The 115,343-nt window shown below is 20.8% G+C and carries 100 protein-coding genes, 7 tRNA genes, 1 rRNA gene and 1 pseudogene (2 of these 109 running past the window's edge); 63 read left to right on the top strand and 46 right to left on the bottom strand.

Annotated elements, in window-relative coordinates:
* The 4 genes from frr to dnaE form a co-directional block, all read left to right on the top strand.
* On the top strand, positions 1 to 397 hold the 3' portion of the coding sequence (frr, locus tag BTSPAZIEG_RS00770) for a ribosome recycling factor (RefSeq protein WP_075472514.1). 161 nt of this gene lie to the left of the window's left edge; only the last 397 of its 558 coding nucleotides appear in the window; its start codon lies beyond the left edge, outside the window; its stop codon occupies positions 395 to 397.
* Positions 398 to 1,113: 716 nt separating this feature from the next.
* Positions 1,114 to 3,570 carry a POTRA domain-containing protein gene (locus BTSPAZIEG_RS00775; RefSeq protein ID WP_075472516.1) on the top strand — a complete coding sequence of 819 codons (2,457 nt, stop codon included), beginning with the start codon at positions 1,114 to 1,116 and terminating at the stop codon, positions 3,568 to 3,570.
* A 268-nt stretch (positions 3,571 to 3,838) separates the two neighbouring features.
* Positions 3,839 to 4,279, top strand: a complete 441-nt coding sequence (gene fabZ, locus BTSPAZIEG_RS00780) for a 3-hydroxyacyl-ACP dehydratase FabZ (protein ID WP_075472518.1) — start codon at positions 3,839 to 3,841, stop codon at positions 4,277 to 4,279.
* 134 nt (positions 4,280 to 4,413) lie between these two features.
* Entirely contained in the window at positions 4,414 to 7,923 is a 3,510-nt protein-coding gene (gene dnaE / locus BTSPAZIEG_RS00785; protein ID WP_075472520.1) for a DNA polymerase III subunit alpha, read from the top strand.
* Here dnaE and BTSPAZIEG_RS00790 read toward each other — a convergent pair.
* Positions 7,920 to 9,593, bottom strand: coding sequence for a proline--tRNA ligase (locus tag BTSPAZIEG_RS00790; protein ID WP_075472522.1), 1,674 nt, complete (start codon positions 9,591 to 9,593; stop codon positions 7,920 to 7,922). The genes dnaE and BTSPAZIEG_RS00790 overlap by 4 nt on opposite strands.
* An 83-nt stretch (positions 9,594 to 9,676) precedes the next feature.
* Between BTSPAZIEG_RS00790 and BTSPAZIEG_RS00795 the strand changes: the two genes are divergently transcribed.
* Positions 9,677 to 10,795 carry an EscU/YscU/HrcU family type III secretion system export apparatus switch protein gene (locus BTSPAZIEG_RS00795; protein ID WP_075472524.1) on the top strand — a complete coding sequence of 373 codons (1,119 nt, stop codon included), beginning with the start codon at positions 9,677 to 9,679 and terminating at the stop codon, positions 10,793 to 10,795.
* A 20-nt stretch (positions 10,796 to 10,815) separates the two neighbouring features.
* The gene (gene flhA, locus BTSPAZIEG_RS00800; protein ID WP_075472526.1) at positions 10,816 to 12,903 is read left to right on the top strand and encodes a flagellar biosynthesis protein FlhA; all 2,088 of its coding nucleotides are present in this window, start codon (positions 10,816 to 10,818) and stop codon (positions 12,901 to 12,903) included.
* Positions 12,904 to 12,946: 43 nt separating this feature from the next.
* On the opposite strand, the gene argS is transcribed toward flhA, so the two are convergent.
* Positions 12,947 to 14,662 (bottom strand): arginine--tRNA ligase, encoded by a 1,716-nt coding sequence (gene argS / locus BTSPAZIEG_RS00805; protein WP_075472529.1) that lies wholly within the window; start codon positions 14,660 to 14,662, stop codon positions 12,947 to 12,949.
* 514 nt (positions 14,663 to 15,176) lie between these two features.
* Here argS and BTSPAZIEG_RS00810 point away from each other — a divergent pair.
* From BTSPAZIEG_RS00810 to BTSPAZIEG_RS00820, 3 genes are all read left to right on the top strand, one after another.
* Positions 15,177 to 16,731, top strand: a 16S ribosomal RNA gene (locus tag BTSPAZIEG_RS00810).
* A gap of 56 nt (positions 16,732 to 16,787) precedes the next feature.
* Positions 16,788 to 16,864: transfer RNA gene (locus BTSPAZIEG_RS00815), tRNA-Ile, on the top strand.
* A 14-nt stretch (positions 16,865 to 16,878) separates the two neighbouring features.
* Positions 16,879 to 16,951 (top strand) — tRNA-Ala (locus tag BTSPAZIEG_RS00820).
* Positions 16,952 to 16,966: 15 nt separating this feature from the next.
* On the opposite strand, the gene rnhA is transcribed toward BTSPAZIEG_RS00820, so the two are convergent.
* Positions 16,967 to 17,437, bottom strand: a complete 471-nt coding sequence (gene rnhA / locus BTSPAZIEG_RS00825; RefSeq protein ID WP_075472531.1) for a ribonuclease HI — start codon at positions 17,435 to 17,437, stop codon at positions 16,967 to 16,969.
* 30 nt (positions 17,438 to 17,467) lie between these two features.
* On the opposite strand from rnhA, the gene dnaQ reads away from it, so the two are divergent.
* The 5 genes from dnaQ (at position 17,468) to tadA (ending at position 20,007) form a co-directional block, all read left to right on the top strand.
* Entirely contained in the window at positions 17,468 to 18,187 is a 720-nt protein-coding gene (dnaQ, locus tag BTSPAZIEG_RS00830) for a DNA polymerase III subunit epsilon (RefSeq protein ID WP_082252439.1), read from the top strand.
* A gap of 62 nt (positions 18,188 to 18,249) precedes the next feature.
* Positions 18,250 to 18,323, top strand: a tRNA-Asp gene (locus BTSPAZIEG_RS00835).
* A gap of 69 nt (positions 18,324 to 18,392) precedes the next feature.
* Positions 18,393 to 18,968, top strand: a complete 576-nt coding sequence (locus BTSPAZIEG_RS00840) for a nucleotide exchange factor GrpE (protein ID WP_075472533.1) — start codon at positions 18,393 to 18,395, stop codon at positions 18,966 to 18,968.
* A gap of 61 nt (positions 18,969 to 19,029) precedes the next feature.
* Positions 19,030 to 19,509, top strand: coding sequence for an SsrA-binding protein SmpB (smpB, locus tag BTSPAZIEG_RS00845; protein ID WP_075472535.1), 480 nt, complete (start codon positions 19,030 to 19,032; stop codon positions 19,507 to 19,509).
* A 15-nt stretch (positions 19,510 to 19,524) separates the two neighbouring features.
* On the top strand, positions 19,525 to 20,007 hold the full coding sequence (gene tadA, locus BTSPAZIEG_RS00850) for a tRNA adenosine(34) deaminase TadA (protein WP_075472537.1): 483 nt from the start codon (positions 19,525 to 19,527) through the stop codon (positions 20,005 to 20,007).
* Here the strand turns inward: tadA and acpS are convergent.
* From acpS to lepA, 5 genes are all read right to left on the bottom strand, one after another.
* Positions 20,004 to 20,384 carry a holo-ACP synthase gene (acpS, locus tag BTSPAZIEG_RS00855; protein ID WP_075472539.1) on the bottom strand — a complete coding sequence of 127 codons (381 nt, stop codon included), beginning with the start codon at positions 20,382 to 20,384 and terminating at the stop codon, positions 20,004 to 20,006. The two genes, tadA and acpS, sit on opposite strands and share 4 nt — an antisense overlap.
* Before the next feature lie 18 nt (positions 20,385 to 20,402).
* Positions 20,403 to 21,245 (bottom strand): GTPase Era, encoded by an 843-nt coding sequence (gene era / locus BTSPAZIEG_RS00860; protein WP_075472541.1) that lies wholly within the window; start codon positions 21,243 to 21,245, stop codon positions 20,403 to 20,405.
* A 5-nt stretch (positions 21,246 to 21,250) separates the two neighbouring features.
* Positions 21,251 to 21,931: a ribonuclease III gene (rnc, locus tag BTSPAZIEG_RS00865; protein ID WP_075472543.1), complete on the bottom strand. Its 681-nt coding sequence runs from the start codon at positions 21,929 to 21,931 to the stop codon at positions 21,251 to 21,253.
* A 95-nt stretch (positions 21,932 to 22,026) separates the two neighbouring features.
* Positions 22,027 to 22,908, bottom strand: coding sequence for a signal peptidase I (lepB, locus tag BTSPAZIEG_RS00870; RefSeq protein ID WP_075472545.1), 882 nt, complete (start codon positions 22,906 to 22,908; stop codon positions 22,027 to 22,029).
* Positions 22,909 to 22,916: 8 nt separating this feature from the next.
* A complete protein-coding gene (lepA, locus tag BTSPAZIEG_RS00875; RefSeq protein ID WP_075472547.1) occupies positions 22,917 to 24,713 on the bottom strand; it encodes a translation elongation factor 4 in 1,797 nt (598 codons plus the stop codon).
* A 203-nt stretch (positions 24,714 to 24,916) separates the two neighbouring features.
* Between lepA and mnmA the strand changes: the two genes are divergently transcribed.
* The 6 genes from mnmA (at position 24,917) to lipA (ending at position 31,380) form a co-directional block, all read left to right on the top strand.
* Positions 24,917 to 26,014 carry a tRNA 2-thiouridine(34) synthase MnmA gene (mnmA, locus tag BTSPAZIEG_RS00880; protein ID WP_075472549.1) on the top strand — a complete coding sequence of 366 codons (1,098 nt, stop codon included), beginning with the start codon at positions 24,917 to 24,919 and terminating at the stop codon, positions 26,012 to 26,014.
* 94 nt (positions 26,015 to 26,108) lie between these two features.
* Entirely contained in the window at positions 26,109 to 26,891 is a 783-nt protein-coding gene (locus tag BTSPAZIEG_RS00885) for an enoyl-ACP reductase FabI (RefSeq protein ID WP_075472551.1), read from the top strand.
* 171 nt (positions 26,892 to 27,062) lie between these two features.
* The gene (locus BTSPAZIEG_RS00890) at positions 27,063 to 29,012 is read left to right on the top strand and encodes an exoribonuclease II (RefSeq protein ID WP_075472553.1); all 1,950 of its coding nucleotides are present in this window, start codon (positions 27,063 to 27,065) and stop codon (positions 29,010 to 29,012) included.
* 56 nt (positions 29,013 to 29,068) lie between these two features.
* Positions 29,069 to 29,716 carry a MarC family protein gene (locus BTSPAZIEG_RS00895; RefSeq protein WP_075472555.1) on the top strand — a complete coding sequence of 216 codons (648 nt, stop codon included), beginning with the start codon at positions 29,069 to 29,071 and terminating at the stop codon, positions 29,714 to 29,716.
* Positions 29,717 to 29,769: 53 nt separating this feature from the next.
* Positions 29,770 to 30,402 (top strand): lipoyl(octanoyl) transferase LipB, encoded by a 633-nt coding sequence (lipB, locus tag BTSPAZIEG_RS00900; RefSeq protein ID WP_075472557.1) that lies wholly within the window; start codon positions 29,770 to 29,772, stop codon positions 30,400 to 30,402.
* An 81-nt stretch (positions 30,403 to 30,483) separates the two neighbouring features.
* The gene (gene lipA, locus BTSPAZIEG_RS00905; RefSeq protein WP_075472559.1) at positions 30,484 to 31,380 is read left to right on the top strand and encodes a lipoyl synthase; all 897 of its coding nucleotides are present in this window, start codon (positions 30,484 to 30,486) and stop codon (positions 31,378 to 31,380) included.
* A 177-nt stretch (positions 31,381 to 31,557) separates the two neighbouring features.
* On the opposite strand, the gene sppA is transcribed toward lipA, so the two are convergent.
* The 3 genes from sppA to BTSPAZIEG_RS00920 all read right to left on the bottom strand — a co-directional run bounded on the left by sppA (position 31,558) and on the right by BTSPAZIEG_RS00920 (position 34,844).
* The gene (sppA, locus tag BTSPAZIEG_RS00910) at positions 31,558 to 33,429 is read right to left on the bottom strand and encodes a signal peptide peptidase SppA (RefSeq protein ID WP_075472561.1); all 1,872 of its coding nucleotides are present in this window, start codon (positions 33,427 to 33,429) and stop codon (positions 31,558 to 31,560) included.
* A 98-nt stretch (positions 33,430 to 33,527) separates the two neighbouring features.
* Entirely contained in the window at positions 33,528 to 33,944 is a 417-nt protein-coding gene (yciA, locus tag BTSPAZIEG_RS00915; protein WP_075472563.1) for an acyl-CoA thioester hydrolase YciA, read from the bottom strand.
* Positions 33,945 to 34,070: 126 nt separating this feature from the next.
* Positions 34,071 to 34,844 carry a YciC family protein gene (locus BTSPAZIEG_RS00920; RefSeq protein WP_075472565.1) on the bottom strand — a complete coding sequence of 258 codons (774 nt, stop codon included), beginning with the start codon at positions 34,842 to 34,844 and terminating at the stop codon, positions 34,071 to 34,073.
* A 259-nt stretch (positions 34,845 to 35,103) separates the two neighbouring features.
* On the opposite strand from BTSPAZIEG_RS00920, the gene BTSPAZIEG_RS00925 reads away from it, so the two are divergent.
* Positions 35,104 to 35,859 carry a pseudouridine synthase gene (locus tag BTSPAZIEG_RS00925; RefSeq protein WP_075472567.1) on the top strand — a complete coding sequence of 252 codons (756 nt, stop codon included), beginning with the start codon at positions 35,104 to 35,106 and terminating at the stop codon, positions 35,857 to 35,859.
* A gap of 59 nt (positions 35,860 to 35,918) precedes the next feature.
* Here the strand turns inward: BTSPAZIEG_RS00925 and BTSPAZIEG_RS00930 are convergent, their stop codons facing one another.
* Positions 35,919 to 36,710, bottom strand: a complete 792-nt coding sequence (locus tag BTSPAZIEG_RS00930; protein WP_075472569.1) for an inositol monophosphatase family protein — start codon at positions 36,708 to 36,710, stop codon at positions 35,919 to 35,921.
* Between the two features lie 198 nt (positions 36,711 to 36,908).
* Between BTSPAZIEG_RS00930 and rlmN the strand changes: the two genes are divergently transcribed.
* From rlmN to glyA, 3 genes are all read left to right on the top strand, one after another.
* The gene (gene rlmN, locus BTSPAZIEG_RS00935) at positions 36,909 to 38,009 is read left to right on the top strand and encodes a 23S rRNA (adenine(2503)-C(2))-methyltransferase RlmN (RefSeq protein ID WP_075472571.1); all 1,101 of its coding nucleotides are present in this window, start codon (positions 36,909 to 36,911) and stop codon (positions 38,007 to 38,009) included.
* Between the two features lie 86 nt (positions 38,010 to 38,095).
* A complete protein-coding gene (gene hisS / locus BTSPAZIEG_RS00940; RefSeq protein ID WP_075472573.1) occupies positions 38,096 to 39,373 on the top strand; it encodes a histidine--tRNA ligase in 1,278 nt (425 codons plus the stop codon).
* 78 nt (positions 39,374 to 39,451) lie between these two features.
* Complete coding sequence (glyA, locus tag BTSPAZIEG_RS00945; protein WP_075472575.1) at positions 39,452 to 40,699, top strand: serine hydroxymethyltransferase; 1,248 nt, start codon at positions 39,452 to 39,454, stop codon at positions 40,697 to 40,699.
* 149 nt (positions 40,700 to 40,848) lie between these two features.
* On the opposite strand, the gene BTSPAZIEG_RS00950 is transcribed toward glyA, so the two are convergent.
* Positions 40,849 to 41,841, bottom strand: coding sequence for a beta-propeller fold lactonase family protein (locus BTSPAZIEG_RS00950; RefSeq protein WP_075472577.1), 993 nt, complete (start codon positions 41,839 to 41,841; stop codon positions 40,849 to 40,851).
* Between the two features lie 92 nt (positions 41,842 to 41,933).
* Positions 41,934 to 43,964, bottom strand: coding sequence for a transcription-repair coupling factor (mfd, locus tag BTSPAZIEG_RS00955; protein WP_075472579.1), 2,031 nt, complete (start codon positions 43,962 to 43,964; stop codon positions 41,934 to 41,936).
* 214 nt (positions 43,965 to 44,178) lie between these two features.
* On the opposite strand from mfd, the gene gap reads away from it, so the two are divergent.
* Positions 44,179 to 45,180, top strand: coding sequence for a type I glyceraldehyde-3-phosphate dehydrogenase (gene gap, locus BTSPAZIEG_RS00960; protein WP_075472581.1), 1,002 nt, complete (start codon positions 44,179 to 44,181; stop codon positions 45,178 to 45,180).
* A 95-nt stretch (positions 45,181 to 45,275) separates the two neighbouring features.
* On the opposite strand, the gene BTSPAZIEG_RS00965 is transcribed toward gap, so the two are convergent.
* Positions 45,276 to 45,809, bottom strand: a complete 534-nt coding sequence (locus BTSPAZIEG_RS00965) for a flavodoxin (protein ID WP_075472583.1) — start codon at positions 45,807 to 45,809, stop codon at positions 45,276 to 45,278.
* Positions 45,810 to 46,005: 196 nt separating this feature from the next.
* Between BTSPAZIEG_RS00965 and BTSPAZIEG_RS00970 the strand changes: the two genes are divergently transcribed.
* The 5 genes from BTSPAZIEG_RS00970 to pfkA all read left to right on the top strand — a co-directional run bounded on the left by BTSPAZIEG_RS00970 (position 46,006) and on the right by pfkA (position 52,742).
* Positions 46,006 to 46,755, top strand: a complete 750-nt coding sequence (locus BTSPAZIEG_RS00970; RefSeq protein WP_075472585.1) for a Nif3-like dinuclear metal center hexameric protein — start codon at positions 46,006 to 46,008, stop codon at positions 46,753 to 46,755.
* A 41-nt stretch (positions 46,756 to 46,796) separates the two neighbouring features.
* Positions 46,797 to 49,649 carry a 2-oxoglutarate dehydrogenase E1 component gene (locus BTSPAZIEG_RS00975; RefSeq protein ID WP_075472587.1) on the top strand — a complete coding sequence of 951 codons (2,853 nt, stop codon included), beginning with the start codon at positions 46,797 to 46,799 and terminating at the stop codon, positions 49,647 to 49,649.
* Positions 49,646 to 50,875, top strand: coding sequence for a dihydrolipoyllysine-residue succinyltransferase (gene sucB / locus BTSPAZIEG_RS00980; protein ID WP_075472589.1), 1,230 nt, complete (start codon positions 49,646 to 49,648; stop codon positions 50,873 to 50,875). The genes BTSPAZIEG_RS00975 and sucB overlap by 4 nt, the downstream gene beginning before the upstream one ends.
* Before the next feature lie 131 nt (positions 50,876 to 51,006).
* Positions 51,007 to 51,699, top strand: a complete 693-nt coding sequence (gene gpmA / locus BTSPAZIEG_RS00985) for a 2,3-diphosphoglycerate-dependent phosphoglycerate mutase (protein ID WP_075472591.1) — start codon at positions 51,007 to 51,009, stop codon at positions 51,697 to 51,699.
* A gap of 65 nt (positions 51,700 to 51,764) precedes the next feature.
* Positions 51,765 to 52,742: a 6-phosphofructokinase gene (pfkA, locus tag BTSPAZIEG_RS00990; RefSeq protein ID WP_075472593.1), complete on the top strand. Its 978-nt coding sequence runs from the start codon at positions 51,765 to 51,767 to the stop codon at positions 52,740 to 52,742.
* A 141-nt stretch (positions 52,743 to 52,883) separates the two neighbouring features.
* On the opposite strand, the gene tpiA is transcribed toward pfkA, so the two are convergent.
* From tpiA to serS, 6 genes are all read right to left on the bottom strand, one after another.
* Positions 52,884 to 53,648: a triose-phosphate isomerase gene (gene tpiA / locus BTSPAZIEG_RS00995; protein WP_075472595.1), complete on the bottom strand. Its 765-nt coding sequence runs from the start codon at positions 53,646 to 53,648 to the stop codon at positions 52,884 to 52,886.
* 71 nt (positions 53,649 to 53,719) lie between these two features.
* On the bottom strand, positions 53,720 to 54,016 hold the full coding sequence (locus tag BTSPAZIEG_RS01000; RefSeq protein WP_075472597.1) for an integration host factor subunit beta: 297 nt from the start codon (positions 54,014 to 54,016) through the stop codon (positions 53,720 to 53,722).
* 48 nt (positions 54,017 to 54,064) lie between these two features.
* Positions 54,065 to 55,741, bottom strand: coding sequence for a 30S ribosomal protein S1 (gene rpsA / locus BTSPAZIEG_RS01005; protein WP_075472599.1), 1,677 nt, complete (start codon positions 55,739 to 55,741; stop codon positions 54,065 to 54,067).
* 166 nt (positions 55,742 to 55,907) lie between these two features.
* Positions 55,908 to 57,200: a 3-phosphoshikimate 1-carboxyvinyltransferase gene (gene aroA / locus BTSPAZIEG_RS01010; RefSeq protein ID WP_075472601.1), complete on the bottom strand. Its 1,293-nt coding sequence runs from the start codon at positions 57,198 to 57,200 to the stop codon at positions 55,908 to 55,910.
* 52 nt (positions 57,201 to 57,252) lie between these two features.
* On the bottom strand, positions 57,253 to 58,338 hold the full coding sequence (serC, locus tag BTSPAZIEG_RS01015; protein WP_075472604.1) for a 3-phosphoserine/phosphohydroxythreonine transaminase: 1,086 nt from the start codon (positions 58,336 to 58,338) through the stop codon (positions 57,253 to 57,255).
* Between the two features lie 110 nt (positions 58,339 to 58,448).
* Entirely contained in the window at positions 58,449 to 59,741 is a 1,293-nt protein-coding gene (gene serS, locus BTSPAZIEG_RS01020; protein WP_075472606.1) for a serine--tRNA ligase, read from the bottom strand.
* Between the two features lie 266 nt (positions 59,742 to 60,007).
* Between serS and trxB the strand changes: the two genes are divergently transcribed.
* The 4 genes from trxB to BTSPAZIEG_RS01040 all read left to right on the top strand — a co-directional run bounded on the left by trxB (position 60,008) and on the right by BTSPAZIEG_RS01040 (position 63,883).
* The gene (gene trxB / locus BTSPAZIEG_RS01025; protein ID WP_075472609.1) at positions 60,008 to 60,964 is read left to right on the top strand and encodes a thioredoxin-disulfide reductase; all 957 of its coding nucleotides are present in this window, start codon (positions 60,008 to 60,010) and stop codon (positions 60,962 to 60,964) included.
* Positions 60,965 to 61,034: 70 nt separating this feature from the next.
* Entirely contained in the window at positions 61,035 to 61,250 is a 216-nt protein-coding gene (gene infA / locus BTSPAZIEG_RS01030; RefSeq protein ID WP_075472611.1) for a translation initiation factor IF-1, read from the top strand.
* 77 nt (positions 61,251 to 61,327) lie between these two features.
* Positions 61,328 to 63,040 (top strand): aspartate--tRNA ligase, encoded by a 1,713-nt coding sequence (gene aspS, locus BTSPAZIEG_RS01035; RefSeq protein ID WP_075472613.1) that lies wholly within the window; start codon positions 61,328 to 61,330, stop codon positions 63,038 to 63,040.
* Between the two features lie 105 nt (positions 63,041 to 63,145).
* Complete coding sequence (locus BTSPAZIEG_RS01040; protein WP_075472615.1) at positions 63,146 to 63,883, top strand: YebC/PmpR family DNA-binding transcriptional regulator; 738 nt, start codon at positions 63,146 to 63,148, stop codon at positions 63,881 to 63,883.
* A gap of 136 nt (positions 63,884 to 64,019) precedes the next feature.
* Here the strand turns inward: BTSPAZIEG_RS01040 and pyk are convergent, their stop codons facing one another.
* Positions 64,020 to 65,465, bottom strand: coding sequence for a pyruvate kinase (gene pyk, locus BTSPAZIEG_RS01045; RefSeq protein WP_075472617.1), 1,446 nt, complete (start codon positions 65,463 to 65,465; stop codon positions 64,020 to 64,022).
* Between the two features lie 221 nt (positions 65,466 to 65,686).
* On the opposite strand from pyk, the gene zwf reads away from it, so the two are divergent.
* From zwf to tsaB, 4 genes are all read left to right on the top strand, one after another.
* Positions 65,687 to 67,150 (top strand): glucose-6-phosphate dehydrogenase, encoded by a 1,464-nt coding sequence (zwf, locus tag BTSPAZIEG_RS01050; RefSeq protein ID WP_075472619.1) that lies wholly within the window; start codon positions 65,687 to 65,689, stop codon positions 67,148 to 67,150.
* A gap of 93 nt (positions 67,151 to 67,243) precedes the next feature.
* Positions 67,244 to 68,128, top strand: a complete 885-nt coding sequence (gene htpX, locus BTSPAZIEG_RS01055) for a protease HtpX (RefSeq protein ID WP_075472622.1) — start codon at positions 67,244 to 67,246, stop codon at positions 68,126 to 68,128.
* 134 nt (positions 68,129 to 68,262) lie between these two features.
* Complete coding sequence (locus BTSPAZIEG_RS01060) at positions 68,263 to 69,840, top strand: TerC family protein (protein WP_075472625.1); 1,578 nt, start codon at positions 68,263 to 68,265, stop codon at positions 69,838 to 69,840.
* A gap of 29 nt (positions 69,841 to 69,869) precedes the next feature.
* Positions 69,870 to 70,556, top strand: coding sequence for a tRNA (adenosine(37)-N6)-threonylcarbamoyltransferase complex dimerization subunit type 1 TsaB (tsaB, locus tag BTSPAZIEG_RS01065; protein ID WP_075472627.1), 687 nt, complete (start codon positions 69,870 to 69,872; stop codon positions 70,554 to 70,556).
* 4 nt (positions 70,557 to 70,560) lie between these two features.
* Here tsaB and minE read toward each other — a convergent pair whose 3' ends face one another.
* The 3 genes from minE to minC are packed head-to-tail and all read right to left on the bottom strand — an operon-like array spanning position 70,561 to position 72,362.
* A complete protein-coding gene (gene minE / locus BTSPAZIEG_RS01070) occupies positions 70,561 to 70,812 on the bottom strand; it encodes a cell division topological specificity factor MinE (protein WP_075472629.1) in 252 nt (83 codons plus the stop codon).
* A 2-nt stretch (positions 70,813 to 70,814) separates the two neighbouring features.
* The gene (gene minD / locus BTSPAZIEG_RS01075; protein ID WP_075472630.1) at positions 70,815 to 71,627 is read right to left on the bottom strand and encodes a septum site-determining protein MinD; all 813 of its coding nucleotides are present in this window, start codon (positions 71,625 to 71,627) and stop codon (positions 70,815 to 70,817) included.
* Between the two features lie 33 nt (positions 71,628 to 71,660).
* The gene (minC, locus tag BTSPAZIEG_RS01080) at positions 71,661 to 72,362 is read right to left on the bottom strand and encodes a septum site-determining protein MinC (RefSeq protein WP_075472631.1); all 702 of its coding nucleotides are present in this window, start codon (positions 72,360 to 72,362) and stop codon (positions 71,661 to 71,663) included.
* 154 nt (positions 72,363 to 72,516) lie between these two features.
* Here minC and BTSPAZIEG_RS01085 point away from each other — a divergent pair, with 154 nt between their 5' ends.
* Positions 72,517 to 73,548, top strand: coding sequence for a methyltransferase (locus tag BTSPAZIEG_RS01085; RefSeq protein WP_075472632.1), 1,032 nt, complete (start codon positions 72,517 to 72,519; stop codon positions 73,546 to 73,548).
* Between the two features lie 17 nt (positions 73,549 to 73,565).
* On the opposite strand, the gene BTSPAZIEG_RS01090 is transcribed toward BTSPAZIEG_RS01085, so the two are convergent.
* The 6 genes from BTSPAZIEG_RS01090 to flgA all read right to left on the bottom strand — a co-directional run bounded on the left by BTSPAZIEG_RS01090 (position 73,566) and on the right by flgA (position 78,444).
* Positions 73,566 to 73,652: transfer RNA gene (locus BTSPAZIEG_RS01090), tRNA-Leu, on the bottom strand.
* Positions 73,653 to 73,683: 31 nt separating this feature from the next.
* Positions 73,684 to 73,754, bottom strand: a tRNA-Cys gene (locus BTSPAZIEG_RS01095).
* A 27-nt stretch (positions 73,755 to 73,781) separates the two neighbouring features.
* Positions 73,782 to 73,866, bottom strand: a tRNA-Ser gene (locus BTSPAZIEG_RS01100).
* A 100-nt stretch (positions 73,867 to 73,966) separates the two neighbouring features.
* Positions 73,967 to 75,412: an OmpA family protein gene (locus BTSPAZIEG_RS01105; RefSeq protein WP_075472633.1), complete on the bottom strand. Its 1,446-nt coding sequence runs from the start codon at positions 75,410 to 75,412 to the stop codon at positions 73,967 to 73,969.
* A 191-nt stretch (positions 75,413 to 75,603) separates the two neighbouring features.
* On the bottom strand, positions 75,604 to 77,154 hold the full coding sequence (gene murJ / locus BTSPAZIEG_RS01110) for a murein biosynthesis integral membrane protein MurJ (RefSeq protein ID WP_075472634.1): 1,551 nt from the start codon (positions 77,152 to 77,154) through the stop codon (positions 75,604 to 75,606).
* A gap of 507 nt (positions 77,155 to 77,661) precedes the next feature.
* A complete protein-coding gene (flgA, locus tag BTSPAZIEG_RS01120; RefSeq protein ID WP_075472636.1) occupies positions 77,662 to 78,444 on the bottom strand; it encodes a flagellar basal body P-ring formation chaperone FlgA in 783 nt (260 codons plus the stop codon).
* A 160-nt stretch (positions 78,445 to 78,604) separates the two neighbouring features.
* On the opposite strand from flgA, the gene BTSPAZIEG_RS01130 reads away from it, so the two are divergent.
* The 17 genes from BTSPAZIEG_RS01130 (at position 78,605) to BTSPAZIEG_RS01210 (ending at position 90,064) form a co-directional block, all read left to right on the top strand.
* Entirely contained in the window at positions 78,605 to 78,991 is a 387-nt protein-coding gene (locus BTSPAZIEG_RS01130; protein ID WP_075472638.1) for a hypothetical protein, read from the top strand.
* Between the two features lie 2 nt (positions 78,992 to 78,993).
* Entirely contained in the window at positions 78,994 to 79,419 is a 426-nt protein-coding gene (flgC, locus tag BTSPAZIEG_RS01135; RefSeq protein WP_075472639.1) for a hypothetical protein, read from the top strand.
* A gap of 20 nt (positions 79,420 to 79,439) precedes the next feature.
* On the top strand, positions 79,440 to 79,805 hold the full coding sequence (locus BTSPAZIEG_RS01140) for a flagellar hook capping FlgD N-terminal domain-containing protein (protein WP_075472640.1): 366 nt from the start codon (positions 79,440 to 79,442) through the stop codon (positions 79,803 to 79,805).
* Between the two features lie 173 nt (positions 79,806 to 79,978).
* On the top strand, positions 79,979 to 80,731 hold the full coding sequence (locus BTSPAZIEG_RS01145) for a flagellar basal body rod C-terminal domain-containing protein (RefSeq protein ID WP_075472641.1): 753 nt from the start codon (positions 79,979 to 79,981) through the stop codon (positions 80,729 to 80,731).
* A gap of 21 nt (positions 80,732 to 80,752) precedes the next feature.
* On the top strand, positions 80,753 to 81,535 hold the full coding sequence (flgG, locus tag BTSPAZIEG_RS01150) for a flagellar basal-body rod protein FlgG (protein WP_075472643.1): 783 nt from the start codon (positions 80,753 to 80,755) through the stop codon (positions 81,533 to 81,535).
* Positions 81,536 to 81,545: 10 nt separating this feature from the next.
* The gene (locus tag BTSPAZIEG_RS01155) at positions 81,546 to 82,244 is read left to right on the top strand and encodes a flagellar basal body L-ring protein FlgH (RefSeq protein WP_075472645.1); all 699 of its coding nucleotides are present in this window, start codon (positions 81,546 to 81,548) and stop codon (positions 82,242 to 82,244) included.
* Between the two features lie 57 nt (positions 82,245 to 82,301).
* Positions 82,302 to 83,372 carry a flagellar basal body P-ring protein FlgI gene (locus BTSPAZIEG_RS01160; RefSeq protein WP_075472647.1) on the top strand — a complete coding sequence of 357 codons (1,071 nt, stop codon included), beginning with the start codon at positions 82,302 to 82,304 and terminating at the stop codon, positions 83,370 to 83,372.
* 1 nt (position 83,373) lies between these two features.
* Entirely contained in the window at positions 83,374 to 83,700 is a 327-nt protein-coding gene (locus BTSPAZIEG_RS01165) for a hypothetical protein (RefSeq protein WP_075472649.1), read from the top strand.
* Between the two features lie 97 nt (positions 83,701 to 83,797).
* Entirely contained in the window at positions 83,798 to 84,736 is a 939-nt protein-coding gene (locus tag BTSPAZIEG_RS01170; RefSeq protein ID WP_075472652.1) for an RluA family pseudouridine synthase, read from the top strand.
* 57 nt (positions 84,737 to 84,793) lie between these two features.
* Positions 84,794 to 84,958, top strand: coding sequence for a 50S ribosomal protein L32 (gene rpmF, locus BTSPAZIEG_RS01175; RefSeq protein ID WP_075472654.1), 165 nt, complete (start codon positions 84,794 to 84,796; stop codon positions 84,956 to 84,958).
* A 119-nt stretch (positions 84,959 to 85,077) separates the two neighbouring features.
* Positions 85,078 to 86,013 carry an acyltransferase domain-containing protein gene (locus BTSPAZIEG_RS01180; protein WP_075472656.1) on the top strand — a complete coding sequence of 312 codons (936 nt, stop codon included), beginning with the start codon at positions 85,078 to 85,080 and terminating at the stop codon, positions 86,011 to 86,013.
* Positions 86,010 to 86,744 carry an SDR family NAD(P)-dependent oxidoreductase gene (locus BTSPAZIEG_RS01185; RefSeq protein ID WP_075472658.1) on the top strand — a complete coding sequence of 245 codons (735 nt, stop codon included), beginning with the start codon at positions 86,010 to 86,012 and terminating at the stop codon, positions 86,742 to 86,744. Before BTSPAZIEG_RS01180 ends, BTSPAZIEG_RS01185 begins: the two co-directional genes overlap by 4 nt.
* A 66-nt stretch (positions 86,745 to 86,810) precedes the next feature.
* Positions 86,811 to 87,050 (top strand): acyl carrier protein, encoded by a 240-nt coding sequence (locus BTSPAZIEG_RS01190; protein ID WP_075472660.1) that lies wholly within the window; start codon positions 86,811 to 86,813, stop codon positions 87,048 to 87,050.
* A gap of 133 nt (positions 87,051 to 87,183) precedes the next feature.
* Positions 87,184 to 87,819: a dTMP kinase gene (gene tmk, locus BTSPAZIEG_RS01195; protein WP_075472662.1), complete on the top strand. Its 636-nt coding sequence runs from the start codon at positions 87,184 to 87,186 to the stop codon at positions 87,817 to 87,819.
* The gene (locus tag BTSPAZIEG_RS01200; protein ID WP_172793699.1) at positions 87,816 to 88,817 is read left to right on the top strand and encodes a DNA polymerase III subunit delta' C-terminal domain-containing protein; all 1,002 of its coding nucleotides are present in this window, start codon (positions 87,816 to 87,818) and stop codon (positions 88,815 to 88,817) included. The genes tmk and BTSPAZIEG_RS01200 overlap by 4 nt, the downstream gene beginning before the upstream one ends.
* Positions 88,818 to 88,839: 22 nt before the next feature.
* The gene (locus tag BTSPAZIEG_RS01205; RefSeq protein ID WP_075472666.1) at positions 88,840 to 89,622 is read left to right on the top strand and encodes a TatD family hydrolase; all 783 of its coding nucleotides are present in this window, start codon (positions 88,840 to 88,842) and stop codon (positions 89,620 to 89,622) included.
* A gap of 97 nt (positions 89,623 to 89,719) precedes the next feature.
* A complete protein-coding gene (locus BTSPAZIEG_RS01210; RefSeq protein ID WP_075472668.1) occupies positions 89,720 to 90,064 on the top strand; it encodes an HIT domain-containing protein in 345 nt (114 codons plus the stop codon).
* A 147-nt stretch (positions 90,065 to 90,211) separates the two neighbouring features.
* Here the strand turns inward: BTSPAZIEG_RS01210 and asnS are convergent, their stop codons facing one another.
* Positions 90,212 to 91,609, bottom strand: coding sequence for an asparagine--tRNA ligase (gene asnS, locus BTSPAZIEG_RS01215; protein ID WP_082252443.1), 1,398 nt, complete (start codon positions 91,607 to 91,609; stop codon positions 90,212 to 90,214).
* A 351-nt stretch (positions 91,610 to 91,960) separates the two neighbouring features.
* Here asnS and BTSPAZIEG_RS01220 point away from each other — a divergent pair, with 351 nt between their 5' ends.
* A complete protein-coding gene (locus BTSPAZIEG_RS01220; RefSeq protein ID WP_075472673.1) occupies positions 91,961 to 93,793 on the top strand; it encodes an ATP-binding cassette domain-containing protein in 1,833 nt (610 codons plus the stop codon).
* Positions 93,794 to 93,849: 56 nt separating this feature from the next.
* Here the strand turns inward: BTSPAZIEG_RS01220 and BTSPAZIEG_RS01225 are convergent, their stop codons facing one another.
* Entirely contained in the window at positions 93,850 to 94,800 is a 951-nt protein-coding gene (locus BTSPAZIEG_RS01225; protein ID WP_075472675.1) for a rhodanese-related sulfurtransferase, read from the bottom strand.
* A gap of 80 nt (positions 94,801 to 94,880) precedes the next feature.
* A complete protein-coding gene (locus BTSPAZIEG_RS01230) occupies positions 94,881 to 97,733 on the bottom strand; it encodes a valine--tRNA ligase (protein ID WP_075472984.1) in 2,853 nt (950 codons plus the stop codon).
* 201 nt (positions 97,734 to 97,934) lie between these two features.
* Between BTSPAZIEG_RS01230 and argF the strand changes: the two genes are divergently transcribed.
* Both argF and BTSPAZIEG_RS01240 read left to right on the top strand, forming a co-directional pair.
* Positions 97,935 to 98,966: an ornithine carbamoyltransferase gene (gene argF, locus BTSPAZIEG_RS01235; RefSeq protein WP_075472677.1), complete on the top strand. Its 1,032-nt coding sequence runs from the start codon at positions 97,935 to 97,937 to the stop codon at positions 98,964 to 98,966.
* 167 nt (positions 98,967 to 99,133) lie between these two features.
* Complete coding sequence (locus BTSPAZIEG_RS01240) at positions 99,134 to 99,529, top strand: RidA family protein (RefSeq protein ID WP_075472679.1); 396 nt, start codon at positions 99,134 to 99,136, stop codon at positions 99,527 to 99,529.
* Between the two features lie 116 nt (positions 99,530 to 99,645).
* Here the strand turns inward: BTSPAZIEG_RS01240 and BTSPAZIEG_RS01245 are convergent, their stop codons facing one another.
* The 12 genes and pseudogenes from BTSPAZIEG_RS01245 to greA form a co-directional block, all read right to left on the bottom strand.
* A complete protein-coding gene (locus BTSPAZIEG_RS01245; RefSeq protein ID WP_075472682.1) occupies positions 99,646 to 101,421 on the bottom strand; it encodes a DEAD/DEAH box helicase in 1,776 nt (591 codons plus the stop codon).
* A gap of 312 nt (positions 101,422 to 101,733) precedes the next feature.
* Entirely contained in the window at positions 101,734 to 103,818 is a 2,085-nt protein-coding gene (gene pnp / locus BTSPAZIEG_RS01250) for a polyribonucleotide nucleotidyltransferase (RefSeq protein WP_075472684.1), read from the bottom strand.
* A gap of 258 nt (positions 103,819 to 104,076) precedes the next feature.
* Positions 104,077 to 104,307: a 30S ribosomal protein S15 gene (gene rpsO / locus BTSPAZIEG_RS01255; RefSeq protein ID WP_075472686.1), complete on the bottom strand. Its 231-nt coding sequence runs from the start codon at positions 104,305 to 104,307 to the stop codon at positions 104,077 to 104,079.
* A gap of 92 nt (positions 104,308 to 104,399) precedes the next feature.
* Positions 104,400 to 105,341, bottom strand: coding sequence for a tRNA pseudouridine(55) synthase TruB (gene truB, locus BTSPAZIEG_RS01260; RefSeq protein WP_075472688.1), 942 nt, complete (start codon positions 105,339 to 105,341; stop codon positions 104,400 to 104,402).
* Positions 105,342 to 105,386: 45 nt separating this feature from the next.
* Positions 105,387 to 105,737 (bottom strand): 30S ribosome-binding factor RbfA, encoded by a 351-nt coding sequence (gene rbfA / locus BTSPAZIEG_RS01265; RefSeq protein ID WP_075472690.1) that lies wholly within the window; start codon positions 105,735 to 105,737, stop codon positions 105,387 to 105,389.
* A gap of 81 nt (positions 105,738 to 105,818) precedes the next feature.
* Complete coding sequence (gene infB / locus BTSPAZIEG_RS01270; RefSeq protein WP_231937938.1) at positions 105,819 to 107,888, bottom strand: translation initiation factor IF-2; 2,070 nt, start codon at positions 107,886 to 107,888, stop codon at positions 105,819 to 105,821.
* Between the two features lie 483 nt (positions 107,889 to 108,371).
* A pseudogene (nusA, locus tag BTSPAZIEG_RS01275) lies at positions 108,372 to 109,625 on the bottom strand (transcription termination factor NusA); the annotation flags it as partial.
* Between the two features lie 258 nt (positions 109,626 to 109,883).
* Positions 109,884 to 109,974: transfer RNA gene (locus BTSPAZIEG_RS02135), tRNA-Leu, on the bottom strand.
* A gap of 151 nt (positions 109,975 to 110,125) precedes the next feature.
* Entirely contained in the window at positions 110,126 to 110,359 is a 234-nt protein-coding gene (gene secG / locus BTSPAZIEG_RS01280) for a preprotein translocase subunit SecG (RefSeq protein WP_075472694.1), read from the bottom strand.
* A gap of 235 nt (positions 110,360 to 110,594) precedes the next feature.
* Positions 110,595 to 112,424, bottom strand: coding sequence for an ATP-dependent zinc metalloprotease FtsH (ftsH, locus tag BTSPAZIEG_RS01285; RefSeq protein WP_082252444.1), 1,830 nt, complete (start codon positions 112,422 to 112,424; stop codon positions 110,595 to 110,597).
* Between the two features lie 41 nt (positions 112,425 to 112,465).
* A complete protein-coding gene (locus BTSPAZIEG_RS01290; protein WP_075472698.1) occupies positions 112,466 to 113,095 on the bottom strand; it encodes an RlmE family RNA methyltransferase in 630 nt (209 codons plus the stop codon).
* A 120-nt stretch (positions 113,096 to 113,215) separates the two neighbouring features.
* A complete protein-coding gene (greA, locus tag BTSPAZIEG_RS01295) occupies positions 113,216 to 113,698 on the bottom strand; it encodes a transcription elongation factor GreA (RefSeq protein ID WP_172793700.1) in 483 nt (160 codons plus the stop codon).
* Positions 113,699 to 113,903: 205 nt separating this feature from the next.
* On the opposite strand from greA, the gene BTSPAZIEG_RS01300 reads away from it, so the two are divergent.
* From BTSPAZIEG_RS01300 to cgtA, 4 genes are all read left to right on the top strand, one after another.
* Positions 113,904 to 114,158, top strand: coding sequence for a hypothetical protein (locus BTSPAZIEG_RS01300; RefSeq protein ID WP_075472700.1), 255 nt, complete (start codon positions 113,904 to 113,906; stop codon positions 114,156 to 114,158).
* 112 nt (positions 114,159 to 114,270) lie between these two features.
* On the top strand, positions 114,271 to 114,588 hold the full coding sequence (gene rplU / locus BTSPAZIEG_RS01305) for a 50S ribosomal protein L21 (protein WP_075472702.1): 318 nt from the start codon (positions 114,271 to 114,273) through the stop codon (positions 114,586 to 114,588).
* Positions 114,589 to 114,603: 15 nt separating this feature from the next.
* Complete coding sequence (gene rpmA, locus BTSPAZIEG_RS01310) at positions 114,604 to 114,855, top strand: 50S ribosomal protein L27 (protein ID WP_075472704.1); 252 nt, start codon at positions 114,604 to 114,606, stop codon at positions 114,853 to 114,855.
* Between the two features lie 90 nt (positions 114,856 to 114,945).
* On the top strand, positions 114,946 to 115,343 hold the 5' portion of the coding sequence (gene cgtA, locus BTSPAZIEG_RS01315) for an Obg family GTPase CgtA (RefSeq protein WP_075472706.1). 619 nt of this gene lie beyond the right edge of the window; only the first 398 of its 1,017 coding nucleotides appear in the window; the start codon lies at positions 114,946 to 114,948; the stop codon falls past the right edge of the window.

Raw genomic sequence — 115,343 nt, forward strand, 5'->3', positions numbered from 1 at the left:
TTCTAATATTATTGTAGAAGATTCACGTACTTTAAAAATTACTGTATTTGATATTTCGATTACTACATTAATTGAAAAAGAAATTTTAAATGCTAATTTAGGATTAAATCCGATTTCTGAAGGCGCGAATATACGTGTTTATGTTCCTAGTTTAACTGAAGAAAGAAGATTAGAATTAATAAAAATTATAAAAAATGATGCAGAAAATATTAAAATTTCAATACGTAATTTAAGACGTGATGGTAAAGAAAAAATAAAAAAATTGTTAAAAAAAAAATATATTACAAAAGATTGCCAATATTCTTTTAATACATATATTCAAGAAGAAACAAATTTTTTTATTAAAAAAATTGATTCAATTGTATCTATAAAAGAAAAAGAACTACTTAATATTTAATTGTATATTATTTATAGAAATAATATATTTATATGATTTTATTATTTTTAATTAGTAATTTTATTTATAACATAAGGAATTTAACACAATGATGAATATTTATAATTTTTTAAAAAATTTAATTATGAAACTTTTCAGTAAATAAATTAATATATAATTAATTATTAATTTTTGTAAAATAAAATTTTTTTATATTTTAATAATGTTTAAATATGTATTATATAATATTTTTCATATAAAATTTTTATGAAAAAAAATAGTATATAATTATAAAATTTATCATTGAATCAATTATTTAAAATTTTTAAATTTTATTTTATATATTTTTTTATTATAAAGATTTTATACTAAACATATAAAAAACATAAATATTTTTATATATTGTATCTTTTTAAAAATAATAATTAAATATTTATATTTTACACAATAAATTATTTTTAATTTATTCAAAAAATTTTTTTTATTTTTTAAGTAAAATATAAATATTAATTATATTATTATTTTTTTTAATAAAATTTAAATATAATTTATATATTAAAAAATATATAAAAATTTTTAAAAATTATAAAATTTATTTTTTAAAATTTTTAAATAAAAAATTTTTTATAAAGATATTAAACAATGAAATATTTTTTTTAAAAAAAAAATTGTTTTATCTTATTATTAATTTTATTTTATTTATATTAATACGTATTATAAGGACAGATATTATAAACATGTCATTTAAAAAATTTAGTTTAATATGCTTATTATTTTTTTCATTATCTGAAGCTTCTCACTTTCAGTATAATACAAATTATAATTTTTTAAATTATTCAAAAAATTTTCATCTATTTGTATCAGAAGAACCAGGAACATGTGATGAATCTTCTCAATCGTTAGAAAATCAATTTTTTCAAACTATAAAAAATGTTTTATTAAAAAAAATACAATTATCTCTTTTTTCTTCTAAATCAAATTCTTTATTAAAGACTTTAAATGTAAATTTTAAACAAATAAGAAATATTAAAATTATAGGAAATAATATTTTTTCAAATAAAATTTTTTTTGATTTAATGAAAAAATTTAACATTATAGAAAATAAAATTTTTTCACAGAAACAAATTAAAAAATTTATTGAGCATATTAAACAAGTTTATTATCAACAAGGTTTTTTAAATTGTTGCGTCGAAATTATAGGAATACCAATTTCGCATACTGATGTTCAAATAAATGTAGTTGTTCGAGAAGGAGATATTTCACGTATTTCGAAATTAGGTGTTTCTGGTAATAAATATTTTTCTTCTAAAAAAATTAAAGAAATTTTATTAAAAAAAAAACCTTTCAGATTATTTAATTTTTTTTCAAAATCTATTTATGCTCCCGATCAATTTAAAAAACGTATTGAAGAATTATCTGAATTATATTTTAAACATGGTTTTTTAGATTGTCGTATTTCATCATTTTTTTTTCCAAAAACAAAAAATTTTTCATTAATTGATACTAAAATTGAAATACATGAAGGTTCTAGATATAAATTTGGATATATAAAAATTTTAGGAGAAAAAAATTTAGTTCTTTTAAAAAAATTACAAAATATTTTAAATCAATTTAAAAAAAATTTTTTTCCAATATATAAATTTAAAAATATAAAATTATTAAATAAATATTTAAACAATGTTTTTTTAAAATATGGTTATGTAGATGTTGTTTCAAAAATTAAAATGCTAAAAAATTTTAAAAAAAAGAAGATAAATTTTATTTTTCGATTTTTAAAAGGAAAGCAAACCTTTATTAATCAAATTTTTTTACAAGGTTCTAAAATATCACAAGATGTTTTTTTATATGATTTATTAAAAAAAAATTTAAATAAATATTATAATTCTTCTTCCTTAAGAAAATGTTGCGATTTGTTGTTAGATACTGGTTTGTTTGAAAACGTATTTGCAAAATCTATATCTCTTGGAAATTTTCCTCAACAAAAAAACATTTGTTTTATTTTAAAACCGGAATATCGTCAAAATGTTAATATATCTGCAAATTATAATTTTAAAGATGGATTAACTTTAAATTTATTTGGTTGGAAAAAAAATTTATATGATACAGGATATCAATTAACAGGACGTATTTTTAAAAATCGTGTTTCAACACGAGGAGATATTTCTTTATCTTCTCCTTATAAATTTTTAAATTTTTATATGTTAAAAAGTTATACTTTTCTGCATATTGTTAAAAAAAAATATTTATTTTCTTCAAATATTGTTCAAAAAAGAATCGGTAGTGAAGTTAGTGTGCAGTCTAAACTTTTAAACCATAAAAAGCACACGATAGCTTTAGGGTATGTGCAGACTAAAAATAGTAGTTTGAAACTTAAAATCCCGTTAGTACAATCTTTAGGATTTTCGGGAATAAATCTTTTAAAAGATTATTTCGAAAAATATCAATATACAAAAAATTTTTATATTCGATCAGAATTTAAGTATACTACTTTATTTCCTATACGATATCCAGAAACTGGATATTTATTTAAAATTTCAAATTGTACTAATTTACCTTATTCAACTAATCAAACATATAATTTTACTACTAGTATAGAAAAATATATTCCATTAACTCTTCAAAATAATATTATATTTCATGGTTTTGCTCAATTGAGTACCAATATACATTTTTTAAAATTTTCATGTCAGTCTGTACCTTTGTTTGAAACTATATCAGAAAAAAATAATAAATCAGAAATTTTAGAAAAAATTTCAGAAAAAAAAAATTTCTTTCAATTAGATGAAAATATTCATAATAATATTATGAAGAATAATTCTATCCCTATCGTCTCTTCAGGAATACAAAAATTTAAAAAACAGATTGTTTTAAAGAATCAATCAGAAAAAGTTGAGTCATTTGCAAATGTAAATCTGAATACACATATTAGAACTGAATTTTTGTTTCCACATTTAACAACTCCAATACCTTTATTTAGAAATTTTCAAATATCAGTTTTTGCAGATATATTTGGAAATTTATATTTCCAATCAGAACATCCTATTTTAAAAATTAATCATGGTTTTTTATACAAAACTCAACCACATAATTTGCATGTTTCATCTGGGTTTTTAATTAGATGGTTTTCTCCTTTCGGTCCTATAAAATTTATTTTTTCAAAATCTTTATTTAAATTTATGATTAATAAATCTTGAAAAAATAAAAAATTTAAATTTTGATATAATTTTTTAAAGTCATAAATTAAGTATCATTGTAAAATTCACGAATATTTTTATAATATATAAAAGAAATTTTTAATAATATTTTGTATAAAAAAAATTATTTTATAAAATGTTTAAAATAAAAATTATTTTTTTAAAAAAAAATTTTAAAAAAAATAAAAATATGTATTTTGTTAAAATAAAATATTTTACAGAAAATATTCGTGAAGTTTTTTAAAAAAAATATAGTAGAGATTAAATTATGGATATAAATAAATTTGATAAAATTTTAAAATGTTTACCGCATCGTTTTCCATTTTTATTAATTGATAAAATTTTAGAAAATGTTCCGAATATCTCTATTACTACATTAAAAAATATATCTTCAAATGATTTTTTTTTAGGTCATTTTCCAAAAAAATTAGTGTATCCCGGTGTTTTAATACTTGAATCTATTGCACAATCTTGTGGTTTATTTTGTGCATTAAATAATCAAAAATTGTTAAAAAATGAATTATATTATTTAAGTAATATTCAAAATTCTAAATTTAAAAAATTAGTTTTACCAGGAGATCAATTAATTATTAAAATAATTTTAAAAAATTACATATTTCCAGCATATAAATTTTTTGGTACTGTATTAATACAAGATGTTTTAATTTGTTCAGCAACATTAACATTAATTAAAAAAAATTTAAATTAATTAATATAGAAAATTATTTTTTAAAAATATTTTTTAAAAAAATATACTATAATTATAATAATATTATATGGTATTTTTATTTTTTAGAAACTTTTTAATATATTTTTTTTTAATAATAAATTTTTGGAAATATAATGAAAAAAGTTAATTTTGTACATTTACGTACGCATAGTGATTATTCAATGATAGATGGTCTAGCTAAACCTTCATCTTTAGTAAAACAAGCTGTTTTTTTAGATATGGTTGCACTAGGATTAACAGATATTAATAATTTATATGGTGTTATAAAATTTTATAATGTTTCTCGTTCTTTAGGAATTAAACCAATTATCGGAATTGATATTACAATATTGTCTGATATTATACAAAATTATTTTTTTAGAATTACATTATTAGCAATGAATCAAACAGGATATAAAAATATTATTTTTTTATTATCAACATCATATCAAAAAGGTTATCCGGAAGATATTGGTCCTTCAATTACTTTAAAAGATTTGATAAAATATCGTGAAGGATTAATTGTATTATCGGGAGGTTTAGAAGGAGATATTGGAAAATGTATTTTATGCAATGATTTTCACTTAATACAAAAAAATTTTTATTATTTTAAAAAATATTTTAAAAATTCATATTTTTTAGAAATATATAGAATTAATGATATTCGTGAAGAAGAATATTTACATAAAATAAAATATGTTTCTAAAAAGTTTAATTTACCTTTAATTGTTACACATCCGGTATCTTTTTTAAAAAAAAAAGATTTTAAAGTTCATAAAATACGTATTGCTATTCACCAACGTAAAACAATCACAGATTCTAAATTTTTGTATTCTTATACACAAGAACAATTTTTAAAAAGCGAACAGGAAATGTGTGATTTATTTTCTGATTTTCCTGACGCATTAAAAAATAGTGTAGAAATTGCTAAACGTTGTAATGTGATTATTCCTACAGGACAGTATTTTTTACCTAATTTTGATACTAAATCTATTAAAATATATGATTTTTTTAAACAAAAAATTTCAGAAGGTTTAGAAGAAAGATTGGTTGAAATTTTTCCAAATAAATTAATACGTTCTAAATTACGTAAAAAATATGATTCTCGATTATGTTATGAAGTGTCTATTATTAAAAAAATGGGATTTATTAGTTATTTTTTAATTGTTATGGAATTTATTATGTGGGCAAAAAATAACGATATTCCTGTAGGCCCAGGGAGAGGATCTGGATCGGGTTCTTTAGTTGCTTTTGTATTAAAAATTACTGAATTAGATCCCATAAAATTTGGTTTATTATTTGAAAGATTTTTAAATCCAGATCGAGTTTCATTACCTGATTTTGATATTGATTTTTGTATGGAAAAAAGAGATTTGGTAATTGAACATGTAACTGAAAAATATGGTCGAAATTCTGTAGCTCAAATTATTACGTTTGGTACTATGGCTGCAAAAGCTGTTATTCGAGATGTTGGTCGTGTTTTAGGATATCCATATGGTTTTATTAATAGAATTTCTAAATTAGTTCCTTTAGATCCCGGTATGACATTAAAAAAAGCTTTTTCAAAACAAAAAGAATTAATTTCTTTATATCAAGAAGATTCTAACGTAAAAATTTTAATTGATATGGCAAAAAAATTAGAAGGAATAGTACGTAATGTAGGAAAACATGCAGGAGGTGTAGTAATTTCTCCTACTATAATTTCTGATTTTTCTCCGTTATATTGTGATTCAAATGGACAAAATCAAGTGACACAATTTGATAAAAATGACATTGAATATGTAGGTTTAGTAAAGTTTGATTTTTTAGGTTTAAAAACTTTAACTATTATTGATTCTTGCGTTAAAATGATTAATAAAAAAAAAAAATATAATAAAAAAAAAATAATAGACATTAATAAAATTAATTTATTTGATAAAAAAAGTTTTAAACTTTTAAGAAAATCAGACACTATAGCAGTGTTTCAATTAGAATCTAAAGGAATGCAAGATTTAATCCGTAGATTAAAACCTGATACTTTTGAAGATTTAATTGCTTTAGTTGCACTTTTTCGACCTGGCCCTTTACAAGCAGGAATGGTAGATAATTTTATAAATCGTAAACAAGGATATGAAAAAATTTCTTATCCAGATGAAAAATGGCAACATAAGACATTGAAGCCAATTTTAAAATCTACATATGGAATTGTTTTATATCAAGAACAAGTTATGAACATTGCGCAAATATTAGCAAAATACACTCCAGGACAAGCTGATATTTTAAGAAGAGCTATGGGAAAAAAAGATCCTAAAGAAATGTCAGAACAAAGACATTTTTTCGAAATGGGCGCTAAAAAAAATGGTATTTGTACAATTTTAGCAAATAAAATTTTTAATTTATTAGAAAAATTTGCAGCATATGGATTTAATAAATCACATTCTGCTACTTATGCTTTTTTATCGTATCAAACATTATGGTTAAAATCTAATTATCCAGAAGAATTTTTTGCATCTGCATTAAATATGGAATTATCTAATACTAATAAAATTGTAATTTTAATTCAAGATATTAAAAAAAGAAATTTAAAAATTAATCCTCCTGATATTAATCGTAGTAATTGGAATTTTTTTGTAGATTCTGATAAAACAATTATATATGGTTTAGGGGCTATTAAAGGATTAGGGAAATCATCAATAAAAATTATAGAATCGGTACGATGCAATGGTCAGAAACCGTTCAAAAATTTTTTAGATTTATGTATACGAACTTTTTCTAAACATTTTACACGACGTGTGTTTGAAAGATTGATTATGTCTGGAGCATGTGATAGTTTTAAAATATGTCGTTCTAAATTATTTAAAAATATAACATATATGATGAAAATTGCAAAACAATATGTTGTATATTTGTCTTCAAAACAAACATCATTATTTGGAACACAACAATCTTTAAAAAATATTTTTTTTAAAAAAAAAAATTGTGTTTCTATTAAACAACAAATTAAAAATTTTTTAAATAATGAATGTCATTATTTTTGGGAAAAAGAAACATTAGGTTTTTATTTTACTGGACATCCAATTTCAATTTTTTTAAAAGAATTATTAATATATACTAATGGAATTTGTTTAAAAGATTGTTTGAGTAAAAGAAAAAATAAATATATTGTCGTTTCCGGACTTATTGAATCTGTAAAAATTAAATTGTCTACGAAAAAAAAAAAAATTTATTCTTTAGTTTTAGATGATTCTTGTGATACTTTAGATGTTGTATTTTTTGACATCCCTTCTAACGTGACAGAAAAAATTTTAAAAAGAGATGTCATAGTTGTTGTATCAGGAATTTTACAATTTGATACTTTTAAAAATTGTTATCGTGTTGTTGCAAAAAGAATTTTAGATTTAGAAACAGTTCGTAATACTTACATAAAAAAAATAAATATTATTATATTATTTGATATTTTATTAAATGAAGATATATTAAATTTTTTATTTGAATTATTTAAAAAAAATAATTTTGGTTCCATTATAATAAATTTTTTTTATTCTCATCGTTTTTCAAGTTTACATCCACTTTTTTGCACTGTATGGAAATTATCTATGTCAAATAAAATTTTTAGATATTTATTAGAATTAGAAAATTTAAAATACTTAAAATTAAAATATTAATTAATATTATTTTGATTCAATTTTTTTTTTATTTCATTAAAATTTTTTAAAATATCTTTTATTGAAATTAAAGTTTTTTTATTATTTTTACGCGAATAAAATTCTATTTTTTTTTTTTGAATGGTATTTTTACTTATAATCAAAATATTAGGAATTCCCATTAACTCTAAATCTTTTAACATATATCCAATATTTTTTATTCGATTATCTAATATCACTTCTATTTTTTGTATTAAAAAAGTTTGATATAATAAATAAGTAATTTTTTTGATTTCTTTATTTTTATGCATATTGATTGGAGCGATTGCTAAAGTAAAAGGAGCAATAATTTCTGGCCATATTATACCTTTTTCATCATAATGTTGTTCTATAATAGCCGCAATAATTCGATTGATTCCAATACCATAACAACCCATATTTAAAAAATTTTTTTGTTTTGTTTTATTTGATAAACTAACTTGAAAAATTTTTGAATATTTAGTACCTAATTGAAATATATGTCCAATTTCAATACTATTTTTTAATGTAATTTTTCCGATTCCGTCTGGACTATAATCTTGATTAGTAACGTTTCGAATATCAAAAAAATTTATATTTTTAAAATCATGATTCCAAAATATTGGAGTATATTTTAAATTTTTTATTTGTGAAAATAAAGTATAAAATTTACAATTTTTAATTGTAAGATCTCCAATCAACAAAATTTTTAATTTTTTTGTATTTCTTAAAATTGAAACTTCATTAGTTAAATCAAGTGGTTTTTTTAATAAAAAGATAGGTTTTTCTAAATGTGAGATTTTTTCTATTTTTTTAAAATTTAAGTTGTGTTTAACTTTTAATAAAAAAATAGCATATTTATAAATAGATTTTTTTTTAGTTTTTATATATATTGTTTGAATAATTTTTGTTATATGTTTTTTTTTTTCAGATTTTAATGATGATTTTTTTTTGTAAATTACTGGAGCATTTTTGAGATGTTCTGCATATTTTGTATGAGTAGAACAAGCTAAAATATCTTCGCCAGAATTAGAGAAAGCATGAAATTCATGTGATATAAATCCGCCCATAGTTTTAGATGTAGAAGCAACGATTCTAAATTCTATTTTTAACTTTTTTAAGATTTTAATATATGTATCAGATATTTTTTGATATGTATTTTGTAAAGATTTTAAATCAGTATGAAAAGAATAAGCATCTTTCATTAAAAATTCGATAGTTCGTAATACTCCAAATCTAGGTCTAATTTCATCTCTAAATTTTTTTTGAATTTGAAATAATATTAATGGTAATTGTTGAATAGAAAATATTTCATTTTTTAAAATCTTTGTAATTACTTCTTCATGCGTAGGTCCTAAAATAAATTTTTTTTTTCTGCGATTAGAAAATTTTAGTAATTCATTACCATATAATTCAGTACGTTTACTTTGGTCCCATAATTTTTTAGGATGTATTAAAGGTAAACAAATTTCTAATGCTCCCAAAAGATTCATTTCTTTTTTGATAATTTTAACAATTTTTTGTAAAATTCGATATCCTGTAGGTAACCAAGTGTAAAGACCTGAAGCTAATTTACGAATCATACCTGCTCTTAACATTAATTGATGACTAATTGTTTCAGTATTTTTAGGTATTTCATGTAATGTAGAAAGTAAATAGTTAGTCATTTTCATGAAAATTGTTCTCTTTTTTTGATAAAATAAAATATTTTTTATAAAAATTTTATAATTTTTAATTGAATTATGAAGGAAAATTTATGAATACTGCAAATTCAGGAGACAAAACAGAAAGTCCTACATCACATAAAATAAAACAAGCTCAAAAATTAGGACATGTACAAAATTCTTCTAATGTCAATTCTTTTTGTATATTATTTTTTAGCATAATATTATTATGGTGTAATAAATCTATATTTTATAATTTTTTAAGAAAATTATTTATTTTTTGTTTTACATTTAAAATTTTGGAAGTAAATAATAAAATTTTTTTTTCATTATTTTTAAAATATTTATATAAAATAATGATATGTTTTTGTTTTTTTTTTATTTGTATTTTTTTAATTTTATTTTTTATTCCATGGATTATATATAAAAAAAAAATAAAATTTTTTGCAATTAATGTTAATATTGATTTTTTAAATTTTTTTAACATTTTTAAAAAAATTATATCTTGGAATACAATATTTAAATTTTTTACAATATTTCTGCAAGTTTTTTTTATGTTTAGTACTTCTATAATGTTTTTTTTAAAATATTATCCTTCCTTTAATATTTTTTTTTTCAGTTCATTAAATTTTAATATTTCTCTTGGTATTCGTTTTCTTTTTTTATGCAGCATGTTAAATCTTTTGAATTATTTTTTTTTTATAATTTTAGATTTTTTTTGGCAGAAATTTCAATATTTTCAATCTTTAAAAATGACGAAAAAAGAAATTCAAGATGAATATAAAGAATTAGAAGGAAATCCATTTATAAAATCACATATTCGTTATACTATGAAAAATATTTCTAAAAATTCTTTATTACAAGATTTAAAAAAAGCTGATGTTTTAATTTACGATTCAGAAAATTATGCTATTGCATTACAGTATATCATAGAGATAATGGAAGCTCCAAAAGTTATCAGTAGAGGAAAAGGATACATTGTATCAAATATGAAAAAAATTGCAGATTTTTATGATATACCATTATTAGAATCTAAACATATAGCAAAAATTTTATATGAAAATACTTCTAATGGTTATTCAATTCCTAATAATTTTTTTCAAATAACAGCAGAAATTTTTGCTTGGGTTTGGCAATTTAAAATTTGGAAGAAAAAAGGAGGAAATTTTCCGACGTTGCCTAAAAATTTTAAAATTTTTAAAAAATATTAATTTTTGGAGAATTTAAAAGAATGAAATTTATAAATTTTTTTTTATTTTTTTTAAAAAAAAAAGAAAAAATTATTATTAAATCTTTGTTAATACCATGTTTAATATTAGTTTTATTAACTATGTTAATTGTACCTTTATCACCTTTTTTATTAGATATTTTGTTTACTTTTAATATTACTTTGTCAATTATGATTTTAATTTCTACTATGTTAATGCAACATACGTTAGAATTTTCTTCTTTTCCAATAATTTTATTATTTTCAACTTTATTACGTTTATCTTTGAATATAGCGTCTACACGTATTATTCTTTTGAAAGGACATTTAGGTTCTGTTTCGGCAGGATATGTAATTGAGTCTTTTGGTAATTTTTTAGTAGGTGGTAATTTTATTATTGGTATTGTTATATTTATTATTTTAGTTATTATTAATTTTATTGTGATAACAAAGGGGGTAAGTAGAATTTCTGAAGTAGGAGCACGTTTTACATTAGATGCAATGCCAGGAAAACAAATGGCAATTGATTCTGATTTGAATGCTGGTTTAATACAATCTACAGAAGCAAAAAAAAGAAGATTAAAAATTGAAAAAGAAGCTGATTTTTATGGATCTATGGATGGAGCAAGTAAATTTGTACGTGGTGATGCAATAGCAGGAATAATTATTATGTTTGTTAATTTGTTAGGGGGTTTATTTGTAGGTATTTGGCAGCATAATATGACTTTTTCGGAAGCTTCTCAAATATATTGCTTATTAACTATTGGAGATGGTTTAGTAGCTCAAATACCATCTTTAATTATTTCTACTGCTTCCGCTATTATTGTTACTCGTATAAATTCTGATCAAAATAATGTTGGAGATCAAATTTTACAACAACTTTTTAACGTTCCAAAAGTAATTTTATTAAGTGGATTAGTAATAGGAATCTTAGGGTTAATACCTGGAATGCCTCATTTAGTTTTTTTATTATTTACTTTTGGATTATGTATATTATCATGGAGAATTTATAAAAAAGAATTAAATCTTAAAAATTTTGATAAAAAAAAAAAAGATATGTTTACACAAAATGAACATAATATTACTTTGTCTTGGAAAGATGTATCTTTTGAAGAATTAATGGTTATAGAGTTAAGTCATGATTTAATATCTTTAACTCAAACTTCAGATGCAGATGGTTTATTATTACATTTAAATAAAATTAGAAAAAATTTTGCTCAAGAAATTGGTTTTTTACCTTCTATAATACATGTATTAATTAATCATGAACTGTTATTAAACCAATATAGAATTTTAGTTAAAGGTATAGAAATTGCAAGAGGAAAAGTATATTTAAATAAGTTATTAGCAATCGATAATGGTTCTGCAAAAGGCGTTTTAACAGGAAAAAAAATTTATGATCCAGTTTTTAATTTACCTGCTTTTTGGATTAAAAAAGAATTGGAACAAAAAGCAATTTCTAAAAATTTTTTAATAGTTAAAAATTCTATGGTAATTATAACTCATTTTCATAATATAATAAAAAATTATTTTCATGAAATTTTTGGATTCCAAGAAACTCAAGAATTATTGGATTATATATCTCAAAGTACACCGAAATTAGTAGAATCCTTAATTCCATCTAAATTATCTGTTTTTGATTTACAAAAAATTTTACAAAATCTCTTAAAAGAAAAGATTTCAATTAGAGATATTCGTACTATTTTAGAAACCTTATTGGAATTTACTCCAACTATTAAAAAAGATTTAGAAATATTAACTGGTATGGTAAGAATTGCATTACGAAAATCAATAACTCAAAAATATTTTTTTAATTCTGGAGATATTAAAGTATTAGGATTAAATTTTGAATTAGAAACGTTATTATTAAATAACATTGAAAAAAATAATTATATTCTTGATCCTAAATTAGCTGAAAATTTAATTAAAAATACTAAAATAGCTATTGAAATACAAAAAAAAAATAAAAATCCAATAATTTTACTAGTTAATCATTCTTTACGTTTTTTTTTGGCGCGTATTTTTTTTAAAAGTATTCCAGAACTTATAGTGTTATCTTTTTTTGAAATTTCTGAAGAAAGAAATGTTATTATTACAGTTTTTATTCGTTAAATTTATCATATATTTCTTTTAAGTAGAAATAAAATTTATAAAATTACATTATTTTAACAGTAGATATTCCTAACAATTTTAATCCAGTTTTTATTATTTTTGCTGTTAAAATAATTAGTTTTATACGACTAATTTTAATGTTTATATCATTTTCTGAAATAATTGAACAATTTTCATAAAAATTAGAAAAAATTTCTGATAATTTAAATAAATAATTACATAATAAATGTGGAGTTCCATGTTTTTTTATATCTAAAATAATATCAAAAAATTGTAATAATTTAATTGAAATATTTTTTTCATAAATATTATTAATAGTAATTTCATGATTTTTATTCCATTTTATATTTTTATTTTTTTTTAAAATAGAAAGAATACGTGTATAAGCATATTGAATATATAAAGAAGTATTTCCTGTTAATGTTAACATTTGTTTCCAATCAAAAACATAATTTTTTTTTCTATTTTTTGATAATTCAAAATATTTTAATGCACCTATACCTATTTTTTCAGCTGTTTTATCAATATTTTGTACAGACCAATTCTGATTTCTTTTTTGAAGTATTTTTTTTGTTTTTTTTATTGCTTCTGTAATTAAATGTTTTAATTTAATTGTATGTCCTTCTCGAGTTTTAAATGGAGTATTATTTTTTGATAATATCATTCCAAAAGTATGATGCTCTATATGTAAAAAAGATGATAAATAACCTGCACGTTTTGCAATATTTTGAATATTTTTAAAATGTTGAGTTTGTCTGACATCAGTATAATAAATAATTTTGTTAGCTTTTAAAATTTGACTTCGATATTTTAAACATGCTATGTCAGTAGTAGCATATAAATAAGATCCATCTTTTTTTTGTAAAATTACTCCCATTTTTTTTCCAACACGATTTTTTAAAGTAGGAATAATAGAAACTAAATTACCATTTTTTTTAAAAATTATTTTTTTTTTTTTTAAATCTGTAAGCATATTTGGTATTAGAGGATGATAAAAACTTTCTCCAACAATATTTTGAATTTTTAATTTAATTTTTAGTTTTTGATAAATTTTTTGATTTTTTTTAATTGTAATTTCTCTTAATTTTTTCCAGATTTTTATATATTTTGGATTTTTATTTTGTAATTGAAGAGTACAATATTGAGATATTTTATAAAATTTTTTATTAGACTGAATTTTTTTTTGAGATTTTTGGTACAATTTTTCAACATTTTGAAAATTTTTAATAGAATATTTTTTTATATAAGCTAATAACATCCCTATTTGAGCTCCACAATCTCCAATATGATTAATTTGAATAACATGATAACCTAAAAATTTTAAAATGTTAGTTGTAACGTCACCTAAAACAGTAGATCTTAAATGACCTACATGCATTTCTTTTGCAATATTAGGTGAAGAATAATCTACAATAATAATTTTTTTAGAAGGTTTATTATTATTTATTTTTTTTTTATTAAACATATTATTAATTTTTAAACAAATCCAAGCATTTTTTATAGTAAAATTAATAAAACCAGTATCTGTAATTTGAATTGATTGATAAAAAAAATTTTTATTCATTTTTTCTGATACTTTTTTTGCTAATGTATAAGTATTAATATTTAAAATTTTAGATAATTTAATAATTCCATTGATTTGATAATCAAATTTTTTTTTTTTGAAATATTTTTGAATATTAGGTTGAAAATTTTTTGGAGCTCCTAATTCAATACAAATTTTGTATATATTTTTTTGTAAATTTTTTAAAAGAGTCATATAATTATTTTTTTCCGAATATTTAAATAAATAATAATATTAAATTATAATTGATTCTGTATGTTGAAAAAACTTAAATAATTAAAAAATTATATTTAAAATTTTAATTTAAATATAATATAATTATATTATATATTGATTTTTTTAATGTAAAAGAATTTTTATTAAAACTATTAATATTTTTTTATCCAATATATTATTGAAAATATTTTTAATATTTTGAAAAATAAAAGAAACATTATATTTAAATAAAAAATATATTTGAAATTTTTAAATTTTTTGAATTATGAATTGTTATATTTATTTATAATAATAAAAATTTTATATATTTAAATTTTATTTTAAAAACATGTTGACTTTTTTTAGAAAAGATATATTATAGATTCTGTAAACAAAATGTTCTTTAAAAAATAATCAAAAAATTTGAGTGAATATAGAATAATCAAATATTCAAATAGCTTTAAAAAGAACACTAATTATTAATTAACAATTAATGTTTTTGAAGTTTGTTATACAATTGAAGAGTTTGATCATGGCTCAGATTGAACGCTGGCGGCAAGCCTAACACATGCAAGTCGTGCGGCATCGTGAAATTGTTTTTTAATTTTGACGGCGAGCGGCGAACGGGTGAGTAATATCTGGGGATCTACCTAAATGAGGGGGATAACCATTGGAAACGGTGGCTAATACCGCATAAAGTTTACGAACCAAAGTGGGGGACTTTTTTTAAAAAGCCTCATGCATTTAGATGAACCCAGACGAGATTAGCTAGATGGTAAGGTAATAGCTTACCATGGCTACGATCTCTAGCTGGTCTGAGAGGATGACCAGCCACACTGGAACTGAGACACGGTCCAGACTCTTACGGGAGGCAGCAGTGGGGAATATTGCACAATGGGCGAAAGCCTGATGCAGCTATGCCGCGTGTATGAAGAAGGCCTTCGGGTTGTAAAGTACTTTCAGTAGGGAAGAATGAATTAAAATTAATACTTTTAATTAGTGACGTTACCTACAGAAGAAGCACCGGCTAACTCCGTGCCAGCAGCCGCGGTAATACGGAGGGTGCTAGCGTTAATCAGAATTACTGGGCGTAAAGAGCTCGTAGGCGGTATTTTAAGTCAGATGTGAAATCCCTGGGCTTAACCTAGGAACTGCATTTGAAACTGAAATACTAGAGTTTCGTAGAGGGAGGTAGAATTCTAGGTGTAGCGGTGAAATGCGTAGATATCTGGAGGAATACCAGTGGCGAAAGCGGCCTCCTGGACGAAAACTGACGCTGAGGTGCGAAAGCGTGGGGAGCAAACAGGATTAGATACCCTGGTAGTCCATGCTGTAAACGATGTCGACTTGGAGGTTGTTTCCTTAGAGAAGTGACTTCCGTAGCTAACGCGTTAAGTCGACCGCCTGGGGAGTACGGCCGCAAGGCTAAAACTCAAATGAATTGACGGGGGCCCGCACAAGCGGTGGAGCATGTGGTTTAATTCGATGCAACGCGAAAAACCTTACCTGGTCTTGACATCCATAAAATTTTATAGAAATATAGAAGTGCCTTCGGGAATTATGAGACAGGTGCTGCATGGCTGTCGTCAGCTCGTGTTGTGAAATGTTGGGTTAAGTCCCGCAACGAGCGCAACCCTTATCCTTTGTTGCCATCGGTTCGGCCGGGAACTCAGGGGAGACTGCCGGTTATAAACCGGAGGAAGGTGGGGACGACGTCAAGTCATCATGGCCCTTACGACCAGGGCTACACACGTGCTACAATGGTACATACAAAGAGAAGCAACTCTGCGAAGATAAGCAAACCTCATAAAGTGTATCGTAGTTCGGACTGGAGTCTGCAACTCGACTCCACGAAGTCGGAATCGCTAGTAATCGTGGATCAGAATGCCACGGTGAATACGTTCCCGGGCCTTGTACACACCGCCCGTCACACCATGGGAGTGGGTTGCAAAAGAAGCAGGTATCTTAACCAGTTTTTTTGGAAGGAGCTTACCACTTTGTGATTCATGACTGGGGTGAAGTCGTAACAAGGTAACCGTAGGGGAACCTGCGGTTGGATCACCTCCTTAAAATTATTAATATTTGATTATAGATATATTCATAAAATTTTTTTGATTATTTATAAAGGCTTGTAGCTCAGCTGGTTAGAGCACACCCCTGATAAGGGTGAGGTCGGTGGTTCAAGTCCACTCAGGCCTACCAATTGTTTTTAATTAGGGGCTATAGCTCAGCTGGGAGAGCGCCTGCCTTGCACGCAGGAGGTCAGCGGTTCAATCCCGCTTAGCTCCAAATAATTTTAAAAAATTATTTTTTTTTAAATTGATATTTTTTATCATAATATTTTGGATTTTTTGCTTCTTTTCTAGCAATAATGTCACATAAATTTTGTATAGTATTTTTTATATGTCCTTTTGTCCATATCCATTTAATTTTATGTGAATTTAATAAATTATGTAATAAAATCCATAAATCTTTATTTTTTATTTTATTTTTATTCTTTTTTTTCCAATTGTTTTTTTCCCAATTTTTATACCAAAATAATATTCCTTTTCTTAAATATTGACTATCTGTAGTAATTGTCACATTACATTTTTCTTTTAATGCTTTAAATCCATAAATAGCTGCCATTAATTCCATTCTATTATTAGTTGTTAAATAAAATCCTTTACTAATGATTTTTTGATATGTAAAATATTTTATAATTACACAAAAACCACCTGAACCAGGATTTTTTAAACATGACCCGTCTGTAAACATTTGTATTTTTTTTTTCATATAATCATTTTATTTAAGGTGAAATTAAATATGAATTTTTGTTCAATAAATCGAAAAATTTTTTTAGATACTGAAACGACCGGTATGAATAAAACAGGAAATTTATGTATTAATCATAAAATTATTGAAATTGGTGCTATTGAAATGATTAATCGTAAATTAACTGGAAAAAAAATTCATTTTTATTTAAAACCTGGTCGTTTAATTGATCCAGAAGCATATAAAATTCATGGTATTTCAAATCAATTTTTATCCAAAAAACCTTTTTTTTATGAAGTATCTCAAAAAATTCTAAATTTTTTAAAAAATTCTACTGTTATTGTACATAATGCTATTTTCGATATTAGTTTTTTAAATTATGAATTTAGTTTAATTTCTTCTCAAATTCCAAAATTAAATAAAATTTGTAAAATTGTTGATACTTTAATTTTGGCGCGGAAACTATTTCCTGGAAAAAAAAATACTTTAGATGCTTTATGTCAACGATATCATATTAATTCTAAAAATCGTATATTACATGGTGCTTTATTAGATGCACAATTATTATCAAAAGTTTATTTATCTATGACTAGTAAACAAGAAAGTATTTTTTTTTCTCCTCAAAAAAACACATCATATAATATTACATATGATTATAACTTAGAAAATAAAATTATTTCTCATATTATATATGCAACTCAAAAAGAAACAAATGATCATGTAAAATATTTAAAAAATATATGTAATATTTCAAAAAAAAAAATTTGGTAAAACGTTATAATATTTCTTGACGTATTTTATAAATAATTATAAAATATTTATTATTTAAAGATGGTGCGGTAGTTCAGTTGGTTAGAATATCGGCCTGTCACGCCGGAGGTCACGGGTTCAAATCCCGTCCGCACCGAAAAGTTTAATTATTTTAAAAAAATTTTTTTATTTTTTTTAAAATATATTTTTAAAAAGGAATAAAAATATGAATTTAGACGATTCTGAAAATATTAATGAAAAAAAAACATCTAAACTTATAACTCAAAATCAAGATTCTAAAAATTTTTTAGAGTCTCCAGAATATAAAAATATTTTAAAAACATTAAATCAATATAAAAAAAAATTTTTGGAAAAAAAAATAGAATATGATTCAAAATTGTTAAATTTTAATCAAATGATGCAAAAAAATATCAGTAAAGTTTATAGTTTTTATTTAGAAAAAAAATTTTTAGAAATTTTGCCTATATTGGATTGTTTAGAATCTTCATTAAACGTATTAGAAACTTCAGAAATTCAAAGTAAAAGTTTTAAAATAAATTTAGAAAAAATTTATAAACAATTTATATCTTTTTTTAAAGAATATAAAGTTGTAGAAATTAATCAAAATAATATTCCTTTTAATCCATCTATTCATCAAGCGATGTCATTAGATTTTTCTGGTAAGTATCCTGATAATTATGTTTCACATATCATACAAAAAGGATATTTATTAAATATTAAATTATTGCGACCTGCATTAGTTTCCGTATCTCAAAATAAAATTTTAAAAAAAAATAATTAATTTTTTTTTAAAATAATTTTTTTTATTTAATATTATTTTTTTATTTCGAGAATATTTTTTTATGAAAAATAAAAAAAATTGTAAAAAAAGTTTTTTAAATAAAAAAGCGAAATTTAAATTTCATTTATTTAAAGAAATAATAGCAGGATTATCTTTAAAAGGATGGGAAGTAAAATCTATTAGAATGGGTCGTATTAACATTTCTAATGGATATATATCTATTAAAAATAATGAAGCTTTTTTGATAAATTCTGATTTTCAACCTTTAAAAACCGTTTTTTTTTATTCAAGTTGTAATCCATATCGTGAAAGAAAATTATTATTACATAAAAAAGAAATAAAAAATTTATTAAAATTTACTTCTATATTAGGATATACTATTGTTCCATTAAAATTATTTTGGAAAAATTCTATTTGTAAATTATTAATTAGTATCGCAAAAGGTAAAAAATTATATGATAAAAGATTACATAAAAAAAAAGAATCTTGGAAGTTAGAAAAATTTATGTTACAAAAACATTCTTTTTTAAAAAAAATATAATTTTTTAATTTTTTTATGAAAAATAAGATTTATGGTTTATCAAATGAAGAAAAATGGATGCGACATGCGATATTATTAGCTAAAAAAGGAGAAAAAAAAGGTGAAGTTCCGATTGGTGCAGTACTAATACATAAACAAAAAATAATAGGACATGGTTGGAATTCATGTATTAAAAAAAATGATATTAGTGCGCATGCAGAAATTTTAGCTATTAGAACTGCAGGTCAATTTTTAAATAATTATCGTTTATTAAATACGTCTTTATATGTAACACATGAACCTTGTTTAATGTGTTCTGCTGCAATTTTCCATGCGCGTATTACACGTGTCATATATGGTTCATATAGTATTAAAATAGACAAATTGACAAATTTTTTTTTATTTATAAAAAATAAAAAAAAGCATCATATAAAAGAAATTATTTCTGGTGTATTATTATATGAATGCTCAATGTTATTAAAAATGTTTTTTAAAAGAAAAAGAAAAAAAATATGTTAATATTCTAATAAAACAATAGATTGAGCATATTTTTTTGTATCTGTAATACTGAGATGTATTTTATATGTTTTCTTTTGAAAAATTTTATGTATTTTTTTTTTTAAAATTCTAATTTTTGGTTTTCCTTTTCGATTGTTAAAAATTTCTAAATTTTTTAAAATATTAGGATATGTGAAACCAATACCTAAAGCTTTCATACAAGCTTCTTTGGCAGTAAATCGTTTCGCTAAAAAAGATGATTTTTTTTTTTTTTTCATAAATTCTTTTAATTCTAATGTAGATAAAATTTTTAAAGGAATTTTCAGAGAATATTTATGTAATAGTTCTTTAAATCTTTTAATTTCTATTGTATCTATACCAATTCCAAAAATAGACATTATTTTTCTTTTTTATAGTTAAATATTTTTTTTTAAAATAATTTTTAATTTTAAATGTGTTTTTTTTTTAAATAATTTTTCTATATTTTTTTGAGACTTTATACAAAAATTTTTAATTTTTTCTCCTTTTTTCCCTATTAATATTTTTTTATATCTCAAATGTGGTATTTGAAGAATACTTTCAATGATATATTCATTTTTAGAATTAATAAAAAATATTGGAATATATATTTTTATCATATATGGAATTTCTTGATGAAAAAATTTTAATAATGTTTTTCTAATAATTTCTGAACTTAAAAATTTTTTGGTACAATTAGTTTTTTCATGTGACAAATATTTATGTTTTTTTTGTGGTATTTTTTTTTGTATTAAAGACATTAATTTTTTAAATTGTATATCTTTTTTAGCTGATAATAACATAATTTCAATTTTTTTAAAATGTTTTGATATATTTTTTAAAAATGGTAATAAAAAATTTTTTTTTTGTATTAAGTCTATTTTATTAATAATTAATACATATGGAACTTTTGAATTTTTAATCCATTGTAGTAATTTTTTTTCTAAATTAGTCCATTGTAAAGCAGTAATAATTAAAAGAATAAAATCTGATTTTTGTATCATAAAATTAATGATTTTTTTATTTAAAATATTTTTTTTTTTTTTAAATAATCCTGGAGAATCAATAAAAATATATTGATATACATTTTTTGTAATAATTCCAATAATTTTTTTTTGTGTTGTATTGATTTTATGAGATGTAATAGAAATTTTATTATTAATTAATTTATTAAATAATGTTGATTTACCCACATTAGTACGACCAATTAAAGTTATAACACCGCAATAAGTATTTTTCATGTTTTTTATTCTATCTCAAGTTTGCTTAATGCATGTTGAGCCGCATTTTGTTCAGCTTTTCTACGGCTTACTCCAATACCTATTAATGGATTTTTTAATCCTTTAACTTCGCAAGAAATAGTAAAAATTTGATTATGTGCTTCACCATATACATGGCTAATATAATATAAAGGTAATGGTAAATGTTTAGATTGTAAATATTCTTGTAATTTTGTTTTTGGATCTTTTTGAATACTATAAGGACTAATTTTTTTAAAACGTTTACGGTACCATTTTAAAACTATTTTTTCTGTAATATTAATATTACTATCTAAAAAAATACTAGCAATAATTGCTTCCATTGTATTTGCTAGAATGGATTCTCTTCTAAACCCACCACTTTTTTTTTCTCCTTGACCTAATTGTAAAAATCCTCCTAAAGAAAATTCGCTAGCTATCTCTGCTAAAGTATTCCCTTTAACTAAAGTAGCACGTATTCTACTCATTCCTCCTTCATTAATATTAGGAAAATAATTATATAAAGCTTTTGCAATGATAAAACTTAAAATAGAATCTCCTAAAAATTCTAATCTTTCATTATGCTGAATACTTGCACTCCTATGTGTTAAAGCATGATGAAGTAAATTTTTGTTTATAAAATAATAACCTAAAAATTTTTGTAATGTATCGAGAATCATAGTATTCATAAAGCACCAATCTAAACAATTAAAAAAGTAATACATCAAAAAATGATGTTGTTTGAATATAATTAATATTTTTTATAATTTTTTAAAGTTTAATGTCATTGAATTTTTTTATATATTCTTTGATAAAAATATTGCAAATTATGAAAATTTTTTTGAAAATAACAATTAAAAAAGATTTTTCTCGCACGTCCTAAAATATTTTTTTTTGGAACAAAACCCCAAAAACGGCTATCATAACTATTGTCGCGATTATCTCCTAAAACAAAATATTGATTTTTTGGAATTTTCCATGTTATTTTTTTATTTTGATCAAATTTTGGATAAATATACAAAGGAATTTTTAATCCTGATGTAATAATAATTTTTTTTATAATGTTTTGAATTTTTTCATATATAAAATGTTTAGAATATATAGAATAAGTTTTTTTATAATTATTTTTTTTTAAAATTTTTTTTTTAGAAAAAAAACATGTTTTTAATTGCATTTTTTTTTTAAAATTATTAGAAAAAATATTTATTTTTTTAGTATAAGGATCATATTGTATGATATCATGCGGAATTCCAATAATACGTTTAATATATATTTTATTTTCATTATGTGGATATTTAAAAACAATAATATCATTTCGTTGTGGATCATGAAAATTTATTAAAATATTTTCTGTAAAAGGATTTTTAAGATTATATTTAAATTTTTCTACATAAATAATATCTCCTGGAATTAATGTAGGAGTCATGGAAGAAGAAGGCACTAAAAAAAATTCATAAAAAAAAAGACGCATAATACATAAAAATATTAAAAATGGATTAATTGTAAAAATATTTTGTATATTTTTTAAAAAAAATAATATTTTTTTTTTTTTAAAAATAAAAAATCGTTTTTTTTTAAATAATGGTATTATAATATAATTTAAAAACCAAAAAAATATTGTATTTATAAGAAAAATATTTATAATTATTGTAAATATTGTACGCATTTTTTATCCTATTTATTTTTGTTCATTTGAAATATAGAAAAAAAAACTTCTTGAGGAATATTTACATTTCCTATTTGTTTCATTTTTTTTTTACCTTTTTTTTGTTGTTTCAATAATTTTTTTTTTCTACTAATATCGCCACCATAACATTTTTCTATAACATTTTTTCGTAATTGTTTTATTGTAGTACGAGCAATAATTGTATTTGAAATAGAAGCTTGAATAGGTATATTAAATTGATGTCGTGGCATAATTTTTTTTATAACTTCAATAATTTTCTTAGAATTTTTTAGTGCATTTTTTTTGTGTTGTATCATAGATAATGAATCAATTTTTATATGATTAATTAAAATATCAATTTTTACTAAATCACTTTTCTTAAATTTTTTAAATTTATATTCTAAAGAAGCATATCCACTTGATATCGTTTTTAATTGATCAAAAAAATCTAAAATAATTTCTGATAAAGGAATAATATATGACATTGAAACACAAGTGTCATGATAAATAATTTTTTGTTGTGTACCTCGTTTTTGTATACAAATTTTTATAATTTCACCGACGTATTTTATTGGCGTTAAAATATGACAAATAGCTAAAGGTTCTCGAATTTCTTTAATAGTATCTAATTTAGGAAATTTTGATGGATTATCTAATAATAAAATTTGATTATTTTTTAATAATATTTCATAAATTACTGTTGGAGCAGTAGAAATAACTTTTATATTATATTCTCGTTCTAAACGTGATTGAACAATTTCCATATGTAATAATCCTAAAAAACCACATCGAAATCCAAATCCTAAAATTTTAGAATTGTCAGGTTCTGTAAAAAGTGAAATATCATTTAATTTTAATTTATTTAATGCATCTCGAAAAAGTATATATTTTTTTGGTTCGAAAGGAAATAAACCAGCATAAATTTTTGGTTTTATTTTTTTAAATTTTGGTAATAAAGTATTTGAAGGATTTTTATAAGAAGTAATAGTTTCTCCAACTAAAGTAGTATCTATTTTTTTGCTTCCAAAAATTATCCATCCAACTTCTCCATTATATAATTTGTCTTTTGGCATGCGTTTCGGAGTAAAAATACCTAAATTTTCTATAATATATATTTTTTTTGTTCTAATAATTAAAATTTTATCTTTTTTCTTTAAAGAACCATTTTTAATTCTTATTAATGAAACAATTCCAAAATATTTATCAAACCAAGAATCTATAATTAAAGCTTGTAAAGAATTTTGAACATTTCCAGAAGGTTGAGGAATAATTTGAACAATTTTTTTTAATAATTCAGATATCCCTTGACCAGTTTTTGCTGAACATTGAACAGCATCTTGAATAGGAATTTTAATAATATTTTTTATATCTTCTAAAACTTTTTTTGGATTAGAATTAGGTAAATCAATTTTGTTTAATACTGGTAAAATTGTTAAATTTAATTTTTGAGCATAATTACAATGCGCAATAGTTTGAGCTTCAATTCCTTGAGTCGTATCTATTACTAATAAGACTCCTTCACAAGCTGACAATGAGCGAAAAACTTCATGAGAGAAATTAACATGTCCTGGAGTATCAATAAAATTTAAGAAAAAAATTTTTTTATTTTTATCTATGTATTTTAAAGTAACACTTTGAGCTTTAATGGTAATACCACGTTCTCTTTCTAAATCCATAGAATCTAAGACTTGATTAAACATTTCTCTTTTTGTTAAACCATTACATTTTTGTATAAGACGATCTGATAAGGTAGTTTTTCCATGATCGATATGTGCAATAATAGAAAAATTTCGTATATTTTTCATGTTATATTTTTTTCCATTATGATAAAATAATTATTATAATTTATTTTATTTTTTAAAAAAAATAAATATTATTTTTTTTTAAAAAAAATTTTATATTATAGATATTATAATATATTGAAAAAAAATAGTTTATTTAATTATAATAATTTTTTCAATATTTTAAAAGATTTTTTTATAATTGAATATTTTGAGAATATAGAAATATGAGAAAAAAAGTTATTGTTGCAATGTCGGGTGGGGTTGATTCTTCTGTTTCTGCTTGGTTATTGTTACAAAAAGGATATCATGTTGAAGGTTTGTTTATGAAAAATTGGGAAGAAGATGATAAAAATGGATATTGTTCTTCTAAAAAAGATTTGTTAGATGCTAAAAAAGTATGCCAAAAATTAGGAATATTTTTACATGTTATAAATTTTTCATATGAATATTGGAAATATGTTTTTTTAAAATTTTTAAAAATATATAAAAATGGACACACTCCAAATCCAGATATTTTGTGCAATCAAATTATTAAATTTAAATATTTTTATAATTTTTCTTTTCAAATATTATCTGCAGATTATATTGCTACTGGACATTATGCGCAACGAATTAAAAAAAAAAATAGATATTATTTATATCGAGCTGAAGATTTAAAAAAAGATCAAAGTTATTTTTTATATACTTTGAAAGAAGAAAAGTTATCTAATATTTTATTTCCTGTAGGTAAATTTTTTAAATCTCAAATACGACGCATAGCTCATAAAATTTCATTATCTGTATTTGATAAAAAAGATTCTATGGGTATTTGTTTTATTTCTCCAAATAATTTTACTCTTTTTTTAAAAAAATATTTATTTGTAAAAAAAGGGAATGTTATTACTATGTCAAATAAAATTATAGGAATACATGAAGGAATATATTATTATACTATTGGGCAACGTACAGGTCTTAAAATAGGAGGTTTAAAAAATACTCCTGGATTTCCTTGGTATGTGGTAAAAAAAAATCATATTAAAAATACTATTACAGTTGTACAAGGATCGCGTAATCCTTATTTATTATCTGTGGGTTGCATAATACATAAAATATCATGGATTAATAAATTTAAATATTCAGAACATTTTTTTTATCATGTACAAATTCGATCTCAATATTCTCCAATTTCGTGTCGTATTTTTTTTTTAAATTCTAAAGATATAAAAATTATATTTCGTATTCCGTTACTTTCTGTTACTCCAGGTCAATCAGCAGTATTATATAATATTAATTGTTGTTTAGGGGGAGGAATAATAACAAACTGTATTCCTTATATCAGTTAAAAAAATATTATTTTTAAAAATATTAATTAAAATATTTATTCTAAAAAAAATATAAATATTTTAATAAGATTTTTTCATAAGGTATATAAAAGATATGAGTTTTTTGAAAGGAAAAAAAATTTTAATTATTGGTATGACAAATAAATTTTCATTGTCTTGGGGTATTGCAAAACAAATGTATCAATATGGAGCAGAATTATCTTTTACCTATCATCAAGAGAAAAATAAAAAAAAAATTCAAAAATTAGCAAAAACAGTGAATTCTAATAGAATCTTTTTTTGTGATGTACAATTAGATACTAGTATTATAAACTTATTTAAAAATTTATCTAAAGTATGGTCATTTTTTGATGGTATTGTTCATTCAGTCGTTTTTTCTACTAATATAAAAAAAAAAGAATTTAATATAGAAAACATTTCTCGTAAAGATTTTCAAATTACTCATGATATTAGTTCTTTTAGTTTATTGGCTATAATTAAAGCTGCTAAAAAATTTTTAAATTTAAAATCTTCTATTTTAACTTTATCTTTTATTGGTTCTTTAAAATATGTTCCTGGGTATGTTTTGTTAAATTCCGCTAAATCTTCTTTAGAATCTAATGTTAAATATTTAGCATATTCATTAGGAAAAAAAAATATTCGTATTAATGTTTTATCATCAGGTCCTATTCTTACTTCATCTTCTAGAAAAATTCATAATTTTTATCAAATTATGAAATATTCTTCAAAATTTTCTCCTTTACGAAGAAAGGTGACTTTAGAAGAAATAGGAAATACTGCATCTTTTTTATGTTCTGATTTGTCATCAGGAATTACAGGTCAAACAATTTATGTAGATTCCGGATTTAATATTTTTGGAATGTTTGAAACAATATAAATTAATATACAAAATAATGTTTTTTTAAAAAAAATATTTTAATATATATAATTTTCCATATTTTACATATTTTACATATTTTATATATTTTTAATAAAAATTTTTTATAAAATTTTATAATATTATAAAATTTTTAAATATTCGATATTATTAACAGGATTGTGTTATATTATGACTTTTCAAAATAATCCATTATTAATTCAATTAAAAAAAAAAATGATTTTAAAATATCCTAAAATCGAAGGTATTGTAAAAAGTACTAAAAAAAATTTTGGATTTTTAGAAACTAATGTAAATAAAATATTCTTTATACCTCCAAAATATATGAAAAATGTTATGCATGGTGATCGTATACAAGGGTATATTAAAATTGAAAAAAATCGGGAAATTATTTATCCAGAAAAGTTAGTAGTTCCTTTTTTAACTAAATTTATAGGATCTATACAGAAAAAAAATAATTTTTTATTTATTCAATCACATTATCCATATGTTCGTAATTTAATATTATGTAATTCTAAAGATATTAAAAAACATGTTTGTGAACATGGAGATTGGGTTATGGCTGAATTAACTGAGCACCCTTTACAAAAAAAAAATAGATTTTATGCAATTATTTTAAAATTTATTGTAAAAAAAATTAATCCTTTAGCTCCTTGGTATGTTATTTTAGCTCGACATAATTTAAAAAAGAGCTCACCAAATGTTCATATTACACATGATTTTAATTTATATCATAATGAAAAAAACAGAACAGATTTAACGCATTTAAATTTTATTACTATTGATAATCAATACACAAAAGATATTGATGATGCTATTTTTATTAAAGAAATTACAGAAAAAAAATTTCTTTTAATGGTAGCAATAGCCGATCCTACAGAATTTGTTTATAAAAATACAAAATTAGATAAGATAGCAAAAAAACGTAGTTTTACACATTATTTGCCTGGATTTAATATTCCTATGTTACCAAGGAAATTATCTGAAGATATTTGTTCTTTAAAACCATTTTTAACTCGCCCCTCTATTGTTTGTAGTGTAGTAATTAATATAGATGGTAGTATTTCTACAAAAAAAATTAATTTTTTTTTAGCTTGGATACAATCAAAAAGTAAACTAACATATGAAAATGTTTCAAATTGGTTAGAAAAAAAAGGAACTTGGATTCCAGAAAACGATTATATTAAAAAGCAAATTATATTATTAAAAAAAATTTATGATATTCGCCATTTATGGCGCAATAAATTTGCTTTTATTTTTCCAGATAAACCTGAGTTTCGTTTTCATTTTTCAGAAAGTTGGGAAGTATTAAATGTTTCTTTAGAATCTCGTCGTATTGCTCATCGTATGATTGAAGAAGCTATGATTGCTGTAAATATTTGTGCAGCGACATTTTTAAGTAAAAAGTTAGGGTTTGGTTTATATAATATTCATTCTGGTTTTGATATTTTTAATGCTATTAATGTATGTAAATTTTTAAAAGAATATCAAATAGAATATCATCCTCAAGAAATCATGACTTTAGAAGGTTTTTGTAAATTAAGACGTCATATTAAAGAAATTTCTAATAATTATATAAATTATCGTTTATATAGATTTCAAAATTTTGGAGAAATAAGTCTTACTCCTCGCCCACATTATGCATTAGGTTTTCCAGTCTATGCAACATGGACTTCTCCAATTAGAAAATATAGCGATCTTATTAATCATCGATTAATAAAATCGATTATTAAAGGTGAAAAAAATATTATCAAACCTACCGAATCAATTATTAATAATATTATTCTTCAAAAAAGAAGGACTCGTTTAGCAAATCGGGATTTAGAAGATTGGTTGTATATACGTTTTTTAAGATCTTATAACCATAAAAAAAAAATTTTTCAAGCAAATATTATTGATATTTTACGTAATGGAATTCGGGCGAGATTAATTCAAAATGGAGCTTTTATTTTTATTCCATCTTTTTATATTCATAACATTCAAAAAGAATTAGTTTTTTATCCTGACATAGGAATGGTATATATACGTAACAAAATTTATTATCGTGTATCTGATATAATTATGGTTTATATTGTTACTATTAAATTTGAAACTAAAAAAATTATTGCTTGTATTGCATGATTTTTGAGTTTTATAAATATTTTATTTCATTTTAAAAATTTTATAGGAATTATTTCATGAAAGATATATATATAATTTTTTCTAATTATTTTCAATTATTTTTGAATTTATGTATTTTAGCAATTCCAATAGGGATAATTTTAATTTTTGTGCGTATTATTAATGTTCAAATGTATGAAGGAAAGAATTCTATTTCTTTTAAAAATAATATATTGCTTATGTCATTTATATTTATTTTTTTTATGTTGGGATATAAAATGTTAGATATTTTTTGTATTTCTATTTCTTCTTTTCAAATTGCTAATGGAATTTTACTTTTTTTAAGTGCATTAGCATTATTAAGTTGTAATTTTTTTGATTCTTCTCAACATAATTCCTTTTTTTTAAAAAATTTAAATATTTTTTTTGGAACTGATATTATTTTTATTCCATTATCTGCTCCTGTGTTTCTTGGCCCAAAATCGATCAGTGCAATAATATTATGGTGTATAAAAAATTCTTGTTGGTATCAAATATTAGGTAATTTGATTACATTTGCAATATTTTGTATTTTTTGTTGGTTTTTATTTAGATGGTTTTTTCATTTTATCGCAAATTTGAGTCAAATTAATAAAGTTATCATGTCACGTTTAATTGGTATTTTTTTATTGTCTTTAAGTATAGAATTATTCATTAATGGAATAAAAGATAGTTTTTACTATTAAATATTTTGTATTTAAAATACATATAAAATTTTCTTTAAAAAAATTTTAAATATATGTCTATTATTATTCGAGATTTTGGTCTATCTGATTGGAATAGTATCAATTTTTCTATGCAATATTTTACAATGTTTAGACATTCTAAAACCATAGATGAAATATGGATTTTAGAACATTATCCAGTTTTTACACGTGGTTTTTTAGAAAAAAGTAAATTTGTACCATATATACAGAAAATTCCTGTTTTTTTAGTAAATCGAGGAGGAAAAATGACATATCATGGTCCAGGACAATTAATAATATATTTTCTTATTGATTTAAAAAAAAATAAAATATTATTATCTTATTTTATTCAAAAGATGTTATTTATTATGAAAAAAACTTTAAGGTATTTTTCTATTTTAGCTTTTGAAAAAAAAAAATTTCCTGGATTATATGTTCAAAATAAAAAAATTTGTTCTTTTGGATTACGCATTACTCGTGGATGCGTAATGCATGGTTTTTCTATAAATGTAAAAATGGATTTGTTTCCTTTTACATTTATTAATGTTTGTGGTAAAAAAAATTTAGAAATGGTTGATATGTATTTTTATAATAAAAACGTTACAATAAATTCAGTTAAAAAAGAGATTTTAAAAAATATTGTAAAAAGTTTTTCAAATGTTGACCTTTTAACTCTTTCTATTTAAAGGTATATTTTTAAATATTTTAAAAAATTATTTTTAAATTTATAGTTTGAAAAATTTTTCATTACATTAAAAAAATTGATTATGTCAAAAATTCTATATAAAAAAAAAATATTATTAAAGAAACCTGAATGGTTAAAAATAAATTTTCCAATAAATTGCGATAATATTCAGAACATAAAAAAAATTTTAAGAAAAAATCAATTAAATACAGTTTGTGAAGAGGCACAATGTCCTAATCTTTCGGAATGTTTTAATTCTGGTACTGCCACTTTTATGATTTTAGGATCAGTATGTACTAGGAAATGTCCATTTTGCGCTGTCTCTAAAGGGCGAGCTGAAAAAGTAAATTTTAAAGAACCCAAAAAATTAGCATATGTTATTTCAAAATTACATTTAAAACATGTAGTTATTACTTCTGTCACTAGAGATGATTTAAAAGACAAAGGAATAAAACATTTTTGCCAATGTATCAAGGAAATTCGAAAAAAAAATAATGTGACTATTGAAATTTTAGTTCCTGATTTTAGAGGAGTTTTAAAGACTGTTTTGGATTGTTTTAAAAAAAATTTACCAAATATTTTTAATCATAATATAGAAAATGTACCACGTTTATATTCTGAAGTACGTCCTGGAGCTCATTATAAATCATCATTAAAACTATTATATAATTTTCATAAAAAATTTCCACATATTCATACTAAATCGGGTTTGATGTTAGGATTAGGAGAACGTTTTGATGAAGTTATTTTAGTATTAAAAGATTTAAGAAAAGTAGGGGTTTCTATGATAACCATAGGTCAATATTTACAACCTAGTATTAATCATTTACCTGTGAAAAAATATATTACTCCTAGTAAATTTAAAAATCTAGAAAAAATTGCTCTTTCTATGGGATTTTCAAGTGTTTTTAGTGGTGTTTTTGTTCGATCTTCTTATCATGCTCAATTACAAAAACAAGATATGAATTTAATAATTTAAAGTAATATTAATATTTTTAATTAATTAAATTTATCAATTTTTCAAAATATTAAAATATTTTTTAAAAACAAAATATTTTTTATTTTTATATTATATTTTGTAGTTTTTTTAAAATTGAATACCAATAAAAAATTATAAAATTTTTATTGGTATTTAATAAATTTTTAAAAATGTTTTTTATTGAATAGAACTACATGTCAAACATAAAGCTAAATTTTTTTGTGGCGTAATACACATTTTAAACAATTGAACAATATTGGTTAAAAAAAACGAAATATTTTGAATAAATTTTTGAAATTTAATATTAAAAATTTGATGAGTAAACGTATAAAATGTATTCAAAAATTTCTCAAAAATTATCTCTAATATATTTTTTTCAGAAGTCGGCCAATCAATTTCATAATCTTTTAAATTTGCTAATTTTGCTGCTTTCCTTACAGCAGTATCAAAATCTCCAATTTTATCAATTAATCCTATTTTTTTAGCTATTAAACCAGTCCAAATTTTTCCTTGAGCAATTTTATGTATTTGTAAATAAGTTTTTTTTCGAGCTTTAGAAACTAATTTAATAAAATCTAAATATCCTTTTTCAATACTATATTGAAGAAAATTTTTTGATTCATGATTTAAATTTTGAAAAATATTTGTAGTATATGGTTTTTTTATTGTTAAACAAGATTGAAATATTCCAAATTTTTCTAAAATTTTTTCAAAAGTATTAACAACAGAGAAAATACCTATAGATCCAGTTAAAGTCGTTGAATTTGCAATTAAATAATTTCCTGCTGTAGACATCCAATATCCACCTGAAGCTGCAATATCTCCCATAGAAATAATCAAAGGTTTTTTATTTTTTTGAAAATTTAATAATTCTTTTCTTAAAATTTCTGAAAAAAAAGCACTTCCTCCAGGAGTATTAATACGTAAAACAACAGCTTTAATATGTGGATTATTATTTACTTCTCTGATTCTTTGTATAATTTTTGAAATATTCATACAATTTTTGTTTTGAAAATTATTATCTATCGATCCAGAAGCAAAAATGATTGCTATTTTATTATGTGGTATATCATTTTTTTTATTAAAAATTTGATAATTTTCTAAAGTAATAAAATTATAATTTTGTGTATTTTTGTTTTTTCCAAAAATTTTTATAAATTTTTTTTTTAAATTTTCTTCAGAATAAACATGATCAATTAAATTATTTTTTTTTGCTATTTTTGTTAAATTTCCATATTTTTTTAATTGTTTTAAATATTTTAAAGTAGAATTCCATAATGTAAATTGAGAAATTTTTCTATTTCTGGAAATAGTTAATAAAAATTTTTTCCAAAGAAAATTTAACCAAAAATAATCAATTTTTTTACTTAGTTTTGAAGGTTGATTTCTTTTAAATATTTCAACTGCTGTTTTATATCGTCCAATTTTAAAAATATGTGTATGAATTTTTAATAATTGTAAAAATTTTTTAAAATAAAATTTTTTTATTGACATTCCTTCAAAAATCACAGAACCATGAGGAAAAAGTAATATTTCATTACCAAAACTAGCTAAATAATATTGATTTTGATTATAAAAATGGCTAACAGAAAAAATAGGTTTTCCAGATTTTTTAAAATTTTTTAATTTTTTTCCTAAATATTCTAATGTAGTTCTATTACTAAAAAAATTTTTATTAAAATTTAAAATAATTCCCGTGATTTTATTATCATTTTGAGCTTGTTTAATTTTTTGTGCTATTTCATACACAGAATTAGAAGATGAAGGAAAACAAAAATATCGTTCGAAAAAATTAATTATTTTATTTTTATTTTTTTTAATGGGTGTATAATTATCTTCTAAATTATTATTTAAATTTATAATTAAAGCTGATGGATTGTTAATTGATGTTGTTATTTCACTTAAATTAGAAGGAAAAATAGTATATAAAAACATAATTATAATACTAAAAATTATAATAAATGTAAAATTTATAAACATATGTCGTAATTTATTAATAAAATAATATATAAATTTTAAAATTTGCATTATAAAAGAATAAAATTGCATGAGGTCTTTATTTTCCTATTAAAATATTATTTTTTAAATTTTTTCTATTTGTTAAAAACATAAATATTTATAAAAATATTAAAATAATGAAATATTTTTTATAATATTGTCATATTTGGTATAATTCTTTTTTTTCCATTTTGATCGATTGCAACATAAATAAAAGTAGCATAAGTTGTACGATAAGATGTTCCGAATAAAAAAGGAGTTAATTTTTTAATCCAAAGTTCTACATCAATTGTTAATGAGGAGTTTCCAATATTAATACATTTTGCATAACAAGTTATTAAATCTCCACTTGAAATAGGTTTTAAAAAATTCATATTGTTTACTTGTACAGTAGAAACTTTTCCAGAAGAAATTTCTTTTGCCAATATAGCGCCAGCTAAATCCATTTGAGACATAATCCATCCACCAAAAATATCTCCATTAGCATTTATATGTAAAGGCATTGCTATTGTTCGTAATACTAAATTTTTAATTGAAAATATTTTTAAATTTTTGTTAAAATACATAAATGATTTCTTATTTTATTAAAATATATATGAAATTTTTTTAAACATACGATAAATTAAATAATTAATATTATTATTTTTTTTAAATTTTTTATATTAATTATAAAAAAATTTTAATTATAAAATTTATAATTCTGAAGAAAATTTTTTTTTGTATTTTTCTTGTTTTAAGAAAATATAAAAATAAAAAAAATAAATATATATTATTATAGTTAAATTATTTAAAATTACTTGTAAAAGAAAAAAAGTTACAAAAGTAGAAAAAAAATGAAAAATTGCAAAAAAAATGATTAAAGATAATTTGCATAATAACCATACAAAAATAGGAAAAAAAATTTTTGTAATATTTTTCCATGAAATTTTGAAACTTTTTTTAATAGCGTTGAAAACTCCTGATTGATCGATTAAAAATATGATTGGAGAAATAAATAATAGTATACATAATATAACTCCAGTTAATGTAAAAAAAATAAATCCTACTTCTACAATACTCGCAGTTATAAAAAATAGTGAAAATAGTTTTGGCATAAAAAATAGAGATTTTTTTAAAATTTTTGGAACATTATAAATTTTATTTAAATTTGGATTTTGTAAAATAGACATAATAGAAGAACATAAAATTGTATTGCCTAAAATTAAAGTAGAAATTTTAATAAAAGATAAATTAAATAAAATTTTTTGTTGATTTATAGTTAAATGTGAAGTTGTTTTAAATACAGTGAAAGTATCAAAAAAATTTGTCCCATAAATATGTGATAAATCATATGCAGTAGGTTCTAATAAATAATGTGTAGCAATCGTAAATAAAGCGCACAATGTTGAAATAATAAATAAATTTAAAAAATTGCAATTTAAAAAATGAATAGTTTCATGTACAATTTTTTTTTTAAAAAAACACATATTATTTTCCTTTATACAAAATTCTAAAAATAATTTTTAATTTTTAAAATTAAAAACTTTTCATAATTTAAAATAAAATATTATTATTAAAATGTTTATTATAATAATTTTTATTAAAAAAATGTAATTTATTAAAAATTAATATTAATTTAACATGAAAAATTTTTCTCTGTTTATTTATTTTCTTATAAAAAAAATATATAATTTAGAATAAAAAATTATTTTTTTTTTAAAAAAAAACTTTAAAGGTTTTATTATTTTGAATAATACAAAAATCCAAAAAATTCTTTCTATTTTAGGATGTGGGTCACGACGATATATTGAATCTCAAATTCATTTAGGATTTATATATATTAATAATATACAAGTTGAAATTGGTGCAAGATATAATATTTCCGATATTCAAAAAATTGTTATTAAAGGAAAAAATATATTATTTAAAAATCAGAATAGAATATTTTCAAAAAATATAAAAATTTTAAAATATCATAAACCAATTGGAGAAATTTGTACATTTAAAGATCCATATAAACGTTTTATTGTTTTTCGAAATTTGCCTTTTAAACAATTTGAACGATGGATTATGATTGGACGTTTAGATATTAATACTTCAGGATTATTATTATTTACAAATTTTGGAGAAATTGCATATCGGCTAATGCATCCTAAATATGCAATAGAACGTGAATATTTAGTTTGCGTTAAAGGAAAAATTTTACAAAAAAAAATTGATATTTTAAAAAAAGGTATTTTTTTAAAGAATGTTTTTTGTTTTTTTAAAACTGTTATAGATTTAGGACAATCAAAGAATAAAAGATGGTTTAAAATAATTTTGTTGAAAGGACATAATCATGAAATTAGACGTTTATGGAATTATGTTCATATAAAAGTTTGTATTTTAAAAAGAATTCGTTATGGAAATATAACATTATCTTCTGATTTGTCACAAAAAAATTTTAAATTTTGTAAAAAAACTGAAATAAAAAAATTATGTAATTTAATACATTTTTTTTAAAAAAAAATCTTAAAAAAGGCATATTGTACAAAAAAGGTAAAATATGCTTTTATTTTTTATTATTTTTTTTCTTTTGATTCTAAAAAGTTTTTTTGTAACATAAAACGTAAAAGTTTTTCATTACTAGAAAATATATTATTTTTAATATTATAATTCGGATTTCCAAAAAAATCACTAATTAATGCTCCTGATTCTTGAATTTGTAATTCACCAACTAAAAAATTATTTTTTTTTAAATTAATTCCAATAAAAAAATCAATTTTTCCAGATGACAAATATGCCAAATCTAAAATTAAACTTCCTGAACATCTAATATTCATATTTTCTTGTAATAATGGAGATAAAAAAAATAAATATTTTTTTATTTTTAAAAATTTTAAAACATATATTGTAATTATACTATTATATATCAAAGATTGCGTACTACATCTCATACGATATCCGTTTAGTTGAGCTCCTTTACCCTTAATAGCTGTAAATAAATCATTTTTAATGGGATCATAAATAACCGATATTAATTTAATATTATTTTTAATAATTAAAATAGATACACAAAAATGAGGAATTTTATGTAAAAAATTTGTTTTCCCATCTAATGGATAGATAATCCATTTCATTTTTTGATCTGTTTTTAAAGAATGATATATTTTTTCTTGAATAATAGTATCTGTTGGATAAAATTTTAAGATAATTTCAGAAATAATATTAAAAGTAATATTTTGAATATTTTTAAGATATTTAATGTTTTTTTTAGAATTTTGATCGAATATATATTTTTTATCATAATTTTGTGCTAAAAAATTACCACCTTTACGAATTGCTCGAATAGCTATATTTAATCTCGGATACATATATACACTCTTTTTATAATAAATTTATATTTTATATTATCTTTAAAAAATAATATATATAATATTAAAATATTATTTTGTTGTTATTAATAAATAAATAAAAAAATATAAATTTATTAAAATTTATTACATTTTAACAGGAATTAAAAATTTTTATAATATTTTAAAATTTTATTTAATATTTTTCTAGAGGTTTTAATGGATAAAAAAAGTTTATTCAAATTACAAAAAAATAAAAAAATTAATTTGTTAAGTTTAAATTTTAAAAAAATGCAAAATTTTTGTTTATTTTTAGGAGAAAAAAAATTTAGAGCTCAGCAAATCATGCATTGGATTTATAAAAAATTTTGTAAAAATTTTGATGATATGATTAATTTAAATTTTTCCTGTAAAGAAAAATTAAAAAAATATGCTGTAATTAAATCTCCAATTATAAAATTTCAAGAATTGTCAAAAGATGGCACAATAAAATTAGGATTCTTATTTAATAAAAAAATTGTAGAAACATTATATATACCTGATAAAAAAAGAGTAACTTTATGTATTTCGTCACAAATTGGATGTCCTTTAAAATGTACTTTTTGTGCAACAGGTACATTAGGATTTACAAGAAATTTATTTGTAGAAGAAATTATAGTACAAGTTTGGTATATAATGAAAAAAAATTATTTTGAAAAAGAATTTTTTAAAAAAAAAATTACAAATATAGTATTCATGGGAATGGGAGAACCTTTATTAAATTTTAAAAATATTAAAACAGTATTAAAGATTTTAACACATAAATATGGTGGAAATTTTTCAAAACATAAAATTACTTTGTCTACTTCGGGAATTATTCCTGCATTAAAAAATATGATAAAAAAAATTGATATTTCATTAGCTATTTCTTTACATGCTCCAAATGATAAAATACGTAATTTTTTAATGCCGATTAATAAAAAATATAATATTCGAAATTTATTAAATGTCATAAAAAAATATTTAGAATATTCAAAAGCTAATCGAAATCGAGTAACAATAGAATATGTTATGTTAAAAGATATCAATGATCAAAAAGAACATGCATTAGAATTATCAAAATTATTACATAATATTTCATGTAAAATTAATTTAATTCCTTGGAATATTTTTCCTTTTTCAAGTTATGCTTCTAGTCCTATGGAAAATATTATTAATTTTTCGAAAATTTTAATTAAAAAAGGATTTATTACTACGATTCGAAAAAATCGAGGATCTGATATTAATGCCTCTTGCGGACAACTTGTAGGAAAAAATAATTTAAAAAATATTTTAAATTAATTGTTATTGATCAACATTAGATTCTTTTTTTTTAAAAAAAAAAATTTTAAATTTAAAAAAATATTTTTAATATAATAGGAATTTTTATGAACTACCAATATCAATCTATTCGCGGAATGCATGATTATATGCCTGAAGAAACAGAATATTTAAATTTTTTAGAAGAAAAAATTAAAAAAATTTTAAAATCATATTTTTTTTCTGAAATTCGCTTTCCAATATTAGAAAAAACTGATATTTTTAATAAAATTATTGGAAATTATACAGATATAATTCAAAAAGAAATGTATAGTTTTTTAGATAAAAAAAAAAACAGCATTTCTTTGCGTCCTGAAGGAACTACTAGTTGTATTCGGGCTTGTATACAAAATAATATTTTTCAAATAAATAAAATACAAAAATTATGGTATTTAGGTCCCATGTTTCGTTATGAAAGACCTCAAAAAGGTCGTTTTCGTCAATTTTCTCAATTTGGAATAGAAAATTTTGGTTCTTTTAATATTATTACTGATTTTGAATTGTTAAAATTAACTATTTATATTTGGAAATCATTAAACATTTTACATTTATTAAAATTAGAGATTAACTCAATAGGGACTGTTAATTCTAGAAAAAAATATTGTTTGGATTTAAAAACATATTTACAACGTTATGAATCTCAATTTAATCCTATTACGAAGAAATTGTTATATGAAAACCCAATAAGACTTTTAGACAATAAATGCTTAAAAATACAAAATTTAATTTCTAAAGGCCCTTGTTTAATAGATTATTTAAATAAAAAATCTCGAGATCGATTTAAAAATTTATGTTTTTTTTTAAAACATAATAAAATTTCATATAAAATAAATTATCAATTAGTCCGAGGACTAGATTATTATAATGATACTGTATTTGAATGGAAAACTAATTTATTAGGTTCTCAAAATACTGTTTGTGCTGGGGGACGTTATGATACACTTGTTGAAAATTTAGGAGGTCCTAAAATTCCAGCTATAGGTTGTGCTATTGGAATGGAAAGATTATTATTATTATATAAATTAGACAATTTGAAAAAATTTTTTTTATTTTCTAAAATTCGTATTAATATATTATGTAAAAATGAATTGTATAATTTTTTTGTATTAAAAATAGCTGAAAAATTACGTCATCAATGGCCTAATTTATATATTAAAACTAATTTTATTAATTATAATTTTTCTCAAGATATTAAAAATTCTTTATTAAATCATACAAAATTTTTGTTGATTTTAAAAGAAAATGAATTATTTAAAAATAAAATTGTTTTTAATAATTTATTTACTCAAACAAAATCTATTATTAATTTTAATCGTATTTTTAAAAAACCATGTATATTTATATAAATATTTTTTAAAAAAAATAATATTCTTTTATTATTATTTTTTTTAATATTTTTTTTAAAAAAATTTTAGAGAGTTTTTATGAAACATATAAAGAATTTATGTTTTGATCAAAAAATAAATGATTTAATTTTAAAAGAACAAAAAAGACAAGAAAATACTATTAATTTAATTGCATCAGAAAATTATGCTAGCATGCAAGTTATGTATGCACAAGGTTCTTGTTTAACAAATAAATACGCTGAAGGATATTCTAAAAAGAGATTTTATAATGGATGTCGCATTATTGATAAAATAGAACTTTTAGCTATAAAAAGAGCAAAAAAATTATTTCAAGTAGAGTATGCAAATGTACAACCTCATTCTGGTTCTCAAGCTAATGCAGCTATTTTTTTAGCTCTTTTAAAACCAGGTGATATTATTTTAGGAATGGAATTAACTCATGGAGGACATTTAACACATGGTTCAAAAGTAAATTTTTCTGGGAAAATTTATCGTTCTATTTCATACGGTACTGATATAAATGGAGAAATTGATTATTTGAATTTAAAAAAATTAGCTCAATTATATAAACCAAAAATTATTATTGGAGGTTTTTCTTCATATTCACGAACATGCAATTGGAAAAAAATGAGAAAAATAGCAGATTCTATAAATGCTTATTTTATTGTAGATATTTCACATGTTGCAGGTTTAATATTAGCAGGAGAATATCCCAATCCTTTAAAATATGCTCATATAGTTAGTACAACAACTCATAAAACTTTAGGTGGTCCTCGTGGTGGTCTTATTTTAGTAAAAAAAGGATCATTTGAATTATATAAAAAATTAGATTCTGCCGTTTTTCCTGGTATACAAGGAGGTCCATTAATGCATGTTATTGCAGCTAAAGCAATTGCATTTAAAGAAGCAATGACTAAAAATTTTTTAAAAATTCAAAAAAAAATTATACAAAATGCTGCGAATATGATCAAAATTTTTAAAAAAAATAATTTTTTAATAATTTTTCAAAAAACAGAGAATCATTTATTTCTTTTAAATTTAAAAAATCAAAATATTACTGGACAACAAGCTAGTAATCTTTTAGAAGATTCAAATATTATAGTTAATAAAAATACAATACCTAATGATATTCATAATCCCTTTGTTACATCAGGAATACGTATAGGTACTGCTTCTATTTCAAAAAGAAATTTTTCAAAAGCTGATGTAGCGAAAATTTCTCAATGGATTTGTGATATTTTAAATAATTCTCAAAATATTTCTTTACATAAAAAAATTCAAAAAAAAGTTATTTTTTTATGTAAAAAATATCCTCTTTATAAATAAATTTTTTAATATATATTACATTTTTTTAAATATTTTTTCCAATGTATTGTCAAATTTTTAAAATTTTTTTATCATCGACAATGACAATACATTGATTTATTTCAAAAAAAATTTTAAAAAATATAAAAATTTTTTTAAATGTACTATATTTAATAAATTAAAACCCAAATAGGATCTTGTACAATATTTTTGTGTATTATTGGAGTTAATAAACCATTAATTTTGATATCATAAATTGTTAAAGTATTTGATTTTTGTCCAACAGAAATTAAATATTTTCCAGTATCATCAATATGAAAAGATCTAGGTTGTGTATCAGTAATATAATATTTTAAAAATTTTAAAGTGAAATTACAATTATTAATTTTAAATACAAAAATCATATTTTTAATACGATCTGAAGCATATAAAAATTTTCCAGTAGGATGAATTAAAATTTCAGAAGACCAAAATTTTTTTTTTTCATAAAATGGAATTAAAGAAATTGATTGAATTTTAAAAATTTTTAATGATATATTAATAATTTTCCATATATCGATTGTACCATTAAGTTCATTTAAACTATATATATAGTTTTGGGAAGGATGACTAATAATATGACGAGGTCCACTTTTTTTTTTAAGTAATAAAAAAGAATGTTTTTTATGCATATAATAATATGTATTTTTAAAATATATTTGATAAGTATATATCAAATCTTTTTTTAAAGATGCTAAAAATAAAATATTATTATTTATGTTTAAACAACTTGAATGACATCCTAGAATGTTAGAAATTTTATTAATTTTTTTTTGAATTAAACCATCATGATTTAAAGAATAAATATTTAATTTATTATAATGATATGATGCACCAAATAAAATTGTTTTTTCTTTATTAATATGAAAATGATTTAAAGAGCAAGAAATTTTAAATTTTTGTATTTTTTTTAAATATTTATTTTGTATTAATTTATAAATTATTATATAATGTTGATGTCGTATTCCTGCATATAATAATTTTTTAGTTTTTTCATATAATAAAGGTTGTACGTTTCCATAAGTGTAAATTTTTTGCACACGATTTAAAATATTTAATTTTGATAATTGCCAATATTCAATACATTTTTTTTGTGAACTTGCAATAAAAATATGTTTTATCATTTTTTTCTCATATTAATTTATTTAAATAGTATAATTATAATGTAAATAAAATTAAAAAATATTTTTAATAAAAAAATTTTTTATCAATTATTTTATATTTTTCTTAATAAATATACTTTTTTTAACCATTTATAATACCAGAAAATTCTTTTTTCATCATTTTCAAATTGTCTATAAAAATAAATTTTTTCAGGTGTTATTTTCCATTTTAAAGGATTTTTTAAAATTTCTTTTGAGAGCCAAGAAAAATTAATTTTTGGATTTTGAAAAAAAGTTATATAACCAAGTTTCGAGCGAGAATAAATTTTTTTAATATTTAAATTTGACCCAATAATTCGAATTTTTTCTAAAACAAATAAATTATTCGCAAAAATTGGTAAAATACCATATATATTACAAATATTTTTTTTTAATTTTTTTAATTCTTTTAAATTTTTGATTTCTGAAATCTTTTGATAATAAAATAATCGTATATGAATATTTTGAATATAATTTTTTGGAAAAAGAGCAGAAATATTTAAATCTAAATCAATTGTTTCGAGAGAAAAATTGTGAAATAAATCATTTTTTTTTAAATTTTCAATTGCATTTTGTAATAATTTTTTATATAAATTAATTCCAAATTTTTCAATATGTCCACTTTGACTAGTACCTAAAATTTCTCCTGTACCTCTAATTTCAGAATCTTTTATAGATAATTTAAATCCTGAACCTAAAAATTGAGATTCAATTAAAGCATTTAACCTTTTTTTAGAATTTTTTGTTAATTTTTTATATGAATTTACAAAAAACCATGCATATGCTTGATGAGATGTACGACCTACACGTCCACGCAATTGGTGTAATTGAGAAATTCCGAATTTATCTGCATTTTCAATAATAATAGTATTTACATTTGAAATATCAATTCCAGTATCTATAATTGTAGTGCAAACTAAAACATCAAATTTATATAAAATAAAATCTTTCATAACTGTTTTTAATTTCTGACCTGACATCTGCCCATGTCCAATACAAATTTTAGCTTCTGGTATTAATTTTTTTAATTTTATCGTTTTGTTTTCAATATCTTTAACTTTGTTATATAAATAATAAATTTGTCCTTTTTTTTTAATAGCTTTTAAAATAATTTTTCGAATTGTTAAAACATCATATTTTTTTATAAAAGTTTTAATTGGAATTCTTTTTTTAGGCGGTTTTGCAATAATTGATACATTGCGCAAACCTAAAGTTGTTAATGATAAAGTACGTGGAATTGGAGTTGCTGTTAAAGTTAAAATATCAATATTAACATACAATTTTTTAATCATTTCTTTATGAGATACTCCAAAGCGATGTTCTTCATCTACTACTAATAAACCTAAATTTTTCCAAATAATATTATGAGATAATATTTTATGGGTTCCAATTAAAATATCAATTTTTTTAGTTTGTAATTGTTCTAATATTTTTTTTATTTCTTTTTTTTTTGTAAAACGAGTTAAAATTTTAATTTTTGTTGAATATGTGTTAAATCTTTTTTTAAAATTTTTAAAATGCTGTTGAGCTAATAAAGTAGTTGGAACTAAAATAGCAACTTGTTTTTTATTATTTATTGCAATAAAAGATGCTCTCATAGCGATTTCAGTTTTTCCGAATCCAACATCTCCACAAATTAATCGATCCATTGCTTCTTTTTTAGACATATCTTTTAATACTTCTTGAATAACTTTTTTTTGATCTTTAGTTTCTTTGTATGGAAAATATTTACAAAATTTTTTATATTGAATTTTATTTTTTTTAAATGAAAATCCTAGTTGTACTTTTCTTTTTGCATATGTGTTAATTAATTGTAAAGCTATATCATATATTTTTTTAGTAAATTTTTTTTTTTCTTTATTCCAAATTTCTTGACCTAAAGTATTTAATGAAGTAACAGTACCAGAAAATTCGGGATAAATACTAATTAAAGATAACGAAGTAATAGGAACATATAATTTAGTTTGATTAGCATACATAATAATTAAAAATTCCATTTCTTTATTATTATTTTTTATTAAACACATTCCTTTATAACGTCCTATACCATATTTATAATGAATAATAGTTTGATTTTTTTGAAATATTTTAATATTAGTTTCCATTTTTTTTAACTATTAAATGAAAATATTTTTTTTTAAAAATTTTTAAAATAATTTATTTTTTTTGTGATAAAATTAATTATTTATTTTTTAAAAAATTTAAAAAAAATATTTTTAATATATACATATAAAATTTTATAAATTATATAATATTTTTTTAAAAAAAAATATTATTTTACATATTGTCATATTAATAAAAAAATAATAAGGTATCTAAATGGAAATTAAAATCGCTATTAATGGATTTGGAAGAATTGGGCGTATGATTTTAAGACTTGCTTTAAAATGTTCTAATATTAAAATTATTGCGATTAATGATATTATTAATATATCATATATAAAATATCTAATTAAATATGATTCTACGCATGGTTTATTTAAAGATAAAATAAAAACATTCGAAAATTATTTATTAATTAAAAATCAAAAAATTCAAATATTTTCAGAAAATAATCCTCAAAATTTGCCATGGAAAAAATTAAATATTGATGTTGTTATTGAATCTACAGGAATTTTTTTAACGAAAGAATTAGCTTCTCAACATATTTTAGCTGGAGCTAAAAAAGTAATTTTAACAGGACCTCCTAAAGATAATATTCCTATGTTTGTACGAGGAGTGAATTTTAATGAATATAATGGAGAAAAAATTGTTTCTAATGCTTCATGTACTACTAATTGTCTAGCTCCTTTAAGCAAAATTTTAAATGATGAATTTGAAATTATTGAAGGTTTAATGACAACTGTACATGCTACTACTGCAACACAAAAAACTGTAGATAGTGTAAGCATACGAGATTGGAGAGGTGGAAGAAGTGTTTTACAAAATATTATTCCTGCTTCTACTGGAGCTGCGCAAGCAGTAGGAAAAATTTTACCAATCTTAAATAATAAAATTACTGGAATAGCTTTTCGTGTTCCTGTTTTAAATGTTTCTGTAGTTGATTTTACTGTACGTTTATTAAAAAACATTACATATCAAAATATTTGTGAAGTTATTAAAGAGGCATCTGAAACTTATATGAAAGATGTCATTGGATATACTGAAGAAGAAGTAGTATCGAGTGATTTTAATGGATCAATTTTAACTTCTATTTTTGATTCAAAAGCTGGACTTTCTTTAAATAAAAATTTTTTTAAATTAATATCTTGGTATGATAATGAAATGGGATATTCAAGTAAAGTGTTAGATTTAACAAAATGGATTATGACTTTTGAATAAAAATTAATATTTTAATAACAAATTTTTATGTTTAATTATAATGACAGTACAATTAATATTTTATACTGTCATTATAAAAATAATTATATTTTTTGTTATTTTTGAAATAATATTTTTAATTTTTGAATTTCCGTTAAAACTTGTGAAACCCATAAAGAAATTCTAATTTTTGTTAATTCAGGTTGACGATCAAAATCTAATGGTAAGCCACAAAAATATGAATTATGTAACAAAGCTTTTGAAGCTTCAAAATGATATTTTTTAATAGGCCATTTGCCTACAAAATTAACTTTTTTTTTAGAAAAAAAATTATATAAGATTCCAAGACTATCACAAAAATATTCGCTATAATCTTCTTGATCTCCACATCCAAATAATGCAATAATTTTGTTTTTAAAAGATATTTTTTTTAAAAGTAATAACCATTCTTCCCAATCAGTTTGTAATTCCCCATAATACCAAGTCGAAACACCAAAAAATAAAATATCATAATTTCTAATTTTTTTTACAGAATTTTGAGAAATGTCAAACACACAATTTTTTTTTATTTTTAATTTTTCACAAATTAAATAAGCAGATTTTTCTGTATTTCCAGTATCACTACCATAAAAAATACCAATTTTATTCATATTTAAATTTACTTTCTTTAATATATTTTTAAATATAATACATGATTTTTTTGAAAAAATATATTAGTTATTTTTTAATAAAAAAATAATATTATAAATAATAAAAAATATTTTTTTGTATAACTTTTTGTTATAATAAAATATTTATAATTCTTTTTTAGAATATAAATTTTAAATAATTTTTAAAGGATATCAAATGAACAATTTTATTTTAGAAAAATTAATTAATAAAAAATTAATAGGAAAAAAAAAAATTTTAGATATTGTACCTAATGGATTACAAATTGAAGGTAAAAGTGAAGTTATTAAAATTATTACTGGAGTTTCAATTTGTCAAAAATTATTAAATATTGCTATTGCTAAAAAAGCTGATGCTATTATTGTACATCATGGTTTTTTTTGGAATAATGAAGAAAAAGTTATTTTAGGAATAAAAAGAAAACGAATAAAAAATATTTTAAAACATAATATTAATTTATATAGTTGGCATTTACCATTAGATATTCATAAAAAAATTGGAAATAATGTTTTATTTGCATCAAATTTAAACATTAAAATTAAAGGTAATATTTTACCTGAAGTATTATGGGGAGAATTTGAAAATCCTATTCCTTATTCTATTTTAATCGAAAAAATTAAAAAAATTTTTCATCGTACACCATTTCATTATGGAGAAACAGCACCAAATCTTATTAAACGTGTAGCATGGTGTACAGGTAAAGGACAAAAGTTTTTAATAAATTCTACAAAAAAAAATATTGATGCTTTTTTTACTGGAGAAATATCAGAAGAAAACATTCATGTTTCTTTTGAAAATAAAATCCATTTTTTTTCTTTAGGACATCATGCTACTGAAATAGCAGGAATTAAAACTTTAACAAAATGGTTAAAAAAAAAAAATACAAAATTTGATCTTGAATTTGTTAATATTTTTAATCCAATTTAAAAAATAAAAATTATAATATTAAAAAAATCATTAGGTTTTTTATGAAAAAAAAAAATGTTTTAGAAGAAAATTGGTTATATAGTGATAATCAAAATTTTTTAGAAGAATTATATGATTTATCATCAATAAATTTTCAAAAATTTAATAAATCTGTAGATGAAAATTTTCAAAAAAAAATATTTAAATTAGTAGGTTCAGTAGCTTCAAAAAAAATAGAAAATTTTATTTCTACCCCAAAAATTAAAAAAAAACATAAAAATATTTTATATTTCTCAAAAAAAAAGTTTTATATTATTACAAAAAAATTTTTTAAATTTTTTAAAAATATACAAAAACATGGACATTATATTTCTACATTAGATCCTTTAAATTTAAAAAAAAATATTCATATTCCTCAATTAGATTTATCATATTATAATTTAAAAACTTATGATTTAAAATTGTTGATTCCTGATGATTTTTTACATTTTAAAAAAAATAAAGATACTTTTGAAAATATTTATATTTTTTTAAAAAAAATATATTGTTCTAACATTGGATATGAATTTTTACATTTACAAAAAAAAGAAGAAAAAAAATGGTTACGAGATAATATTGAAAAAAAATTTTTAAATTCAAATTTACCAAATACACAAAAAAAAAAAATATTAAAATATTTGATTCATTCAGAAATGTTTGAAAAATTTTTACATCAAAAATTTCCTGGTAGTAAAAGATTTTCTTTAGAAGGTTGCGAAATTTTAATTCCTATCTTAAAAAAAATTATTAAAAAATCTTTTAAATATAAAATTAAGAAAATATTTTTAGGAATGGCTCATCGCGGACGTTTAAACGTCATGCATAATATTTTTAAAGAAAATTTAACAAAAATTTTTAAAAAATTTTTAGGTACTACTAAAAATAATAAAATTACTGGTGATGTAAAATATCATTTAGGTTTTATTAAAAATTTTATTTATGATAATCAAAATCTTGAATGCATTTTATTAGCAAATCCTTCTCATTTAGAAATTATCACACCTGTAGTTTTAGGAAGCTGTCGCGCTACTATTAATAATTTAAATTTTGAAAAAAAAAAAAATTTAGTTTTACCTATTATTATTCATGGAGATGCTGCTTTTATTGGACAAGGAGTTATTCAAGAAACTTTAAATATTTCGCAAGTACCTGGTTATTCTGTATCTGGAAGTATTCATATAATTATTAATAATCAAATTGGATTTACTACTTCTGAACCTAATTTATTGCGTACAAGTAAATATTGTACAGATATTGCTAAAATGATTGATTCTCCTATCTTTCATGTAAATGCAGATGATCCAGAATCAGTAATGTTTATTATTGAATTAGCATTAAAATTTAGAATGTTATTTAAAAAAGATGTATTTATTGATTTAGTTTGTTACCGTCGTTTAGGGCATCATGAAATAGAAGATCCTTTTGTAACACAACCATTTATGTATACTAAAATTAATACTTTAAAAACTATAACTCAAAAATGGAAAAAAAAATTAATTTTAGAAGATTTTAAATATGAAAAATTATATAAAAAATTTTCTATATCTTATCAAGAAAAATTACAAAATTGTTTAAATAAAGCATATTTTAAAACTGTTCAAAATATATTTCCTATTACACCAAAAATTTCTTCAAAAATTTTTTATAATTTTTCTTTAAAAGATATTTCAAAAATTTCTTATAAATTATCTAAAAAACAATTAAAAAAAATAGCATTTCAAACATCAGAAATTCCTGAAGATTTTATATTACATCCTCAAGTTAAAAAAATTTTTTTAAATAGAATGTTAATGTCAAAAGATAAAATTAAATTTGATTGGGGAGCTGGAGAAAATTTAGCATATGCTACATTATTAAAATTAGGTATTTCTTGTCGTTTAACAGGAGAAGATGTAAGTAGGGGAACATTTTCTCATCGTCATTCTTTAATACATTGTCAAAAAACACATAAAAAATGGATTCCTTTAAAAAATATTGCTAAATCTCCTGTTTTTTTTGAAATTTGGGATTCTGTACTATCAGAAGAAGCTATTTTAGCATTTGAATATGGTTATTCTATACAACCTTATAATTTTTTAACTATTTGGGAAGCTCAATTTGGTGATTTTTCTAATGGAGCGCAAATTGTTATAGATCAATTTATTTCTTCTGGTTACCAAAAATGGAAAAATATTTCTTCTTTAGTGATGTTATTACCACATGGATATGATGGTCAAGGACCAGAACATTCTTCTGCACGTATAGAACGTTTTTTACAATTATGTGCACAAAAAAATTTAAAAATTTGTATGCCAAGTACAGTTACTCAAATGTATCATATATTATGTTTACATGGTTTGAGTACTTATAAAACTCCTTTAATTATTTTTACTCCGAAATCTTTATTAAGAAATCCTAATACTTTTTCTACTTTAGATGATTTTTTAAATAAAAAATTTTGTAAAATTTTATTTCAAGATAATTTATCAAAATCTGTTTTAATTACACGAATTATTTTTTGTTCAGGAAAAATTTATTATGAATTAGAAAAAAAATATAATACATTGCATATTAAAAATATTTTATTAGTACGTTTAGAGCAATTATATCCGTTCCCTAAAAAAGATATAAAAAAAGTTTTAAAAAAATATTTATACGTACAAGAATGTATTTGGTGTCAAGAAGAACCTGAAAATCAAGGTTGTTGGGTATATTTTTTTTATTATTATAATAAATATTTAAAAAATTCTTTTAAAAATATTGTTTTATACTATGTGGGACGTGAAAAATTTGCTTCTACTGCAGAAGGTAGTTTTGATGTTCATAAATTAGAACAAAAAAAAATTGTTCAAGATGCTTTTACTACTCATTTTAAAAAGGAACAAAAATATTTATGAAAGATATAAAATTACTTGTCCCAGATTTACCGGAATCAATAAGTACTGCGATACTTTTAAAATGGAAAAAAAAATGTGGTGAGTTTGTTAAATTAGACGAAATATTAGTTGAAATCGAAACAGACAAAATTATTTTAGAAATTTCTGCACCTATTGCAGGAATTTTACACAAAAAAATTTTTTTAGAAGGAGAATTAGTAAAATCTAAAGATATTTTAGGAATTATACAAAATTCAAATAATCAAATTATTTTAAAAGAAAAAAATAAACCTGTTATTATTAAATCTATTCAAAAAAATTTGAAACAAAGTAAGAAGTTAAAATTACATAATATTACACATTTATCACCATCAAATCGGCGTTTACAAAGATTTCATGAACTACATAATAATAAAAATAGAAATTTAAATTTAAAAGAAATATCAAAAAATACTAAAAATATTTCAAATATCAATCATTTTTCAAAAAATTTAGATTTTAAAAAAAATGAAAATAATTCATATCAATTAAATTTGTCTATAAAATCACATAACGATAATATTCAAAAAATTCCTATGAGTCCAATTCGGAAAAAAATCGCAGAAAGATTATCATTAACGCAAAAAAATTCAGTTATGTTGACAACTTTTAACGAAGTAAATATGTCTTCAATTATTAAAATTAAAAATAAATATTGCGATTTTTTTCAAGAAAAATATAACATACGCTTAGGATATATGTCTTTTTTTGTAAAAGCAGTTATAGAAGCATTAAAAAAATTTCCTATTTTAAATTCTTCGAAAGAAAAAGATACAATTATATATCATAAATTTTATAATATTAGTATTGCAGTCTCAACGTCTAGAGGACTTTTGACACCTGTTTTAAAAAATGCTCAAAATATGACAATGTCTGATATTGAAAAAAAAATTAAATATTTTTCTAAAATAGGAGAAAGTGGAAAATTGCAATTTGAAGATTTACAAGATGGTACTTTTACAATTACTAATGGAGGTATTTTTGGTTCTTTATTTTCTACTCCTATTATTAATCCACCTCAAGTAGCTATTTTAGGAATGAATAACATACAAAAAAGACCAATTGCAATACAAGATAAAATAAAAATTCAACCTATGATGTATTTGTCTTTAACATATGACCATCAAATTATTGATGGACAACAATCTATAAAATTTTTAAAATACATTGTTGAAATTTTACAAGATTTTTCTAAAATTATGTTATAAATTAAAATTTTTTTAAAGAAATTTTTAAAGAAAATTTTAAAAATTTGTTATATCAATAAATAAAATAATTTATTGATTTATTTTAATCTCAAAATTTTTTACATTTTTTAAAATTAATTAATAGGATTTTTATGAGCAAGCTAAAAATTGTCTTAATGAGACATGGGGAAAGCAAATGGAATAAATTAAATCAATTTACTGGTTGGCAAGATATTAAATTATCAAAATATGGTGAAGAAGAAGCATATTTAGCTGCAAAAAAAATTTTTCAAAAAAAATTTTTTTTTGATATTGCATACACTTCTGTATTAAAAAGAGCAATACATACATTATGGATTATTTTAAAATTTATTAATCACTCTTGGATTCCTATTAAAAAAAAATGGCAATTAAATGAGAGACATTACGGTTCTTTAGAAGGTTTAAACAAAACTGAAACTATTAAAAAATATGGAATCGAAAAAGTACAATTATGGCGTCGAAGTTTTACTATTTTACCTCCTTTTTTAAAAAAAACAGATTTAAGGCATCCTCATTATGATAGAAAATATAATTTTTTAAAACCTGAAGAATTACCGAGTTCGGAAAGTTTAGAAATAACTTTACAACGTGTAATAAAATGTTGGAAAAATAATATTTTTCCAAATTTTAAAAAAAATAAAAAAATTTTAATTATAGCTCATGGAAATTCTTTAAGAGCTCTAATAAAATATTTAAGTAATATGACTAGTGAACAAGTAATCAATTTGAATATTCCCACTGGAAAACCTATTATATATGAATTTTCAAATAAATTTATTCCTGAAAAATATTATTACCTTTAATTTTTTAAAAAAAATTTTTAAAACAAAATATTATTTTAGTTAAATTATGGAAAAACTTTTTTATTATGATAAAAAAAATTGGTATTTTAACTAGTGGAGGAGATTCTCCAGGAATGAACGCAGCAATTAAAGCTGTTGTTCAGGCTGCATTAAAAAAAAATATTAATGTTATCGGAATCTGTAATGGATATACTGGAGTAATACAAAAAAAATTTAAATTACTAAATGATAACAAAGTAAAAAATATTATGAATTATGGAGGAACAATTTTAGGATCTTCACGATTTCCTGAATTTAAACAAAAAAATATTCAAAAACAAGCTATCAAAAATCTTCATCAAAAAAATATTAATGCTTTAATTGTTATCGGAGGCAATGGGTCTTATAAAGGAGCACAATATTTAACGGAAATGGGTTTTCCATGTGTTGGAATCCCTGGAACAATAGATAACGACGTTCTTGGAACTGAATACACAATTGGATTTCAAACTGCTTTAAATACAGTTGTAAAATCAATTGATAAATTAAAAGATACTTCTTTATCACATCAAAGAATTATTATTATAGAAATAATGGGGCGTTATTGTGGCGATTTAGCTTTATCTGCTTTTTTTGCATGTAATTGTGATTTTGTAATTTTACCTACTGTTTTATTTAAAAAAAAAATATTAGTACAAGAAATTTTAAAAAATTTAAAAAAAGGTCAAAAAAATTTTATCATTCTGATGACTGAACATATTTATGATATTCATACATTATCAAATTATATACAAAAAAAAACTAATAAAGAAACAAGAGCTATTATTTTAGGTCATGTACAACGTGGTGGATCTCCTGTAACATATGATCGTATCTTAGCTACTCGTATGGGATATTATTCAATTAATATTTTATTAAAAGGAATATCTGGAGTGTGTATTGGAATAAAAAATAATTATATTGTCCATCAAAAAATTAAAAATTTATCTATTCATAAAAAAATGTCATTTATACAAAAATGGTCTTTAAAATCAAAAAATTTATATCATTATACATATTTTTAATGTTTATATATTTATATAAAAAAAAAATAATACATATTTAATAAATATTATTTTTCTTCTAAATTTTTTAGAAGAAAAATAATATTATAAGTTATATAAAATTATATAAAAAATATTTTATAATATATTAATTTTCATATTTTACATATTAGAAATTTCTATAATTTTCATAAATTCTTCTACTTGTAAAGAAGCTCCTCCTATTAAAAAACCATCAATATCTTTTTGATATATCAAAGTTTTGGCATTATTTTTTGTAACAGATCCACCATATTGTATAAAAAAATTTTTTAATATTTGATTCGATTTACTTTTTATGTAATTTCTTATAAAATGACAAATTGATTGAACTTCTTTAGGTGATCCAGAATTATGAGAGCCAATTGCCCAGATTGGTTCATATGCAATAATAGTATTATTAAATGCGCTTTCTCCACATAAATTAAAAATAACATCAATTTGTTTTTTACAAATTTCTTTTGTTTTATTAAAAATTTTTTCTTCTTTAGTTTCTCCAATACATAAAATAGGAACTAAATTTTCTTCCTTTAAAATTTTAAATTTTTTTGCAATGATTTCATTAGTTTCTTGATGGTATAAACGCCTTTCAGAATGACCAACAATAACATAAGAAATTCCAATATCTTTCAACATAATAGGAGAAATTTCTCCTGTAAACGGACCTGAAAAATGTATATCTACATTTTGAGCACCTAAAAAAAAATTATTCTGAATATTTTTTAATGTTTGTGTAATAAAATTAGAATACAAAATTGGAGGAGCAATAATTACAGTACAAATATTATAATATTTAATTAAAAATTGATTTAATGGTAGCAAGATATTTCGAATAAATTTTTTACTTCCATTTAATTTCCAATTTCCCATAATTATGGGTTTAATCATATTTTTAAATGTCCTCATATAGTTTTTAACGATTAAATAAAATTTTAATATTTAAAAATATAATAAAAATATTAATTATTTTTTATATAAGTTATATTAATACGATCACGTAATTGTTTTCCTGGTTTAAAATGCGGTACATATTTTCCTTTTAAATTTACTTTTTCTCCTGTTTTAGGATTTCTTCCAATACGTGCAAATCGATAATGTAATGAAAAACTTCCAAATCCTCGAATTTCTATTCTATTACCAGTTTCTAAAGATTTTGCCATATATTCTAAAATATTTTTTACTGTATTCTCAATAATTTTATATACAATATAATTTTTTTTTATTGAAATACGTTCAAACAATTCTGATTTTGTCATGTATTTTTTTCTTTTTTTATTAAAAATTTTATTCTTTAATTTTAAATATTATTCTGAATTATTTGCTTCTTCAAAAGCTACAGTCATTACATTTGATACGTCTTTTTTTGGATTAATATTTGAGATGTTAGAATTTTTTTTATTTTTAATTACACTATTTGGTGATAAAAGAGATAAATGAATAATTCTATTTTTACGATCAAATCCTATTAATTTTGTTTGTATAACATCTCCAATACTATACAAATTTTTATTTTCATTATTAGAATCTAAAGAAGAATTATTAATTTTAATATGTCCTTCTAAATTTTTTTTTAAATTAACAATTAAAATTTTTTCTGTAATTTTAAAAATAATTCCATCAATTAATGTATTTTTTTTATTTTTTAATAAAAAAGTATTAAATGGATCTTCTTTTAATTGTTTAATACCTAACGAAATTCTTTCACGTTCAGAATCTACTTGCAATACTACAGCAGAGATTTCATCTCCTTTTTTATATTTTTTAATAATAGTATCACTAATTTTTCCCCAAGAAATATCAGATAAATGCACTAAACCATCAATACCACCTTCTAAACCTATAAAAATACCAAAATCTGTAATAGATTTAATTTTTCCAAAAACTTGATGTCCTTTTTGATATTTTTCTGAAAAAACTTTCCAAGGATTAGTTTTGCATTGTTTTAAACCTAACGAAATTCTTCTTCTATTTTCATCAATATCTAATACTGTCACTTGAACATTTTCTTGGGTTTTAACTACTTTTGAAGGATGAATATTTTTGTTTGTCCAATCCATTTCTGATACATGTACTAATCCTTCTACCCCTTCTTGAATTTCTACAAAACAACCATAATCAGTTAAATTAGTTACTTTTCCTTGTAATTTAAAACCAATCGGATATCTTTTAGAAATATCAATCCAAGGATCAATACCTAATTGTTTTAATCCTAAAGATACTCGAGTTTTTTCTTTATCAAATTTTAAAATTTTAACTTGTATATCGTCACCAATATTTACAATTTCACTAGGATGTTTAACACGTTTCCAAGCCATATCAGTAATATGTAATAATCCATCGGCACCTCCTAAATCAATAAAAGCACCATAATCTGTAAGATTTTTTACAATTCCTTTAACTATTAAACCTTCCTTTAAATTTTCTAATAATTGTAAACGTTCTGCGCTGTTTTCAGATTCTATAACTGCCCGTCTAGAAACTACAACATTATTTCTTCTTTGATCTAGTTTAATAACTTTAAATTCTAACTCTTTTCCTTCTAAATGATTAGTTTCTCTAACTGGACGTATATCAACTAAAGAACCAGGTAAAAATGCTCGAATATCATTCAATTCAACTGTAAAACCTCCTTTTACTTTACCATTGATAACTCCCAATACAATAGATTTTTTTTCATAAGCTTTTTCTAAACATAACCATGCTTCATGTCTTTTTGCTTTATCACGAGATAAAGCAGTTTCTCCAAAACCGTCTTCAATTGCATCTAATGAAACATCTACAATATCACCAATTTTTACTTCTATCTTTCCTTTCGAATTTTTAAATTGTTCTATTGGAATAGAACATTCTGATTTTAAACCTGCATCTACTAAAACAATATCTTTTTTAATAGAAATAATTAATCCTGGAATAATAGATCCAGGTCGAGTTTTAACTTTTTTTAAAGATTTTTCAAATAATTCAGAAAAAGAAATTGTCATATTTTCAATCTTAAATTTTTTTATTTTATATCTAAATTATTTCCTTATACATTTAGAACGTGAAATTACATTATGAACATCCATTTCATAAAAATTTTTGAAAAAATTTTTAAATAATAATAGATTAACATATTCAAAAATGAATTTTTAAATTTTATTAATTTTTTTAAATCTTTTTTTTAAAAATTATAGACAAATTTTGAAAAAATTTTGGAAAAGTTTTATTAACACATTCAGGATTTAAAATTTTAATTTTAACTCCTGATAAAGATACTAAAGAGAAACACATTGCAATACGATGATCATTATATGTATTAATCACAGCGGAAATAAATTTTTTTGGAGGAAAAATATGTAAAAAATCTTTTCCTTCAATAACAGTTGCACCTACTTTTCTTAATTCTGTACTCATTGCTGTTAAACGATCTGTTTCTTTTACTCTCCAATTATAAATATTTTTAATATATACATCAGTTTCTGAAAATAACCCTAAAATAGCTACTGTCATTGCAGCATCTGGCATATGATTCAAATCAATTTTAATTCCTTTTAAAAAACCACGTGTACAAATAATAGAATTATTTTTCCATTTAATAATCGCACCCATAAGTTTTAAAACTTTGTAAAAATTTTTATCACCTTGTATACTATTTTTAGATAATCCTTCAACTTCAACACTTCCACCTTTAATTGCGGCAGCAGCTAAAAAATAAGTTGCAGAAGATGCGTCACCCTCAATAAAATAATTTTTTGGTGTTTTATACGTTTGATTACCTGAAATTTGAAAATGTAAATAATTTTTTAAAATTTTAATGTTTACTCCAAATTTTTTTATTAAATGTATGGTCAAATCAACATATGGTTTAGATACTAATTCGCCTAAAATAAAAATATTTGTTTCAAATTTTGCTAAAGGAGCCATAATTAATAAAGAACTTAAAAATTGACTAGAAATAGTACCTTTAATAGTAATTTTACCTCCTTTAAATCCACCTTTAATATGTATAGGAGGATAATTTTTTTTTTTACAATATTCAATATTTGCTCCACCTTGACATAAAGCATCTATTAAATGTTTAATAGGTCGTTCTTGCATACGTGAATTACCAGTTAAAATCAGATCATTATTACCTAATGATAAAACAGACACTAAAGGTCTCATTACCGTTCCAGCATTTCCTAAAAATAATTTTTTATTTTTTATATTTTGAAAATTTTTAAAAGATCCCAAAATTTTACATTCAGTATTATGGTTTTTTAATGTATACGATATACCTAAATTTTTTAAAGCAAGTAACATATATTGAGTATCGTCACTATTTAAAAGATTTTTTAATTTTGTAGTTCCAACAGATAATGCCGATAATAACAATACACGATTAGAAATACTTTTAGAACCAGGTAACGATACTTTTCCCGAGACAAAATTCGTTATCGGTATACACAATTTTTTTTTCATAATTTTATATTCTCGATTTTTTAAAAATTATATTTTAAATATATTAAAAATATTATCCAAATTTTTTTTCAAAATACTTCATAAATTTAATTAAAGAAAAAATACCTTTTATTGACATCGCATTATATATTGAAGCACGTATACCCCCATATGCGCTATGACCTTTCAGCCCATATAATTTATTTTTTTCTGCATTATTTAAAAAAATAGGTGTTAAAGTATGATTTTTTAAAAAAAAAGTAATATTCATTAAAGATCTATTTTCTGGAACTACTAAATTATTATAAAATTCAGTAGAATCAATATATTTATATAATGTTTTAGCTTTCAAAATATTTTTTTTTTCAATAGCAGCAATACCTCCTTTTTTTTTTAACCATTTAAATGTCAACCCTGCAACATACCAAGAAAATATTGGAGGTGTATTAAACATAGAATTTGTTTTAAATAAAATTTGATAATTTAAGATAGAAGGTACATTTTGTGTTATATTTTTTAATAAATCTTTTTTTATTATAATAATTGTTAAACCAGCAGGACCAATATTTTTCTGTGCACTAGCATAAATAAGACTATATTTTTTTATATTAATTACACGCGATAAAATAACAGAAGAAAAATCACCAATTACAATTTTTTGAGAAAAATTTGGTTCTTCAAAAATAGAAATTCCTTCAATAGTTTCATTTGGACAATAATGTACATATTGACTATCAGGATTTAATTTCCATTTATTCATTGGTAATAAAGTATGTAATTTAGAATTATTTATATATTTTATATTAATATTTTTTGGATGACAAAATTTTTTTGCTTCTAAAAATGCAGCATAAGACCAAAAACCACTATTAATATAATCAGAAGTTTCATGAGGTTTTAATAAATTTAAGGGAATAGCAGAAAACTGCCCTCTAGCCCCACCTTGAGCAAATAAAACATGATATTCAGATGGTATATTTAATAATTCTCTAAAATTTTTTTCTGTATTTATTGCATATTCTAAAAAATTTTTACTACGATGACTAATTTCTAAAATAGAACAATTACTTTTATTCCAGTTATGAAAATTTTTTTGGATTTTTAATAATATTTTTTTAGGAAACATAGCTGGACCAGGGTTAAAATTATAAATTTTCATGCAAAGTATACCTTCACTAATTTATCTAAAAAATGGTTAAAATTAAATAATATCGGCATTATTATAAAACATGCCGATATATAAAAAAAATAAAATTTACAGTATAATATTTAATTTAAAAAAGTCATACCATTCATATAAGGATTTTGTAAAATTTTTGGTATTTGAATACGTCCATCGGAACATTGATAATTTTCCAAAATTGCAGCTAATGTTCTTCCAACAGCTAATCCTGAACCATTTAATGTATGTAAAAAAACATTTTTTTTCATTTTATTATCATAATAACGAGAATTCATTCTGCGTGTTTGGAAATCACCCATTAAAGAACAAGAAGAAATTTCACGATACATATTTTGTGATGGAAACCAAACTTCTAAATCATATGTTTTTTGAGCAGAAAAACCTAATTCTCCTGTACACAATAATATTTTTCGATATGGTAATTTTAATAATTTAAGAATTTTTTCTGCATGTTGAGTTAAAAGATCTAATGCAGTATTTGAATATTGAGGTTTTACAATTTGTATAATTTCTACTTTTTCAAATTGATAATTTCGTATTAATCCTCGATTATTTTTTCCATATGCTAAATTTTCTGCACGAAAACAAGAACTTAATGCAGTCAATTTTAATGGCAAAAGATCTTCATTGATGATAGTATCTCGTATTAAATTTGTTAATGGTACTTCAGAAGTTGGTATTAAAAAATATTTTTTTTGTTTTTTTTTATTTATAAAATAAGTACAAAATAATTCATTTTCAAATTTAGGTAATTGTCCTGTACCAAAAACTGATTTTTGATTTACTAAATTTGGAACATAAGTTTCAATATATCCGTGCATTTTTGTATGTATATCTAGCATAAATTGACCTAAGGCTCGATGTAAAAGCGCAATAGAACCGCGCATAATTACAAAACCAGTGCCAGAAATTACAGAAGATAAATTCCAATCTAATCCTTTTAACTTTTGACCTAAAGTTACATGATCTTTTATAGAAAAATTAAATTTTTTTTGTTTTCCCCATTTATAAATTTCTTTATTATTTTTTGAAATTTTTCCTATTGGAGTGTCAATATGAGGTATATTAGGTATATAAATTAAAAAATTATAAATTTTTAATTGAATGTTTTTTAATTTTTTTTTTATTAAAATAGATTCACTTTTTAAAAAAAGTAATGTATTTTTAATAAAATTATAATTTACATATAAATTTTGATAATAAATTAAATATTTAGATAATTTTTTTCGATGATTTTGTAATTGTTCACTTAATATTTGATATTTTTTTCTATTGTGTTCTAATTTTTTTAAAGTCTGTATATCTAAAAAAAAATTTTTATTTTTTAATGTCTTTTGAAAATGTAAATAATTTTTTTTTAAAATATTGTAATTTAGCATAAAAATAATAATCTTATAATATGTGTTAAATGATAAAAAAACGTATATTAAAATTTATAATATTATAAAAAACTTATAAAATAAAAATTTTAATTTTATAAAATAATTTATAATTTTATTATAAAAGAATAATAAAAAATATTATATATATAAAAAATTTTATAAAATTTAAAAATTTATAAAAATTTTTTTAAAAAATACATATCATATATAAAATTTTTTAAAAATAAATTATAATTAATTTATTTTAAAAAAGGATTATAAAAATGTATATTAAAAAAAATATATATGTTCCATTAATTATTATTGGTTCAGGTCCAGCTGGATATACTGCTGGAATTTATGCGGCAAGATCAAATATAAAAACTATAATTTTTACAGGACCTTATCCTGGAGGACAATTATTAAATACTTCTTCAATAGAAAATTGGCCTGGAGATTTTAAAAATATTAGTGGTTATGATTTAATGGAAAGAATGAAAAAACATGTTCAAATTTTAAATGTGCAAATTTTTAATGAAACTGTTATAAAAATTTTATGTAAAAAAAAAAATTTTCTTATTTTTACTAATAATACACAATATATTTGTGATGCTATTATTATTGCTACTGGAGCAACTGCGCGTTTTTTAAATATTCCATTTGAAAAAGAATATTTAGGAAAAGGTATTTCTACTTGTGCGATTTGTGATGGTTATTTTTATAAAGAACAAATTGTAGCAGTTGTAGGAGGAGGAAATACTGCAATTGAAGAAGCATTATATTTATCAAATATAACAGAAAAAGTTATTTTAATACATCGTAAAAAAACTTTTAGTGCAGAAAAAATTTTAATTGAAAGATTACTAAAAAAAGTTTTTGAAAAAAAAATTTTAATTTATCAACCTTATTATATTCAAGAAATTATAGGAAACAAAAAAAATATTACACATATTAAAATTAAATCACTTGAAAATCAAGATAATAAAATTTTAAATATTTCAGGATTATTTATTGCTATAGGGTACATTCCAAATTCTCATATTTTTAAAAAATTTTTACAACTTAATTCAACAGGACATATAATTTTAAATCATCAACAAAAAATTTTTACAACTCAAACAAGTTATCCAGGAATTTTCGCGGCAGGAGATGTAACTGATAATCAATATCAACAAGCGATTACTGCATCAGCAAATGGATGTAAAGCAGCTATGGATGTAGAAAAATATTTACATATATAAATATGTATATTTTTTTAAAAAATATAAAAAATTTTTATAATTTAAAAAATAAAAAAGAGAAAAAAAGAATATGAAAGAAGAAAATATAGAAATGCAAGGTGTGGTGATTGATACTTTACCTAATACAATGTTTCGAGTAGAACTCGAAAATAAACATATTGTTATTGCGCATATTTCAGGAAAAATGAGAAAAAATTATATACGTATTTTAACAGGTGACAAAGTAACTTTAGAACTTACACCATATGATTTAAGCAAAGGAAGAATTATATTTCGTAGTCGATAGAAATATATTTAAAAATATTATTTTATTAAATTTAAAATCTTTTTTAAAAAAAAAATTTAAAATATTTAAGGATTAAAATGCGAACTACAAAATGCGGAAATTTAAAAAATATTCATATTAAAAAAAAAATTGTTTTATGTGGTTGGGTTGAAAAAATCAGAAATTTAGGTAAATTAATATTTTTGCAATTAAGAGATAGATATGGAATTTCACAAATTGTTTTTAATACAAAATTTTTAAAAAAATTTCCAGAAGTTGCACAAATAAAATTAGAATTTTGTATGCAAATTATTGGAATTGTACAAAAAAAAAAAAATCATAATAATTTAAAAAAAATAGAAAATTATGAAGTTGTTGCCCAACAATATAAAATTTTTAATAAAACTTTACCTATACCATTTGATTATACACAAAAAAATAAGGAAGAAATACGATTAAAATATAGATATCTAGATTTACGTAATAAAAAAATGATTAATAATTTAAAAATTAGAAATTTAATTACATCATTAACTAGAAAATATTTAGAAAAAAATAATTTTTTAGAAATTGAAACGCCAATTTTAACCAAATCTACACCAGAAGGAGCAGAAAATTTTTTAATAAATAGTCAATATTTAGGTAAATATTATGCATTACCTCAATCTCCTCAATTGTTTAAACAAATGTTAATGATTGCAGGATTAGATAAATATTATCAAATTGCTAGATGTTTTCGAAATGAAGATTTACGTTCTGATCGGCAACCAGAATTTACACAAATTGATATTGAAGTTTCTTTTATGAAATCAATTAAATTGCAAAAATTTATAGAAATTTTAATTACTAAAATTTGGCTCAAAATTTTAAAAGTAAAATTAGACATTTTTCCAAAATTAACATATAAAAAAAGTTTAAAATATTATGCAACTGACAAACCAGATTTGAGAAATCCATTACAATTTCAAGATATCACAAAAATTTTAAAAAAAAAATGGAATATTTTTTTTTCTAATTTTCAATATTTAAAAAATACTCAAAAAATTGTAACTTTGCATATTTCAAAAGGTTTGTTATTATTTAAAAAAAATAATTTTAATAATTATAAAAAAATTTTAAAAAAATTTAATATTAAAAATTTTTATGTAATTACAATTTTAGAAAATATTATTCAAATTAATGATTTACTTTCTAAAAAAATATTACCTGATATGTACAATCTATGTAAAAAAATAATTTTTTTTTTAAAATGTATTAAAAATGATATATTGTTTATTTTTGTAAATACTAAAAATACTATTAATAAAGCTTTATCAACGCTCAGAACAAAAATAGGTAAAGATTTAAATTTAATTCAAGAAAATCTTTGGAAACCAGTTTGGATCATAGATTTTCCTCTTTTTAAAATTAATAAAAAAAATAAAAATTTAAAATCAATTCATCATCCATTTACAGCTCCAAAAAAATATTCTCAAAAAATAACAAAAGAAAATTCTTTAAAAATAATTTCTAGTGCATATGATTTAGTTATTAATGGATATGAAATAGGTGGTGGTTCACAGCGTATTTATGATTTTTTATTACAAAAAAAAATTTTTGATTTATTAAATATTGAATATAAAGAACAAGAAAAAAATTTTGATTTTTTTTTAAATGCATTAAAATATGGTACTCCTCCGCATGCAGGATTAGCTTTAGGTTTAGATCGGATCGTAATGTTATTAACAAAAAGTAAAACTATTAAAGACGTTATTGCATTTCCAAAATCTAATACAGCAATATGTTTATTAACAGGCGCTCCAAATGAATAAATAAAACACATAATTATAAAAACCATCATGATTTTTTAATATGTTGGTTTTTTATAAAATTTATTATTTTAATCTTATAATATATAATTTTTTTTTGGAGATAATATGGCAGGACATAGTAAATGGGCAAACACTAAACATAGAAAAGCAGCACAAGATTATAAAAAAAGTCAAAAATTTATGAAATTAATACGTAATATTACACGAGCAAGTGAAAAATATGGTACTGACCCTAATATAAATTTTTCTTTAAGAGCTGCTATTGAAAAAGCTACTAATAATAATATTACTAAAGAAACTATTCAAAAAGCAATTCAACGTATTCAAAAAAAAATAAAAACAAAAAAAATTTTAAAAATATCAAAATATGCGGGTTACAATAATGAAGGTATGGTGATTATCGTTTATTATACTCAAAAAAACGATATAATTTTTAAAAAAAAAATTGAAGAAATTTTTTTTAAATATAATTTTATTTTTGTAAATTATTTAAAAATTAAATATTTGTTTCAAAAAAAAATAATTTTTTTATTTTCTAACACACCTAAAAATAAAAAAATTTTAATAAATATTATGAAAAAAAATTCACATGATAATATTTTAATAAAAAAAGAAAATTATATTAAAATTATCGTATCTCGTAACTATAGTAAAATTTTTAAAAAAGAATTTAAAAATTTTTCTTTAAAAATTTTTAAAACATATATAAAAAAAATTGCTATAAAATCTCAAAAATTTCACGATACATTATTAATACAATTTCGAAATTTTTTAAAAATTTTGAAAAAAATAAAAAATATTAAAGAAATCGTACATAATGTTAAATTTAAAAAAAAAATATAATTTTTTTAAAATAAATTGCTTGTATTCTCCAGAATTTTTTCTGTCAAAAACAAGCATTTTTCTAATAAAAATGAAAAAATTTTATATTATGTTTATAATGCAACAAATTTTCTAAAAATCATAATGTGTAAAAATATTAATCAATTTTAAGAATTCGACACATATTTATATCTTGAGAATGTTGATTTTGATAATTATCTTGAACAATGATTATAAAATCTTTTCTTTTAATAAATTTTTTATATTTCAAATGATTGATTGCTACATTTATAAAAGTACTATTTTGAATATCATTTTTTATAAAAATAGGAAAAACACCGCGATATATCGTACAAACTTTTAAAAGAGACATATTTGAAGATATTATAAAAATAGGACAATGAGTTGAAATTCTAGAAGATATTAATGCTGATTGACTTGAAAATGTAAATAATAAAATAGCAGAAACATTAAGTAAATGATTTGCAGCATACATTGAAGACATTAAAATAGCTTCTGAAATATTATCAAATTTTGTATATAATCTATGTTTTGAAATTTTAATACAAGGAATTTGTTCTGTATCTAAACAAATTTTTGACATTTTTTTAATTGTTTCTATTGGAAATTTTCCAGATGCAGTTTCTGCAGATAACATAACTGCATCAGTTTTATCTAAAACTGCATTTGCAACATCAGAGACTTCAGCACGTGTTGGAAAAGAATTATAAACCATAGATTCCATCATTTGAGTGGCTGTAATAACTGCTCGATTTAATTTTCTAGCCATATGAATTAATTTTTTTTGTATTTCAATTAATTTTGTATCTCCAATTTCAACACCTAAATCTCCACGAGCAATCATAATTATATCAGATTCTAAAATTAAATTTTGAATATTTTCATCTGTTTTTACCGCTTCTGCTCTTTCTATTTTGGCAATTATTTTCGCTTGACTTCCAGATTTATTTAATAATTGACGTGCATATTTCAAATCTTGAGCAGTACGAGGAAATGAAATAGCTAAAAAATCAACATTAATTTTAGCAGCCAATTTAATATCTTTTTTATCTTTTTTTGTTAAAGATTCCGCAGATAATCCTCCGCCTAACTTGTTTAAACCTTTATTATTAGTTAAAAATCCTCCTATTAATACTTGTGTTATAATTTTAGTATTAAAAATTTTTATAACTTGTAATTGTATTCGACCATCATCTAATAATAAAATATCATTATATTTTACTTCTTCTGGTAATTTAGAATAATTTACACCTACTTCAGTTTCAGTACCATTATTTTCTTCTATTGAAGGATCTAAAACAAAAATATCTCCTGTTTTTAAAAAAATTTTTTTTTTTCGAAAACTAGAAATTCTAATTTTAGGACCTTGTAAATCCCCTAATAAAGAAACAATTATACCTAATTTTTTTGATATCTTAATAATTTTTTCTGCTCTTTTAATATGATCTTCTGGAATTCCATGTGAAAAATTCAATCTAAAAACATTTGCTCCAGATGTAATCATTTTTTCTAAAATTCCTGGATAATCTGTTGAAGGACCTAAAGTAGTTACAATTTTAGTTCTTGGTAAATATAAACCCATAATAACATCCTTATATAAAAAATATAAAAATTTTTATAATTAAAATTTTATTTTTTAAAATAAAATATTTTATTAATAATACCATATATTATTTATATATTTATTAATAAAAAGTTTTAAAAATTTATTTTTAGTAAAAAATTTAATTTTTTTTTAAATTTATGTATAATATAATTTTTATCAAAAAAATTTTTTTATAATAAAAAATGAGAAATTATCATATGTTAAAAAACAATATATTATACGATTTTGTAATTTTTGGAGCCACTGGAGATTTAGCTACTAAAAAATTGTTACCTACTATATATATGTTAGAAAAAAAAAAAAAACTAAAAAAAAATAAAAAAATTATTGCTATTGCTCGTACTAATTTTAATACTATTCAATATATTTCTAAAATATATGAAAATTTTAAAAAAAATATTAAAAATTTTAAAAATGATATTATATGGAACAATTTTAAAAAAAAAATATATTATTGTTCTTTAGATATTCAAAATATTGATAATTTTATTCAATTAAAAAATATTTTAAAATTTAAAAATCAACTTATTATTTATTATTTTTGTGTAATGCCATCTTTATACGTTTTTATTTGTAAAGGATTAAAAAAATTTCAATTTAATTATCATAATGCTCGTATTATTATTGAAAAACCAATTGGAACTTCTTATGAAGATTATAAAAATATTAAAAATATATTATTAAAAAGTTTTAAAAAAGATCAAATTTATAGAATAGATCATTATTTAGGAAAAAATTCTATATTAAATATTTTACCATTACGATTTTCTAATATTTTTTTTTTTAATAATTGGTGTTCTCAATTTATTGATCACATTCAAATTACAATTTCTGAAAAAATTGGTATCGAAAATAGATGGAATTATTTTGATAAAATTGGACAAATTAAAGATATGCTCCAAAATCACTTATTACATATTTTATGTTTAATAGCAATAGAGCCACCTAAATCATTAAATTTTTTAGAAATCAAAAAAGAAAAAATAAATATATTAAAAAATTTACAAATTATTACTGATTTAAATTCTATTTCAATTGGTCAATATACAAAAAATATCATTTCTGAAAAAAAAATAAAATCTTATTTAGAAGAAAACAATTTAAAAAAAAATAGTTTTACTGAAACTTTTATTGCCTTAAAAGTATTTATTAATACTCCTAGATGGAAAAATGTACCTTTTTATTTACGCACTGGAAAAAGATTATCTAAAAAATGTACAAAAATTGTAATTTTTTATAAAAATATATATAATTTTTCTCATTTTTCTAATATTAATGAAAATTTTAATAATTGTTTAACAATTTATTTACAACCTAAATCAAAAATTTTTATGAATTTTTATTTTAAAAATAAAGAAAATAATTTTTTTAATAATTTGAAAAAAAATCAAATTACATTTTATAACGAAAAAAAAATATATAATAATAATTTTTTGTCAGATTATGAAAAATTATTTTTAGAGATTATTCATGGAAAAAAAGATTTATTTGTAACATCAAAAGAAATTGAATTTTCTTGGAAATGGATTGATCCAATAATTCAATTGTATACCCAAAATTATAATATTTTAGAATATTATCCAGCTGGAAGTTGGGGTCCTACATCATCCGAAATATTATTAAAAAAAGATCAAAAACAATGGAATAATGAAACTATTTAATAAAAATATTTTTTATAATATAAAAAATATTTAAAATTTTAAATTTAGTATAAATTTTATATACATACTAAAATTTTAGGAGAATTACTATTTATGTTATGTATTTTTCTTTTTTTAATCATAAATTTTTCTGTAAATTTAATCTTAAGTTTAATATTATATCTATTTGGATTGCAATATCAAAATATTATTAATATTTTTTTATTATCTAGTTTTTTTGGATGCTTAAGTTCAATAATGTCATTATTCTTATCAAAATGGATTGCATTAAATACAGTACAAGGAAAAATAATAAATAATACAAAGAATCCAGAATTAAATTGGATCATATTATTTTTAAAAGATTTATCACATCAAATGAAAATTAAAATACCTGAAATTGCTATTTATCCTTCTGAAGATTTAAATGCATTTGCTACCGGTTTTTCAAAAAATAATTCCTTGATTGCTCTTTCTACTGGGTTATTAAATAAAATGAAAAAAAATGAAATAAAAGCTATTATTGCACATGAAATTTGTCATATTACAAATGGAGATATGTTAACAATGACATTAATACAAAGTGTATTAAATACATTTATTTTATTTTTTTCATATATTTTTACTAAAATTTTAGAAAATTTTTTCTTTAAAAAAAAAAAAAATAAAAATATTTTATTATTTTCTAATTCAATAATTTATATTTTTATCTCAATGATATTGGAATTCACATTAGGAATGTTAGCAAATATTGTAATTATGTGGTTTTCTAGAAAACGAGAATATTATGCTGATGCTGGAGCTTCTAAAATAATTGGAAAAAAAAATATGATATCAGCATTAGAAAATCTTAAAAATAGTATAGAACCTAATATTTCTCACAATTTAAGAACATTATATATACAAGGAAAACGTAATATTTTTTTAAATTTGTTTTTATCACATCCATCTATTGATGAACGTATTTTAGCATTAAAAAAAAATATTTATTTTAAATAAAATAAATTTTTTTAATATGATACTTTAAAAATAATATTTTAAATTTTATATTTAATAACTTTTTAAATCATTCTAAAAAATATAATGATATTTTAAAAATTAATACAAAATTTTTATATATATGGAGTATAAAAATGTTTTTTTTTTTAAATACAAAAAATTTAATTAATTTAATAACATTAATTATTTTGGAATTAATTCTAGGCATTGATAATATTGTTTTTATTTCTATTTTATCTGAAAAATTACCATCTTCGCAAAGAAATAAAGCGCAATATACAGGTTTAATTTTAGCTTTGTTTATGAGAATTATTATCTTATTATCATTTGCTTGTATAGTATCTTTTGAGACTATTGTTATAAAAAACAATTTTTTTTCTTTTTCAATACGTGATTTAATATTATTTTTTGGAGGTTTTTTTTTATTATTTAAAGCAATCATAGAATTATATGAACGTTTAAAACATTTAGAAGAAAAAAAAAATACACAAAAAAAATCTCCTAAATTTTGGTCTATTGTAATTCAAATTGTAATTTTAGATGCCATTTTTTCTATTGATTCAATTATTACAGCTGTTGGTATGGTAAACAATATTTCTCTTATGATCTGTGCTGTCACTATTTCTACTATATTAATGTTATTTATTTCAAAAATGATAACAAATTTTATTCGTCTACACCGTACTATTATGATTTTATGTTTAAGTTTTTTGTTAGTAATCGGTTTTAGTTTAATCTTAGAAGCTTGTGGAATTAAAATTCCAAAAGGATATTTATATGTTATTATTATATTTTCTTTAAGTATTGAATTTTTTAATCAAATTGAAAAAAAAAACTTTTTGAATCATCAATCAAAAAAACCTATACGTGTACGTACAGCAGAAACTATTTCTAAATTAATTTTTGGAATAGAAGAAAAAAAAAATATACATCAAAAGAAAGAAGATACTAAAAAAAAAAAATATAATCATTCTATTCACAAGACATCTAAATTAATTAAACCGTTTAAAGATGAAGAAAAATATATGTTAACAAGCGTATTAATGTTAGCAGATCGTTCAATTAGAAGTATTATGACTCCTAGAGTAGAAATTTCTTGGATTAATTTAGATCATTCAAATGAAAAAATTAAAACGCAATTACTAGACACTCCTCATAATTTATTTCCAGTATGTAAAGGAGAATTAGATGAAGTTATAGGCGTAGTTCTTGCTAAAGAATTATTAAATGAAATTTATAAAAATTCTAATTTATATGTTTTTTGTCAAAAAAAACCTCCAATTATTATTCCTGACACTTTAGATCCTATTAAATTATTAAGAGTCGTAAGACATTCTAAAGGTAGTTTAATTTTAATTAGTAATGAATTTGGATTTATTTTAGGACTTATTACACCGGTAGATATTTTAGAAACAATTGCGGGAGATTTTCCAGATGCTGATGAAACTCCAGATATTATACATGAAAAAAATAGTTTTTTAGTGAAAGGAACAACAGATTTATATACTTTAAAACAAGTTTTAAAAATTAAAAAATTTGTAAAAAATGAAAATTATATTTCGTTAGCTGGATTATTAATTTCTCAAACAGGAAAATTTCCTATTCCAGGGGACAAAATTTATATTTCTTCTTTTTGTTTTGAAATTATTGAATCAACAAAATATCAAATTAAATTAGTACGTGTTAAGAATATCAATTTTAAAAACAATTAAATTAAAATTTAACTATATGAAAAATCGTGATGAAATCAAATTTGACAATACTAGCTATTGAAACTACTTTCGATAATTGCTCTATAGCATTATTACATAATAATGTTTTGTATCAAAATAAAAAACTATGTTTTCAACAACATGAAAAACATATTTTAAATATGATCACTAAAATTTTAAAAAAATCAAATATTAATTTTAAGCATATACAAATAATAGCATATAATGAAGGTCCAGGAAATTTTACAGGAATACGAATTTCTACAATTGTTGCTAATGCGTTATCAATGAGTTTAAATATTCCTATTTTTAATTTTTCTACTTTTCAAATCATATCTGAACAAATTTGGTTAAAATATTTTATTAAAAAAATTTTAATAAAATTAAAAATTTCTAAAAATTATATTTTTATTGGTAAATTTTTTAGAAACATAAAAAATCAATGGATTGGAACATATCAACAATATACATCTAAAAATATCGACAAAAAATATATTTTAAATAATTTATTTACAGGTCTCTGGGCTATTGTAGGTTTTATGCCAATTGAAAAAATACAAAAAAAAGAAACAAAATTTTTACAAATAAAAATTAAAAATATACGAGCACAAGATATTATTTCTTGTGTATTATCTAAAATAAAAAATATACAATATTTTGAAAAATTTTACAAACATCCTATATATTTAAAAAATACTATATTATCTAAAAAATAAAAAATTATTTTGATAAAAAAATATTTAATTCTAAAATAGAAACATTTTTATGTCTTTTTTCACATTGAATTTTAACCATATCTGGTGTGATATTTACATATTTAGAAATAACATGTAATAATTCATTTTTTAATTTAGGAAAATAATCAGGTTCTTGATCATATTTTTTTTGTTCTGCAATAATAATTTGCAAACGTTTTTTAGCTACTGATGCTGTTTTTTTTTGTTTAGATAAAAAAAAATTTAAAATTGACATATTTATCTCCGAAATAACCATTGTAAAAAACTTTTTTTTTTATATTTTATAAAACGAAATGGAACGTTTTTTCCAATCAAGCGCTGTACAGTATCTTGATATGCTTTTCCTGCATTAGAAGAAGAATTTAAGATTATGGAAGTCCCTTGATTGGAAGATCTTAAAACAAAATTATCTTCAGGAATAATCCCTATTAATGGTATTCTTAAAATATCTAATACATCATCTTTACTTAACATATCACCATTTTTTACTTTTTTAGGATTGTAACGAGTTAATAATAAATGTTCTTTAATTGGCGTTTTTTTCATTTCAGCTCGTTGAGATTTCGAAGCTAAAATTCCTAAAATACGATCAGAATCTCTTACTGAAGAAATTTCTGGATTAGTAATGATGATTGCTTCATCTGCAAAATATAATGCTAAAAGAGCTCCTTTTTCAATACCTGCTGGAGAATCACAAATTATAAAATCAAAATTCATATCTTTTAATAAATTTAAAATTTTTTCTACTCCTTTTTTTGTTAAAGAATCTTTATCTCGAGTTTGAGAAGCAGGTAAAATAAATAAATTAGGAGTTTTTTTATCACGAATTAAAGCTTGTGTAATTATTGCTTCTTCATTAATTACATTTAAAAAATCATATACTACACGTCTCTCACAACCCATTATTAAATCTAAATTTCTTAATCCTATATCAAAATCTATTACTACTGTTTTATAACCTAATATTGCTAATCCGGTAGCTATAGAGGCACTGGAAGTTGTTTTCCCAACTCCTCCTTTTCCAGATGTAACCACAATAATACGAGACATTTATATAAACTCCTTTAATAAAAAATATATAAATTAAAAATTTTGAATTATTATTTTTTTTTTTTTTAAAAAAATTTTTACCATTTTGTTAATATATTTTTTTGAATTATTTTCTAAAATTAAATATTCTCCAGCAATAGAAACTAATTCAGCGCATAAATGAGAACAAAAAATTTGACTAGTAACGTCCCCTTTAGCTCCTGCTAAAACTTTCCCACGCATAACACCATAAATATGAACATTTCTATCGGAAATAATTTCAGCGCCAGCACTCACATTACTTTGAATAATAATATCAACATTTGGAAAATAAATTTTTTGACCTGATCGTACAGGATTCGTAATAATTTGAGTTTTTAATTCATTTTTTACACTTTTAGAAATTTTTTGTGTATAATTAAATATTGGAGAAGAAGAATAAAAATGTTCTTTTCCTTCTAACAAAACTGGAATTCCTGATTTTAATAAAAAATTTTTTACATGGATGTTATTACATCCACTTACACCAATAACTAAAAATCCTATAGAAAACATCATATTTTTAATTTCTTTCCAATTAATAGAATATGATAATTTTGAAATATTTAAAATAATTGGCGCATACTGAAAAAATTTAGGAGATTTTTTAATAATTTTTAGTAATTTTTTTTTTAAACAATTAAGAGAAATATTTTTTAAATAAATAACTGTAATTGTAAAATTTTTACCTTTCATAACTATAGAATTTTCAGACATTTTTAAACTCAACGTACGAAAAATTTATCATAAATAGATTTTATTAAATATAATTCATATAATATTTTTTAAAATTATTTTCATTTAAAAAAATAAATATAATTATTTTTAATTATTATTAATATTAATATTATATAGGTTTATATAATTTTATATGAATACAACAATAAATATTGTACAAAAATATCGTAAAGAAAATAAAATTTTGTTTAATAATATAAATTTCAATAAAACATCCAATATAATTTTTTCAGGATATTTAAATAATTTAACAACTGATATATTTAATTTAAAGAAATATACATTATATTCACAGAAATGTCATATTTTTCAAATATTTCCTAAAAATATACATAAAAACATTATATTTAACACATATCGTATAAAACAACAAATTAAAAAATATAAAATTCTTATTTATTTTTGGTCAAAAAATAAAAAAGAAAATGTTTTTGAATTAAATTTTTTATTTTCTAAATTACAAAAAAAATGTAAAATTTATATTATAGGATCTAAAAAAAGTGGTATTAATAGTATTGTAAAATTATTTGTCAAAAAAATAAATTTTTATAAAATAGATTCTAAATCTCAATATTATTTATATTTTGGAATCCTTAAACAATCAATTAACTTTTGTCAAAAAAAATTTTTTAAAATACATTATTGGAAAAATTTTAAAATTTTTCATTTACCTGGTGTATTTGGTTATAAAAAAATAGATGAAGGTAGTCTTTTATTAATTTCAACATTTAAAAAAAAAATACATGGAAAAATATTAGATTTATGTTCAGGATCTGGAATATTAAGTGTTGCATTATTTCAAATTAATAAAAAGATAAAATTATACTTAAGTGATATATCTAAACATGCATTATATTCAAGTAAAAAAACACTTTTAACAAATAAAATACCAGGAATATTTTATACAAGTAATATGTTTTTTAATATTTTTGAGAAATTTGATATGATTATTTCAAATCCTCCTGTACATAATGATTTATTCTTAAATTTTTCAATTCTTTTTGAACTTATTAAAATTTCTAAAAAATTTTTAAAAAAAAAAGGAGAATTACGAATTGTGATTAATACTTTTGTATCATGTGATTTTTTATTTAAAAAAAACTTTAAAAAATATAAAATATTAAAAAAAAATAAAAAATATAAAATCTATCAAGCTTATAAATAAAAAAATTAAATAATATATACCCAGAGCGGGACTTGAACCCGCAAGACTATTTTCAAGTCGAGGGATTTTAAGTCCCTTGTGTCTACCAATTTCACCATCCGGGCTTTAATAAAATTTTTTTATAATTTTTTTATAAAGCGCATCCCGGAATCGAACCGGGTTACACGGATTTGCAATCCGTTGCATAACCAATCTGCCAACGCGCTTTTTAATTTTTTATAAAAAAAATTTTTAGGAGGAAGAGAGATTCGAACTCTCGAATAATTTCTTATTGGCGGTTTTCAAGACCGCTGCCTTCAACCACTCAGCCATTCCTCCAAATTATTCTTTAATAATAAAATATTTTACAGAAAAAAAATAAATTGTAAAGAAAATTATTTTATTTTTTATATATATTAAAAAATTTTATTCGAATAATTTAAAATGTTATTTTTTTTCTTGGTAATGAAGATATTTTTATTACTACTCTACGGTCAAATTTAAAAGAATTTTTTAAATTTTTAGTATTATGTATTATAGAATTTGTTTTTTGACTAAAAAAACTTGTGCTTCCTAAACCGCGAACAAACATTTTTTTTATTGGAAAATTATTTAAATGTAAAAAATCTGCAACAATTTGAGCACGTTTTTCAGATAATTTTTTATTTTCTTCTGGAAGACCTAATTGATCTGAATACCCAGTGATTTCAATAAATTTCTGATTTAAATTATATTTTTTTATTTGTTTGACTAAATTTTCTAAAATATTTTTAGAATTTTGAGACAAAGTAAAACTTTTTGAAGGAAATAAGATAGTTTTTTCAAAATTAGGATTTAAAAATTTTTTATTTTTATACTGAAGATCATTAACTATATTTTTTTTATGCGAAATATGATTCGATAAAATAGGTCGAAAAGTATTTATGTGAGTATTTTTCACATTAGATTCAAAATTATTGAAATTCCAAGATATACCCACATTACAACAACCCCATACAGATTTTTCTAAAGGAGCAAAACCATCTTGTAAAATTTTTTTGAAATTATAATCAAAATGTAAATTAGTATTTGGATTAAAGAAATAATCTAATCCTACTGCTAATACAGGACGAATATTATATTGTGGTTGAATATTTTTCGAAATAGCTTTTAAAGAATCTGTTTTTACAGGAGTCGGAACTACTTCTGGAGTAGGAGTAGTAACAACTGGTTGTTGTGGTGTTTGTGGTTCTGTTACTTCTTTCGGAGTTTCACTTCCACCTTCATTTTCTGCTGCAGGTTGGTCTGAAGATTCAGTCGCGCCTTCATTTTCTGCTGCAGGTTGAGCTGGAGCTTCAGTCGCACCTTCATTTTCTGCTGCAGGTTGAGCTGGAGCTTCAGCAGCTGGAGCAGCAGCTTGAACTTCCGGAGTTGGAGGAGTAACAGGTTTTTCTACTACTACTGGCTCTTTTATTTCTGATTGTGTTGGTTTAATTGAATTGTATACTTCATAAGAAGTACCAATACGTGCATAAGCATTTAAAGATGAAGATAATGGAATAGAAAATTTAGCTGTTCCATTTAAATCATAATTATATATATCTGGGAAATCAAATTTTAAAAATGGTAACATTTTTCCTGAAACATTACTTTCCATTTGAAAACTCAAATAAGGATTAAATTTATATCCTACAAAACCTCCTAAATTAAAATCTCTAACGCAATTAAAAAAATTAGAAATTTTTATTACTTCTTCTTTTTCTTGGATCTTAACTGAAGACTCTATAGGCAATATGTTGTTTTTTATTCCAACATACCAATAATTATGATTCGATGTTTCAACTGCTGAAACAGGAGTCATCATACTAGACATCATAATAACAAAAAAAAATAGTATTTTTTTCATAAAAGAACTCATAATTTAAAAATGTTAAAATATATAAATCTAAATATTATAATTTGATCGTAATTAATGTTCTCAATATATTTTATATTATTTCATAATTTCAAAAAATTGTTTAATTTTTTTTAAAAAAATATTTTTTATATATAACGTTTATATATATAATTTTGAATTTCTAATTTTTAATTAAATTATTAATGTGTTATTTTATAATAAAAATGTTGTAAATTAATACCTGTAACTTTTAATGATAATAAATATATACTACTACTACAAATACCAACTAATAAAATTCGTATTATTCGAATAAATATATTTCCAGCATGCCATGAAGGTATAAAATATAAAATAAAATATGAAAAAATAGCCATAATTAATGTTGACAAAAACACTTTCCATAAAAAATTTAACCATCCTGGTTGTGGACTATAAATTTTTGTTCTACATAATGCAATAAATAATAAAATAGAATTAATCCATGCTGAAATACTAATTGATAAAGCTAATCCGGATTGTTTTAAAAAAAATACAAAAATAGCATTAAAAATTTGTGTTACAACTAAAATTATAAAAGAAATTTTCATTGGAGTAACAACATTTTTAATAGAATAAAAAGCTGTCGATAATACTTTAATTGACATTAAAGCAATAATTCCAGAAGTATAACACAAAAGAATTTTTTGTGTCATTATAGTATCAAAATCAGTAAAATGTCCATATTCAAATAAAGAAATAATTAAAGGTTTAGAAAAAATAAATAAAAATGCAGTACCGGGAAAAGATAACAACACAGAAATACGTAATCCCCAATCTAATAATTTAGAATATTCTAAAGTAGAATTTAAAGTGTGATGTTTAATTAATTTAGGAAAAATTAATGTACTCACAGATACTCCTAATACTCCTACTGGAAATTCCATTAATCGATCTGCATAATATAACCAAGAAATAGATCCTGAATTAAATAAAGAAGCAATAATACTATTAATTACTAATGAAATTTGACCAGCAGCAACACCCAAAATAGCAGGAGAAATACGTTGTAAAACTTTTTTTAAACCTTCATTTTTATAATTTAATTTAGGCAATATTAAAATCTTTTTAGAATACAAAGTAGGAATTTGATATCCAATTTGCAACATTCCTCCGATTATAATACCCCATCCTAAAGAAGTAATTTGAGGATTAAAACATGCTGGTTTAAAAAATGTGCTTAATAAAGTAAAAAAAATAATACTAAAATTTAATAAAATAGGTGAAAATGAAGGTAAAAAAAAACAATCATAAGTATATAAAATTGATGAAATAAAAGAAGATAAAGAAACTAAAAAAATATATGGAAAAATAATTTTAAATAATTGAATTCCTAACTGTAATTTATTAATATCTTTTGAAAAACCTGGAGATGTTATTAATACAATTGAGGACGGAAAAAATATTCCTAACATTACAAAAAATCCTAATAATAATAATAATACCCCAAACATGGTAGCAATAAAATTTTTAATAGTTTTTTCATCATATCGTGTTTTATATTCAGATAAAACTGGAATAAAAGCTTGCGAGAATGCTCCATCTGAAAAAATTCTACGTAAAAGATTAGGAATTTTAAAAATTGAAAAAAATACATCTGTTTCTACGGAAGCTCCAAATGTATAAGCAATTAAAAAATCTCGAATAAATCCTAGAATACGACAACTTGACGTTATAATACTAATTGAAGCTAAAGATTTCAAAAGATTCATTGTATATAACCTTGGTCACTTTTTACTTTTGAGAATAATAGCATAATTAATTATACAATTTAAAATATAATCATTATGCATCTTATATAATATATTAAAATCAATTTTTTTATAATATATTTTTTTAATAAATTCAAGAATTATATTTAAAATATTGTTTTTATAAAAAAAAATATAAAATATATATAATAAATTTTTAATTATATTGAAAAAATTTTTAAAAATATTAATTTTAAACAATATATAATATATTTTTTTAAAAAATATAATCTTTTTAAGATTCAATTTATTTTTTCAAAAATTATGTAATTTTTATAATTTTTTTTTTAAAAATTTTATATGGTCACTATTTAAAAAAATTAAAATTTTATTTTATTAAGAATATTTAATACGTTTCTTTATTTCATTTTTTATAATTTATAAAATCTATAAAATTTATAAAAATTTTTAAAAATATAACAAATTATATTTTTAATATCTACTTTTATTTTTAAAAAATTTTTTTTATTATAAAAATATATAAATTTTTTTATCTTTTCTTAATTTTCCATATAAAATTTTTTTTTTATTAAACATTACTTTTGTTTCTTGATTTATTTTAGAATTTTGTAAAGATTTTCCAAAAATTTTTATAATAAATCCTTTTCCATGTATCATAATTGGAACTATGTCTCCAGATTTTATAAGCCAAACAGATTCTAAATTTTGATACGAAAATGGTTCATAAATTGACATTTTTTGTTTTAATTTTTTATTTAAAATTTTTTTGATATCAAGAATAGAAGTAGCAATTGTATGTTTAATATTTAAATATTTTTTTGTAATATCAGATTTAGAAACAATAGTTCCACTTTTTAAAAATTTAGAAGCCACAAAATATTTATGTAGTGTAGAATTATGATTGATATTTTTTTGTTTTAAAAAACTCTTATTTTTTTTCTTCTTTAAAGGAAAACTCTTATTTTTTTTCTTCTTTAAAGGAAAACTCTTATTTTTTTTCTTCTTTAAAGGAAAACTCTTATTTTTTTTCTTTTTTAAAAAAAAACTCTTATTTTTTTTCTTCTTTAAAAAAATTTTTTTTTTAGAAATTTTTAAGTTATTAAAGAAATCTTTTAAATTATTTTTATTCTTAATTCGATTTACAAAAAAATTTTTCGATAATATATTAGAACTATATAATATATTTTTTTCTTTTAAAAAAAAATTTTTATTATTTTCTATATTTGATATAGGTAAAAAAAATATTTTAAAAATTTCTAATAATAAAAGAAAAAAAAATTTAAATAACATAACATCTCCTTTTTAAAAATTTTTTTTATAAAAAACATTATATAAAATATTGAAAAATATAAATATATTTTTTTTAATATATTTAAAGAAAAAAACAATTTACTATTTTTTTTTCTAAAGATAAAATTATTTAATTTTAATTTTTTAATTGAGAAAAAAAATGTTATCACATCTTCAAAAATTTTTTGAATTAGATAAAATAGCATTAGAATTATTAATTTATCAACAAAAACTTATTTTATCTAATATAACGAATATTCAAAGAAAAAAATATGTTTCAAAAAATATAAATTTTAAAAAAGCTTTTATAGAAGCTGTTAAACAAAGACAAAAAGATTTTAATAATTCTAATTTTAAAATTGACTATTCTAAAATTGTTATTGAAAAAAGAAAAAATATCCCTAATTCTAAGAATATTAAAAATAATAAAAATTTAGATATAGAACGTATTGAATTTTTAAAAAATTCTATTTTATATCAAAAACTTTTATCAAATATAAAACAAAGAGAACACATTTTTTTAAATGCAATTGGAGTTATTAAATAATTATGAATTCTTTATTAGATTCTTTTGATATTGCTGCATCTTCTTTAATTGCGCAATCAGAACTAAAACGTATTAATATTAAAAATTTAGCTTATTCTGAGAGTTTAATAAAAAAAAATAATGGGTCATATGAACCTTATACTCCAGAAACAGCAATTGTTAAATTTCTTCCAATTAATAAAAATGAAAAAAATATTGGAGGTATATACATAGAAAAAATTATACAAAAAAAAAAACCAATAAATTTTATTTATCAACCTAATAATGTATTAGCTAATAAAAAAGGATACATACCTAATAATAATACTACTCCTTTAAACGAAACAATTAAAAATATTGATATTTCTTTACAATATAAAATGAGTGTTGAAATTTTAAAAACTATTAAAAATTTAATTTTGAAAACATTATCATTATATGAAAACTAATTTTTAAAAAAGGAGATTATATGAATTTTAGTAATCTGAAGAAAATATTCCAAATGTATAATAAACATATTAATATAGTAAAAAAGAAAAAATTTTTAAAAAATAAAAATACTATTCGAACTCAATTAAATTTTTTAAAAATTTTATCTTCAGAACTAAAAAATCAAGATCCAACTCAACCAGTAAAAAATAGTCAATTAATATCTCAAATTACTCAAATGCAAATTAATGACAGAATTCAAAAAATCCATTATAATACTGAAAAAATATTAAAATGTATCCAATCAAATTCATTATCAAATTTATTAAATACAAAAAATAAACAAACATTATTTAATAATAATCAAGATAACAATATAAAAAAAAAAAAATTCCAATTTTTTTAAAAATGTACAAAAATTTTAAAAAGTTAATAAAAAATATTTTTAATACTAATTATTAATTAGTATGTTTAAAAAAATAATAAAATAAAATTAATAAAAAATTGATATAATAAATTTTTATAATTAATTTTTTATTTTATAAATGTATTTTCTTTTACTTACAGTGAGTTTAAAAAATGAACAAAACATTAAAAACTATTTTACAATCTGCAAACAATAATTTACAAAAGCAAAAAATTTTTTCTAATAATATAGCAAATATTTCAACACCTGGATTTAAAGAACAATATGTATATCAAGTGCAAAAGAAAAATCATAATAAAGACATACAAAATGTTAACCAAGTATTCGTTAATTTAAAACGTGGAAATTTTAAAAAGATTGATAATTCTAAATATCTAACTACCAAAAAAAATAATTGGATTGCTGTTTTAGATACAGATTTAGATATCGCTTTTATGCAAACAGGAAAATTAGAATTAAATAAAAAAGGAGAATTATTATTAAACAAATTACCAATTTTAAATGTTAATGATGAAACTATTATTTCTCCAACCCATAAAATGCCAAAAATTTTATCTGATGGAAAAGTTGTCTTAAATTTTAAAAAAAATAATAAATTATCACAAAAATTTTTAGGACAAATAAAAGTATTAAAATTTTTACCAGAAGATTTATTATATATTAATCATGGAAAATATTTTCTAAAAGATACTGGAATGATTAAATATACACAAAACCAATTACGTCGTTTTGGTATTGATACTCCAGAAATTACAGATGAATTAGAAGAAAGTAATGTTAATATTACTGAAAACTTAATTAATATGATGGCTTCTGTTCGAAATTTTGAATCAAATATGAAAACAATTTCTACTGAACAAGAAAATGAAGAAAAATCAAATACTTTATTAAACGGTGTTCTGTAAATATTAGTAAGGAAAATTTTTATGATGTCAACATTATGGATTGCAAAAACTGGACTTGAAGCACAACAAATTAATATGAACGTTATTGCGAATAATTTAGCAAACGTTAATACTACAGGATTTAAACGATCGCATGCAATTTTTGAAGATTTAATTTATAAAAATTTAAATCATTCTCATTTAATTACCCAAAAAAAATCTAAAAAACCGAATTCAATACAAATAGGAACAGGTGTAAGACCAATCGCTACGGAAAAAATTTTTACTATGGGAAATTTTTCAAAAACTCATTCTTGGAAAAATTTAGTTATTAATGGAGAAGGATTTTTTAAAATTTTATTACCAAATAAACATTCACTTTATACACGTGATGGTTCATTTCAAATTAACTCGAAAAGACAATTAGTAACTCATCATGGTTATGTTGTATCTCCAGAAATCAAAATTCCAGAAAACGCTGAAACTTTAAAAATTGATCGTGAAGGTATTGTGACCTCTAGAACAAAAGATTCTATAGAACCTCAAATGTTAGGTCAATATACTATTTTTAATTTTCCTAATGTTTCAGGATTAAAAAATGTAGGATCAAATTGTTATAAATCTACTTCTTCTTCTGGAGAAGCAATAGAAGGAAAACCTGGAAACATAGGATATGGAGAATTATATCAAGGCTTTTTAGAGACTTCAAATGTAAATGTTGCAGAAGAATTAGTTAATATGATACAAGCGCAACGCGCATATGAAATTAATAGTAAAGTATTAACGGCTACTGATCAAATGTTACAAAAATTAACTCAATTATAATTATGAAAAAATGAAAAAAAAATCTGTTTTTAAACATTTTATAAAAATTTTAAAATTATTTTTATTAATATTATCTCTGTTTTTTTTAAATGTTAGTTATAGTAACGTTATTGATTCTTCTGTACAAAATACAAAATTTACACAAAAATATAAAAATAAAGAAATGTATAAAAGATATTATTATCATAATTGGTTTGAAGATCATCCTCAATATCAAATTGGTGATAATATCACTGTTTTTTTACACGAAAACATCATGGCAAAAAACAAAACATATAATAATTTACATAATACTGGAAAAAATTTTTTAAAAATTCAATCTTTTGTTTTTTATTTAATAAACAAAATTTTTCAAAAAAAAAAAATACATACAATTCCATTATTAAATACTATTGGAAACAAATTTTCTACAGATACGAATCGATCAATAGAAAAAAATACTTTTATCGGTTTAATTACTGTAACAATTAAAAAAATTTTACCCAATAGAAATTTACAAGTATCTGGAAAAAATTCTATTTTTATTAATGGAAATATAGAATCTATATATTTTTCTGGAGTCTTAAATCCAAATTCTATTAAACATAATAAAATTTCTTCGTCAAAAGTTTCTCATAAATATATTCAATATACGACACGAAAGATCAAAAAAAAAACTAGCTTTTTAAACAACTTCAAAAAAAAATTTATAAAATTTTTTTATTTTTAGAAAAAAATTGAATTTAGAAAATTTTTAAGATTTTTATAATTTTTTCAAGGTATTTTAATGAAAACTTTTATACCCTATAAAATAATATTTTATATTTTTTTTGTAATAACAATGATAAATTTTACATATGCAGCAGAATATACTATCAAAAATTTAACACATGTTTCCGGTTCTTCTACCATTCCTTTAATGGGGTATGGTTTAATGGTAGGTTTACCTAATAGTGGAGATCGTATTCCGCATTCTTCATTTACATTACAAACAATGTTAAATCTTTTTAAAAACATGGGATTGAATATTAAACATAAACGTAATATTCAAACTAAAAATGTTGCTGCTGTAATAGTAACTGCTGAATTGCCAGAATTTAATTATATAGGTCAAAAAATTCCAATCTATGTTTCTTCGATTGGAAACGCTCAAAATTTACAAAATGGCACATTGTTGATGACACCTTTAAAAGATGTTAATGGAATTCGATACGGGACCGCTCAAGGACATGCTTCAATAATTCATAATTTAGACAATGAAATTAATGATTTAGATCATCACAAAATAAAAAATAATGTAAAAATATTAAATGGAGCTATAATAGAAAAAACATATAAATATACTCTTAATAATTCTGGACTATTACAATTGAGACTTAATTCAAAAAATTTTAATGTAGCTCAAAAAATTAGTGATTGTATTAATAAAAATTATCCAAATGCGGCATATCCTTTAAATTCTAAAATTATATGTATAAAAGTTCCCAAACAAAAAAAAGAACAAATACATATAATGAATAATATTTTACATTTTAAAATTAATATTCATTTAGAAAAAAAAAATATTATCTTTTTAAAACCTAAAAAAAATGAAATTACTTTAAAACATGAAATTTATTTAAATACTGCAAAAATTATTAAAAAACATATATTTTTAAATATTCATAACATTCGTAAAACATCATCAACTACTTCAAAAACTTCTAAACATTTTGCTAAAAAAATATTTAAAAAAACTCGTTTAACGAATATCATACATGCATTAAAATTTTTAAATTTACCAATTTCACATATTTTTTCTATTTTAAAATCTTTAAAAAACAAAAACTTAATTAAAGCTCAAATTAAAATAATATAACATGACTACATTTAAATATTTACAAATTAATAACAAAAAAAAAATATTCAAAAAAAATTTTTTAATACAAAAAAATAAGATTTCTGTTGCTAATTTAAAAAAAATAGCTTCGCAAATACAAACAATTTTTGTAAAAATTATGTTACAAAGTATTAATAATTCTAATAAAAATTTAAATCCTCAAATTAACCCAGATAATTATAATTTATTTTATACAGATATGTGTATTAATTGTCTTTCTAAACAATTAAGCCAAAAAGATCTCGGATTTTTAAAAATTATTCAACAACAAATTATAGATTCAAATAATTATTTAAAAAACTCTTAAAATATTCACAAATATAAATAAATTTTTTTATTTTTTTTATAAAAAACAAAATAAAAAAAATTATTTTATATTTTTAAAAAATAATATTAAAATACTCATGAAAAAAAATTATGTATTCAGTATTCAAAAAGATTTTATTTTTCAAAGAATTGATAATTTTTTATTTAATAAATTTAAAACATTACCAAAAAGTTTAATTTATAAAAATTTACGAATTGGAAAAATATTAATTAATAAAAAAAAAAAAAAACCATCTTATAAATTACAAAAAAATGATATAATTTATTTATTTAATATAAAAATTGAACCTATTAAAATAAAAAAAATATCGTGTAATTTCAAAATAAAACAAAAAATATTAAAAAATATTTTATATGAAGATCAACATTTAATAATATTAAATAAACCATACGGATTTTCTGTACATGGAGGTAGTGGTATTCAATCAGGAATTATAGAAATTTTTAGGACAATTCGTACCGATATTAAATTTTTAGAATTAATACATCGTTTAGATAAAGATACTTCAGGAATTTTATTATTAGCTAAGAAAAGATCAACTTTAAAAAATTTACATCAACAATTAAGAGAAAAAAAAATAAAAAAATATTATATATCTGTATTGCATGGTATGTTAAAAAAACAAAAAATTATTATAGATTTACCTATTTTAAAAACATATAGAAAAAAAAAATTTAATATAGTAACAATACATAAAAATGGAAAACCATCTAAAACTATTTTTTTAATAAAAAAAATTTTTTCTAATTGTACATTGGTAATCATTAAACCAATAACTGGGCGAACACATCAAATTCGTATTCATGCAGCACAAAGTGGTCATCCTGTATTATATGATCCAAAATATGGAAATTCTATTTTAGATTCAAAAATTAAGTTTTATAAAAAAAAAAGATTACTTTTACATGCATATAAAATAACTTTTTTACATCCTGAAACTAATAAAAATATATGTATTTATGCACCTTTAGATAAAATTTTTAAAAAAAATTTAAGTTTTTTTTCTAAAAAATAAAATTTTTAATAAATTTTAAAATAAGTCATTCTAACATTAAAATATCCGGAAATCCTAATGGCTGTTCAAAAAAGTAAACCTAGTCGTTCCAAAAGAAACATGAGAAGAATGCATGATGTTATCAAACAACATACATTTTCAATTGATAAAATTTCAGGAGAAACTCATATCCGTCATCATATGACATTAAAAGGATATTATAAAGGAAAAAAAATTTTTTAATCAAAAATATTATTCTAAAATTATATTTTTTATAATACAGTATTTAGAAATTTAAATACTGTATTCAAAAACATTTTTTTACACATATATTTTTCAAAAAATAAATAATAAAGCAAATTATGAAAAAAATTTCAATATTATTTCCTGGTCAAAATTTACAAAATTTACAAAAAAATTTATATTTAAATATAAAAAGAAATATTTTTAATAAAACATTAGAAGAAGCATCTCAATTTTTAAATTATAATTTATTAAAAAATTTAAAATATAATTTACCCTTGAAAACAAAATATTTACCTTATGTAATAATTAGTATTTCTGTAGCTTTATATCGAGAATGGACAAAAAATATATCTTTTATTCCTCATATTATGGCGGGGCATAGTTTAGGGCATTATTCTGCGTTAATATGTAGTAATATTCTTAGTTTTAAAAATGCCTTAATAATATTAAAAAAAAGAAATCAAATTATTAAAAATAGTTTAAAAAATATATCTACATTAATGTATATTATTATTGGTGAAAAATTATCTGTTATTAAAAAAATTTGCCAAAAGGTTTCACAAGATTATCAAAAAGTTTCGATTGCTTGCATAAATTCAAAAACTCAAATTGTTATTTCTGGTCAAAAAATAGCAGTTTTAAAAGTAATAAAATTTTTTAAAAAAAAAAATAAAATATATGTTATTCCGCTACCAATTTTTTTGTGTTTACATTGTTCGCTTTTAAAAAAAGATTCTAAAAAATTTTTCACATTTTTAAAACATTTTTTTTTCCAAACATCTAAAATAAATGTTTTATGCTCTACTAAAACAAAAATTTTAACGTCTTCAAAAGAAATAAAAAAAAGTTTATATCAACAACTTTATAAACCAGTCTTATGGAAAAATACTCTTAAATTTATAAAAAAAAAAAATATTAATATTTTTATAGAAATGGGTTTTGGAAATACTTTAACAAAAATAAACTTTTATAATAAAATTCAACATACATATTCTACTGACCCCTTAAAAAATTTTTTTAAAACAATGAAAATAATAAAAAATATAAAATGAAAAAAAAATATGATAAAATAGCTTTAATTACTGGTGCTAATCGTGGAATTGGAAAATCTATTTTAAAAAAAATTATTAAAAAAAATATTTACGTTATTGGAACTTCTAAAACTTTATTAGGAGTAAAAAAAATTAAAAAATTAGTTAATAAAAGTGGAACAGGAATTTTAATAAATTTTTTAAATATTCAAAATACCAAAAAAAAATTATATGAAATTATAAAAAAATTTAATACAATAGATATTTTAATACATAATTCTGGTGTTATACAAGATAATTTATTAATTAATATGTCTGAAAAAAATTGGAACGACGTTATTTTAATTAATTTAAATTCTTGTTTTTATTTAACAAAATTTTTAATTCCGAATATGATAAAAAAAAAATGGGGTCGAATTATTTTTATTAGTTCTGTAAACGCATATCAAGGAAATATAGGACAAACAAATTATTCTGCTTCAAAAGCTGGTATGATTGGTTTTATGAAGTCTTTAGCTTTAGAAGTAGCAAGATTTGGAATTACTGCAAATTCTATTGCCCCTGGATATATAAAAACAAATATGACAAAAAAAATTTTAAAAAATATAAAAAATAATATTAATCAAATTCCTATAAAAAATTTTGGCACTGTTAAAGATATTTCAAATATGGTATTATTTTTAATATCTAAAAAAAGTACTTATATTACAGGACAAACTATACATATTAATGGTGGAATGTTAATGTTATAAATAAAAAATCTTTATAAAAACATTTTTTTTTAATTATTTCCATCTTAAAAAATTAAAGGATTATAAATGAATAATATTCAAAATTGTGTAAAAAAAATTATTTCAAAACAATTTAATTATCCTATTGAAAAAATTAAAAATAATTATATTATTTCTGAAAAATTTAAAGCAGATTCTTTAGATATGATTGAATTAATTATGTTAATAGAAGAAAAATTTAAAATAGAATTAAATGAAACTAATTTTAATACATTAAAAACTGTACAAAATATTATTGATCATATTGTAAAAAATGTAAAAAAATAATTATTCTATAAAATTATAAAACATACAATAAAATTTTTTTAAAAATATTATTAATTTTTTATATAATATTTATATTTAAAAAATTATATTTTTCAAAAAATTAACTTAATTTTAATCTTTAAGATCAAATTTTATGAAACCAGGAAAATTTATTGTAGTAGAAGGTATAGAAGGTTCGGGAAAAACAAGTTCATGTTTATACATAAAAAAAATTTTATATCAATTTGGAATTAAAAAAATTATTTCTATACGTGAGCCAGGAAGTACCTTTTTATCTGAAAAAATACGTCAATTTATTAAATTTAATACTTCGAAAGAACCATTAAATTATAAAACTATGGTACTTTTATTATATGCATCACGTTTTCATTTAACTGAAAAAATTATTTATCCTGCTTTAAAAAAAGGAATTTGGGTATTAAGTGATCGATATGAAATGTCTACATATGCATATCAAGGTTATAATTCTCAAAAAAAACATAATTTTATTAAAAATATAAGTTTTTTACTTTTAAAAAATTTTAAACCAGATTTGATATTATATTTAGACGTTACAATAAAAAACAGCTTAAAAAGAATTTTAAAAAGAGGAAAATTAGATAATATCGAAAAAAAAAATCTATCTTTTTTTGAAAAAATTAGAAAGGAATATTTAAAACAATGTAAAAAAGAAAAAAATGTTATTCATATCAATGCAAATTTACCGCAAAAAATAGTATATAAAAATTTACAAAATTCTCTTTTCACATGGTTACAAAAAATAAAATGAACTTTTCTATTTCGTGGTTATCTCAATATTATACAAAAATTATTACGTTATACAAAAAAAAAAAATTACATCCAATTATTTTATTACAATCAACTTATGATATAGGAATTCAAAAATTAGTTTATGAAATTAGTACTTTTTTTTTATGTTTAAAAAAAAAAAAAATGTATTATTGTAACAAATGCACTTCTTGTTATTTAATGAAATTAAAAATACATCCAGATTTTTATGATATTAAAGACAAAAATAAAAAAAAAATTGGAATTGATTTAATACGAAATGTAATTTTGAAAATTTATACTACAGCTCAACAAGGAAACAAAAAAATATTATGGTTTTCAAATATTTTAAATTTAACACATGAGGCATCAAATACATTATTAAAAACTTGTGAAGAACCTCCAAAAAACACTTTTTTTTTTCTTTATACTAATAATTCTCAACATATGATATCTACTTTAAGAAGTCGAGCAATTTTTTATAATTTATCCGTTCCTACGGAAAAAGAAGGAATTTTATGGTTAAAAAAAAAAAACATTAAAAAAAAAATTTCTTTAAATTTAATTCAGACTTCTTTAAGATTATATAATTATTCACCTTTTTCTGCTAATTTTTTTTTAAACAACGTATTATTTTCTCAACGCATTAAAATTATAAATATTTTTAAAAATTATTATATCAATAGAAAATATTTAATTTTAATTAATGCTTTTAAATATATTAATAATCCAGATTTAATATTTTGGATTTGTTTTTTAATTTTAGATGCTATCAAACTTTTAAGTAAAAAAAAAATTAATATTCAAAATTTAGACCAAATATCTTTTTTAAAAAAATTTTCAAAAGAATATTCATATCAAATTTTGAATAAAATGTTATTTTCTTGGTTAAAATGTAATTTTTGTTTATGTAATATTTTAGGTATTGATAAAGAAATCTTAATTATCGAACAAGTTTTATATACTACAATATTACTAAAAAAAAATTTAGAAAATTAAAATCATTATAAGGAAAAAAAAAATGTTTTTAATTGATTCTCATTGTCATTTAAATTTATTAAATTTTAAAAAAAAAACATTAGATAATATTTTATCTGAAGCGTATGAAAAAAATATTAAAATAATTTTAACTATATCTATTTCTATAAATAATTTTAAAAATTTGTTATTATCTATACAAAAAAAAAATATTTTTTTTTCTTGCGGATTGCATCCTTTATGCGAACATAAAAAAAAAGATATTTATTTAATTCAAGAATTTTCTAAAATGAAAAAAGTTATCGCTATTGGAGAAACTGGATTAGATTTTTTAAAAAATTCTATAAATAAAATTAAACAAGAAAAGTTATTTATACAACATATACAAATTGCAAAGAAAATTAAAAAACCTATAATAGTTCATAGTCGATTATCAAAAATACAAACTCTTCGTATTTTAAAATCAGAAAATGCATATTTATGTTCTGGAATTTTACATTCTTTCACTGAAGATTTAGATATGGTAAAAAAATTATTAGATTTAAATTTTTATATTTCTTTTTCTGGAATTATTACTTTTAAAAATGCTAATAATTTACGAAAAATTTTACATTTTATTCCATTAAATAGATTATTAATAGAAACAGATTCACCTTATTTAACTCCTGTCCCTTATCGTGGACAAGAAAATCAACCAAAATTTTTATATGAAATTGCTCAATATATAGCAAAATTATTAAAAAAAGATTTTTTTGAATTTATTACTATTCTTCAAAAAAATTTTTTTACTCTATTTAATCTGTCTTCTTTTAAATATTTAAAATAAATGATAAAATATAATAAAAATTTTTTATTATTATTTTTTTCAAGACAAAAAATTTTTTTTATAAAAAAATATTTTTTAATTTTAACGATCTAAATTTATGAATGTAGAAATGATATTTTCTCAAATTATATCAAAAAAAAAAAATCTTATTTATCAAGATAAAAAAGTAACAGCATTTTATGATAAATATCCAAAAGCACCAATACATATTTTAATTATTCCTAACATATTAATCCCGACAGCAAACGATGTTACTAAAGAAAATAAATTTTTTTTTATGCATATGTTTTATGCTGCAACTAAAATTGCAAAAAAAATTGGAATTCATAAAACAGGATACCGATTAATTTTAAATTGTAATAAACATGCTGGACAAGAAATAAAATATATTCATTTACATCTTCTTGGAGGAAAATTTTTAGGACCTCTTTTATCAAAATAATAAGAAAGATAATATTTTTAAAATCTATTCAAAAAAATTTTGATAGATCATGTAAAATTTTTTAAAAAAATGTAAAAATATTTTTTGAACATGATCTATCAATTTTTTTATGATTATTAATAATAAGTACCTTTGTTTAAAAAAAAATTAAAACTTTAAATCTCCAACAGAACGAGGAAATGGTATTACATCACGGATATTGTTTAACCCTGTAATATATAATATTAATCTTTCGAAACCTAAACCAAAACCAGCATGTGGGATAGTTCCGTATTTTCTTAAATCTTGATACCAATGATAATCTTTTTGTGTTTCTTTAAAAATTTTCATACGATTTTCTAAAATAGAAAAACGATCTTCACGTTCTGATCCTCCTATAATTTCTCCAACAAGAGGAAATAAAATATCAAATGCAGAAACCGTTATTTCGTCGGAATTTAGTTTCATATAAAAAGGTTTAATATTTTTTGGATAATTATAAATAACAACTGGTGCTTTAAAATACTCTTCAACTAAATATTTTTCTTGTATAGTATTAAAATCTATTCCCCAAAAAATTTTTTCTGAAAATAAATGAGAATTTTTTAATAAAATATCTAATGCTTCTTTATATTCAATGTGAAAAAAATTAATATTTAAAATTTTTTTTAAACGAATAAAAATATTATTATCAATATATTTTTTCAAAAAAGACAAATCCAAAGAATTTTTTTCTAAAACTTTTTGAATAACATGTTTTAATAAAATTTCTGAAAAATTAGAAATTTTTTTTACAGTTGTGAAAGCTTTTTCCATTTCTAACATCCAAAATTCTGCTAGATGTTTTTTTGTATTAGAATTTTCAGCTCTAAAAACTGGTCCAAAAGAATATACTTTTGACAATGAACATGCATAAGCTTCTAATGTTAACTGACCTGAAACAGTTAAAAAAGCTGACCGATTAAAAAATTTTTTTTTAAAATTTTTTATTTTTTTATTTAATTCATAATTTGAAGTATCTAACATTGAAATTTTAAACATATCTCCCCCGCCTTCAGTATTAATACTAGTAATAATCGGAGTCGCTACCCATAAATATTGTTTAGATTGAAAAAATTTATGTAATGTATAAAAAACAGTGTTTCGAATACGAGAAATTACGCCAATGATGTTAGTTCTTGGCCTCAAATGACAAAAATTACGTAAATGCTCTAAAGTATGTCTTTTAGCAGACATAGGATAACTTTTAGGGGAAGAAACAGTACCTATTACTTGAATTAAATGAGCTTTTAATTCATAAATATTTTTTTTATGTAAAGAATGAATTAATTTACCTACAATTTTTACGGAACATCCAATAGTTAATTTTAAAATTTCTGTAACATAATTAGATAATGTATTTTTAGCAATAACCTGTAATGTAGTAACAATGGATCCATCATATATATCTAAAAAAGAAATTCCGGATTTAGAATCACGGCGATTACGTACCCAACCATTTATTAAAATTACTGTATTAATGTTTTTTTTTTTCAAAAAAATATCCGAAAGAAGAGTTACTTTCATTATTATTTAATTTTCCTAATTTTTAAAAACATATGAATATTTTTTATAAAAAAAATAAAATTTGTTTTTTTTATATAAAAAATATATATTTTTTAATAAAAATATTTAATATTATATTAAAAAGTTTTGTATATTAAAATATATAAAATATTTTTTTATATTATATATGGATAATTAAAAAAACTAAAATATTTCTTTATGTTTAAAAAATATTTTATTCAATACTAATAAAATTTATTAATTTTTATTATATAATTATGTATTTAAAATAATAAAATTTTATATATCTAATATATATTTTAAAAAATTAATAAAAAAAATATTGTTTCAAAATTTTATAGGATTTCTAAAATGTTATTAAGTATTAAAAATGGTACCTTACAATTTAATAAAATTGAAATTTTTAAAAAAATTAATTTTGTTATGCAAAAAAAAGAAAAAATTTGTTTGTTAGGAGATAATGGTTCTGGAAAATCAACATTGTTAAAAATTATTAAAAAAAAAATTTCTTTAAATTCTGGTTCTTTTCTATTAAAAAAGAACATAAAAATTTCTTATTTAACACAAACACTCCCTGAAAGAACAAATGAAACAGTATATGAATTTATCTGTAAAGGTATAGGAAAAAAACATGTTCTTTTATTAAAATATGATGATTTTTTAAAAAAAAAAAAATCAGAAAATATATTATATCAAGAAAATGATAACCTATTATGGCAAAAACATTCAGAAATTAATAAATTAATTAAAATTTTAAAATTAAAAAAATATGCTACATTAAATTCATTATCAGGGGGGTGGTTAAGAAAAGTGAATTTAGCTCGAACGCTAATTAACACAGCTGATTTACTATTATTAGATGAACCGACTAATCATTTAGATGTTTTTAGTATTGAATGGTTAGAAAAATATTTACTCAATTTTCATGGTGCTATTTTATTTACTTCACATGACCGAAACTTTATAGATAATATTACTACTAAAATATTTTTTTTAGAAAATAAAGAACTAACAATATGGAAGATAAAAAATTTTGATGATTTTTTAAAAAAAAAAAAAAATAAAAATGAAATTGAAAATAAAAAATTAATAAAATTTGAAAAAAAATTTAAAATAGAAGAAATATGGTCTAAAAAAGGTATTAAAGCTCGTCGTACCCGTAATGAAGGACGTCTAAAAAAATTTAAAAAATTGAAAATTCAAAATAATATTTCAGAAAATAATCTTGAACCATTACCTTTATTAATAAATTCACTAAAAAAAACTAATAAAATAATTTTTGATATACAAAATATTTCTTTTAAAAGAAATGAAAAATACTTAATAAAAAATTTTTCAGAAAAAGTTATATATGGAGAAAAAATTGCTTTGATTGGACCAAATGGATGTGGAAAAAGTAGCTTATTAAAAATATTATTGAAAAAAATATCTATTAAAAATGGAATTATTAAGAAAGGACAAAACATAAAAATATCTTATTTAGACCAAGAAAGAAAAAAAATCAAAAAAAATAATACTATTTTAGAAAATATTTCTATAAATCAAGAAAATTTCGTTTTAAAAAATAGAACATATAATATTTTTGGATTATTAAAAAAATTTAATTTTTCTGTAGAAAAAATTTATTCTTCAGTTAATATTTTATCAGGAGGAGAAATTAATCGATTATTATTATTAAAATTATTTTTAAAACCAAGTCATGTTTTAATTTTAGATGAACCAACTAATGATTTAGATATTACTACTTTATTATTTTTAGAAAAAATTTTAAAAAATTATCCAGGAACTATTTTTTTAGTTAGTCATGATCGTTTTTTTCTACAAAATATTGCAAAAAAATTTTGGTATTTTACTGATAATGGAGAAATTATTAAAGATGTACAATATAAAACGATTAAAAAAAAACTTGAAAAAAAAATAAAAAAAAAAAAATATAAAAAAAAAATAATATTATCAAAATTCACATACGATTTAAAAAAAGAATTAGAAATTCTACCTCAAAAATTAGAAATATTAGAAAAAGAAGTTCAAAAAATTGAAAAAAAAGTTTACACAAAAAAATTTTATAAACAAAATAAAAAAGAAATACAACAAATATTATCAATATTATCTATAAAAAAAAAAAAAATACAAAAAAAATTTTTAAGATGGGAATTTTTAGAAATGTTAAAAAATCAAAAATAATATATAAAAAATATTAGAATTTTCTTCTATATAACTATTAAAATGTAATTCATAAATTAACAAAATGTTTTTTTAAAAATTTGACATTTTTTTGAACAAAAAGACTGAAATATAGAAGAACAGACATTACATTGAATAAATAATAAATGACAAAAATTGTTTTTACAATTAATATATTTATTATTTGTAAAATTATTACAATTTTTACATTTTGAAAATATATCTTGTGTAATTCGTTCTTCTAATCTAGAATCAAATACAAATAATCGACCTAAAAAATAAATAGGCAATTTTTTTTTTTTAGATTCATGAATATACCCTAAAATTCCACCTTTAATTTGAAAAACATTTTTAAAACCTAAAAAAAGTAAAAAAGAAGAAGTTTTTTCACAACGTATCCCTCCAGTACAATATAAAACTATATTTTTATTTCTAAATTTCTCTAAAAATTTAGGTAAGTTTTTTAATTGTTTTCGAAAAGTATTAGCAGAACATATGATAGAATTTTTAAAATGACCAATTTGATATTCATAATCATTTCTCATATCAACAAAAACATAATTTTTATTATGTATATATTTGTTTACTGTTCTGGCATTGATATGTTTTCCTACTTTTTTAGGATTAAAGAAAAAATTTTTTATTTGACTAGAAACAATTTGAGGACGTATTTTTATTATTAATTTCCAAAATGCCATTTTTTGATTATGTATTTCTTTTTGAATTTTTAAATTTTTTAAATCAATATGTAAATTCTGAACACAATATACAATTTTATTAATAAAATTTTCTGGGACACTAATTTGAGCATTTATTCCTTCATACGAAATATAAATTCGACCTAAAACATTATTTTGTTCAAAAATAATTTTTATTTTATTTAAAATTTTTTGTGGATTAACAATAAAAAAATATTTATAAAAAGATAAAACAAATCGTTTTGTTGTATCTATTAATATTTTTTTTTTTAAAATTTTATTTGAAACAAATTTTTTTAATAATTTCATATATTATCAGAATCTCCATAATTCTTTAATAATTTTCTAAAAATATAATATTTTTTATTTTTTTTTAAAAAAATATTTAATTATTTTTTTTGAATATATAATTTATTTTTAATTTGTGTATACTGTTGTAATAATTTTTTTTTTTCTGAAATAATATGTTTTGGAGCATATAATAAAAATTGAGTATTACATAATTGTAATTTTAATTTTTTAATTTTTTTTTTTATTTCAATAATTTGCATATCTATTTTAAAAGATTGATATTTTAAATAGTTTTTTAATGACAATACAACATACACTTCAATTTGATCAATAACAAAAAATAAAAAATTTTTTAAAACTTTTATTTTTTTCAAAAAAATTATTTTTTTTAGATGTGCAATATTTTTTAAAAAAACATAATTTTCATTTATAAAAATTTTTTTATCTAAAGAAAAATTTTTTATATAAATAGTAAAAAGATAATTATATGTATAATGATATTTTACACGAATTTTACGTAGTTCTGATATAATTTTATGAAACCATTCAATAAATTCAAAAGATTTTTGATATAAAATAACACAATTTATCTTTTTAAAATGTACAATTTTTTTTTTTTTAGAAAAATTTTTTAAAAAATTATACATGTCATTCCAAATATATTGTGTAATAAAAGGAATAATTGGATTTAACAAAATTAATATAAATTTTAATAATTTTATAGAATTATTTAAAAAATAATATTTTTGAATAGAATAATTTAAAGAAAAAAAATATTTTAAATTCTCAATATATTTATCACAAAATTGATACCAAACAAAATCATATAATAAATTAATTAACAAATCAAAACGAAATTGTTTAAAATTTTCATGATATTTTTTAATTAAATTTGTTAATTTAAAAAATATCCATTTATCTAAAATTGAAAAAATATATTTTTTTTTCAAAATTTTCATATATTTTTTATCAATTTGTAATTTAATAAAACGACTTACATTCCATAGTTTATTACAAAAATGTTTGTATCCTTTTAAACGATTCATATCCCAATGAATATATCTACTAGTTGAAGATAAAGATAAAAATGTTAATCTTAATGCATCAATTCCATATGCTTCAATACCAAAAGGAAATTTTTGAATAGTCTTTTTCGCAATATCTTGTACCATCTTTGTTTTCAAAAGATTCTGTGTTCGTTTTTTAATTAATTTTTGTAAACTAATGCCATATATCATATCTAAAGGATCTAAAATGTTTCCTTTTGATTTAGACATTTTTTTTCCTAATTCATCACAAATTAATCCAGTAATATATACTGTTTTAAATGGAACGCATGAATTATTAGAAATAGGATCTTTTATCAAATATCCTGTCATCATGATCATACGCGCAATCCAAAAAAAAATAATATCAAAACCACTAATTAATACATTAGTAGGATGAAAATATTTAAATTTCTTTGTAATTTTCGGCCATCCTAATCCTGCAAATGTCCATAAACTAGAAGAAAACCATGTATCTAATACATTAGGATCTTGAAATAAATAAAAATTTTTTTTAAAACCATATTTTTTTCGAATTTTTTCTTCGTCAGAATCTACATAAATATTATTAAATTTATCATACCATACCGGAATACGATGACCCCACCACAATTGTCGTGAAATACACCAATCTTCAATATTTACCATCCAAGACAAAAATAAATTTTTGTATTGTGATGGAACAAAAACAATTTTTTTTTTTTTAACCATATTAATAGCAATTTTTGATAATTTTTTTGTACGCAAAAACCATTGATTCGTTAATTTAGGTTCTAATAAAATTCCACTACGATCTCCATATGGGACAAAATTTTTATTTTTTTCAATTTTACTTAAAAAATATTTTTTCTTTAACATATCAACTAATAATTTTCTAACTATAAAACGATCTTTTTCTTGAAATAAACGTGGAATTTTTGAACTAAAAAAAGATGATAATTTACCTTTATAATTAAAAATTTCTAATTTTTTTAAAATTTTTCCTGTTTCTGAAAAAATATTAATTACATATAATTTATGTCTTTTAGAAATTTCATAATCATTAAAGTCATGTGCTGGGGTAACTTTTAAACATCCAGTACCTAATTTTAAATTCACTGATATATCACTAATAATTGGAATAATTCTATTTATAATAGGTACGCACACAAATTTTCCAATATATTTTTGATATCGAATATCATCGGGATGAACTGCTAAAGCAGTATCTCCTAATAATGTCTCAGGACGAGTAGTTGCAATTTCTAAATATTTTTTTTCTTTTTTCTCATTAGTTTCTAAAGAATCTACTAAAAAATATTTAATATACCACATAATACTATCGGATTCTTTATGTTCAACTTCTAAATCAGAAACTACAGTTTTTAATTGAGGATCCCAATATACCATTTTTTTTTTTTGATAAATTAATTTATCTAAATACATTTTTTTAAAAACTATATTTACTGCATGAGAAAATTTTTTATCTAAAGTAAATCGAACATCTGTCCAATCAGCTGAAATACCTAATTTTTTAATTTGATTTAAAATATTGCGTTCTGTTTTTTCTTTCCAAATCCAAATTTTATTTATAAATTCTTCTTTAGTATAATCTAATTTATTTTTTCCTTCTTTATCTAATAATTTTTTTTCTACCATTATTTGCGTTGCAATACCGGCATGATCAGTTCCAATCTGTAATAAAGTATTATAATTTAATAAATCATGATATCTTATTAAAGTATCCATAATAATTTGTTGAAATGCATGTCCCATATGCAATGTACCTGTTACATTTGGAGGAGGCATCATAATACAATATTGTTTAGATGTTTCAGTAATAGATTGCAAAATATTACGATCTTTCTGATTAAATTTTTTTTGAAAAAATGATTCTACTAAAAGTGAATTATAAATTTTATCCATATCAACCTTTTTTAAATTAAATATTAATAAAAATTTTAAAAATACAAATAACATAAACATATAATTTTTTTTACATTAAATTTTTATATATAAAAATTTTAATAAAAAATTAAATTATTGTATAAATATGTTATATTTTAATTATTTTTCTCTTAAAAATTATATTTTTTTAAAATATATCATATCAAATGGATATAAAAAATGAAAACATTATATAATAAAAGTTTTTTAAAATTTTCAGATTTTACCTCTCAAGAAATTTTATATTTGTTAAATTTTTCTAAAATTTTAAAGAAAAAAAAACAAAAAAACAAAGAAATAAAATATTTAAAAAATAAAAAAATTATTTTAATTTTTGAGCAAACATCAACACGTACACGATGTGCGTTTGAAATAGCAGCATATGAACAAGGTGCTTATACAACTATATTAAATCCTTCAGATACTCATATTAAACATAAAGAATCTATTGAAGATTCTATAAAAATTTTTAACTTATTGTATGATGGTATTCAATATCGAGGTAATTCTCATAACACAATCAAATTATTTAAAAAATATGCAAAAATACCTGTTTGGAATGGTTTAACACAAAAATTTCATCCTACACAAGTATTAGCAGATATATTCACTATGAAAGAAATATATCCAAATTTATCTTTTTTTGAAATAAAATGCGCTTATATTGGAGATGCTCAAAACAATATTTCTAATACTTTATTAGAAGCAGCAAAAATTCTAAAATTTCAATTAACCATTATTGCACCAAAAAAATATTGGCCTAAAAAAGAATTTTTAGAAAAATATATTTATAATACAACTTCAAAAATAAATAATATTCAATATACAGAAAACATTTCTATAGGAACTAAAAAAATACATTTTATTTATACAGATGTTTGGGTTTCTATGACCGAAAATGAAAATTGTTGGACTAAAAAAATTAAAGATCTATTACCCTATCAAGTTAACGAAAATTTAATTTATCATACAAAAAATCCTAATATTAAAATCTTACATTGCTTACCAGCATTACATAACCAAGATTCAATTTTAGGAAAAAAATTACATACTTTATACAATTTAAAAAATGGTTTAGAAATTACACATTCTATTTTTAAATCAAAATATAACATCAGTTTTCAACAAGCAAACAATAAATTACATACCATTAAAGCTCTTCTAATTTCTAACTTATGTATTTTTGATTCTTTTAAAAAAATATTTAAATAACAAAAAATATATTAAAAAATATAAAAAAATAAGTGTATAATATTTTAAACATAGATACAATATTTTTATTTTTAAAAAATTTTAAACATTATAAATTTTTTTTAGTGTTTTAAATATTATATTTTGAAAATTTTATTTTAAATAAAAAATATTTGAGATTTTATTTTATGAAAACATTTATGAATTCATTAAGTAATACCAAAACATATGGTCCTTATTCGCATACTGTTACAGTAGAAAATTTTTTTTTTACTTCAGGTCAAATTTTTGTTGAATATGATGAAAAATTAAAAAAATTTCCAAATTTATATGATCAAACTTTCAATACTTTAAAAAAAATTAAAACATTATTAATACACGAAAATTTTAAAATTTCTGATATTATCAAAACTACTATTTTTACAACACAATTAAATAATCTTGAAATTATTAATACAGCTTACAAAAAATTTTTTAAAAAATATACTACTATATATCCAGCAAGATCATGTGTTGGTGTCTCCCAATTACCTTATGATGCTTTAGTAGAAATAGAAGTTATTGCTCATACAAAAAGAAAATAAAAAAATATATGCCACAATGTGGCATAAAAAATATAAAATTATTAATATTAATAAAAAAAATTTTTATATTAAAAAAATTTTTTAATATTAAAAAATATTTAACAAATTTTAAAAAATTATTTTTTCTTCTGAATATAAGTATTAGATTTTTCAAAAAATTTCGAAGAACGTATATTCATACGTTTTGGAACAAGACGACGATATTCTTGAGGTTTTACATGAGGTAACAATTTAATATTAATTAATTTATTTAAAATACGAGTTTTTTCTAATTTTTTTAGAATGTTTAAAGAAAAATTTTTTGGTAATTCTACTGTAGAATAATCAGAAAATAATCGAATATTTCCAATAAAACGACTGTTAATATCTCCTTCATTTGCAATAGCACCAACAATATGACGTACTTCAACGCCATCATTTCTTCCTACAAAAATTTTATATACATTCATTATCTGTTTTTCGCGTTTTGAATTTTTATATGTATGCGAAAAAACTTTTCTTTTGTAAGAAAACTTTCGTCTATCTCCATTAGAGCGAGACAAATTTTTTGAACGTATAGGATATGAAATTTTTTCGTCAGGTTTTACAATTAAAAAACGTTCACCTTGGGCCATTTTCAATAAAGCAGCAGCCAATAATTCAAAATTGTCTGTATTAGAAATTTTTAATTTAGGTAACAATAAACGATATTCTTCTAAATTTGAACTATTGAGTTGTATTTGCAATTTTTCTGAAAATTTTTGTAAACGTCTTTGACTAATAATTTCACTTTTTGGTAATTGAACTTCAGGAATATTCATTTTAACTACACGTTCTATATTACGTAATAAACGACGTTCACGATATTCTACAAATAATAAAGCACTTCCAGTTCGACCTGCTCGACCTGTACGTCCAATACGATGTACATAAGATTCTGCATCCATAGGAATATCATAATTAATAACTAAACTAATTCGATCTACATCTAATCCTCTTGCAGCAACATCAGTAGCAATTAAAATATCTAAACGTCCATTTTTTAATCGTTCTAATGTTTGCTCTCTCAAAGTTTGATTCATATCACCATTTAATGCTGCACTATTATAACCATTTTTTTCTAATGCTTCAGAAACTTCTAAAGTAGCATTTTTAGTTTTTACAAAAATAATAGTTGCTGAAAAATCTTCTGATTCTAAAAATCGAATTAAAGCATCTGTTTTGCGACCATGAACTAACCAATAACTTTGTTTAATATCTGGTCGGGTAGTAAAATTTGATTTTATTTTTATTTCTTTCGGATTTTTCATAAAACGTCTAGAAATACGACGTATTACGTTAGGCATTGTAGCAGAAAACAAAGCAGTTTGATGTTGTTTAGGTATTTTTGACATAATAGTTTCTACATCTTCTATAAATCCCATACGCAACATTTCGTCTGCTTCATCTAACACTAATCCATGTAAATTCGATAAATTTAAAGTTCCTCGTTTTAAATGATCTAACAAACGACCTGGAGTTCCTACGACAACTTGAGGACCCTGTTTTAAAGACTTTAATTGTACTTCATATCGTTGTCCGCCATATAATGCTAATACTTTAATTCCTTTTAAATATTTTGCTAAATCAAAAAAAGATAAAGAAACTTGTACAGCTAATTCTCGAGTTGGTGTTAAAACTAGAATTTGAGGTACTTTTTTATTAATAATAACATTATGTAAAAAAGGTAATGCAAATGCAGCAGTTTTTCCACTTCCTGTTTGTGCCATTCCTAATACATCTTTTCCTTCTAAAATTAAAGGAATACATGCTAATTGAATAGGAGAGGGTTTTAAAAACCCTAAATCTTTTAATGCTTCTAATAAATAGCTATTTAAATTAAAAGAAGAAAAAGTTTGATAAGTATGAGTCATGAAGTTTATGAGCCTCTTTGATAACCATGGCCAGTCTACTGCATAACTCAGAAAAAAAAATTTTATATTTTCTTATTATAGAGTTTGAACTGGCTAAAATTAAATAATTTTAAGAAGATATTATTAAAATATCTAAAAAAGTTTCAATAAATTTTTTTTTAAAAAAAAATATAAATTCTTGAAAAATAATTTAAAATTATATTATACAATAAAATAAGTCAGTAAGATAGTCATGATGAATTTATTCTAAGTATTATTTCCATAATACTTAAAACATATAATTTTTATAATAAAAAAATTATCAAAAATTTATTACACACTTTTCATACTTAAACGTAAACGTCCATTACGATCAATTTCTAAAACTTTTACCGAAATCTTTTGGTTTAAACTTAAATAATCTGTAACTTTTTCTATTCTTTTATGACCAATTTGAGAAATATGTACCAATCCTTCTTTTCCAGTTCCAATAGATACAAAAGCTCCAAATTCTACAATTCGAATTACTCTTCCAGAATAAATTTTTCCAATTTCAATTTCAGCTGTAATTTCTTCAATACGTCGAATAGCATGTTTTGCTTTAGATTCAATAGCTGCTGAAATTTTTACAGTGCCATCATCTTGTATTTCTATAACTGTCCCAGTTTCTTCTGTTAACATACGAATAACTGCCCCACCTTTTCCTATAACATCTTTAATTTTTTCGGGATTAATCTTAATAATATGTATTCGAGGAGCAAATTTCGAAATATTTCTTCGCGGCATATGAATAGATTTTTCCATAAAATTCAAAATAAAAAATCTTGATTCTTTAGCTTGTAATAAAACTTTTTTTAAAATATTTATAGAAAAATCTGTAATTTTTACATCCATTTGTAGTGCAGTTATTCCTTGATAATTTCCAGCTACTTTTAAATCCATATCTCCAAAATAATCTTCTTCTCCTAAAATATCCGATAAAATAACATATTTTTCTTTTTCTTTAATTAATCCCATTGCTATACCCGCGACTGATGACTTTATCGGAACTCCAGCATCCATTAAAGACAAAGATGCACCACATACAGAAGCCATCGAAGATGATCCATTAGATTCAGTAATTTCAGACACGATTCTAATCGTATATGGAAAATTATCTATTTTTGGCATAACAGCTAATAAGCTCCGTTTCGCTAATTTACCATGACCAATTTCACGACGTTTTGGAGATCCTACAATACCAATTTCTCCTACAGAATAAGGAGGAAAATTATAATGAAATAAAAAATTGTCTATCCGATCTCCTAAAAGATCATCTAAATTTTGTGCATCACGTGAAGTTCCCAACGTAGTTGAAACTAAAGCTTGAGTATCTCCGCGTGTAAATAAAGCAGAACCATGTACTCGTGATAATAATCCTGTTTTTACATTTAAAGAACGCACCATATCAAAATTTCTTCCATCTATTCTCCAATTCTCTTTTAAAATTTTTTTTCGAAAAATATTTCTTTCAATTAAAAAAAAATATTCTTCTATTTCATAAATGCTTACATCTTCTAATTCTAAATTACAATATTCTATTAAATTTTCTTTAATTTCTTGTAATTTTTTTTCTCTATCTAATTTTACATGTATTAAATAAGCTTTTTTTATAGAATCTTTCAAAAAATTTAACATAAATTTATATAACTTAGAATTGTAATTTAAAATAGAAAGATAATTATTTTTTTTTATTATAGATGTTTTTTTTGAAAATTGTACTATATTATCTAATAATAAATTTTGTTGTTGATGTCCAAAAGAAATTGCTTTCAAAATTTTTTCTTCAGTTAAAATTTTAGCTTCTGCTTCTATCATTAAAATAGTTTTTTTAGTTCCAGATATAATTAAATCTAAAGCACTATTTTTCATATTTTCTGTTGTAGGATTTAAAACAAATTTTTTATTAATATATCCAACACGCGCTACTCCAATCGGTCCTAAAAAAGGAAAATCAGAAATGTTTAAAGCAGCAGAAGTTCCAATTAAAGAAATAACGTCAGGATTAATATCGGGATTTAAAGAAATTAAAGTAATAATGATTTGTATTTCACATAACAAACCTTTGGGAAACAAAGGACGTAATGGTCTATCAATCAAACGCGCGATTAAAATTTCATTTTCACTTGGACGCCCTTCTCGACGGAAAAAACCTCCTGGTATACGACCTGCCGCATATGTTCGTTCTTGATAATTAATAGTTAAAGGAAAAAATTTTTGATGATTTTGTTTAATTTTTTTCCCAACTACTGTAACTAAAACTGTTGTATCATCCATACTTGCTAAAATAGATGTTGTTGCTTGACGTGCAATAACTCCTGTTTCTAAAGTAATAATATTTTTACCATATAAAAATTTATGTGTAATTGGGTTTAGCAAAATTAGATCCTTTCAACAAAATGAAATAACTATTTAAATATATTTTTTTATAAAAAATTAAAAATATATGGAATAAATTATGATTTTGAATAAAAAATATATAATTAATATATATTTATATAAAAAGAAAAAATACATCACAATATTTTTAAAATATATTTAAAAATTTCCGAAAAGAGCTTATAGCTCTTTTCTGAAAAAATATTTTTAAACATTAATAATACATTTTTCATTTTTATAAAATTCGATTTATTTTTTTTAATAACGCAAACCTAAATTTTTTATTAAATTTGAATAAGTTAAATAATCTTTTTTTTTTAAATAATTTAATAATTTTCGACGTATTGATACCATTTTTAAAAGACCTCTACGACTACTATGATCTTTTTTATGTGTTATAAAATGAGAATGTAAAAAATTAATTTTTTTAGTTAACAAAGAAATTTGAAAATTCGATGTACCACTTTTATTTTTAAAAATTTTATTCATAATAAAAGAACCTATTAATATTTTAAAAAATTTTGTTTAATTATATAATAAAAAATTTTTTTTAAAAAAAATCTATTTTTTAAAAAATATTTTTAAATTAATACGTGAGATAATACACGATCAACAATCAAAGTATTATTAATTTTAATTTTTCCCATCCCTATAAAATCTTGTGTATTTTTTTGTAATACTTGAACTAATCCTATTTCCTTTTTTTTTTTTAAAAAAATAATTTTTCCATTTTTAAAAAAAAAAACTTCTTTTTCATTTAAATATATTTTTGGATATTCTGTTACTAAAGAATGTAAAGGTAACAAATATTTTTTTATATTTTGAGAAAAATTGGAAATTTTTTGAAATTTTGTATTATATTTTTTAATATAAATTTGTGATAAAGTTGTTAAATTAGAAATGTTATAAGGACCAACAGATAAACGACGCAAATAAACTACATGAGCACCACATCCCAAATTTTTTCCTATATCTTCTATCAAACTTCGAATATATGTACCTTTAGAACATATAATTTTTAATTCTAAAAATTCATATAAATATTGCAAACAAACAATTTTATAAATTTTTAAAATGCGTTTTTTTCGATTAATAATAATACCTTTTCTTGCATATTTATATAATGGAATACCTTGAAATTTTATCGCAGAATACATAGATGGAATTTGTTGTATAATACCATGAAATTTTTTTAAAATTTGTATAATTTTTTCTAATTTAATATTTACTTTTTTTTTATTTGTACAAATTCCCGAAATATCACCTGTAGAAGTGTTTTCACCAAGTTGAGCAATTACATGATATTTTTTTTTTGAATGTAATAAATATTTTGAAAATTTTGTAGCTCTTCCAAAACATATAGGTAACATACCAGTAGCTAAAGGATCTAAAGATCCTATATGTCCTGCTTTTTTAACTGAAAAAATAGACTTAACATGTTGTAAAATTGTATTAGAAGACAAACCTTTAGGTTTATCTAATAATAATAATCCATCTATGTTAGAATATTTATTAAATTTCATAAAAAAACCTTTTTTATTTAAAAAATTTTCAAATAAAATATTTTTTTATTTTTTTTTCAATATTAAAGAAATTTTTTCGCCTTCTAAAAAAGATGAATCATGAAAAAAAAATAATTTTGGTAAAATACGTAATGAAATTCTTTTACCTAAAAGAAAACTAATAAAACCTGATGCATTTTGTAAGATTTTTAAATATTGAGAAATTTTTTTTTTATTTTGTAAAGACCATAAAATAATAAACACTTTTCCATATTTAAAATCACGTGATACAGAAACATTAGTAATAGTTCCTTTATGAAACAAACGTGGATCATGTATATTATGATATAATATATAAGATAATTCTTTTTGAAAACAATGACCTAATCGTTCCGCACGATTAAAATTTTTTAACATAACATAACCTATACAAAGATATATATAAAAAATAAATTTTCTGAAAAATAACAAATTTTTTATATATTTTTGAAAAAAAATTTAAGACAAAATTTTAAATACTTCAATTTGATCTCCAATTTGTATTGAATGATAATTTTTAATTCCTATACCACATTCAATATTTGTTCTTACTTCTAATACATCTTCTTTAAAACGTCGTAAAGATTCTAAAACACCTTCATAAATTACTACATTATTTCTTAAAATTCGTATTGGATTTGTTTTTTTTATTAAACCATTAATAACAATACAACCAGCTATTAATCCAAATTTAGGAGATTTAAAAATACTACGCACTTCAGCTAGTCCAATAATTTCTTGTTTTTTAATTGGTGTAGATAATCCTTTTAAACATAATTTTATATCATCTAATAAATTGTAAATAATTGAATAATATCTTAAATCTAATTTTTCAATTTCAATTATTCTCTTTGCTGTTAAATCAGCTCGGACATTAAATCCAATTAAAATAGAACGAGTATTTATACTTAAAGAAACATCAGTTTCTGTAATTGCCCCAATTCCTGAAGATAAAATATTTACTTCAAAAGCGGTATGAGTAAGATTAGAGATAGAATCTAAAATTGCTTCTAAAGAACCATATGTATCTGCTTTTAAAACAATATTTAAGATTTTATTAGTATCTTTTTTCAAATTTTGAAATAAATTCTCAATGTTTTTTTGTTTTTTGCTTAAAAATTCTTTTTCACGTAATTTAAATTTTCTATAGATAGAAACTTCACGAGCTTTTTTTTCATTTTTTACAACAATTAATTTTTCCCCAGTTCGAGGTAATCCAGATAGTCCATAAATTAAAACTGGCATAGAAGGACTAGCTTTAGTAATTTCTTGTCGATTTTCATTATGTATTACTCTAATTTTTCCATATTCCATTCCACAAATACAAACATCACCTTTTTTTAAACAACCCTCTAAAATAATTATAGATACAGTCGGTCCATAACCTTTATCTAAAAAAGATTCAATTACTACACCAGTAGCCATACCTTCATAATCAGATTTTAACTCTAACATTTCTGCTTGTAATAATATTGCTTGTAATAAATTTTTTAATCCTTTTCCAGTTTTAGCTGAAACTGGAATGAACATAGTTTCACCACCAAAATCTTCTGAAATTATTTCATATTTAAGTAAATCTTTTTTAATATGATTAATATTATTTTCTGATTTATCGATTTTATTAATTGCAACTATAATCGGAACTTTTGCTAAAAAAGCATGTTTAATAGCTTCTATAGTTTGAGGCATAACACCATCATCAACTGCGATGACTAATATAATTATATCTGTAATTTGAGCTCCTCTAGCTCTCATAGCTGTAAATGCGGAATGTCCGGGAGTATCAATAAAAATTATTTTACCATTTTTTGTAAATACAGAATAAGCTCCAATATGTTGAGTAATACCTCCAAATTCTTGATTAACTACTTTAGTAGAACAAATTTTATCTAATAAAGAAGTTTTTCCATGATCAACATGACCCATAATTGTTACAATTGGCGCTCTTGGTAAAATTTTCTGAATATGATTTATATTACGATTTTTTAATAATAAAAATTCTGTTTTATTATCTAAATGTAAAATAACTTTATATCCCATTTCTTCCGAAATTAATTGAGCTGTTTCTTGATCTAAAATATCATTTGAAATATTATTTAATTCTAATTGAGTTATAATTTCTACTACTTTATTTTTTTTTACGGACATTCGATTTGCTAATTCAGAAATTGTAATCAAAAAACCTATATGTATAGTTTTATAAATATTTTTTTTTGGTTTTTTAAACTTTTGTCGTAAAGAAGAATTTAGTAATATATTTTTTTTAGAATTTTTTCGAGCATAAAAAAGTTTTAAATCTTCTTTTACTAAATATTTTTTATCATTTTTTTTATGATATTTACGAAATTTTAAATTTTTTAAATTTTTTATCGAATTTCGTCTTTTTATATCATTATTTTTTTCTTTTACATGGGAAATTTTAGTAATAATAGTTTTATTTTTTAAAAAATCTTTTTTATTTTTAGATTTTTTTTTTTTTTTTTCTTTAATATTTTTTATGCTATTAGACATTTTATCTTTTAACGCCACATAATCTCCTTAATATAAACAATATTTTTTAAAAAAATTTTTTGAATTATAATATTGTATTTTTATTATTTTTAATGAATTATTTTTTTTAAAAAAAGAAATTATAATATATTTAAAAAATATAATTTGTAAAAAATTATAATTTTATGTTATTATTAAATAATTTTAATTAAATTAATTTTTTTAAAATTTTTTGAAAATTATCTTTAAAATATTTTTTTTAAATAAATTTTAATTTATGTAATTATTTATTTTTTTACATTTAAATAAATAACATGATATTATGTTTTATTAATACTATTATAAATTTTTATAAAATAAATAAACATTATCAAACTTTATAAAAAAATTATTATTTATTTTTATATTTATTTTAAAAATGTTTTTAAAATATTTAATTTTTATATCAAATTCTTTATTTAAAAAATAAAATTTTTTTAATTAATTTTAAATTTATTATGAAATATATTTTTAAAAAATTTATTTATTATTTTTTAATAAAAAATTTTGTGATTTTAAACATAATTTTTCTAAAATATTTTTTGAAAGTCCTGATAATATTGAAAATTTTTTTATATCAATTTTTGATAATTTTTGAAAAGAATCAATATTTAATTTTTTTAAAATTTTAAATATAATAGAATCTATTTTTAAAATTTTTTGAAAATTATAAATAAAAGTTTTTTTTTTTTTTATTATTTTTTTTAATTCTTCTATAGTCATTACATTTAATTCCCATCCCGTTAATTGAGAAGCTAATCTTACATTTTGTCCATTTCTTCCAATTGCTTGTGCTAAATTTAAAATCTCTACAGCAATATTAACAATATGTTTCTTATTATCAAATATGATCGATGTAACTTCTGCAGGTAGCATAGAATTTATAATAAATTTAGATAAATCTTTATCCCATAAAATAACATCAATACGTTCACCACACAATTCATTTGAAATAGCTTGAACTCGAGCCCCTCTCATTCCAACACAAGCTCCTACAGGATCAATATTTTTATCTGTAGTTTGAACAGCAATTTTTGAACGAGAACCCGGATCTCGTGCAACAGATTTAATAATAATTAAAGAATCATTAATTTCTGGTACTTCTAGACGAAACAATTCAATAAGCATTTCTATCTTGGATCTACTAATAAAAAGTTGAGATTTCCATATTTCAGATCGAATTTCATATAATACACCTCTTACACGATCACCTAATCTAAAATTTTCTCTAGGTAACATTTCTTCTTTTAAAATAATACCATCAATATTTTTTCCCAAATCTAACAAAACATAATCTCGATTAATTTTTTTCACAATACCAATAATAATACATCCCTTTTTTTTTTTAAATTTTTCCATAATCATTATTCTTTCAGCTTCTCTCACTTTTTGTACAATAACTTGTTTAGCAGTTTGTGTAGCTACTCGATCAAATTTAACCGAAGAAATACAATCTTCTATATATTCATTAATTTGAATGTATTTATTATCAAATTTTGCTGCTTCTAATGTAATTTCTTTCATCGGATATAAAACATCATATACTACTAACCAACGACGATAAGTTTTAAAAGTACCATTTTTTCTATTAATATGAACCCTAATTTCAATATCCTTATCATATTTTTTTTTTGTTGCTGTTGCTAATGCACTCTCTAAAGCATCAAAAATTTTTTCTCTTGGAAGAGATTTTTCATTAGCAACTAATTCAACTACAGTCAAAATTTCTTTTTTCATTATTATTATCCTTAATCCAGACTGTGTATTCTAAAAAAAACAATAATAATTTACATATATTTTTTATATATGTTTAAACTAATTTTTTTAAAAATAAAATACTATAAAAAATATAACATATAAAAAAATTTTCAAAATAAATAAATATTATATTTTTTTTATAAAAAAAAATCTTTTTAAAAATTATATTTGTTTTTAAAAAATACATCATATTTTATAAAAATTTTTGATTTTGTATATATTAAATATAAACAAAATTACTGAAGACGGGACTCGAACCCGTATGTTTGATATTTTTACAAACGCTATCCCCTCAAGATAGTGTGTTTACCAATTTCACCACTTCAGTATATTTTCTCTTTACTTACATTAAAATATTAACGAATAAATAATTTTAAAATTATTAAAAAATTTTTTATTTTTATGATAAAAACATAATTTATTATATCTTATAATAGACTGACATAAAAAACATTTTTTAAAAAATATATTTTTTAATATTATTTTTTTATGTAATTTAAATTACATAATACAATACATAAAATAAAAAATAATATTGCACACATAATTGTAATTTTTACAATATGTTTTTCAGTTATAATTTTACTTAAAAAAGGTGAAGAAGTTTCCCATACATTTGCAATTGAATCTGATCCTTCAGTAGGTTGCACCATAATTAAAAAAATTAAAAAAAAAGAAACAAGAAAAAAAAACCATAAAATGCACGAAAACATATTTATTTCCTATCATTATATAATCTTAAAAATAACATTATTTTTTTTTAAAAAAAACATACATTAAAAAATTTAAAATATTTATTTCATATATTCTTTTAAAAAATTATATTTTATATAAAATAAATTGTCTATCTCATAACAAATGAGATAGACAAAAAATTTAATTATAAAAAATTTAATCTATTTAAAAATATACTTATTAAAATTTTTTAAAAATTTTATACAAAAAAAATTAATCTTTCCATCCTGCAGGATCACTTACAACATTTCTTGACATCAATTCTTGTATTTGTTTTGCATCTATTGTTTCATATTTTAATAATGCATTTTTCATAGCATGTAAAATATCTAAATTTTTTTCTAAAATTTTTCGCGCACGCGCATAATTAATATCAATTAATAATTTAATTTCTTTATCTATAATATGTGACGTTACATCTGAAATATTTTTAGATTGTGAAACAGGTCTTCCTAAAAAAATTTCACTGTCTTCTTCAAAATATAATAATGGACCTAATTTTTCAGAAAAACCCCATTTAGTAACCATATTTCTAGCTAAATTAGTAGCCATTTTAATGTCATTACTAGCACCAGTAGAAATTTTTTCAGGACCATAAATAATTTCTTCTGCTAACCGTCCACCATATAAAGCAGAAATTTTACTTTCTAATTTTTGACGACTATAACTTAAATTTTCTTCTTTCGGTAAAAACAAAGTTACTCCTAATGCCTGCCCTCTTGGAATAATAGTTACTTTATGAACAGGATCATGTTCTGGAACTAATTGACCAATAATAACATGACCTGCTTCATGATATGCAGTAGATTCTTTTAAACTATCCGTCATTACTAAAGAATTTCTTTCAACACCCATTGTCATTTTATCTTTAGCTTTTTCAAATTCATGCATAGAAACTACTTTTTTATTAAAACGAGCAGCTAATAAAGCAGCTTCATTTACTAAATTAGCTAAATCAGCTCCAGAAAAACCAGGAGTACCACGAGCCAAAATTTTATATTGAACATCTAAAGAAAGAGGAATTTTTTTCATATGAATTTTTAAAATATCTTCACGTCCACGTATATCTGGCAAAGGTACAACAACTTGACGATCAAAACGTCCAGGTCTTAACAAAGCAGGATCTAAAACATCTGGACGATTAGTAGCAGCAATTAAAATCACCCCTTCATTACCTTCAAAACCATCCATTTCTACCAACATTTGATTTAAAGTCTGTTCACGTTCATCATGTCCACCACCTAATCCCGCGCCTCTTTGACGCCCTACTGCATCTATTTCATCAATAAAAATTATACATGGAGCAAATTTACGAGAATGTTCAAACATGTCTCGAACACGAGAAGCTCCTACTCCGACAAACATTTCTACAAAATCAGAACCAGAAATTGTAAAAAATGGAACTTTTGCTTCACCTGCAATCGCTTTTGCTAATAATGTTTTTCCTGTTCCAGGAGGTCCTATTAATAAAACACCAGTCGGAATCTTTCCGCCTAATTTTTGAAAACGTTTAGGTTCTTTTAAATATTCAACTAATTCTGACACTTCTTCTTTTGCTTCATCACATCCAGCCACATCTAAAAAAGTAGTTTTTATTTTGTTTTTAGATAACATTTTTGCTTTACTTTTTCCAAAAGATAAAACGCCTTTTCCACCTCCTAATTTCATTTTATACATAAAAAATATCCAAACACAAATTAATAAAAACATTGGAAACCAAGAAATAAAAATAGTAAAAAACATATTAGGTTTTTTTTTCATTACTCCAATTATTTTTACTTTTTTAAATAATAATGTATTTAACAATTTAGAATCATATATTGGAATAAATGTTACATAAGAATTATTATTTTTCTTAGTAACTTCAATTTTTTTTCCTTGAATACGTACTTTTTTAATTTCATTGTTTTGTACTTCAGACAAAAAAGTAGAATAATTATTTACATCTATTTTTGAATCATAAAAATTTATATTATGAAAACAAAACAGTAAAAATAAAGCTAAAACACACCATACCATTAAATTTTTTACGGTATCATTCAAAAGAAGACCTCACAATTACATCTAGAAAAAAATAAAAAAAATTAAATTTTTCGTTGAGAAGCAATAATAAATACTTCACGGGAATTAGCTCGCGAAGAATTAGGTTTAAAAATTTTAACGATAACAAAATGTTTAAAAATTTTTTTTAAATATTCTTTAAATCCAACACCTTGAAACAATTTAAAAATTAAAATACCATTTTTATCTAATATTTTAAATGCAACATTTAATACTACATCACATAAATAAAAAAATTTTTCATTATCGATAATTGAAATACCACTAATATTTGGAGCTATATCTGACATAATAACATTACAAATTTTATTTTTCGATAAAGAAACTAATTTTTCAAAAATTAAAAAATTACTGATGTCTCCTAAAACAAAAATCACATTTGAAATTTTTTTCATCGGTAAAATGTCACATGCAATAATAGATCCAGTTAAACCAATTTTTTTTTGAGCATATTGAGACCAACTTCCAGGTGAAGACCCTAAATCTACAATATTCATTCCTTTTTTAAAAATTTTTAAATAATTATCTAATTCTTCTAATTTAAACCACGCTCTAGAACGTAAATTGTTCTTATTTCTTTTTCGAATAAAAGAATCTTTTAAAGAATTTTTAAACCAATTCATTGATTTTAAACTATATTTTTTTAATATCATAATTTTAAAATTTTATTTAGAAATTAATAATTTTTTTTTATTATTAAAGAATGTATTATTTAAAAATTTTAAAAAATATTATAATTTATATATTTTTTTAAAAAAAAACTATTAAATATTTTATAAAATATGTTGTATTTTTATAATTTTGTATTCAATCTTTCCAGATGGTGTATTAATTTTAACAATCTCATTAATTTTTTTACGTATTAAACCGCGCGCTAAAGGAGAATAAATAGAAATTGTATTATTTTTAAAATCTGCTTCATCATCTCCAACTATTTTATAAGAATGTTTTTTTTTCGTACATATTTGTAAAATTGTAATTGTAACTCCAAATATCACAATACCACTATATGGTATTTTTGTAATATCAATTACATAAGCTTTAGATAATTTATTAACAATTTCTAAAATTCTACCTTCACAAAAAAATTGTTCTTCTCGTGCAGCATGATATTCAGCATTTTCTTTTAAATCCCCCAATTTTCTAGCTTCAGAAATTGCTAAAATAATTTTTTTTCGTTTAACAAATTTTAAATTAAATAATTCTTCTTTTAATTTTAAAAAACCTTTTAATGTCATAGGAATATTGTTAATCACCTATTTTCCTCACAAAATCATTTAAATAATTTTTAAATTTTCCATATATAAAAAATATCATACAATTATAATAAAAAAATAAAAATATCATATCAATTTATAAAAAAAATATGTATTATTAATTTTTATATTTTTTTTAAAAATATTTTAATTTTTAGCATTTTTTAAATTTATTTATAAAATCAACAAGAACATTATAATACTTATGAAACTTTTACATACTGAAATCAAAAATATATTAAAAAATAAATTATTATTAAAAGAAATAATTATCAAAGGATTTGAAAAAAACATTGAAATTATTGCAATTGGACAAATTTTTTTAAATTTAAAACAAGTTCAAAGACAAAAAATTATATATGCACCATTAATGAAATATTTTGAAAATAATGATATTCATTCGATATGTATTGAAGCATATACTTTAAAAGAATGGAGTAAAATTCAAAAAAAAATGTAAAAATTTTATAAAAAAATAAAAATTTTTTAAAACATAAAAAAAATATTATATCTAAAAAAATTTTATTATTATATAATTTAAAAATATAAAAATTTTTATAATGAGAGAAATTATGTACGCTATTTTACAAGATCGTAACAAACAATATAAAGTACAAATTGGTCAAATTATACGTATTGAAAAAATAAATAAAAAAATTGGAAAAAAAATTTTTTTTAAAAATGTTTTATTAATTAATAATTTAAAAAATACTTTTTTTGGTTCTCCTACATTAAAAAATGCATATATTATTGGAATTATAAAAAAACATCAAAAAGATAAAAAAATTAAAATTATAAAATTTAAACGTCGTAAACATTATCAAAAAACACAAGGACATCGTCAAAAACATACCACAATAGTTATTAAAGAAATCTTTTATCAACATTAAAAAAAAGGTTAATTTATGGCACATAAAAAAGCAGGCGGATCAACACGAAATGGACGTGATTCTAAATCTAAACGATTAGGTATTAAAAAATATGGAGGTGAATTTATTAAAGCTGGTAATATTATTGTCAGACAACGAGGTACAAAATTTCATCCTGGAAAAAATGTAAAATGCGGAAAAGATCATACATTATTTGCCACGATGACAGGAACTATAAAATTTCAAAAAAAAGGATTGCTAAAAAAAAAATATATTCATATTATTTAATTTTTGATTTTTTAATTATTTTTATTTTTTTATTTTAAAAATCTTGCTTAAAATAATATTTAAATTTTTATAAAAAAATGAGATGTTACAATGAAATTTGTAGATTCTGTAACTATTAATATTTCATCTGGAAATGGCGGAAATGGCTGCATTAGTTTTCGTCGAGAAAAATATATTCCTAAAGGAGGTCCAGATGGAGGAAATGGAGGCGCTGGAGGAAATATTTGGATTATTGCCATTCCTAACTTAAATACTTTAACTGATTATCGTATTAAAAAACATTTTTATGCTGAACATGGAAAAAATGGATCTAGTTCTAATTGCACCGGAAAAAAAGGACAAGATATAATTTTAAAAGTTCCTTTAGGTACACGAATTGTTGATATTCAAACTAAAATTATTTTAATAGATTTAATTTCAAAAAAACAAAAATTTTTATTAGCAAAAGGAGGTAATCCCGGGTTAGGAAACACTTGTTTTAAAAGTTC

Origin of the sequence: Buchnera aphidicola (Tuberolachnus salignus), from assembly GCF_900016785.1 — a bacterium.
Taxonomy (GTDB): domain Bacteria; phylum Pseudomonadota; class Gammaproteobacteria; order Enterobacterales; family Enterobacteriaceae; genus Buchnera_F; species Buchnera_F aphidicola_M.

Coding starts and splice junctions, on each gene's coding strand:
- lepA (WP_075472547.1), bottom strand. CDS start 24,713: ATGAAAAATATACGAAATTTTTCTATTATTGCACATATCGATCATGGA.
- truB (WP_075472688.1), bottom strand. CDS start 105,341: ATGAAATTTAATAAATATTCTAACATAGATGGATTATTATTATTAGAT.
- yciA (WP_075472563.1), bottom strand. CDS start 33,944: ATGTATTTTAACAAAAATTTAAAAATATTTTCAATTAAAAATTTAGTA.
- flgA (WP_075472636.1), bottom strand. CDS start 78,444: ATGTTATTTAAATTTTTTTTTCTTTTATTATTAGAAATTTTTAAAATA.
- minE (WP_075472629.1), bottom strand. CDS start 70,812: ATGTCAATTTTAAATTTTTTTTTATCTAAACAAAAAAAAACAGCATCA.
- BTSPAZIEG_RS00890 (WP_075472553.1), top strand. CDS start 27,063: ATGACTTTTCAAAATAATCCATTATTAATTCAATTAAAAAAAAAAATG.
- BTSPAZIEG_RS01165 (WP_075472649.1), top strand. CDS start 83,374: ATGACTACATTTAAATATTTACAAATTAATAACAAAAAAAAAATATTC.
- rbfA (WP_075472690.1), bottom strand. CDS start 105,737: ATGTTAAAAAATTTTAATCGTGCGGAACGATTAGGTCATTGTTTTCAA.
- sppA (WP_075472561.1), bottom strand. CDS start 33,429: ATGCAATTTTATTCTTTTATAATGCAAATTTTAAAATTTATATATTAT.
- BTSPAZIEG_RS01230 (WP_075472984.1), bottom strand. CDS start 97,733: ATGGATAAAATTTATAATTCACTTTTAGTAGAATCATTTTTTCAAAAA.
- BTSPAZIEG_RS00970 (WP_075472585.1), top strand. CDS start 46,006: ATGAACAATTTTATTTTAGAAAAATTAATTAATAAAAAATTAATAGGA.
- flgC (WP_075472639.1), top strand. CDS start 78,994: ATGAATTCTTTATTAGATTCTTTTGATATTGCTGCATCTTCTTTAATT.
- BTSPAZIEG_RS01105 (WP_075472633.1), bottom strand. CDS start 75,412: ATGAAAAAAATACTATTTTTTTTTGTTATTATGATGTCTAGTATGATG.
- dnaQ (WP_082252439.1), top strand. CDS start 17,468: ATGAATTTTTGTTCAATAAATCGAAAAATTTTTTTAGATACTGAAACG.
- BTSPAZIEG_RS00895 (WP_075472555.1), top strand. CDS start 29,069: ATGAAAGATATATATATAATTTTTTCTAATTATTTTCAATTATTTTTG.
- mfd (WP_075472579.1), bottom strand. CDS start 43,964: ATGGAAACTAATATTAAAATATTTCAAAAAAATCAAACTATTATTCAT.
- minC (WP_075472631.1), bottom strand. CDS start 72,362: ATGTCTGAAAATTCTATAGTTATGAAAGGTAAAAATTTTACAATTACA.
- argF (WP_075472677.1), top strand. CDS start 97,935: ATGAAAACATTATATAATAAAAGTTTTTTAAAATTTTCAGATTTTACC.
- hisS (WP_075472573.1), top strand. CDS start 38,096: ATGAACTACCAATATCAATCTATTCGCGGAATGCATGATTATATGCCT.
- BTSPAZIEG_RS00840 (WP_075472533.1), top strand. CDS start 18,393: ATGAATTTAGACGATTCTGAAAATATTAATGAAAAAAAAACATCTAAA.
- BTSPAZIEG_RS01240 (WP_075472679.1), top strand. CDS start 99,134: ATGAAAACATTTATGAATTCATTAAGTAATACCAAAACATATGGTCCT.
- gpmA (WP_075472591.1), top strand. CDS start 51,007: ATGAGCAAGCTAAAAATTGTCTTAATGAGACATGGGGAAAGCAAATGG.
- rplU (WP_075472702.1), top strand. CDS start 114,271: ATGTACGCTATTTTACAAGATCGTAACAAACAATATAAAGTACAAATT.
- flhA (WP_075472526.1), top strand. CDS start 10,816: ATGAAATTTATAAATTTTTTTTTATTTTTTTTAAAAAAAAAAGAAAAA.
- murJ (WP_075472634.1), bottom strand. CDS start 77,154: ATGAATCTTTTGAAATCTTTAGCTTCAATTAGTATTATAACGTCAAGT.
- BTSPAZIEG_RS01130 (WP_075472638.1), top strand. CDS start 78,605: ATGTTATCACATCTTCAAAAATTTTTTGAATTAGATAAAATAGCATTA.
- BTSPAZIEG_RS00885 (WP_075472551.1), top strand. CDS start 26,109: ATGAGTTTTTTGAAAGGAAAAAAAATTTTAATTATTGGTATGACAAAT.
- BTSPAZIEG_RS00965 (WP_075472583.1), bottom strand. CDS start 45,809: ATGAATAAAATTGGTATTTTTTATGGTAGTGATACTGGAAATACAGAA.
- BTSPAZIEG_RS01160 (WP_075472647.1), top strand. CDS start 82,302: ATGAAAACTTTTATACCCTATAAAATAATATTTTATATTTTTTTTGTA.
- BTSPAZIEG_RS00975 (WP_075472587.1), top strand. CDS start 46,797: ATGAAAAAAAAAAATGTTTTAGAAGAAAATTGGTTATATAGTGATAAT.
- BTSPAZIEG_RS01180 (WP_075472656.1), top strand. CDS start 85,078: ATGAAAAAAATTTCAATATTATTTCCTGGTCAAAATTTACAAAATTTA.
- dnaE (WP_075472520.1), top strand. CDS start 4,414: ATGAAAAAAGTTAATTTTGTACATTTACGTACGCATAGTGATTATTCA.
- aspS (WP_075472613.1), top strand. CDS start 61,328: ATGCGAACTACAAAATGCGGAAATTTAAAAAATATTCATATTAAAAAA.
- BTSPAZIEG_RS01060 (WP_075472625.1), top strand. CDS start 68,263: ATGTTTTTTTTTTTAAATACAAAAAATTTAATTAATTTAATAACATTA.
- BTSPAZIEG_RS01300 (WP_075472700.1), top strand. CDS start 113,904: ATGAAACTTTTACATACTGAAATCAAAAATATATTAAAAAATAAATTA.
- glyA (WP_075472575.1), top strand. CDS start 39,452: ATGAAACATATAAAGAATTTATGTTTTGATCAAAAAATAAATGATTTA.
- BTSPAZIEG_RS01170 (WP_075472652.1), top strand. CDS start 83,798: ATGAAAAAAAATTATGTATTCAGTATTCAAAAAGATTTTATTTTTCAA.
- BTSPAZIEG_RS01205 (WP_075472666.1), top strand. CDS start 88,840: ATGTTTTTAATTGATTCTCATTGTCATTTAAATTTATTAAATTTTAAA.
- lipA (WP_075472559.1), top strand. CDS start 30,484: ATGTCAAAAATTCTATATAAAAAAAAAATATTATTAAAGAAACCTGAA.
- rpsO (WP_075472686.1), bottom strand. CDS start 104,307: ATGAATAAAATTTTTAAAAATAAAAGTGGTACATCGAATTTTCAAATT.
- htpX (WP_075472622.1), top strand. CDS start 67,244: ATGTTATGTATTTTTCTTTTTTTAATCATAAATTTTTCTGTAAATTTA.
- BTSPAZIEG_RS01155 (WP_075472645.1), top strand. CDS start 81,546: ATGAAAAAAAAATCTGTTTTTAAACATTTTATAAAAATTTTAAAATTA.
- lipB (WP_075472557.1), top strand. CDS start 29,770: ATGTCTATTATTATTCGAGATTTTGGTCTATCTGATTGGAATAGTATC.
- aroA (WP_075472601.1), bottom strand. CDS start 57,200: ATGAAAAAAAAATTGTGTATACCGATAACGAATTTTGTCTCGGGAAAA.
- mnmA (WP_075472549.1), top strand. CDS start 24,917: ATGAGAAAAAAAGTTATTGTTGCAATGTCGGGTGGGGTTGATTCTTCT.
- zwf (WP_075472619.1), top strand. CDS start 65,687: ATGTTAAAAAACAATATATTATACGATTTTGTAATTTTTGGAGCCACT.
- BTSPAZIEG_RS00950 (WP_075472577.1), bottom strand. CDS start 41,841: ATGATAAAACATATTTTTATTGCAAGTTCACAAAAAAAATGTATTGAA.
- trxB (WP_075472609.1), top strand. CDS start 60,008: ATGTATATTAAAAAAAATATATATGTTCCATTAATTATTATTGGTTCA.
- BTSPAZIEG_RS01185 (WP_075472658.1), top strand. CDS start 86,010: ATGAAAAAAAAATATGATAAAATAGCTTTAATTACTGGTGCTAATCGT.
- gap (WP_075472581.1), top strand. CDS start 44,179: ATGGAAATTAAAATCGCTATTAATGGATTTGGAAGAATTGGGCGTATG.
- smpB (WP_075472535.1), top strand. CDS start 19,030: ATGAAAAATAAAAAAAATTGTAAAAAAAGTTTTTTAAATAAAAAAGCG.
- BTSPAZIEG_RS00930 (WP_075472569.1), bottom strand. CDS start 36,710: ATGTATCCGAGATTAAATATAGCTATTCGAGCAATTCGTAAAGGTGGT.
- BTSPAZIEG_RS01085 (WP_075472632.1), top strand. CDS start 72,517: ATGAATACAACAATAAATATTGTACAAAAATATCGTAAAGAAAATAAA.
- serS (WP_075472606.1), bottom strand. CDS start 59,741: ATGCTAAATTACAATATTTTAAAAAAAAATTATTTACATTTTCAAAAG.
- rlmN (WP_075472571.1), top strand. CDS start 36,909: ATGGATAAAAAAAGTTTATTCAAATTACAAAAAAATAAAAAAATTAAT.
- BTSPAZIEG_RS00775 (WP_075472516.1), top strand. CDS start 1,114: ATGTCATTTAAAAAATTTAGTTTAATATGCTTATTATTTTTTTCATTA.
- BTSPAZIEG_RS01220 (WP_075472673.1), top strand. CDS start 91,961: ATGTTATTAAGTATTAAAAATGGTACCTTACAATTTAATAAAATTGAA.
- sucB (WP_075472589.1), top strand. CDS start 49,646: ATGAAAGATATAAAATTACTTGTCCCAGATTTACCGGAATCAATAAGT.
- era (WP_075472541.1), bottom strand. CDS start 21,245: ATGAAAAATACTTATTGCGGTGTTATAACTTTAATTGGTCGTACTAAT.
- acpS (WP_075472539.1), bottom strand. CDS start 20,384: ATGTCTATTTTTGGAATTGGTATAGATACAATAGAAATTAAAAGATTT.
- BTSPAZIEG_RS01245 (WP_075472682.1), bottom strand. CDS start 101,421: ATGACTCATACTTATCAAACTTTTTCTTCTTTTAATTTAAATAGCTAT.
- BTSPAZIEG_RS01200 (WP_172793699.1), top strand. CDS start 87,816: ATGAACTTTTCTATTTCGTGGTTATCTCAATATTATACAAAAATTATT.
- BTSPAZIEG_RS01140 (WP_075472640.1), top strand. CDS start 79,440: ATGAATTTTAGTAATCTGAAGAAAATATTCCAAATGTATAATAAACAT.
- BTSPAZIEG_RS01225 (WP_075472675.1), bottom strand. CDS start 94,800: ATGAAATTATTAAAAAAATTTGTTTCAAATAAAATTTTAAAAAAAAAA.
- secG (WP_075472694.1), bottom strand. CDS start 110,359: ATGTTTTCGTGCATTTTATGGTTTTTTTTTCTTGTTTCTTTTTTTTTA.
- BTSPAZIEG_RS01190 (WP_075472660.1), top strand. CDS start 86,811: ATGAATAATATTCAAAATTGTGTAAAAAAAATTATTTCAAAACAATTT.
- argS (WP_075472529.1), bottom strand. CDS start 14,662: ATGACTCTTTTAAAAAATTTACAAAAAAATATATACAAAATTTGTATT.
- BTSPAZIEG_RS01040 (WP_075472615.1), top strand. CDS start 63,146: ATGGCAGGACATAGTAAATGGGCAAACACTAAACATAGAAAAGCAGCA.
- rpmF (WP_075472654.1), top strand. CDS start 84,794: ATGGCTGTTCAAAAAAGTAAACCTAGTCGTTCCAAAAGAAACATGAGA.
- rnhA (WP_075472531.1), bottom strand. CDS start 17,437: ATGAAAAAAAAAATACAAATGTTTACAGACGGGTCATGTTTAAAAAAT.
- BTSPAZIEG_RS01145 (WP_075472641.1), top strand. CDS start 79,979: ATGAACAAAACATTAAAAACTATTTTACAATCTGCAAACAATAATTTA.
- BTSPAZIEG_RS01000 (WP_075472597.1), bottom strand. CDS start 54,016: ATGACAAAATCAGAATTGTTTGAACGTATTTCAATAAAAAAAAATTAT.
- tpiA (WP_075472595.1), bottom strand. CDS start 53,648: ATGATTAAACCCATAATTATGGGAAATTGGAAATTAAATGGAAGTAAA.
- BTSPAZIEG_RS01290 (WP_075472698.1), bottom strand. CDS start 113,095: ATGATATTAAAAAAATATAGTTTAAAATCAATGAATTGGTTTAAAAAT.
- rpsA (WP_075472599.1), bottom strand. CDS start 55,741: ATGACAATTTCTTTTTCTGAATTATTTGAAAAATCTTTAAAAAAAGTT.
- fabZ (WP_075472518.1), top strand. CDS start 3,839: ATGGATATAAATAAATTTGATAAAATTTTAAAATGTTTACCGCATCGT.
- tadA (WP_075472537.1), top strand. CDS start 19,525: ATGAAAAATAAGATTTATGGTTTATCAAATGAAGAAAAATGGATGCGA.
- asnS (WP_082252443.1), bottom strand. CDS start 91,609: ATGAAAGTAACTCTTCTTTCGGATATTTTTTTGAAAAAAAAAAACATT.
- BTSPAZIEG_RS00795 (WP_075472524.1), top strand. CDS start 9,677: ATGAATACTGCAAATTCAGGAGACAAAACAGAAAGTCCTACATCACAT.
- minD (WP_075472630.1), bottom strand. CDS start 71,627: ATGTCTCGTATTATTGTGGTTACATCTGGAAAAGGAGGAGTTGGGAAA.
- BTSPAZIEG_RS00920 (WP_075472565.1), bottom strand. CDS start 34,844: ATGTGTTTTTTTAAAAAAAAAATTGTACATGAAACTATTCATTTTTTA.
- serC (WP_075472604.1), bottom strand. CDS start 58,338: ATGAAAATTTATAATTTTAACCCTGGTCCAGCTATGTTTCCTAAAAAA.
- tsaB (WP_075472627.1), top strand. CDS start 69,870: ATGAAATCAAATTTGACAATACTAGCTATTGAAACTACTTTCGATAAT.
- BTSPAZIEG_RS00790 (WP_075472522.1), bottom strand. CDS start 9,593: ATGAAAATGACTAACTATTTACTTTCTACATTACATGAAATACCTAAA.
- flgG (WP_075472643.1), top strand. CDS start 80,753: ATGATGTCAACATTATGGATTGCAAAAACTGGACTTGAAGCACAACAA.
- BTSPAZIEG_RS01210 (WP_075472668.1), top strand. CDS start 89,720: ATGAATGTAGAAATGATATTTTCTCAAATTATATCAAAAAAAAAAAAT.
- tmk (WP_075472662.1), top strand. CDS start 87,184: ATGAAACCAGGAAAATTTATTGTAGTAGAAGGTATAGAAGGTTCGGGA.
- rpmA (WP_075472704.1), top strand. CDS start 114,604: ATGGCACATAAAAAAGCAGGCGGATCAACACGAAATGGACGTGATTCT.
- infA (WP_075472611.1), top strand. CDS start 61,035: ATGAAAGAAGAAAATATAGAAATGCAAGGTGTGGTGATTGATACTTTA.
- pyk (WP_075472617.1), bottom strand. CDS start 65,465: ATGGGTTTATATTTACCAAGAACTAAAATTGTAACTACTTTAGGTCCT.
- lepB (WP_075472545.1), bottom strand. CDS start 22,908: ATGCGTACAATATTTACAATAATTATAAATATTTTTCTTATAAATACA.
- rnc (WP_075472543.1), bottom strand. CDS start 21,931: ATGAATACTATGATTCTCGATACATTACAAAAATTTTTAGGTTATTAT.
- pfkA (WP_075472593.1), top strand. CDS start 51,765: ATGATAAAAAAAATTGGTATTTTAACTAGTGGAGGAGATTCTCCAGGA.